104 protein-coding genes, 1 tRNA gene, 2 pseudogenes and 1 riboswitch (1 of these 108 cut by a window edge) are annotated in these 111,685 nt (G+C 63.5%); of the genes and pseudogenes, 53 read left to right on the top strand and 54 right to left on the bottom strand.

What is annotated here, in order from left to right:
* The 4 genes from SINAR_RS0126720 to SINAR_RS0126705 form a co-directional block, all read right to left on the bottom strand.
* Positions 1-337: the 5' end (the start) of a sugar-binding transcriptional regulator gene (locus SINAR_RS0126720; protein WP_028001926.1), read on the bottom strand. The gene continues 614 nt to the left of window position 1, outside the view; only the first 337 of its 951 coding nucleotides appear in the window; the start codon lies at positions 335-337; its stop codon lies beyond the left edge, outside the window.
* A gap of 22 nt (positions 338-359) precedes the next feature.
* Complete coding sequence (locus SINAR_RS0126715) at positions 360-1,829, bottom strand: FGGY family carbohydrate kinase (protein ID WP_028001925.1); 1,470 nt, start codon at positions 1,827-1,829, stop codon at positions 360-362.
* A 74-nt stretch (positions 1,830-1,903) separates the two neighbouring features.
* Entirely contained in the window at positions 1,904-2,872 is a 969-nt protein-coding gene (locus tag SINAR_RS0126710) for a transketolase family protein (protein ID WP_028001924.1), read from the bottom strand.
* Positions 2,872-3,681 carry a transketolase gene (locus tag SINAR_RS0126705; protein ID WP_028001923.1) on the bottom strand — a complete coding sequence of 270 codons (810 nt, stop codon included), beginning with the start codon at positions 3,679-3,681 and terminating at the stop codon, positions 2,872-2,874. The genes SINAR_RS0126710 and SINAR_RS0126705 overlap by 1 nt, the downstream gene beginning before the upstream one ends.
* 208 nt (positions 3,682-3,889) lie before the next feature.
* Between SINAR_RS0126705 and SINAR_RS0126700 the strand changes: the two genes are divergently transcribed.
* From SINAR_RS0126700 to SINAR_RS0126685, 4 genes are all read left to right on the top strand, one after another.
* Positions 3,890-4,864 (top strand): ABC transporter permease, encoded by a 975-nt coding sequence (locus SINAR_RS0126700; RefSeq protein ID WP_028001922.1) that lies wholly within the window; start codon positions 3,890-3,892, stop codon positions 4,862-4,864.
* Between the two features lie 124 nt (positions 4,865-4,988).
* Positions 4,989-5,921 carry a substrate-binding domain-containing protein gene (locus SINAR_RS0126695; protein WP_028001921.1) on the top strand — a complete coding sequence of 311 codons (933 nt, stop codon included), beginning with the start codon at positions 4,989-4,991 and terminating at the stop codon, positions 5,919-5,921.
* A gap of 26 nt (positions 5,922-5,947) precedes the next feature.
* Positions 5,948-7,435 (top strand): sugar ABC transporter ATP-binding protein, encoded by a 1,488-nt coding sequence (locus tag SINAR_RS0126690; protein WP_028001920.1) that lies wholly within the window; start codon positions 5,948-5,950, stop codon positions 7,433-7,435.
* A gap of 14 nt (positions 7,436-7,449) precedes the next feature.
* Positions 7,450-8,238, top strand: a complete 789-nt coding sequence (locus SINAR_RS0126685) for an SDR family oxidoreductase (protein ID WP_028001919.1) — start codon at positions 7,450-7,452, stop codon at positions 8,236-8,238.
* 22 nt (positions 8,239-8,260) lie between these two features.
* Here SINAR_RS0126685 and SINAR_RS0126680 read toward each other — a convergent pair whose 3' ends face one another.
* The 3 genes from SINAR_RS0126680 to SINAR_RS0126670 form a co-directional block, all read right to left on the bottom strand.
* The gene (locus SINAR_RS0126680; RefSeq protein ID WP_028001918.1) at positions 8,261-8,902 is read right to left on the bottom strand and encodes a LysE family translocator; all 642 of its coding nucleotides are present in this window, start codon (positions 8,900-8,902) and stop codon (positions 8,261-8,263) included.
* Positions 8,903-9,017: 115 nt separating this feature from the next.
* Complete coding sequence (hisC, locus tag SINAR_RS0126675; RefSeq protein ID WP_028001917.1) at positions 9,018-10,073, bottom strand: histidinol-phosphate transaminase; 1,056 nt, start codon at positions 10,071-10,073, stop codon at positions 9,018-9,020.
* Positions 10,074-10,077: 4 nt separating this feature from the next.
* Entirely contained in the window at positions 10,078-10,992 is a 915-nt protein-coding gene (locus tag SINAR_RS0126670) for a polyprenyl synthetase family protein (RefSeq protein ID WP_028001916.1), read from the bottom strand.
* Between the two features lie 192 nt (positions 10,993-11,184).
* Here SINAR_RS0126670 and mtgA point away from each other — a divergent pair, with 192 nt between their 5' ends.
* The 3 genes from mtgA (at position 11,185) to rpmF (ending at position 13,057) form a co-directional block, all read left to right on the top strand.
* The gene (mtgA, locus tag SINAR_RS0126665; protein WP_033057598.1) at positions 11,185-11,931 is read left to right on the top strand and encodes a monofunctional biosynthetic peptidoglycan transglycosylase; all 747 of its coding nucleotides are present in this window, start codon (positions 11,185-11,187) and stop codon (positions 11,929-11,931) included.
* Positions 11,932-12,061: 130 nt separating this feature from the next.
* On the top strand, positions 12,062-12,709 hold the full coding sequence (locus SINAR_RS0126660; protein WP_028001914.1) for a glutathione S-transferase family protein: 648 nt from the start codon (positions 12,062-12,064) through the stop codon (positions 12,707-12,709).
* A 162-nt stretch (positions 12,710-12,871) separates the two neighbouring features.
* The gene (gene rpmF / locus SINAR_RS0126655) at positions 12,872-13,057 is read left to right on the top strand and encodes a 50S ribosomal protein L32 (protein ID WP_012067326.1); all 186 of its coding nucleotides are present in this window, start codon (positions 12,872-12,874) and stop codon (positions 13,055-13,057) included.
* A gap of 236 nt (positions 13,058-13,293) precedes the next feature.
* On the opposite strand, the gene phaR is transcribed toward rpmF, so the two are convergent.
* Complete coding sequence (phaR, locus tag SINAR_RS0126650) at positions 13,294-13,872, bottom strand: polyhydroxyalkanoate synthesis repressor PhaR (RefSeq protein ID WP_028001913.1); 579 nt, start codon at positions 13,870-13,872, stop codon at positions 13,294-13,296.
* A 222-nt stretch (positions 13,873-14,094) separates the two neighbouring features.
* Between phaR and SINAR_RS0126645 the strand changes: the two genes are divergently transcribed.
* The 7 genes from SINAR_RS0126645 (at position 14,095) to SINAR_RS0126615 (ending at position 23,369) form a co-directional block, all read left to right on the top strand.
* Positions 14,095-15,276 (top strand): acetyl-CoA C-acetyltransferase, encoded by a 1,182-nt coding sequence (locus SINAR_RS0126645; protein ID WP_028001912.1) that lies wholly within the window; start codon positions 14,095-14,097, stop codon positions 15,274-15,276.
* Between the two features lie 115 nt (positions 15,277-15,391).
* On the top strand, positions 15,392-16,117 hold the full coding sequence (locus tag SINAR_RS0126640) for a beta-ketoacyl-ACP reductase (protein WP_028001911.1): 726 nt from the start codon (positions 15,392-15,394) through the stop codon (positions 16,115-16,117).
* Positions 16,118-16,891: 774 nt separating this feature from the next.
* Positions 16,892-19,912, top strand: a complete 3,021-nt coding sequence (locus SINAR_RS0126635) for a DEAD/DEAH box helicase (protein WP_028001910.1) — start codon at positions 16,892-16,894, stop codon at positions 19,910-19,912.
* A gap of 10 nt (positions 19,913-19,922) precedes the next feature.
* Positions 19,923-20,336 (top strand): RNA-binding S4 domain-containing protein, encoded by a 414-nt coding sequence (locus SINAR_RS0126630; RefSeq protein WP_028001909.1) that lies wholly within the window; start codon positions 19,923-19,925, stop codon positions 20,334-20,336.
* Between the two features lie 404 nt (positions 20,337-20,740).
* Entirely contained in the window at positions 20,741-21,079 is a 339-nt protein-coding gene (fdxA, locus tag SINAR_RS0126625; RefSeq protein WP_028001908.1) for a ferredoxin FdxA, read from the top strand.
* 409 nt (positions 21,080-21,488) lie between these two features.
* Positions 21,489-22,058: a CarD family transcriptional regulator gene (locus SINAR_RS0126620; protein ID WP_028001907.1), complete on the top strand. Its 570-nt coding sequence runs from the start codon at positions 21,489-21,491 to the stop codon at positions 22,056-22,058.
* Positions 22,059-22,502: 444 nt separating this feature from the next.
* On the top strand, positions 22,503-23,369 hold the full coding sequence (locus tag SINAR_RS0126615; RefSeq protein ID WP_028001906.1) for an RNA polymerase factor sigma-32: 867 nt from the start codon (positions 22,503-22,505) through the stop codon (positions 23,367-23,369).
* Positions 23,370-23,504: 135 nt separating this feature from the next.
* Here SINAR_RS0126615 and SINAR_RS0126610 read toward each other — a convergent pair whose 3' ends face one another.
* The 4 genes from SINAR_RS0126610 to thiB all read right to left on the bottom strand — a co-directional run bounded on the left by SINAR_RS0126610 (position 23,505) and on the right by thiB (position 28,716).
* Complete coding sequence (locus SINAR_RS0126610; protein ID WP_033057596.1) at positions 23,505-25,016, bottom strand: M48 family metalloprotease; 1,512 nt, start codon at positions 25,014-25,016, stop codon at positions 23,505-23,507.
* Between the two features lie 319 nt (positions 25,017-25,335).
* A complete protein-coding gene (thiQ, locus tag SINAR_RS0126600; RefSeq protein WP_028001904.1) occupies positions 25,336-26,052 on the bottom strand; it encodes a thiamine ABC transporter ATP-binding protein in 717 nt (238 codons plus the stop codon).
* Positions 26,049-27,656, bottom strand: a complete 1,608-nt coding sequence (gene thiP / locus SINAR_RS0126595; protein ID WP_028001903.1) for a thiamine/thiamine pyrophosphate ABC transporter permease ThiP — start codon at positions 27,654-27,656, stop codon at positions 26,049-26,051. The genes thiQ and thiP overlap by 4 nt, the downstream gene beginning before the upstream one ends.
* A 31-nt stretch (positions 27,657-27,687) precedes the next feature.
* Positions 27,688-28,716: a thiamine ABC transporter substrate binding subunit gene (gene thiB, locus SINAR_RS0126590; RefSeq protein WP_028001902.1), complete on the bottom strand. Its 1,029-nt coding sequence runs from the start codon at positions 28,714-28,716 to the stop codon at positions 27,688-27,690.
* Between the two features lie 48 nt (positions 28,717-28,764).
* Positions 28,765-28,879, bottom strand: a riboswitch (TPP riboswitch).
* Positions 28,880-29,012: 133 nt separating this feature from the next.
* Between thiB and SINAR_RS0126585 the strand changes: the two genes are divergently transcribed.
* The 3 genes from SINAR_RS0126585 to SINAR_RS0126575 all read left to right on the top strand — a co-directional run bounded on the left by SINAR_RS0126585 (position 29,013) and on the right by SINAR_RS0126575 (position 32,052).
* The gene (locus tag SINAR_RS0126585; RefSeq protein WP_028001901.1) at positions 29,013-29,495 is read left to right on the top strand and encodes a GNAT family N-acetyltransferase; all 483 of its coding nucleotides are present in this window, start codon (positions 29,013-29,015) and stop codon (positions 29,493-29,495) included.
* A 75-nt stretch (positions 29,496-29,570) separates the two neighbouring features.
* Positions 29,571-30,221 (top strand): thiamine diphosphokinase, encoded by a 651-nt coding sequence (locus SINAR_RS0126580; protein ID WP_028001900.1) that lies wholly within the window; start codon positions 29,571-29,573, stop codon positions 30,219-30,221.
* Positions 30,222-30,225: 4 nt separating this feature from the next.
* Entirely contained in the window at positions 30,226-32,052 is a 1,827-nt protein-coding gene (locus SINAR_RS0126575) for an ABC-F family ATP-binding cassette domain-containing protein (RefSeq protein ID WP_028001899.1), read from the top strand.
* A 46-nt stretch (positions 32,053-32,098) separates the two neighbouring features.
* Here SINAR_RS0126575 and SINAR_RS0126570 read toward each other — a convergent pair whose 3' ends face one another.
* The 3 genes from SINAR_RS0126570 to rplS form a co-directional block, all read right to left on the bottom strand.
* A complete protein-coding gene (locus SINAR_RS0126570; protein ID WP_028001898.1) occupies positions 32,099-32,920 on the bottom strand; it encodes an amino acid ABC transporter permease in 822 nt (273 codons plus the stop codon).
* Positions 32,921-32,989: 69 nt separating this feature from the next.
* Positions 32,990-33,799, bottom strand: coding sequence for a basic amino acid ABC transporter substrate-binding protein (locus tag SINAR_RS0126565; protein WP_028001897.1), 810 nt, complete (start codon positions 33,797-33,799; stop codon positions 32,990-32,992).
* A gap of 127 nt (positions 33,800-33,926) precedes the next feature.
* A complete protein-coding gene (gene rplS / locus SINAR_RS0126560; RefSeq protein WP_028001896.1) occupies positions 33,927-34,460 on the bottom strand; it encodes a 50S ribosomal protein L19 in 534 nt (177 codons plus the stop codon).
* 312 nt (positions 34,461-34,772) lie between these two features.
* Here rplS and SINAR_RS0126555 point away from each other — a divergent pair, with 312 nt between their 5' ends.
* Positions 34,773-35,519, top strand: coding sequence for a sulfite exporter TauE/SafE family protein (locus SINAR_RS0126555; protein WP_028001895.1), 747 nt, complete (start codon positions 34,773-34,775; stop codon positions 35,517-35,519).
* Here SINAR_RS0126555 and trmD read toward each other — a convergent pair.
* The 5 genes from trmD to ffh all read right to left on the bottom strand — a co-directional run bounded on the left by trmD (position 35,501) and on the right by ffh (position 39,216).
* Positions 35,501-36,205 carry a tRNA (guanosine(37)-N1)-methyltransferase TrmD gene (gene trmD, locus SINAR_RS0126550; protein WP_028001894.1) on the bottom strand — a complete coding sequence of 235 codons (705 nt, stop codon included), beginning with the start codon at positions 36,203-36,205 and terminating at the stop codon, positions 35,501-35,503. The genes SINAR_RS0126555 and trmD overlap by 19 nt on opposite strands.
* 10 nt (positions 36,206-36,215) lie before the next feature.
* Entirely contained in the window at positions 36,216-36,779 is a 564-nt protein-coding gene (gene rimM, locus SINAR_RS0126545; protein WP_028001893.1) for a ribosome maturation factor RimM, read from the bottom strand.
* Positions 36,780-36,912: 133 nt separating this feature from the next.
* Positions 36,913-37,287: a 30S ribosomal protein S16 gene (gene rpsP / locus SINAR_RS0126540; RefSeq protein ID WP_028001892.1), complete on the bottom strand. Its 375-nt coding sequence runs from the start codon at positions 37,285-37,287 to the stop codon at positions 36,913-36,915.
* Positions 37,288-37,326: 39 nt separating this feature from the next.
* The gene (locus SINAR_RS0126535; protein ID WP_028001891.1) at positions 37,327-37,662 is read right to left on the bottom strand and encodes a chorismate mutase; all 336 of its coding nucleotides are present in this window, start codon (positions 37,660-37,662) and stop codon (positions 37,327-37,329) included.
* A gap of 12 nt (positions 37,663-37,674) precedes the next feature.
* The gene (gene ffh, locus SINAR_RS0126530) at positions 37,675-39,216 is read right to left on the bottom strand and encodes a signal recognition particle protein (protein WP_028001890.1); all 1,542 of its coding nucleotides are present in this window, start codon (positions 39,214-39,216) and stop codon (positions 37,675-37,677) included.
* A gap of 421 nt (positions 39,217-39,637) precedes the next feature.
* Here ffh and SINAR_RS0126525 point away from each other — a divergent pair, with 421 nt between their 5' ends.
* The 6 genes from SINAR_RS0126525 (at position 39,638) to SINAR_RS0126500 (ending at position 45,769) form a co-directional block, all read left to right on the top strand.
* Positions 39,638-40,651: an MBL fold metallo-hydrolase gene (locus SINAR_RS0126525; RefSeq protein WP_028001889.1), complete on the top strand. Its 1,014-nt coding sequence runs from the start codon at positions 39,638-39,640 to the stop codon at positions 40,649-40,651.
* Positions 40,652-40,744: 93 nt separating this feature from the next.
* Positions 40,745-41,650, top strand: a complete 906-nt coding sequence (gene dapF, locus SINAR_RS0126520; protein WP_033057960.1) for a diaminopimelate epimerase — start codon at positions 40,745-40,747, stop codon at positions 41,648-41,650.
* A complete protein-coding gene (mtaB, locus tag SINAR_RS0126515; RefSeq protein ID WP_028001887.1) occupies positions 41,647-42,921 on the top strand; it encodes a tRNA (N(6)-L-threonylcarbamoyladenosine(37)-C(2))-methylthiotransferase MtaB in 1,275 nt (424 codons plus the stop codon). Before dapF ends, mtaB begins: the two co-directional genes overlap by 4 nt.
* A 14-nt stretch (positions 42,922-42,935) precedes the next feature.
* Complete coding sequence (gene ftsY / locus SINAR_RS0126510; RefSeq protein WP_028001886.1) at positions 42,936-44,447, top strand: signal recognition particle-docking protein FtsY; 1,512 nt, start codon at positions 42,936-42,938, stop codon at positions 44,445-44,447.
* 99 nt (positions 44,448-44,546) lie between these two features.
* On the top strand, positions 44,547-45,179 hold the full coding sequence (locus tag SINAR_RS0126505) for a septation protein A (RefSeq protein WP_028001885.1): 633 nt from the start codon (positions 44,547-44,549) through the stop codon (positions 45,177-45,179).
* Positions 45,176-45,769, top strand: coding sequence for a DUF2585 domain-containing protein (locus tag SINAR_RS0126500; protein WP_028001884.1), 594 nt, complete (start codon positions 45,176-45,178; stop codon positions 45,767-45,769). Before SINAR_RS0126505 ends, SINAR_RS0126500 begins: the two co-directional genes overlap by 4 nt.
* 24 nt (positions 45,770-45,793) lie before the next feature.
* On the opposite strand, the gene SINAR_RS0126495 is transcribed toward SINAR_RS0126500, so the two are convergent.
* From SINAR_RS0126495 to ccmA, 5 genes are all read right to left on the bottom strand, one after another.
* Positions 45,794-46,402, bottom strand: coding sequence for a DsbE family thiol:disulfide interchange protein (locus tag SINAR_RS0126495; RefSeq protein ID WP_028001883.1), 609 nt, complete (start codon positions 46,400-46,402; stop codon positions 45,794-45,796).
* Positions 46,399-46,572 carry a heme exporter protein CcmD gene (ccmD, locus tag SINAR_RS0126490; protein WP_028001882.1) on the bottom strand — a complete coding sequence of 58 codons (174 nt, stop codon included), beginning with the start codon at positions 46,570-46,572 and terminating at the stop codon, positions 46,399-46,401. Before ccmD ends, SINAR_RS0126495 begins: the two co-directional genes overlap by 4 nt.
* On the bottom strand, positions 46,569-47,339 hold the full coding sequence (locus SINAR_RS0126485; RefSeq protein ID WP_028001881.1) for a heme ABC transporter permease: 771 nt from the start codon (positions 47,337-47,339) through the stop codon (positions 46,569-46,571). Before SINAR_RS0126485 ends, ccmD begins: the two co-directional genes overlap by 4 nt.
* Before the next feature lie 153 nt (positions 47,340-47,492).
* On the bottom strand, positions 47,493-48,152 hold the full coding sequence (gene ccmB / locus SINAR_RS0126480; RefSeq protein WP_028001880.1) for a heme exporter protein CcmB: 660 nt from the start codon (positions 48,150-48,152) through the stop codon (positions 47,493-47,495).
* A complete protein-coding gene (gene ccmA, locus SINAR_RS0126475) occupies positions 48,149-48,772 on the bottom strand; it encodes a heme ABC exporter ATP-binding protein CcmA (protein WP_028001879.1) in 624 nt (207 codons plus the stop codon). The genes ccmB and ccmA overlap by 4 nt, the downstream gene beginning before the upstream one ends.
* 270 nt (positions 48,773-49,042) lie before the next feature.
* Here ccmA and acnA point away from each other — a divergent pair, with 270 nt between their 5' ends.
* The 3 genes from acnA (at position 49,043) to SINAR_RS0126460 (ending at position 53,518) form a co-directional block, all read left to right on the top strand.
* Positions 49,043-51,733 carry an aconitate hydratase AcnA gene (gene acnA / locus SINAR_RS0126470; protein WP_028001878.1) on the top strand — a complete coding sequence of 897 codons (2,691 nt, stop codon included), beginning with the start codon at positions 49,043-49,045 and terminating at the stop codon, positions 51,731-51,733.
* Between the two features lie 257 nt (positions 51,734-51,990).
* Positions 51,991-52,767 (top strand): DUF1223 domain-containing protein, encoded by a 777-nt coding sequence (locus SINAR_RS0126465; protein ID WP_028001877.1) that lies wholly within the window; start codon positions 51,991-51,993, stop codon positions 52,765-52,767.
* A 340-nt stretch (positions 52,768-53,107) separates the two neighbouring features.
* Positions 53,108-53,518 (top strand): DUF2794 domain-containing protein, encoded by a 411-nt coding sequence (locus SINAR_RS0126460; RefSeq protein WP_028001876.1) that lies wholly within the window; start codon positions 53,108-53,110, stop codon positions 53,516-53,518.
* Between the two features lie 164 nt (positions 53,519-53,682).
* Here the strand turns inward: SINAR_RS0126460 and SINAR_RS0126455 are convergent, their stop codons facing one another.
* The 4 genes from SINAR_RS0126455 to SINAR_RS0126440 form a co-directional block, all read right to left on the bottom strand.
* A complete protein-coding gene (locus SINAR_RS0126455; RefSeq protein ID WP_028001875.1) occupies positions 53,683-54,240 on the bottom strand; it encodes a GNAT family N-acetyltransferase in 558 nt (185 codons plus the stop codon).
* Between the two features lie 123 nt (positions 54,241-54,363).
* Positions 54,364-55,101, bottom strand: a complete 738-nt coding sequence (locus tag SINAR_RS0126450; protein ID WP_028001874.1) for a Bax inhibitor-1/YccA family protein — start codon at positions 55,099-55,101, stop codon at positions 54,364-54,366.
* Positions 55,102-55,346: 245 nt separating this feature from the next.
* On the bottom strand, positions 55,347-57,902 hold the full coding sequence (locus SINAR_RS0126445) for an ABC transporter permease (RefSeq protein ID WP_028001873.1): 2,556 nt from the start codon (positions 57,900-57,902) through the stop codon (positions 55,347-55,349).
* The gene (locus SINAR_RS0126440) at positions 57,899-58,618 is read right to left on the bottom strand and encodes an ABC transporter ATP-binding protein (RefSeq protein ID WP_028001872.1); all 720 of its coding nucleotides are present in this window, start codon (positions 58,616-58,618) and stop codon (positions 57,899-57,901) included. The genes SINAR_RS0126445 and SINAR_RS0126440 overlap by 4 nt, the downstream gene beginning before the upstream one ends.
* A 69-nt stretch (positions 58,619-58,687) precedes the next feature.
* Between SINAR_RS0126440 and SINAR_RS0126435 the strand changes: the two genes are divergently transcribed.
* Together SINAR_RS0126435 and thpR are read left to right on the top strand one after the other, a co-directional pair.
* Positions 58,688-59,329: an arylesterase gene (locus SINAR_RS0126435; RefSeq protein WP_028001871.1), complete on the top strand. Its 642-nt coding sequence runs from the start codon at positions 58,688-58,690 to the stop codon at positions 59,327-59,329.
* 125 nt (positions 59,330-59,454) lie between these two features.
* Positions 59,455-60,042 carry an RNA 2',3'-cyclic phosphodiesterase gene (gene thpR, locus SINAR_RS0126430; RefSeq protein ID WP_028001870.1) on the top strand — a complete coding sequence of 196 codons (588 nt, stop codon included), beginning with the start codon at positions 59,455-59,457 and terminating at the stop codon, positions 60,040-60,042.
* Here thpR and SINAR_RS0126425 read toward each other — a convergent pair.
* Complete coding sequence (locus SINAR_RS0126425; RefSeq protein ID WP_028001869.1) at positions 59,982-60,455, bottom strand: low molecular weight protein-tyrosine-phosphatase; 474 nt, start codon at positions 60,453-60,455, stop codon at positions 59,982-59,984. The genes thpR and SINAR_RS0126425 overlap by 61 nt on opposite strands.
* A gap of 100 nt (positions 60,456-60,555) precedes the next feature.
* Here SINAR_RS0126425 and SINAR_RS0126420 point away from each other — a divergent pair, with 100 nt between their 5' ends.
* The 4 genes from SINAR_RS0126420 to SINAR_RS1000000137550 all read left to right on the top strand — a co-directional run bounded on the left by SINAR_RS0126420 (position 60,556) and on the right by SINAR_RS1000000137550 (position 62,703).
* Entirely contained in the window at positions 60,556-60,873 is a 318-nt protein-coding gene (locus SINAR_RS0126420) for a 4a-hydroxytetrahydrobiopterin dehydratase (protein WP_028001868.1), read from the top strand.
* Positions 60,874-60,986: 113 nt separating this feature from the next.
* Positions 60,987-61,364, top strand: coding sequence for a YkvA family protein (locus SINAR_RS0126415; RefSeq protein WP_028001867.1), 378 nt, complete (start codon positions 60,987-60,989; stop codon positions 61,362-61,364).
* Between the two features lie 367 nt (positions 61,365-61,731).
* A complete protein-coding gene (locus SINAR_RS0126410) occupies positions 61,732-62,235 on the top strand; it encodes an invasion associated locus B family protein (protein ID WP_028001866.1) in 504 nt (167 codons plus the stop codon).
* 132 nt (positions 62,236-62,367) lie between these two features.
* Positions 62,368-62,703: a hypothetical protein gene (locus tag SINAR_RS1000000137550; RefSeq protein ID WP_028001865.1), complete on the top strand. Its 336-nt coding sequence runs from the start codon at positions 62,368-62,370 to the stop codon at positions 62,701-62,703.
* A 49-nt stretch (positions 62,704-62,752) separates the two neighbouring features.
* On the opposite strand, the gene SINAR_RS1000000136885 is transcribed toward SINAR_RS1000000137550, so the two are convergent.
* The 7 genes and pseudogenes from SINAR_RS1000000136885 to SINAR_RS0126365 all read right to left on the bottom strand — a co-directional run bounded on the left by SINAR_RS1000000136885 (position 62,753) and on the right by SINAR_RS0126365 (position 77,746).
* Positions 62,753-63,127: a hypothetical protein gene (locus SINAR_RS1000000136885; protein WP_150824113.1), complete on the bottom strand. Its 375-nt coding sequence runs from the start codon at positions 63,125-63,127 to the stop codon at positions 62,753-62,755.
* Entirely contained in the window at positions 63,109-63,306 is a 198-nt protein-coding gene (locus tag SINAR_RS1000000137220) for a hypothetical protein (protein ID WP_028001863.1), read from the bottom strand. Before SINAR_RS1000000137220 ends, SINAR_RS1000000136885 begins: the two co-directional genes overlap by 19 nt.
* Before the next feature lie 299 nt (positions 63,307-63,605).
* Positions 63,606-73,856 carry a hemagglutinin repeat-containing protein gene (locus SINAR_RS1000000138525; RefSeq protein WP_150852033.1) on the bottom strand — a complete coding sequence of 3,417 codons (10,251 nt, stop codon included), beginning with the start codon at positions 73,854-73,856 and terminating at the stop codon, positions 63,606-63,608.
* 250 nt (positions 73,857-74,106) lie between these two features.
* Positions 74,107-74,670: pseudogene (locus SINAR_RS1000000138520) on the bottom strand (filamentous hemagglutinin N-terminal domain-containing protein); the annotation flags it as partial.
* Positions 74,671-74,761: 91 nt separating this feature from the next.
* The gene (locus SINAR_RS0126375) at positions 74,762-75,274 is read right to left on the bottom strand and encodes a hypothetical protein (protein WP_033057952.1); all 513 of its coding nucleotides are present in this window, start codon (positions 75,272-75,274) and stop codon (positions 74,762-74,764) included.
* A gap of 150 nt (positions 75,275-75,424) precedes the next feature.
* Entirely contained in the window at positions 75,425-77,101 is a 1,677-nt protein-coding gene (locus SINAR_RS0126370; protein ID WP_050577556.1) for a ShlB/FhaC/HecB family hemolysin secretion/activation protein, read from the bottom strand.
* A 36-nt stretch (positions 77,102-77,137) separates the two neighbouring features.
* Positions 77,138-77,746: an invasion associated locus B family protein gene (locus SINAR_RS0126365; protein WP_028001859.1), complete on the bottom strand. Its 609-nt coding sequence runs from the start codon at positions 77,744-77,746 to the stop codon at positions 77,138-77,140.
* Positions 77,747-78,160: 414 nt separating this feature from the next.
* On the opposite strand from SINAR_RS0126365, the gene rlmN reads away from it, so the two are divergent.
* From rlmN to SINAR_RS0126345, 4 genes are all read left to right on the top strand, one after another.
* Positions 78,161-79,345: a dual-specificity RNA methyltransferase RlmN gene (rlmN, locus tag SINAR_RS0126360; protein ID WP_167333615.1), complete on the top strand. Its 1,185-nt coding sequence runs from the start codon at positions 78,161-78,163 to the stop codon at positions 79,343-79,345.
* 266 nt (positions 79,346-79,611) lie between these two features.
* Complete coding sequence (locus tag SINAR_RS0126355) at positions 79,612-80,565, top strand: ABC transporter substrate-binding protein (RefSeq protein ID WP_028001857.1); 954 nt, start codon at positions 79,612-79,614, stop codon at positions 80,563-80,565.
* Positions 80,566-80,735: 170 nt separating this feature from the next.
* On the top strand, positions 80,736-81,611 hold the full coding sequence (locus tag SINAR_RS0126350; protein WP_028001856.1) for an ABC transporter permease: 876 nt from the start codon (positions 80,736-80,738) through the stop codon (positions 81,609-81,611).
* Positions 81,608-82,402, top strand: coding sequence for an ABC transporter ATP-binding protein (locus SINAR_RS0126345; protein ID WP_028001855.1), 795 nt, complete (start codon positions 81,608-81,610; stop codon positions 82,400-82,402). The genes SINAR_RS0126350 and SINAR_RS0126345 overlap by 4 nt, the downstream gene beginning before the upstream one ends.
* A gap of 235 nt (positions 82,403-82,637) precedes the next feature.
* On the opposite strand, the gene SINAR_RS0126340 is transcribed toward SINAR_RS0126345, so the two are convergent.
* Complete coding sequence (locus SINAR_RS0126340) at positions 82,638-83,279, bottom strand: LysE family translocator (protein ID WP_028001854.1); 642 nt, start codon at positions 83,277-83,279, stop codon at positions 82,638-82,640.
* A gap of 316 nt (positions 83,280-83,595) precedes the next feature.
* Here SINAR_RS0126340 and SINAR_RS0126335 point away from each other — a divergent pair, with 316 nt between their 5' ends.
* Positions 83,596-84,813 (top strand): argininosuccinate synthase, encoded by a 1,218-nt coding sequence (locus SINAR_RS0126335; RefSeq protein WP_028001853.1) that lies wholly within the window; start codon positions 83,596-83,598, stop codon positions 84,811-84,813.
* Positions 84,814-84,866: 53 nt separating this feature from the next.
* Here the strand turns inward: SINAR_RS0126335 and SINAR_RS0126330 are convergent, their stop codons facing one another.
* Positions 84,867-86,099 carry a multidrug effflux MFS transporter gene (locus SINAR_RS0126330; protein WP_028001852.1) on the bottom strand — a complete coding sequence of 411 codons (1,233 nt, stop codon included), beginning with the start codon at positions 86,097-86,099 and terminating at the stop codon, positions 84,867-84,869.
* Complete coding sequence (locus SINAR_RS0126325; RefSeq protein ID WP_028001851.1) at positions 86,096-86,575, bottom strand: MarR family winged helix-turn-helix transcriptional regulator; 480 nt, start codon at positions 86,573-86,575, stop codon at positions 86,096-86,098. The genes SINAR_RS0126330 and SINAR_RS0126325 overlap by 4 nt, the downstream gene beginning before the upstream one ends.
* 329 nt (positions 86,576-86,904) lie before the next feature.
* Here SINAR_RS0126325 and leuC point away from each other — a divergent pair, with 329 nt between their 5' ends.
* On the top strand, positions 86,905-88,314 hold the full coding sequence (leuC, locus tag SINAR_RS0126315) for a 3-isopropylmalate dehydratase large subunit (protein WP_028001850.1): 1,410 nt from the start codon (positions 86,905-86,907) through the stop codon (positions 88,312-88,314).
* A 110-nt stretch (positions 88,315-88,424) separates the two neighbouring features.
* Positions 88,425-88,976 (top strand): SixA phosphatase family protein, encoded by a 552-nt coding sequence (locus SINAR_RS0126310; RefSeq protein WP_028001849.1) that lies wholly within the window; start codon positions 88,425-88,427, stop codon positions 88,974-88,976.
* 38 nt (positions 88,977-89,014) lie between these two features.
* Here SINAR_RS0126310 and SINAR_RS0126305 read toward each other — a convergent pair whose 3' ends face one another.
* A complete protein-coding gene (locus SINAR_RS0126305; RefSeq protein WP_028001848.1) occupies positions 89,015-89,563 on the bottom strand; it encodes a L,D-transpeptidase family protein in 549 nt (182 codons plus the stop codon).
* Between the two features lie 244 nt (positions 89,564-89,807).
* Between SINAR_RS0126305 and SINAR_RS0126300 the strand changes: the two genes are divergently transcribed.
* Both SINAR_RS0126300 and SINAR_RS0126295 read left to right on the top strand, forming a co-directional pair.
* Positions 89,808-90,491: a response regulator transcription factor gene (locus tag SINAR_RS0126300; RefSeq protein WP_028001847.1), complete on the top strand. Its 684-nt coding sequence runs from the start codon at positions 89,808-89,810 to the stop codon at positions 90,489-90,491.
* Positions 90,492-90,523: 32 nt separating this feature from the next.
* The gene (locus SINAR_RS0126295; RefSeq protein ID WP_028001846.1) at positions 90,524-90,979 is read left to right on the top strand and encodes a cyclic nucleotide-binding domain-containing protein; all 456 of its coding nucleotides are present in this window, start codon (positions 90,524-90,526) and stop codon (positions 90,977-90,979) included.
* Positions 90,980-91,069: 90 nt separating this feature from the next.
* On the opposite strand, the gene SINAR_RS0126290 is transcribed toward SINAR_RS0126295, so the two are convergent.
* The 6 genes from SINAR_RS0126290 to tesB form a co-directional block, all read right to left on the bottom strand.
* A complete protein-coding gene (locus SINAR_RS0126290) occupies positions 91,070-91,876 on the bottom strand; it encodes an exodeoxyribonuclease III (RefSeq protein ID WP_028001845.1) in 807 nt (268 codons plus the stop codon).
* A 134-nt stretch (positions 91,877-92,010) separates the two neighbouring features.
* Positions 92,011-92,670 carry an outer membrane lipoprotein carrier protein LolA gene (locus tag SINAR_RS0126285; protein WP_028001844.1) on the bottom strand — a complete coding sequence of 220 codons (660 nt, stop codon included), beginning with the start codon at positions 92,668-92,670 and terminating at the stop codon, positions 92,011-92,013.
* A 138-nt stretch (positions 92,671-92,808) separates the two neighbouring features.
* Positions 92,809-95,460 (bottom strand): FtsK/SpoIIIE family DNA translocase, encoded by a 2,652-nt coding sequence (locus SINAR_RS0126280; RefSeq protein WP_028001843.1) that lies wholly within the window; start codon positions 95,458-95,460, stop codon positions 92,809-92,811.
* A 329-nt stretch (positions 95,461-95,789) separates the two neighbouring features.
* Positions 95,790-97,145 carry an ammonium transporter gene (locus SINAR_RS0126275; RefSeq protein WP_028001842.1) on the bottom strand — a complete coding sequence of 452 codons (1,356 nt, stop codon included), beginning with the start codon at positions 97,143-97,145 and terminating at the stop codon, positions 95,790-95,792.
* A 27-nt stretch (positions 97,146-97,172) separates the two neighbouring features.
* Positions 97,173-97,511, bottom strand: coding sequence for a P-II family nitrogen regulator (locus SINAR_RS0126270; protein ID WP_028001841.1), 339 nt, complete (start codon positions 97,509-97,511; stop codon positions 97,173-97,175).
* A 238-nt stretch (positions 97,512-97,749) separates the two neighbouring features.
* Positions 97,750-98,634, bottom strand: a complete 885-nt coding sequence (tesB, locus tag SINAR_RS0126265; RefSeq protein WP_028001840.1) for an acyl-CoA thioesterase II — start codon at positions 98,632-98,634, stop codon at positions 97,750-97,752.
* Positions 98,635-98,692: 58 nt separating this feature from the next.
* Here tesB and SINAR_RS0126260 point away from each other — a divergent pair, with 58 nt between their 5' ends.
* The gene (locus SINAR_RS0126260) at positions 98,693-99,937 is read left to right on the top strand and encodes a ubiquinone biosynthesis hydroxylase (protein ID WP_084617795.1); all 1,245 of its coding nucleotides are present in this window, start codon (positions 98,693-98,695) and stop codon (positions 99,935-99,937) included.
* Positions 99,938-100,128: 191 nt separating this feature from the next.
* Here the strand turns inward: SINAR_RS0126260 and SINAR_RS0126255 are convergent, their stop codons facing one another.
* The 4 genes from SINAR_RS0126255 to SINAR_RS0126240 all read right to left on the bottom strand — a co-directional run bounded on the left by SINAR_RS0126255 (position 100,129) and on the right by SINAR_RS0126240 (position 102,697).
* Complete coding sequence (locus tag SINAR_RS0126255) at positions 100,129-100,317, bottom strand: Trm112 family protein (protein WP_028001838.1); 189 nt, start codon at positions 100,315-100,317, stop codon at positions 100,129-100,131.
* Positions 100,318-100,325: 8 nt separating this feature from the next.
* Positions 100,326-101,006 carry an LON peptidase substrate-binding domain-containing protein gene (locus SINAR_RS0126250; RefSeq protein ID WP_028001837.1) on the bottom strand — a complete coding sequence of 227 codons (681 nt, stop codon included), beginning with the start codon at positions 101,004-101,006 and terminating at the stop codon, positions 100,326-100,328.
* Between the two features lie 144 nt (positions 101,007-101,150).
* The gene (trxA, locus tag SINAR_RS0126245) at positions 101,151-102,128 is read right to left on the bottom strand and encodes a thioredoxin (RefSeq protein WP_028001836.1); all 978 of its coding nucleotides are present in this window, start codon (positions 102,126-102,128) and stop codon (positions 101,151-101,153) included.
* 59 nt (positions 102,129-102,187) lie between these two features.
* Positions 102,188-102,697 (bottom strand): prolyl-tRNA synthetase associated domain-containing protein, encoded by a 510-nt coding sequence (locus SINAR_RS0126240; RefSeq protein ID WP_033057949.1) that lies wholly within the window; start codon positions 102,695-102,697, stop codon positions 102,188-102,190.
* Between the two features lie 254 nt (positions 102,698-102,951).
* Here SINAR_RS0126240 and SINAR_RS0126235 point away from each other — a divergent pair.
* Positions 102,952-103,026: transfer RNA gene (locus tag SINAR_RS0126235), tRNA-Gly, on the top strand.
* Between the two features lie 427 nt (positions 103,027-103,453).
* Here SINAR_RS0126235 and SINAR_RS01000000133925 read toward each other — a convergent pair.
* Positions 103,454-104,001: pseudogene (locus SINAR_RS01000000133925) on the bottom strand (2-thiouracil desulfurase family protein).
* Positions 103,994-104,383 (bottom strand): winged helix-turn-helix transcriptional regulator, encoded by a 390-nt coding sequence (locus tag SINAR_RS01000000133920; RefSeq protein ID WP_050577555.1) that lies wholly within the window; start codon positions 104,381-104,383, stop codon positions 103,994-103,996. The pseudogene SINAR_RS01000000133925 and the gene SINAR_RS01000000133920 overlap by 8 nt, the downstream one beginning before the upstream one ends.
* Before the next feature lie 73 nt (positions 104,384-104,456).
* Between SINAR_RS01000000133920 and SINAR_RS1000000137900 the strand changes: the two genes are divergently transcribed.
* The 9 genes from SINAR_RS1000000137900 to SINAR_RS0126180 all read left to right on the top strand — a co-directional run bounded on the left by SINAR_RS1000000137900 (position 104,457) and on the right by SINAR_RS0126180 (position 110,640).
* Complete coding sequence (locus SINAR_RS1000000137900) at positions 104,457-104,633, top strand: Cif family virulence factor (protein WP_234710640.1); 177 nt, start codon at positions 104,457-104,459, stop codon at positions 104,631-104,633.
* A gap of 349 nt (positions 104,634-104,982) precedes the next feature.
* Positions 104,983-105,513 carry a MarR family winged helix-turn-helix transcriptional regulator gene (locus SINAR_RS0126215; protein ID WP_028001834.1) on the top strand — a complete coding sequence of 177 codons (531 nt, stop codon included), beginning with the start codon at positions 104,983-104,985 and terminating at the stop codon, positions 105,511-105,513.
* Positions 105,510-106,286: a DNA alkylation repair protein gene (locus SINAR_RS0126210; protein ID WP_028001833.1), complete on the top strand. Its 777-nt coding sequence runs from the start codon at positions 105,510-105,512 to the stop codon at positions 106,284-106,286. Before SINAR_RS0126215 ends, SINAR_RS0126210 begins: the two co-directional genes overlap by 4 nt.
* A gap of 20 nt (positions 106,287-106,306) precedes the next feature.
* On the top strand, positions 106,307-106,645 hold the full coding sequence (locus tag SINAR_RS0126205) for a DUF6616 family protein (RefSeq protein WP_028001832.1): 339 nt from the start codon (positions 106,307-106,309) through the stop codon (positions 106,643-106,645).
* A gap of 311 nt (positions 106,646-106,956) precedes the next feature.
* The gene (locus SINAR_RS01000000133910; RefSeq protein ID WP_050577554.1) at positions 106,957-107,964 is read left to right on the top strand and encodes an MFS transporter; all 1,008 of its coding nucleotides are present in this window, start codon (positions 106,957-106,959) and stop codon (positions 107,962-107,964) included.
* A gap of 6 nt (positions 107,965-107,970) precedes the next feature.
* Positions 107,971-108,186, top strand: a complete 216-nt coding sequence (locus tag SINAR_RS0126195; protein ID WP_028001831.1) for a hypothetical protein — start codon at positions 107,971-107,973, stop codon at positions 108,184-108,186.
* Between the two features lie 2 nt (positions 108,187-108,188).
* Positions 108,189-109,103: a LysR family transcriptional regulator gene (locus SINAR_RS1000000134745; RefSeq protein ID WP_050577553.1), complete on the top strand. Its 915-nt coding sequence runs from the start codon at positions 108,189-108,191 to the stop codon at positions 109,101-109,103.
* Positions 109,100-109,870 (top strand): SDR family NAD(P)-dependent oxidoreductase, encoded by a 771-nt coding sequence (locus SINAR_RS0126185; RefSeq protein ID WP_028001830.1) that lies wholly within the window; start codon positions 109,100-109,102, stop codon positions 109,868-109,870. The genes SINAR_RS1000000134745 and SINAR_RS0126185 overlap by 4 nt, the downstream gene beginning before the upstream one ends.
* Before the next feature lie 14 nt (positions 109,871-109,884).
* Positions 109,885-110,640: an SDR family NAD(P)-dependent oxidoreductase gene (locus SINAR_RS0126180; RefSeq protein WP_028001829.1), complete on the top strand. Its 756-nt coding sequence runs from the start codon at positions 109,885-109,887 to the stop codon at positions 110,638-110,640.
* Positions 110,641-110,643: 3 nt separating this feature from the next.
* Here the strand turns inward: SINAR_RS0126180 and SINAR_RS0126175 are convergent, their stop codons facing one another.
* A complete protein-coding gene (locus tag SINAR_RS0126175; protein ID WP_028001828.1) occupies positions 110,644-111,633 on the bottom strand; it encodes a CobW family GTP-binding protein in 990 nt (329 codons plus the stop codon).
* Between the last annotated feature and the right edge of the window lie 52 nt (positions 111,634-111,685).

Raw genomic sequence — 111,685 nt, 5'->3', positions numbered from 1 at the left:
CGATCTCGTCCTGCTGCAGGGTAACTTCGAAGAAGTGCGCTGCCGCTTCGCCGATCCGCGCCATGATCGCGCCGTCGCGATCCTCGGAACAGTCGATGACGATGGCCTCGGTCAGACCGTAGCGCTCGCGAAGCGCGGTTTCGAGTTCAGCGAAAGTGCCCGGCGGAGGGATGACCGTCGTACGGACGATGTCCTCCTGTTCGGCCCGCTTCAGCATGCGCGAAACGGTAGCCTGCGACATGCGCATGATCTCGGCGATCTCGGCCTGCCGCTTGCTTTCGATATGGTACATCTGGGCAACGCGGGCAATCAGTCGCAACTCGTTGAGCCGTCCCATGGGGGCCTCCAGCAGTGAATTTTTATTCACTCATAGATGAAGGACCCGGAACGGTCGAGCGGTAGATTGCGTCCTGCCATACCAGAAGCCTTTCTGCAGCGTCGGAGGTCCGCGGGAAGAGAGGATTGCCGGCGCGCGGCAGGGAAGCGACAGCGGTGAGATCGGGCCACACGCCCAATGACAGTCCCGCCAGATAGGCCGCTCCGAGGGCGGAGGCCTCCGGCGCATCGCATTGCGTGATGACATGGTTCAGCGTATCGGCCACGCATTGCATCAGGAAGGTGTTCCTGCTCGGCCCGCCATCCGCATAGAGGCGACCAAGCGGCGCCGGCGACTGCGCAGACATCGTCTTGAAAACGTCGAGGACCTGGAAGGCCATCGAATCCGTCACCGCTCGTGCCATCTGAGCGCGCGTCGTGTTGAATGTGATGCCGGAAAACAGCGCCCGCGCATCGGCCTGCCAATAGGGTGCGCCGAGGCCCACGAAGGCCGGCACGAAACCCGGCCCGCCCGGCTCGGCGGTGGCGGCGAGATCGATCAGGGCCTGCACATCGGTTAGGCCGAGCATTTCGGTCATCCACGGGAGGGCCGCGGCCGAAACGAGAATATTGCCCTCGAAGGCATAGGTCGGCCGGCCGTCGATCGACCAGGCGATCGTCGTCGTGATACCCTGCTCGGGCGCGATGAAGTGCGGCAAGGTCGTCATGACCGACGAGCCGGTGCCGAAGGTTACCTTGCCGTCGCCGGGAGTGAAGGCACCGTGGCCGAAGAGCGCGGCATGGCTGTCGCCTATGGCGGAGGCGATCGGAATGCCATCCCTGAGACCCGGGACATTCTTCGTCTTGCCGAAGAACGAGGCGCTGTCGCGCACTTCGGGCAGGGCGGTTTTCGGCACGCCAAACAGCTCGCAGAGCTCGTCGCTCCAGACCTGGCCGTTGAGGTCGTAGAGTTGGCTGCGCGCTGCATTGGCGGCATCGCAGGCATGGACGGCGCCATCCGTGAAGCAGTGGATGAGCCAGGCGTCGATCGTGCCCAGCCGGAACGCGTGTCCCGCCGGCACGCGATCGAGCAGCCATTTCATCTTGGGGCCCGGAAACATCGGGTCGAGGGGGAGACCGGTGAGCGCCTGGACGCGCGAGGTATGGCCTGCCGCGGTGAGGTCTGCGCAGGCCGGCGCGCTGCGGCGGCATTGCCAACTCACCACCGGGCCGAGCGGCTTGCCGGTGGCGGCATCCCAGACGGTGACGGACTCGCGCTGGTTGGAGATCGCGAGTCCGAGGATATCGGCCGGCGGTCCCGCCTGCAGGCAGGCCGCAATCGCCTCCTGAACCGATTCCCATATACGCAGCGGGTTCTGTTCCACCCAGCCGGGCTGCGGGTGTTCGATTCCGACCGGAGACGCGCCGCGCGAGAGGATCTCACCGGTCGTCGAAACGAGCACGGCTTTGGAATTCGTGGTGCCCTGGTCGATGGCGAGAATGGCGGTCGTCATGGCGGCTCCGGATGCGGGAATTGGGGGCGCGGCAGGAGGATTGCCGCGCCCGGCACGAACCTAAACGCGCATGATCATGCGCGGGAAGGCTTCCGTGCAATCAGTACAACGGCCGCCTCGGCAATGGCGGCAGGGGACATGCCGAATTCGTCGAGCAGGAATTCGGCTGACCCAGTTGGGGCAAAAATGCCCGGAACGCCGAGGATCTTCATCGGCACGGGGGCTTCGGCCACGACGAATTCGGCGACGGCCGAACCGAGGCCGCCGAAGGTGGAGTGCTCTTCCGCAGTCAGTATCGCGCCGGTCTCGCGGGCGGCGGCCACGACGGCATCCGCATCGAGCGGACGGACCGTCGCCATGTTCAGCACGCGTGCCTCGATACCCTCTGCCGCCAGCAGATCGGCGGCTTTCATCATGCGGTGTGTCACCGTGCCGTTGGCGACGAGAGTGACCGCGTCGCCGTCGCGCAGCAGGTTGGCCTTGCCCAGTTCGAATGTGTGGTCGGCGGGCAGCAGATCCGGAACGCCGACGCGTGACAGGCGCAGGAAGACCGGACCGTCGAAGCGGGCGGCCCATTCGACGGCTGCGGCGGTCTCGATCGAGTCGCATGGCGCGATGACCGGAAGGTTCGGCAGCACGCGCGTCCAGGCGAAATCTTCGATGGAGTGGTGTGTGGGCCCAAGCTCGCCATAGGCCATGCCGGAGGAAATGCCGACGAGTTTCACGTTTGCGTTGGAATAGGCGATATCGGCCTTGATCTGCTCCAGCGACCGGCCGGTCAGAAAGCAGGCGGCACCGCAGACGAAGGGCAGCAGGCCTCCATTGGCGAGGCCGGCGCCGACACCGACCATGTTCTGTTCGGCGATGCCGACATTGACGAGTCGATTGGGCCATTTGGACTTGAAACCGCCGAGCTTCGAGGAGCCGACGGAGTCGTTGCAGACGGCCACGATCCTGGGGTTGTCCGCGCCCAGGCGCTCCAGCACGGCAACGAAGGCGTCGCGGCAGTCGTGCAGCTCGGCAGAAGGTGTCACGGCGTTCATCACAGGGCCTCCGAAAGCTCAGCCATGGCAATCTTGTATTGTTCGGCATTCGGCACCTTGTGGTGCCAGTCGACCTTGTTCTGCATGAAGGATATGCCGTGGCCCTTGTTCGTATGAGCGACGATGCAGTGCGGGCGGCTGCCGCGCTTTTCCAGCGCCGGAACGATCTCTTCCATGGCATTGCCGTTGATCTCGGTCACATCCCAGCCGAAGGCTTCGAGTTTGGCGGGGAATGGGGCGAGATTGTTGGTGTCCTCCAGAGTCGCGCCCTGCTGGAAGCGGTTGTGGTCGATGATCAGGGTCAGGTTGTCGAGACCGAATTGCGCGGCCGACGCGATGGCCTCCCAGTTGGATCCTTCCTGCATCTCGCCGTCGCCGGTCAACACATAGGTGTGGTATTTCGCGCTCGTCAGCTTTGCGGCCTTCGCCATGCCGACCGCCACCGGCAGGCCATGGCCGAGCGGGCCGGTATTGGTCTCAACGCCGGGCACCTTGGTGCAGTTCGGATGCCCGTTGAGACGCGAATGCGGCTTCAGGAACGTGCTGATCTCTTCCTCCGGAATGAAGCCTCGCTTGGCCAGCGTAACATAGAGCGCCAGCGCCACATGGCCTTTCGACAGCACGAAACGGTCGCGCTCCGGATGCTTCGGCTGTTCGGGCCAGATGCGCAGCACGCGAAAGTAAAGCGCCGCCAGAATGTCTATGGCGGACATCTCCCCGCCGATGTGGCCGGCGCCGGCTTCGAAAACCGCTTGCAGATCGCGAAGGCGGATCTGTCGAGCGATGCGGTCGAGATCGTTCGGCTGCATGAAATCCTCTTAGTGAATAAATATACATCCATCCATATACTTGCATGCCGGTCTGGCAAGTCAAGTGAAAATACGCCTCCCGCAACCTGAAATTCGCCAGGCCGGCATATTGACAGGCTACCGAACCATCATGTACGCATTAACACACAGTGATGAATATTTATGCCGACCGCCACATGAGGAGGCGGACTGTGCGGGAGGACGACGCATGCAGGCTGCAGTGCAAGAGAAGCAGGGGACTGCCGCAAGGCAGCTCCCGTCACTGAAGGGCGCGACCGGTCCGTTGATCGGACTCATCGTGCTGTGCCTTTTCCTCGCCTTCGCGACGGACAAGTTCCTGTCTGTGCGGAACTTCCTCAACGTGCTCGACCAGATCACGGTGCTTGGCGTCATGGCCGTCGGCATGACTTTCGTCATTCTGATCGGAGGCATCGACCTTGCGGTCGGCTCGGTCATGGCGCTGGCGATGATGGTGCTCGGATATCTCAACGTCGTGGTCGGCGTGCCGATGTGGCTCGCCATTCCCCTGGCGCTCGCCGCGGCCTCGCTCAACGGCCTCATCGCGGGCCTCCTCATAACCCGCTTCAACATACCGGCTTTCATCGCCACGCTGGCGATGATGTCGATCGCGCGCGGCCTGGCGAACATGATCACCGACGGCCAGCAGATCATAGGCTTTCCGGCCTGGTTCAACATGATGGCCATCGTTCGCTTCGGCGGCTTCCTGACGCTGACCGTTGCCGTAATGATCGCGGTCTTCATCGTCGGCCTCCTCTACCAGCGCTACCGTCATGGCGGGCGCGCGCTTTACGCCATCGGCGGCAATGCCGAAGTGGCGCGCCTTGCCGGCATCAACGTCCAGCGCGCGACCGTGCTCGTCTATGTCGTCTGCAGCTTCCTCGCGGGTCTTTCCGGCATGGTGCTCGCGGCTCGTCTCGACTCGGTCCAGCCGTCGTCGGGCGTGTCCTATGAGCTCGACGCCATCGCCGCGGTAGTCATCGGCGGCACCTCGCTATCCGGCGGAACCGGCGGGATCGGAGGCACCATCATCGGCGTGCTCATCATCGGTGTCCTGCGCAACGGTCTCAACCTGCTGAGCGTGTCTCCGTTCATGCAGCAGGTGATTATCGGAGCCGTCATCGTGCTCGCCGTCACGGCAGAAACGTACCGCAAGCGGAAGTGACGACTTCGCCCCGCTGCCGAGGTGCGGCGGAGCGCTGAAAACGGCCGGCAATGGTGCCGGCCGCCAAAGGAGAGGGCGACCTCTGCGAGGGCAGGGCGCCACCGGGCAACTCGGAGGAGAAACCATGAAACTGTCCACACTGCTGATGGCGGCAACCGCCGCTTCCGTTCTTGCGCTTCCGGCAACCGCCGCCGAGGTCAAGAAGATCGGCCTCGCCGTTCCGAACCTCCAGGCCGACTTCTTCAACCAGATCAAGCTCGGCGTGGAAAAGTACGCCAAGGAAAAGGGCATCGAAGTGGTCGTCGTCGATGCGAAGAACGACACCAACACGCAGGTCAGCCAGGTGCAGGACCTGATGGTCCAGGACATCGATGCCTTCATCTATATACCGGCCGGTGCCGCAGCCGCCGCCGTGCCGACCCGCCTCGCCCGCGCCGCAGGAATTCCGGTGATCAATGTCGACCGCGTTCCGGACGGCGCACCGGGCGACACCTTCATCGCCGGTGAGAGCGTCGAATCCGCCTACTCCGTCTGCAAGCACATCATCGAGAAGGCCGGTGGCTCGGGCAAGATGGCGATCATCCACGGACAGAAGGGCACGACGCCGGAAGTCGACCGTTTCACCGGGTGCAAGCGCGCCATAGACGAGAACCAGGGTGTCGAGCTGGTCGACCAGCAGTGGAGCAACATGTGGTCGGCGGACGAGGGCTTCTCGATCGCGCAGAACATGCTGCAGGCAAACCCGGACATTACGATCATCTTCGGTCAGGCCGATGGTCTTGCCATGGGCGCGGCCAAGGCGGTCGACGTCGCCAATCTTTCGGACAAGGTGATCATCGGCGGTTATGACGGCGACGTCTCGGCCCTCGAATATCTCGCCAAGTGCAAGGGCCCGTTCATCGCCACCGCCACGCAGAGCACGCAAAAGATGGGCGTTCTTGCCGTGGAATCCGCGCTTGCTGTTGCGGCGGGCGAGAAGGTCGAGGAGCGTCAGACGCCGAATGCCGTGCTGACGACATGCGACAACGCTCCGGAATTCGTAAAGAACCATCCGTAACCCGATAGCCGAAAGGCAGCAGCGCCATGACGACCCGCTCTCCAATCCTGTCGCTCCGTCGCGTCCAGAAGTCCTACGGTCCGATCAAGGTTCTCCACGGTGTCGATCTCGATATCTATCCGGGAGAGGTCGTGGCGCTGCTCGGTGAAAACGGCGCCGGAAAATCGACGCTGTCGAACATTATTTCCGGCACCGTGCGGCCTTCGGCGGGCGAGATGACCTGGCTGGGCAGGGCCTACGCGCCCGCCGATCCGCGTGCCGCGATGGACGAGGGGGTAGGCATGATCCATCAGGAATTGAAATTGCTTCCGAAGCTCTCGATCGCGGAGAACGTGTTTGTCGGTCGCTACCCGATGAAGGCGGGTCGGATCGACCGCAAGGCCATGGAAGATCGGGCACGCAGCGGCCTTCACCGGCTGGGTCTCGACATCTCGCCGGATCGCCTCGTCGAGGGGCTTTCGACCGGCAGGCAGCAGCTCATCGAGATCGCCAAGGCACTGACTCTCAATGCGCGCCTCCTCATCCTCGACGAACCGACAGCCGCGCTCGGCGGCGAGGAGACCCAGCTCCTCTTCCAGCAGATAGAACGGCTGAAGTCGGAAGGCGTCGGCATCATCTACATTTCGCACCGCCTGGAGGAAATCCGGCAGATCGCCGACCGCATCGTCGTGATGCGCGACGGCGCCAAGGTGCAGGAGTTCGAGAGTGGCGACGTGCCGATCCGCACGATCGTCGAGGCCATGGTCGGGCGCTCCCTCGAGCGCATGTTCCCGACTCTCCCGGCGCCGACGGATCAGGTGACGCTGGAAGTGCGAAACCTCTCGTCGCCGTCCAATGCGTTCCGAGACATCAGCTTCTCGGTTCGCAGGGGCGAGGTCTTCGGGATTGCGGGCCTCATGGGAGCCGGCCGAACCGAACTCGTACGCGCCATCAGCGGCGCCGACCCCATCTCCGGCGGAGAGGTCCTGCTGCACGGCAAGCCCGTCACGCCCCGCTCCCCGACCGATGCGATTCGCAACGGTATCGTTCTCGTGCCGGAGGACCGAAAGCTCCAGGGCATCGTGCTCGATCATTCGATCGCGGAAAACATCGGCTATGCCAATCTCGGCGAGATTTCCCGCAACGGCTGGATCTCGTCGCGCCGCATCCAGCAGTTTGCCGAGGACTGCATCAAGACGTTCGGGGTAAAGGGCCGCGGCGGGCAGAATGCAGGCGAGCTTTCCGGCGGCAACCAGCAGAAAGTGGTGCTCGCCAAATGGCTGGCGCGCAAGCCGCAGGTGGTCGTGCTGGACGAGCCGACGCGCGGCATCGACGTAGGCGCCCGCTCTTCGATCTACGATCTCATCATCGATCTCGCGCGCGAAGGCGTCGCGGTCATCGTGGTCAGCTCGGATCTCGAGGAGGTGCTCGGCGTCTCCAGCCGCATCCTGGTCATGGCACAGGGCAAGCAGGCCGGCATCCTGAACCGCGAGGATGCGAACGACGTCTCGATCATGGAACTCGCAACGATCTAAGCAGGAAAAAACCTATGTCTGAAGTCGGTCTCGACGCGCCGAAATTGTTCGACCTTTCCGGAAATGTCGCTTTCGTGACCGGCGCGGGCAGCGGCATCGGCCAACGCATCGCTATGGGGCTCGCCCAGTGCGGCGCGGATGTCGCGCTGCTCGACCGCCGCACGGATGATGGCCTCGCCAGGACGGCCGACTTCATCGAAAAGGCGGGCCGCCGCAGCATCCAGATCGCCGCGGACGTCACCAGCGGCGCGGCGCTCAACGACGCGGTTGCGCGCACTGAAGCGGAACTGGGGCCGCTGACCCTCGCGCTCAACGCTGCGGGCATCGCCAATGCCAGTCCGGCCGAGGAGATGGAGGAAAGTCAATTCCAGACGATGATGGACATCAATCTCAAGGGTGTTTTCCTCTCCTGCCAGGCGGAAGCGCGTGCCATGTTGAAGAACGGCCGCGGGTCGATCGTCAACATCGCATCCATGTCCGGCGTCATCGTGAATCGCGGTCTGAGCCAGTGCCACTACAACGCCTCCAAGGCGGGCGTGATACACATGACGAAGTCCATGGCGATGGAGTGGGTAGACCGCGGCGTCCGCGTGAACACGATCAGTCCGGGCTATACGGCAACACCCATGAACACCCGACCGGAAATGGTGCACCAGACCAGGCTGTTCGAGGAGCAGACGCCGATGCAGCGCATGGCGAGCGTGGACGAAATGGTCGGGCCGGCCGTTTTCCTCCTGTCGGATGCGGGGAGCTTCGTGACCGGCGTCGATCTTCTCGTCGACGGCGGCTTCTGCTGCTGGTGATGTCGCCGGGCAGGAGCTCCAATCAAAGCCGCGCCGTCAAAAGTTTGAATCCGGCGAAGGCGAAGAAGCCGGCCATCAGGCTCTCGATGATCCGCCGCGATTTCAGATAGGCGCGGTGCACCGGCGAAAGCGAGAAGACGATCGCGAAGCCGCAGAAGAGGACGAGGCCGATCAGCATGCAGCCGCCGATGAAGGCGGCGGTGACGCCGACCGGCGCGCCTTCCGGCATGCCGAGGGAGACCAGCATGATCCAGGCGAAGATCGCCTTCGGATTGGTCAGGTGGATCCCGAGACCTTTGAAATAAAGCTTCTTCAGCGAGGCTGCCGGCGGAACGCCAAAGGCGGCGGGTCTGCCGTCGCCCCGCACCGCCGCTCTGAGCGCATGATAGGCCAGCCAGAAAAGATAGCAGGCGCCGGCGATCTTCAGGACGAAGATGGCCTGGCCATAGGTCCGGATGAGGGCCGACAAGCCGGAAGCCGTCAGCATTGCCCAGGTATAGCTGCCGCTCAGCACGCCGAGGGCGAGAGCGAGGCCCGCGCTTCTCCCCTGGCTGACCGAGGTCGCGATGATCGCCAGAACCGCGGGGCCCGGCGAGGCAACGGCGATGACATAGGTCGTCCAGGCGATGAGGAGCTGCGGCAGATAGGGCGTGAGGTCGAGCATGACGGCGTCCGATTGTCCCTCAGGGTCGCGCGTCTTGTCAGACGCGCAAAGACGGTAGCCGAGGCTTGCACCGATGCCAATGGGAGCTTGGCTGTAACCCGGTGCTGTGCTGCCCTTACAGAATCGCGTCGAGCGCCGCGATCAGCCTGGCGCATTCCGCATCGGTCCCGATGGTGATGCGCAGGAAATCCGCAATTCGGGGCTTGGCGAAGTGGCGGACGACCACTGCCCGTTCGCGCAGCTTCGCCGCCAGCGCCTGGCCGGCATGTCCGGGATGGCGGGCAAAGACGAAGTTTGCCTGCGACGGCAGAACCTCGAAGCCGCGGGCTTCGAGGTCGCGTGTCAGTTTTGCCCGCGAGGCGATGATCCTGCCGCAGGTCGCTTCGAACCACGCCTCGTCCTCGATTGCAGCCGTCGCACCCGCCTGGGCGGCTCGACCGAGCGGGTAGGAGTTGAAGCTGTCCTTGACGCGTTCCAGCGCCTCGATCAGCGGCCGCTGGCCGACTGCGAAACCGACCCGCAGGCCCGCCAGCGCGCGTGACTTGGAGAAGGTCTGAACGACGAGCAGGTTCTCGTATTTCGGAACGAGCGCGATCGCGGATTCGCCGCCGAAATCGACATAGGCCTCGTCGATCACCACGGGCTGATCGGGATGCTCGGCCACCAGCCGCTCAATGTCGGCAAGCGGCAGGCCGATACCGGTCGGCGCATTCGGGTTCGGCAGGACGATGGCGCCCGAGGGACGGCGATAATCGGCTATGTCGATGCGGAAAGCGGCGTCGAGCGGCACCTCGACCGCCTCGATGCCGAAGAGGCCCGCATAGGTCGGGTAGAAACTGTAGGAGATGTCCGGAAAAAGCAGCGGCTTGTCGTGTTTCAGAAGCGCCGCGAAGGTGTGCGCCAGGACCTCATCGGAACCATTGCCGACGAAAACCTCTCCGACCGATAAGCCGTGACGCGCAGCGATCGCCTCCCGCAGCCCGAGAGCGATCGGATCCGGATAAAGCCGGAGGTCGGTGCTCGCCGCCGCCCGGATTGCCTCCAGCGCCTTTTCCGAGGGGCCGTAGGGGCTCTCGTTGGTGTTGAGCTTGACGAGATTGGCTATGCGCGGCTGTTCGCCGGGGACGTAAGGCTTCAGCGTGGCAACGATCGGCGACCAGAGTTTGCTCATGAGCTCAGTTCCTGCGGTTGGCGATGAAGCGGGCCGTTTCGGCAAGGGTCGCCGAACGGGCGCCGTAGGGTTCAAGCAGCCCTTCCGCTTCGGCCACCAGACTTTCGAGTCGGCGCTCGGCCCAGGGCTGGCCGTGCAGGGAGACAATCGTGCCCTTCCCTCGCGCCGCATCCTTGCCGGTCGCCTTGCCCATTATCGCGGCGTCGGCGGTGAGGTCGAGCAGGTCGTCGGCCAGTTGGAAGGCGAGCCCGATCTTCTCTCCGAAGGCGCGCAGCCGTTGTCGGTCCTCTGCCGGTGCATCGGCGATGATCGCACCCGCCTCGCAGGCAAAGCGGAGGAGGGCGCCGGTCTTCATCGACTGCAGGAGGACGACGCCCGCTTCGTCGGGAGCACACTTTTCGGCGGCGAGGTCGAGCGCCTGACCGCCGGCCATTCCGCCGTGTCCCGCCGCGCGCGCGAGCGCGACCACCAGCATCGTCTTCTGACGATCGGAGATTGGTGTTTCCGGCGCCGCGACGATGTCGAAGGCGAAGGTCAGCAGGCTGTCGCCCGCGAGAATTGCCGTCGCCTCGTCGAATGCGACGTGCACGGTCGGCTTTCCGCGCCGCATGTCGTCGTCGTCCATGGCCGGCAGGTCGTCGTGGACGAGCGAGTAGCAGTGAATGCATTCGAGCGCGGCGCCTATTCTAAGCGCCGCATGCGCATCGCCACCGAGGAGGGCCGCACTTTCGCTGACAAGAAAGGGCCGCAGCCGCTTGCCGCCATTGAGCACGCCATGGCGCATGGCGGCGAGCAGGTTTTCCGGGCGGGCGATCTCGTCCGCCCGCACTGCGGGCCCGAGCAATGTTGCAAGCAGCGCTTCCACCGCGACCGCGTTGGCCTTCAGGCGTGCCGAAAAGGATGATCTCTCGTCTGTCATAGAGGCTCTTTTACATGCGGCGGAGCGGCTTTCAACGGGCTTTGGCGTCGCAGCATTCAGAGCACCTCCGGGATGACGGCGCTGCAGAGCCTTGCCTTTTGCGAGAAAGGCCGTTCAACTTTCGCTCGCCATCGCATAAGAGAGGGGTGGATGGGAAAAGAGGCGGGCGGAAAAGAGGTGGATGGACGGGGCGTGGACATCGTTTCGGAAGAACGCGAGGAGGCGGAGTTGCCCGCAGGTCGCAGGTCGGCCACGCGCAGGTCATGGCGCTCGCGTCGTCGTCGGCTCGCTCTCCTCGTCCTCTCCGTCCTGCTCCTGCCCTATGCCCTGATCGTCCTCTATCTCGCCGAGTCCGTTCACCCCGTCTCGACATTGATGCTGCGCGACCTCGTGCTGCTGCGCGGCTATGACCGGCAATGGGTCGAGTTCGACGACATTGCGCCGGTGCTCGTCCAGTCGGTCATGATGTCCGAGGATGGGCAGTTCTGTTCCCATGCGGGCATCGATTGGGCCCAGATGCGTGGCGTCCTCGAGGATGCGCTCGACGGCGAACAGACGCGCGGCGCCAGCACGATCCCTATGCAGACGGTCAAGAACCTGTTTCTCTGGAACGGTCGTTCCTTCGTGCGCAAGGCAATGGAATTGCCGCTCGCGGTCGCGGCGGATTTCGTCTGGAGCAAGCGGCGTCTGATGGAAATCTATCTGAACGTCGCCGAATGGGGCGAGGGCATCTATGGGATCGAGGCCGCCGCCCGTCATCATTTCGGCGTTTCGGCGGCGAAGCTTTCGCGCCGTCAGGCGGCCCTCCTTGCCGTGTCGCTGCCCAATCCGATCGATCGAAATGCCGGCAAACCGGGTCCTGGTCTCCGGCGTCTAGCCGGGGTGATCGAACGCCGCGCCAGCCGCTCCGGCGGCTACATCACATGTCTTTATGATTGAAATGAACCCAATTCATTGGTTTGCCGGCCGCTGATGTGGCAAAGCTGCTTTTGTTTTTTATGCCTGTCGCTATCACAAAACCGCAGCACGGTTTTGGGCGACATGCGCAAAGCCAGTCGGAGGCAGGATCATGGCCAAGCTCGTCCTTTATGTCGGCAACAAGAACTATTCATCCTGGTCACTGCGGCCCTGGCTCGCACTCACGGCCGGCGGCATTCCGTTCGAGGACGTCGTCATTCCGTTCGATTCTGCGGCAGGCAATCCGCGGTTTCACGAAATTTCGCCGACGGGACGCGTTCCGGTGCTCCATCACGGCGAGATTCGCATATGGGAATCGCTTGCGATCATCGAATACGCGGCGGAGCTTTTCCCGGAAGCCGGCCTCTGGCCGGAAGATCGCGCGGATCGTGCGCGTGCGCGCAGCTACTCGATGGAGATGCTCTCCGGCTTCCGGGCATTGCGCGGCGCCTGCCCGATGAACATCCGCCGGCCGGCAAAGTCGATCGCTCTGCCGGACGGTGTCGGCGATGACGTGGCGCGGATCGAGGCTATCTGGCGCGAGTCGATCGAGCGATCAGGGGGACCGTTCCTTTTCGGCCGGTTCACCGCGGCAGACGCGATGTTCGCCCCGGTCGTCAACCGTTTCGAGACCTATGAGCTCGTGACGGACCCGGTGACGCTCGCCTATATGGACGCCGTCAAGGCGCATCCGGCCTTCCGCAAATGGGAGGAGGCCGCAAGAGCCGAAAGCTGGATCGTGCCGGAGGATGAAGCCTGAAGCGGATTGAGGCTCCCCGCGCCGAGTCGAAAATTTGCGTGCGGGGACTGGTCAAAGTACGGTTCGGCATGTATAAGCGCGCGAAATTCCGAGATCGACATCTGTTCGACCCGGCCATTTTCGGCTGCTGAACAGTGTTTTGCCCGATAAGTGGAGAATGAAATGGCTGTACCGAAAAGAAAAACGAGCCCGTCCAAGCGTGGCATGCGCCGTTCCGCTGACGCCCTCAAGGCTCCGACCTACATCGAAGACAAGAACTCCGGCGAACTGCGCCGCCCGCATCACATCGACCTGAAGACCGGCATGTATCGCGGCCGCCAGGTCCTGACGCCGAAGGAAAGTGCATAAGCGCTTACCGCCTGCGGTTGAAGTTCGGAGGGTCGGCACTGCCGGCCCTTTTTCTTTGGTGCGGTGACCTCGTCCCTTGCGAAGACCCTCCGCAAAGCGGATGGGCAGCGGGTATCACCGCTCCACGGAACACAGCGTCTCGCGTGGTGGCGGATTGATCGTCGCTGAAGTGCGCGACAGGTTAGCCCCTCCCTTACGGCCCCTTGCGGGAAGGGGTGTTCCCGGAGAAATTGCCGTCAGCCCAGATTGTCCAGCTTCGTCTGAAGGGCCCGAAGCTGTTCCTTCAACTCGTCGATATCCTTCGCCTCGGCCTTCTTGGTTTCCTTGGCCGCCGGAGCCGCCATGAAGGGCGAGAACATCTGCATGGCCTGGTGGAACATTTCCGTGTTGCGCCGGACCTGTTCCTCGACGAGCTGCAGAGGAACCTTCAGGTTCTTGCCGAGCGGCGTTTCACCGAAGGCCTTGGTGATCTGCTCCCGCATCTGCGCCTGCTGCTCGGTGAAGGCCTGCATCGAGTGCTCGAGATAGCTTGGTACGACCATCTGCATCTGGTCGCCATAAAAGGAGATCAGCTGGCGGAGAAAGGAAATCGGCAGGAGCGTGTTGCCGGTCTTCGATTCCTGCTCGAAGATGATTTGAGTCAGCACGGAGTGGGTTATGTCTTCGCCGGATTTGGCATCCTGCACGACGAAGTCCTCGCCCCTCTTCACCATGACGGCCAGGTCGTCGAGGGTCACGTAAGTGCTCGTACCGGTATTGTAGAGACGGCGGTTCGCGTATTTCTTGATAACGATCTGGCCTTCGTTTTTCCCCATCAGGGTCTCCTCTTACCCATGGTCCCGTCTTTATTGTGTTTTTCAGAGTATCCGCAAAAGAGCGCTACTGACAATCTATTTGTGCAATGCGGCGACGCAGGTGCGAACAGGCGCCGGCGCGCCGCCGTGAAGCTTTTGCGGCACCGCAACTAGGCGTTTGACTCGCGCTCCTCCCTTTGCCAGTCTGCCTCCATCAGGCAAAGCAAATATGAGGAACGTCCCATGAGCAATCCCTCGATCGTCATCGCCAGCGCTGCCCGCACGGCCGTCGGCTCCTTCAACGGCGCCTTCGGCACCACGCCCGCGCACGAGCTGGGTGCGGCGGCCATCAAAGCGGTGCTCGAGCGGGCGGGCGTCGAAGCGGGCGAGGTGGACGAGGTGATCCTCGGCCAGGTGCTGCCGGCGGGCGAGGGGCAGAATCCTGCGCGGCAGGCGGCGATGAAGGCCGGCGTCCCGCAGGAAAAGACCGCCTGGGGCATGAACCAGCTGTGCGGCTCCGGCCTGCGCGCCGTGGCGCTCGGCATGCAGCAGATCGCGACCGGCGATGCGAAGGTCATCGTTGCCGGCGGCATGGAATCGATGTCCATGGCGCCGCATTGCGCGCACCTGCGCGGCGGCGTGAAAATGGGCGACTACAAGATGATCGACACGATGATCAAGGACGGCCTGACGGATGCCTTCTATGGATACCACATGGGCATCACCGCCGAGAACGTCGCGCGGAAATGGCAGCTCACGCGCGAGGAACAGGACGAATTCGCGCTTGCCTCCCAGAATAAAGCGGAAGCTGCGCAGAAGGCCGGCCGTTTCTCCGACGAGATCGTGCCTTTCGTCGTGAAGACCCGTAAAGGCGACGTGACCGTCGATCAGGACGAGTATATACGCCACGGCGCCACGCTCGATTCCATCGCAAAGCTCCGCCCGGCCTTCGACAAGGAAGGTACGGTGACCGCCGGCAACGCTTCGGGTCTCAATGACGGCGCCGCCGCGGCGCTTTTGATGACCGAGGCCGAGGCCGTCCGGCGCGGCATCCAGCCGCTTGCCCGCATCGTCTCCTGGGCCACGGCAGGCGTCGACCCGCAGATCATGGGCACGGGCCCCATCCCCGCATCGCGCAAGGCCCTCGAAAAAGCCGGCTGGTCGGTCGGCGATATCGAGCTCGTGGAGGCGAACGAGGCTTTCGCGGCTCAGGCCTGCGCCGTCAACAAGGATCTCGGCTGGGATCCTTCGATCGTCAACGTCAATGGCGGAGCGATCGCCATCGGACATCCGATCGGCGCCTCCGGTGCCCGGGTGCTTAACACGCTTCTTTTCGAAATGAAGCGGCGCGGCGTCTCCAAGGGCCTTGCGACTCTTTGCATCGGCGGCGGCATGGGCGTCGCCATGTGCGTGGAACGTTTGTAGCCGGCCGCCCGGCATGCGGGCAATTTCCGGATCAGGTGATGCATGAGCAGCCCGGGCTCCCCGGGCTGCATGTGAGTGCTTTTGCAGATTTGGCTTAACCGAGTGGGAGGCGAATATGAGCAGGGTAGCATTGGTTACGGGCGGGTCGCGCGGCATCGGCGCCGCGGTTTGCGTGGCGCTGAAGGCGGCGGGCTACAAGGTGGCTGCAAACTATGCCGGCAATGACGAGAGGGCCCAGGCCTTCGAGCGGGAGACAGGCATTCCCGTCTACAAATGGGACGTCTCGAGCTATCAGGCCTGCGTCGATGGGATCGCAAGGGTCGAGGCCGACCTCGGACCGGTCGACATCCTCGTCAACAATGCCGGCATCACCCGTGACGCGATGTTCCACAAGATGACTCCGGAGCAGTGGGGCGAGGTGATCGGCACCAATCTCACCGGCGTGTTCAACATGACGCATCCGCTCTGGTCGGGCATGCGTGACCGCGGCTTCGGCCGCATCGTCAACATCTCGTCCATCAACGGCCAGAAGGGCCAGATGGGCCAGGTGAACTATTCCGCCGCCAAGGCCGGTGATCTCGGCTTCACCAAGGCGCTGGCGCAGGAAGGGGCCGCGAAGGGGATCACCGTCAACGCGATTTGCCCCGGCTATATCGGCACGGAGATGGTGCGCGCCGTTCCGGAAAAGGTGCTCAATGAGCGGATCATTCCGCAGATACCGGTCGGACGCCTCGGCGAGCCGGAGGAAGTGGCACGCTGCGTCGTGTTTCTCGCGTCCGATGATGCCGGTTTCATCACCGGCTCCACGATATCGGCCAATGGCGGCCAGTACTTCGCCTGAGGCGTCATGCCCGGCTCGCGGCTCTTCGGCGCCCCCCCAGGGGGCGCCGAAGTCGCTTTCGGACTCGGAATGTTCCGGGGCAATGAGAGAACGGCCGCATCGATATCCTTCCGGAGCCTGCCTCCTGATCTCTCTGGGTGCTACTAGATATTGTAGTGAACGAAAGGGGAAAACGAACTCACCGCCGACTCGCCGCCGAACGGCGTCCGCTCGGGGCGGGTGCCTGTGAAGCGATTCCTATTTCCGGACTCGGCCGATCGGACGTGAATCCCGTTAAAATTTTTCAGTCTTTCCAGACTCTTGGATTCCGAATCCTTTGCACTCTTGATGGCGATGACGTCCCATTTCGACTCGGCTCCGGAGCTAACCGCGGGCGTTCCCTGCCAGGATTCAGCATATGGTGCGTAACCGGATGTTGAAAACTATATATAGCCGTGAACATAGGGTGAATCGGTGGGAGTCGGCGATTCGTCTCTGATTCGTTCCGCCGCTGTTCCAAAACGCCAAACGAGAGGCTTGAGGCGAGACGCAAGATATGGTTGGTCGTTTGACGCATTTATTGCCCGCGAACCCTTGCGTTTGGTACGTCGCATGGGCATCTGTTTCCCGGCGGAGCGTGAAAGCGCGCCGGCTCTCAGCGCATGTTTCCTTAAATCGGAGCCGGTTTACGGATAAACATGCGGCAATTCAAAGCACTGCAGCGGGCTTTGCGCGTTTGATCGACGTGTGGCGCTGTAGAGACTGCCCGGGATCGAGACCTTGTCCTTTCAATCCATGATCCTGAGCGGCCGCGGCGTTACCGCGGTGCTCGGGCCTACCAATACCGGCAAGACCCATTATGCGATCGAGCGCATGGTCGCGCATGACAGCGGCGTCATAGGGCTGCCGCTGAGATTGCTCGCGCGCGAGGTCTATACACGTCTCGTGGAGAAGGTCGGCCATCACAATGTCGCGCTGATCACTGGCGAGGAAAAGATCGCGCCGCATCGCGCCCGCTATTCGGTCTGCACCGTGGAAGCGATGCCGCGCGAGACGACGGCCTCTTTCGTGGCGATCGACGAAGTTCAGCTCGCGGGCGATCTCGAACGCGGCCATATCTTCACCGACCGGATCCTGCACCTTCGCGGCCGCGGCGAGACGCTGCTGCTCGGGGCTGCGACGATGCGGCCGATCCTCGAATATCTGCTGCCCGGCATCACCGTCGTCGAGCGGCCGCGCATGTCGCAGCTTCTCTATGCCGGCTCCAAGAAAATCACCCGCCTGCCGAACCGTTCGGCGATCGTCGCCTTTTCGGCCGACGAGGTCTATGCGATCGCGGAACTGATCCGGCGCCAGCGCGGCGGTGCAGCCGTCGTGCTCGGCGCTCTTTCTCCGCGAACCCGCAACGCCCAGGTGGCGCTCTACCAGGAGGGGGACGTCGACTATCTCGTGGCGACCGACGCGATCGGCATGGGGCTCAACCTCGACGTCGATCATGTCGCCTTCGCCCAGGACCGCAAGTTCGACGGCTACCAATACCGCAACCTCAATCCGGCGGAGCTCGCCCAGGTCGCCGGCCGCGCCGGCAGGCATGTCCGCGACGGGACCTTCGGCGTGACGGGACGCGTCGATCCGTTCGACGAGGAGCTGGTGCACCGCATCGAATCGCATGAGTTCGACCGGGTGCGGGTGCTGCAATGGCGTTCCAAGGCGCTCGACTTTTCGTCGCTGAAGGCGCTGAAAAAGAGCCTCGAGGCCGCACCGGCGGTCACCGGGCTGGCGCGCGCGCTCCCGGCCGTCGATCAGCAGGCGCTCGAGCATCTTGGGCGCTACCCCGAGATCATCGATGTGGCGACGACGCCCGAGCGCGTGGAAAAACTGTGGGAAGCCTGCGCGCTTCCCGATTATCGCCGCATCACGCCCGCCCAGCACGCGGACCTGATCTCGACCATCTATGCCGACCTCGTTCGCCAGGGCACGGTCAATGAGGATTTCATGGCCGAACAGGTCCGGCGCGCCGATCACACGGACGGCGAAATCGACACACTTTCGGCGCGAATTGCGCAGATCAGGACCTGGACCTATGTATCCAATCGGCCCGGGTGGCTTGCCGATCCGACACACTGGCAAGAAAAGACGCGGGAAATCGAAGATCGATTGTCCGACGCGCTACATGAAAGGTTGACGAAACGCTTTGTTGATCGCAGGACATCTGTGCTCATGAAGCGCCTGAGAGAGAATGCGATGCTGGAAGCAGAAATCAGTGTGAATGGTGATGTCTTCGTCGAGGGACACCATGTGGGGCAGCTAGCCGGTTTCCGGTTCACGCTGGCCGCGGGCAGCGAGGGAACGGACGCGAAGGCCGTTCAGGGGGCCGCCCATAAGGCGCTCGCGCTGGAATTCGAAGCGCGCGCCGCTCGTCTCCATGCGGCCGGCAATGGCGATCTGGCCCTGTCGTCGGACGGTCTTGTCCGGTGGCTCGGCGATCCGGTCGCGCGGCTCACGGCGAGCGATCATGTCATGCGTCCCCGCGTCATCCTGCTTGCCGACGAGCAGCTCCAGGCCAATGCCCGCGAACATGTACTGGCGCGGATCGAGCGTTTCGTGAACCATCACATCAGCACGGTGCTGAAGCCGCTGGACGACATTTCGCGCGCCGAGGACCTGGAGGGCCTCGCCAAGGGGCTCGCCTTCCAGATCGTCGAGAGTCTCGGCGTGCTCTTCCGTCGCGACGTTGCCGAAGAGGTGAAGTCGCTGGATCAGGAGAGCCGTGCGTCGATCCGCAGATACGGCGTCCGGTTCGGTGCCTATCACATCTTCATCCCCGCGCTGCTGAAGCCGGCTCCGGCGGAACTGATCACGCTTCTCTGGGCGCTGAAGAATGACGGGCTCGACAAGCCCGGCTACGGCGAACTCATCCCGATGCTCGCTGCCGGTCGCACCTCCGTCGTCACCGACCCGTCCTTCGAGCGGACCTTCTACAGGCTCGCGGGTTTCCGATTCCTCGGCAAGCGCGCGGTGCGGATCGATATTCTCGAGCGGCTGGCCGATCTCATCCGTCCGCTTCTGCAGTGGAAGCCCGGGACGCAGCCGCGTCCGGAGGGCGCCTATGACGGCCGTCGTTTCGTCGCGACCACCTCGATGCTGTCCATTCTCGGGGCGACGCCGGACGACATGGAGGAAATCCTCAAAGGCCTCGGCTATCGTGCCGACGCCGTAACGGCCGAGGAGGCGGCAGCTTTCCTGGCAACTCAGAATGGCGAGGCCGCCGAGAGCGGAGCGGATGCAGGCCCTGAGGCCGAATCCACCGGTGCACCGGCTGCAGTGACGGAAGCCGCCGATGCGCCGGCCGCAGAGACGGGCGCCGCGGAGACGGGAGCCGCCGATCGCGCGGCTGCCGAGGCGCCGGTCAGTAGCGATGCAGCGGCATCGGGCGACCCGGAGGTGCCGGCCGAAACCAGGCCGGTGCTCCTGTGGCGTCCGGGCACCCGCCAGGACAATCAGCGACAGGGCGGTCGTCATGGCGAACAGCGCCGCGGCGGACAGCGGCATGGCCAGGCGGAAGGCCGTGAAGGCGGCCGCAGGCAGCCCGCCCATGGTAAGTCGCAGGGTAAAGCGTGGGAAGGCAAGGCGCAGGAGGGCAAGGGCTCGGAAGGAAGACCGGGCGGTCAGCGCAAGGACCGGGGTGACCGGCACGACCGCGGCAAGCCGTCTCCTGCCAAGTTCGAGGGGCGCCCGCCGCGCAAGGAGAAGCCGATCGATCCCGATTCACCTTTCGCCAAGCTCGCTGCTCTGAAGGAGCAGATGAAGAAGTAGGTCAGGTCCAATGGAACAGCAGCCACCGTCCGCTCCTGCAATGCGCCAGCGGCTCGACAAGTGGCTGTTCTTCGCCCGGCTGGTCAAGTCGCGCTCGCTCGCCCAGAAGGTGATCGAGGCCGGTCACGTGGCGATCAATGGCAAACGTGAGACGCAATCGTCCGCCCAGGTCAAGGCCGGCGATATGCTTGAAGTGTCGCTGGAGCGGCGCGACCTCGTCGTGCGCGTGCTGCTGACCGGATCCCGCCGCGGCCCCTACGAGGAGGCGCGCCTGCTCTACGAGGATCTGAGCCCCGCCGTGCCTGCCGGCAGACCCACGCTTTTCGAACAGGCGACGCGCGATCGCGGAGCGGGACGGCCGACGAAGCGCGAGCGCCGCGAAACGGACCGCTTGCGGCCGGGACCGGAACCCGGCGACGAGTGAATCGGGACTTCCGACCGGTGCCGGCCGCTGCCGCGGCGCCCGATCACCTTTCCCCCGAAAAGGCCTTGCAACGGATTTTGGCGCGCCAATAGCGCGGCTGGAAAACTGTGCCCGCATAGGGGCAAATCGCGCATGGATAATTCTTGCAAAGGCCGGTCAAAGCCTTTACGTGACAAGCAACGCTACAGTGCCGAAAACCCGTACAGGGGGGAGGTGGATGTAGCAGCTTGAACCGATGTGTGGTTTCGCCGGATCGCTTCCGATTCACGAAGTCACGCGGAGGATGGCATACGGGGTCTGCCTCGGCAGCTATGCGCGCCGGACATGCCTAGCATGCGCGGGCGATCGAGTATCACCGTTGATTGCCGTCTGCCATCAAATGTGAGCATTGGCTGGAGTACCTCATGACGTATGTCGTGACCGACAACTGCATTCGCTGCAAGTACACGGACTGCGTTGAAGTCTGCCCGGTGGACTGTTTCTACGAGGGAGAGAATTTCCTCGTCATCCATCCGGATGAATGCATCGACTGCGGCGTGTGCGAGCCGGAATGTCCCGCTGGGGCAATCAAGCCGGACACCGAGCCGGGCTTGGATATGTGGTTGAAACTGAACGCAGATTTCTCCACGAAGTGGCCGAACATCACCGTCAAGCGCGACCCGCTGCCGGAGGCCAAGGAAATGGACGGCGTGGAAGAAAAATACGAGAAGTACTTTTCTCCCGAGCCGGGGCAGGGAGACTGAGGCGATTGCCTGCCGCTTGGTTCGCCGGTGCTGACGGACTACGGACGGCCAGGCGGAAAGCTGGGGAAAATTCCGCCGGCACTTCGCGCTTGCGAGCGCGGCGACTTGATCGTTGCCGTGCAGCAAATTATTGATTTGCGCTCTTTTTTGTGATAGTTTTCACACACTGATCCACAGAGGGTGCTTTTGCGCGCCCGAAAACCAGCACGAAAGCAAACGATCTCCACCGCGCGGCACTTTTGAGATATGCAACGGTCCGTTGCTTGTGACTGCGCAATAAGAGCTTGTTTGCGTTTCGTTGGACGGACCAGGTGGACCCACCCGGCGGTATCCCCGTCTATCCCGGGCCTGACTGACCCGGCCCCGGCCCCGTGAGGGCCGGGTGCGCACTAGGGAGTGTTTGAAACGAATGACCACCCAGCAGAAGAAATCTTCAACGCGCCAAGGCTTCAAGACCGGTGAATCGATCGTTTATCCGGCCCATGGCGTTGGCCAGATCGTCGCGATTGAGGAGCAGGAAGTCGCGGGCATGAAGCTCGAACTCTTTGTCATCGACTTCGAGAAGGACAAGATGCGTCTCAAGGTGCCGGTGGCGAAGGCCGTGGGCATCGGCATGCGCAAGCTGTCCGAAACCGATTTCGTAGACCGTGCGTTGAAGGTCGTGCAGGGCAAGGCGCGCGTGAAGCGGACCATGTGGTCGCGCCGCGCTCAGGAATACGATGCCAAGATCAATTCCGGCGATCTCATTTCCATCGCGGAAGTGGTGCGTGACCTCTATCGCGCCGAGAACCAGCCGGAACAGTCCTATTCCGAGCGGCAGCTCTATGAAGCCGCGCTTGACCGGATGGCGCGCGAAATCGCTGCCGTGAACAAGATGTCGGAAACTGAGGCCGTTCGCCTCGTCGAGGCCAACCTCAACAAGGGTCCGAAGCGCGGTAAGGCTATCGAGGAAGACGACGCACAGGACGAAGCCGCCTAAGCGCCTTTGCGTAGAAGCAACCGAAAAAGCCCGGCCACACAGAGGCCGGGCTTTTTTGTTGGATCTGTTCCTTAGTGCGTCCATTCGTACGCACGGCGCTCCGGAGACGCGCTCTCGAACCCCCGATCGCGGCGCAATGCGACGCGCCGATACAATCATTGCGTCGTGAAGGCGTTCTCTCCACAATCAATAATCGCTACCGCCCGCGGAACTTTTCGCGCCCACGCACGTTTAACACTCCCGGCAGGGAGGTCTTTGCCTGTGCTGCCGAGCGATCTTGGTCCCGTGATTTCCTCACGTCTCAGGTTCGTATTCTTCCATTTAGGGCGCCCTGTCGTTTCGTCAACCAGCGCCACCCGTCCCGTTGCCGAACGCTGAAAAGAGGGCGCTCGGCGTTTGGAGTCAATCGTGAAATGGCGTTCGGCGCCAGCTACGGAGCAATCGATGAAGACCCTCACAGCAGACAGGCGTATGATCAAGATTGCCATGGAAGCGCCCTATCTTGAGCGGGACGAAGAGCATGCGCTAGCGCAGGCCTGGCGGAACGAAAACGACCAGGAAGCGCGCAACAAGATCGCCATGTCGCACATGCGCCTGGTGATCGCGATGGCGGCGAAGTTCCGCAGCTTCGGGCTGCCCATGGGCGATCTCGTGCAGGAGGGGCACATCGGGCTCCTGGAGGCCGCGGCTCGCTTCGAGCCGAGCCGGGAAGTGCGCTTCTCGACCTATGCGACCTGGTGGATCCGCGCTTCGATGCAGGACTATGTCCTGCGCAACTGGTCTATCGTGCGCGGCGGCACGAGCTCGGCGCAAAAGGCGCTGTTCTTCAACCTCCGCCGGCTGCGCGCGCGGCTTGCACAGGGCGACCGGCAACTGACCTCGCAGGCGATGCATGAGGAGATCGCCGCCGCGCTCGGCGTCAGCCTCGCTGACGTCCAAACGATGGATGCACGCCTCTCCGGCAACGACGCGTCGCTGCAGGCGCCGGTCGGCAGCAGTGACTCGGATGGCGGAGCGCGGCTCGATTTCCTGGCAAGCGATGCCCCTTTGCCGGACGAACAGGTGAGCGACATGATCGACGGCGAGCGCGCCCGCCGCTGGCTGCAGGTTGCCCTCGGCGAACTCAGCGAACGCGAAATGAAGATCATTCGCGCGCGGCGCCTGTCGGAAGACGGCGCCACGCTTGAGGAACTTGGCGTCGCGCTGGGAATATCGAAGGAGCGTGTGCGGCAGATCGAAACGCGTGCACTGGAAAAGCTGCGTGCGGCGCTGACCGCCAAGGCGCCCGCGCTGACGGCGGCGATGCATTGAAGCGCAATGCTTCGCGAGCTTGTTCGTTCCTCATCCGCCTGCCGGCAGCTTCTCCCCGCAAGCGGGGCGAAGGGACAGGCCTTGGGCTCGCCAGTTCTCCATTGAACGACCGAGAGGCGTAGCGGCTGCCCCGCCTCACTCCGATATGATCTTCACCTTGTCGCCCGGTCGGACGGTGGAAGTGATCTGCATCGCATTGATCATGCGAAAAAGATCGAGCTTGCGGTCGGTGCCCATCATGCGGGCTGCGAGCGTCGCGATCGTATCGCCGGACCTGACCGTGACGACGCGGACGCGCAGCGGTTTGAGCGACTGGATCTCGCCGGACGTCATGCGGCGGAAGGAGGTGCGCAACTGGTTCGCCGTCGGCTCCAGTGCGCTCGAGCCCTTCGGGACGGCCGTCAGAAAGCGGTAGATCCGCTCGCCGAACCTGATCACCGTGACGTCGAAATCCCACCGGTCCGCCGAGGCGCGCGCCGTTGCCGCCTCCAGGCCGTTGACGGTGATCGGGCGGATCGTATCGGGCTTGAGGCCCGTCACCCAGCCGCTGGCGATGTAGTCAGTCAGGCTGCGCCGGCTCGTGTCGGCAATGCCGTCGAAACGGACGGCGACTTCGCCCGGTCCGGTGGCGAGCACGGCCTCGGCCTTGTTGTCGATCTGGAAACCCGCGGGCACGTCGAATCGAATGCCGAGCTGGCCATGCAGGAAGGTCTGTCCCCGGACATAGCCTTCCTGCGGGCTGTCGCCGTAGAGGATGCCGTCGATGCCGGCGAGATAATAATCGCGCCCGCGGTCGCCGCTCGTCCCCTCGGGGCCGAAGGCGCGCGCATGCCGGCGCGCAAGATCGACGCGCTGCGGCGCGTTGGGATGGCTCGACAGGAAGTCGAGGCTCTGGTCCGCCTCCGGATCCACAGCGCTGAAGCGGCTATAGGCGGCCATGGAATCGAGGAAGCGCGCCGCCGCATAGGGGTCGTATCCCGCCTCGCCCAGCATGCGGACGCCGATCACGTCGGCCTGCAGTTCCTGATTGCGCGAGAAGGCGGCGAGGCGCAGCTTTCCGCGGGCAAGCGCCTGTTTGCCGGCGAGGTCGGAGGAGAGCACCTCGGACACCACGCGGCTGGCGATCACCTCCGCCTCCTCGCGCTGTTGCCGCTGAATGCCGTGATTGGCCGTCACATGCGCCATCTCGTGCGAGAGCACGGCGGCCACTTCCGATGCGTCATTGGCAAGTGCAAGCAGGCCGCGCGTGACATAGAGATAACCGCCCGGAAGCGCGAAAGCGTTGATTGCCGGCGAGTTGAGAATGGTGATGCGGTAGGATTGCTGCGGGTTCTCAGAAACCGCCGTCAGCGCGCCCGTGATGCGGGCGACCAGCCGCTCGGTCTTGGCGTCGCGGTATTCGCCGCCGTAGCTCGCCACGATGCGCGGATGCTCGCGGGCGCCAAGTTGGGCGCGCGGGTCGTTCTTCTGCACTTCCTCGACGATTTGCGGATTCGAGGAGGGGGAAACGGTCGGCTCGTAGGTCTGCTCGATAACCGATTGGCATGCGGTCAGGAGCGTCGTGGCGGCCAATGCAACCAGCGCGCGTGCGCGCACGGCTCCATGCCGCCGCGGAAACCAGCCATTCATGACTGCCTGCCTTATCATGCCTCAGCCCGTCCCCATCCGCCGGCGCGACCGGCGGCTTAGAGCCATCATCGCAATCGGCGAAAAGTCCTACTTTTTCAGCCGGATGCGGTGCACCGGCGCGGGTATTTCAGCCAGGATTCTGCTGTATCCGATTTCAGCGTTGCCTGCCTAGCCGACCCCAGTAGAAATAGTTGCCCCGTGGTATCACGGCAACGGGTGCGCGAATTTTGCCAGGCACCCGCTGGTGTCTCCCGCGCCTCGCACAGCGCGGCGGTCAAATTGTGGCGGCCGGCGAATTTAGTTCTCTCCGGAATCGGATCGAAGCCGCGAACAGTGCTCATCCTTGATTGCCGAGGAACCGATTGATGGCAGCGAGATCGCGGCGTTCGAGAAAACGATCGGCCTCATCGTGAGCGACAATGCGGCCGCGGTCGAGAAAAAGAACGCTGTCGGCGAGCGACCTCACGTCATCGGGATGGTGCGTGATCAACAGTATGGTGTTGCCTTCCTCATCGTGCAGGTCGCTGATGAGCGCGCGCATTTCCGCCCGCAGGCCGGGATCGAGCGCGGCGAAGGGCTCGTCGAGCAAGAGCAGAGGGCGGTGTCTCACGAAAGCGCGCGCGAGGGCCACCCTCTGGCGTTCGCCGCCCGAAAGCGTCGGTGGCAGGCGCTTTCCAAAACCGCCGAGGCCTACTCGGACCAGTGCATCCTCGACCCTCTTCCGGTCGGAAGCATCGAGCCGCAGCGCCGGGCTGATGCCGAAGCCGACATTGGTGGCGACGTCAAGATGCGCGAAGAGGTTATGATCCTGGAAGATGATCGAGACCGGCCGGTCCGCCGGTGCGCGGCCGGTCATGTCCTCGCCGATGATTCGGACCTCCCCGCGCTCCGGTGGCTCGAAGCCGGCAATGATGTTGAAGAGGGTCGACTTGCCCGAACCGGAGGCGCCCGCGACGGCGACGATCTGTCCTGCGGGCACCGCGCAGTCGAAGGCGAGCGTCGTCGTTTCGAAGCTTGTTTCGACGCCCTTGAGGGAGAGAGCGATGGAACTCATGTGCTTTGGCCTTCGGGCGATCTTTCCTCTCCCGCCGTGCCGAGCACCGTCAGGACAAGGCAGATAAGGCCGAGGACCAGCGCGAGTCCGGCCGCATCCGCGGTGCGATAGCTGCCCATCCTGCTATAGAGCAGATAGGGGAGGGTAACCATGTCCTCGGAGCCGAAAAGAGCGACGGCTCCCAGATCGCCGAGGGACAGGGCCATGGCAAAGGAGAAGCCGACGAAAAGCGGTTTGCGCAGGCCGGGCCAATCGATCCACAGCAGGCGATGGAAACCGCCGATGCCGAGGCTTGCGGCAAGTTGCGCGGTTCGTGACGCATGCGTCGCCATGGCCGGAGCGAGCACCCGGTGGACAAAGGGGAGTGCCATCAGCGCGTTGATGGCGATGACGACCGCCGGCGCGAAACGGGCGACGTCGCCGAAAGGCCTCAGGAGAAGGAACCATCCGGCACCGAGCACGACGGGGGGCATGAGCAGGATGAAGGACGTGCTCGCGCCGATCCCTCCGGCAAAGAGGCGAGCCGCAGCCCCGGGGCGCCGCCGCGACAGCACGAGGCGCTCGGCGCGGATCATCAGCGCCGTCATGACGACCGACATCGTGGCGGAGACGAGTGCGATCGTCGCGCTCATGGCAAGCGCCCGGCGGAACGCCGGCTCGCCCAGGAGACGGATGAGGTCGGCCTTCGAGCCGGCATAGGCGATCGCCGCGAATGGCAGGCCGACGAGACTGACGGCGAGCAGCAGCCAAGCCCCGTCGGCGAGCCGCGACACGCCTGTTGCGCCGTCGAAACGCCGGATGGCTTTGCCGCTCGTCTCTCCCTCGCGAGGTGCCGGCGCGATCAGTTTCAGCACGAGAAGCAGCATCCCGGTGAGGGCGACCTGAAGCGCCGAAAGGGCGATTGCCCGCGGCGGGTCGAAGTCAAAGCGCAGCGCCTGGTAGATCGCCACTTCGATCGTGCTGGCGGCCGGCCCGCCGCCAAGCGTCAGCACGAGCGTGAAGCTGGTGGCGCAGAGCATGAAGATGAGCCCGGCGATGCCGGGAAGCAATCCGCGGATCACCGGCCACTCGATGAAGCGAAAGATGGCAAAGGAACCCATGCCGAGATTGGCGCAGCTGCGCCAGTATTCGGCTGGAATGCGCTCGATGCCCGCAAGCATCAAGCGTGCAGCAAGCGGCATGTTGAAGAAGACATGGGCGATCAGAATGCCGGAGAGGCCATAGATGCTGACCGGCTGCTCCAGCCCGGCCGCCGCAAGGACCCGGTTCACGAGTCCCTGCCGTCCCCAGATTTCGATGAGGCCGAGGGCGGCGACGAGCGCCGGAAGGCCGAGCGGCAGCGCCAGAAACCGCACCACCCATATCCGGCCAGGGAACGAAGTTCGGCGGGCAAGGGCCCGGGCCAAGGGGATGGCCAACAGGACGGATAGAAACGTCGACAGGCTCGCCTGCAGCAGCGTGAAGCGTGTGATGCGCCAGATGTAAGCGTCGAAAAGCGGACCAGCGCCGGTGCTGCCGGCCGACTGGGCGAGCAGGGCCGCGGCGGCAAGGCCGACGAAAAGCAGGATGCCGCCGAGAGCGAAGGCTCCGGCGACCACTGTCATCCTGCTTTCATTCGAGCCAGACAATCCGGCCTCAGTTCCTGCTCATCGCCGCCAGCCATTCGTCGATCCAGGCCTTGCGGTTGGCGGCGACTTCCTCGGAGGGAATGAGGAACGTCGTTTGCGGTTCGACGAGCTTGCCGAAGGCTTCCGGCAGAGGTTCCTTGGTCGCCGTCACCGGCATCATCCAGTTGGTCGTGGGAATGATCGACTGGAATTCCGGGCCGATCATGAAGGCCAGGAACTTCCGGGCGAGCTCCGGGTCTCTGGCATTCTTCGTCAGCGCCGCGACTTCGATCTGGATATAGTGGCCTTCCGCGAAGGGGGCCGCCTGGTACCGCTCGGTGTCTTCCGCGACCATGTGGTAGGCGGGTGAGGTGGTGTAGGAGAGAACCATTGGCGCCTCGCCCTTCGTGAAGAGGCCATAGGCCTCCGACCAGCCCGGCGTGACCGTGAGTACGCGCTCCTTGAGCTCTGCCCAGGCCTCGCCCGCCTTGTCGCCATAGACGGATTTCACCCAGAGCAGGAGGCCGAGGCCGGGGGTGGAGGTCCGCGGGTCCTCGATGACGATCTTCTTCGACGGATCGCCCTCAACGAGTTCCTTAAGGCTCTTCGGAGGGTCCTTCAGCGTCTCGGTGTCGTAGACCACGGCGAAATGGCCGTAGTCATAGGGAACGAAGGTGTCGTCCGAGAAGTCGCCCGGAACCTTGACGGAAGCGGTATCGATGCCGTGCGGCGCAAAAAAACCGGTCGACTTGGCCTCCGCCACTAGATTGGTATCGAGGCCGAGCACGATGTCGGCTTTGGACCCCTGACCTTCGAGCTTCAGCCGCGTCAGGAGTTCGACCCCGTCGGCAACGCCGACATAGTCGATCTTGCAGTCGCAGGTTTTCTCGAAGGCTTCCGCGACCTTGGCGCCCGGTCCCCATTCGGTGATGAAGCTCTCATAGGTGTAGACCGTCAGCGTCTTTTCCGCGGCAGCGGCGCTTGCGGAAAATGCCGCGATCGAGGCTGCGGCGATCGCAAGCCGGCTAAGAATTTTTCGATGAAGTGAACTGGACATTCCGCACCTCTCCCTGTCGTCGTTGTTGCCATGGGAAAAGCGCGTATCGATCCGATCGCTTCTAATCCCTCCGCCGGTATGAACCGGATCAGGTTCCGCGGGTTGGCTTGCAGCCTCTCAGCCGTGATCGCGAAAGCCGACCAGGGCACCCCGTTAGAGCAGCAGAAGATTTAGCTTTCGGCGGCGGCTTAGGCAAGCTGAGTTTCAGCACGGACGTTTGCCGTGCGCGTCGGGCGCGCTATTAAGAGCCAAACAATTGCCGGCCCCGTTTGTTCGCCGAAAGCGGAGATAATTCCATGCCAGACATGCTCGTCCGCCTTTATGCCCTTCCCGAGGGCCGTCCGTCCCGCCTTGATTCCGACATCCGTATCCGCCGGGCGCTTGCGGCAGAACGGCGGGTCGTCATTTCCTGGATCGAGGAGCGCTTCGGAGCAGGGTGGGCCGGCGAAGCCGAAGCCGCCTTCTCCTCGACTCCGACGCGGATCCATATCGCCCACCGTCGCGATCGAATCGTCGGTTTCGCCTGCCACGACGTCACCGCGCTCGGTTTCTTCGGCCCGACCGGAGTGGACGCGGCGATGCGCGGCAAAGGCGTCGGCGAGGCGCTGCTCGTCGAAAGCCTCTCTGCCATGCGTGCCGCCGGCTATGCCTATGCGATCATCGGCGGGGTGGGACCAGCCGAATTCTACGCCCGCGCCGTCGGTGCGGTGGAGATCGCCGGCTCGACGCCCGGCATCTATGACGGCATGCTCCCGGGTGATCCGGCGTCCGGAACCTGATCCGCGCCGCCCGCGTTGGCAAAACAGCCGCCGCCCCTTTTCCTTCGCCGCTGCTTTGCGCTATGGGCTTCTGCCATGACCCGTTCACCCTTTACCATTCTCCTCGGCGGTGCGCTGACGCCGACAGACCGGCTTGCTCGACAGCTCGAAGGCAGCCGGTTCGTCGCGGCCGATGGCGGCATGCGCCATGCAAGAACGCTCGGGATCGTTCCCGAGCTCTGGGTCGGCGATTTCGATTCCACGGACGAGGCGCTTCTGGCTGAGTTCGCCGGCGTCCCGCGGGAACGTCATCCGGCCGCCAAGAATGCGACGGACGGGGAGATCGCCGTCGAAGCGGCCCTTGAGCGTGGCGCGACCTCGCTCGTCTTCGCGGGCGGGCTTGGCGGCGCGCGCAGCGATCATGCCTTCCTCCACCTTCTCGGCACCGTCGCGCTCGCGGAGAGCGGTGTTGCGGTGATGATGACCTCCGGCGAGGAGGAGGCTTATCCGCTACTGCCCGGTTCGCGGGAGATCGAGCTGCCGAAAGGCAGCCTCTTCTCGATCCTCGGCCTTGCGGAGCTGAACGACCTGTCGATCGAGAACGTGCGGTATCCGCTGAAGGACTTCCATTTGCCCTTCGGCTCGTCGCGCACCATTTCGAACATTGCGGATGGTACGGTCCGCTTCACCCTGAAATCCGGCCGGGCCGTCATCCTCGCCCGACCCTATGATCTATCCGGAGCCTGATGCCTTGGCGCCTCCCATTCTGAAGCTTGACGACATTTTCCTGACCTTCGGCGGCACGCCGCTGCTTGCGGGTGCGGGCTTGCAGGTCGAGCCCGGCGACCGCATCTGTCTCGTCGGCCGCAACGGCTCGGGAAAGTCGACGCTGATGAAGATCGCCGCCGGGCTTGCCGAGCCGCAGTCGGGCGAGATTTTCAGGCATCCGTCGGTGACGATCCGCTACCTGCACCAGGCTCCCGATTTCGACGGTTTCGATACGGTCCAGGCCTATGCGGAAGCTGGCCTCGGTCCCGGGGACGATCCCTATCGGGTCGTCTACCTGCTGCAGCATCTGGGGCTGACCGGCGAGGAGGAGCCGAAGCGCCTTTCCGGCGGCGAGGCGCGGCGTGCCGCCCTTGCTCGCGTGCTGGCGCCGGCGCCCGACATCCTGCTTCTCGACGAGCCGACGAACCATCTCGATCTGCCGACGATCGAGTGGCTGGAAGACGAGCTCGTCCGCAGCCGTTCGGCGCTGGTGCTCATCTCGCACGACCGGCGTTTCCTCGAGAAGGTGTCGACGGCGACCGTCTGGCTCGACCGGGGCCAGTCGCGCCGCCTCGATCGCGGCTTCGCGCATTTCGAGGCCTGGCGCGACGAGGTGCTGGAAGCGGAAGAACTAGAACAGCACAAGCTCGGCAAGGCAATCGAGCGCGAGGAGCACTGGCTGCGCTACGGCGTGACCGCCAGACGCAAGCGCAATATGCGACGGCTCGGCGAACTGCAGGACATGCGTGCCCGGCACCGCGGGCACAAGGGGCCGACGGGCACGGTCCAGGCGACCGTTGCCGACGCGAAGGAATCGGGGAAGCTCGTCATCGAGGCGGAAAAGATCGCGAAGGCCTATGGCGACCGCACGATCGTCGCGCCGTTCTCGATCCGCGTCCACCGCGGCGACTGCATCGGCCTCGTCGGCCCGAACGGCGCCGGCAAGACGACGCTTCTGAAGCTCCTGACCGGCCAGCTTGCGCCCGATGCCGGCAGCGTCAGGCTAGGCACCAATCTGGAGATCGCCACGCTCGACCAGAAACGCGAGGAGCTGAACCTGGACGAGACGCTCGCGCATTATCTGACCGACGGACGCGGCGAGACCCTCCTCGTGAACGGCGAGCAGCGGCATGTGACCGGCTATATGAAGGAGTTCCTCTTCCAGCCGGAGCAGGCGCGCACGCCCATCCGCGACCTGTCCGGCGGCGAACGCGCGCGCCTCATGCTCGCCCGTATCCTGGCGCGGCCCACCAATCTCCTCATCCTCGACGAGCCGACCAACGACCTCGATATCGAGACGCTCGACCTGCTGCAGGAGATCGTCGCCGGATTTTCCGGAACGGTGATCCTGGTCAGCCACGACCGCGACTTCCTCGACCGTACGGTGACGTCCACCATCGCGCCGGCCGATCCGGAGGCGCCCGATGGCCGCTGGATCGAGTATGCCGGCGGCTACTCCGACATGATGGCGCAGCGCCGGGGCGCGCTTGAGGAAAGGCGCAGGATCGAAAAGGCCGGAAAGGCGCGGCCGAGCGGTGCTCCGTTGGAGACGAGCGAACCTCAGAAGGCGAAGGGCAAGCTCTCCTACAAGCAGAAATTCGCGCTCGAGACCCTGCCGAAGGAGATTGCCAGGTCGGAGGCGGAGATCGCCAGGCGCGAAGAGAAGATGGCCGATCCCGATCTGTTTTCCCGCGACCCGAGCGGCTTCGCCAAGCTGGCAGCCGAGCTCGAAAAGCTCAGGACGGACCTGGCGCGAATGGAGGAGGAATGGCTCGAACTCGAAATGCTGCGCGAAGAGCTCGAGGGCTGAGCGGCCGGCGTTAGAACGCGCGTGAGGTGGCGATATCCCCCTCTGCCTACCGGACTTGCGACCGCCTCAGCCGCCGCTCGACTGCCCGAAGCGCGAGTGACAGCCCGATCGTCAGCACGAGGTAGACATAGGCGACGATCGAGTAGGTTTCGAAGAAGCGGAAAGAGCCCGAAGCATAGACCTTGCCCATCTGCGTGATGTCGGCGACGCCGAGCACCGAAACGAGCGAGGAATCCTTGACCATGGCCACGAAGTCGTTGCCGAGCGGCGGCAGGATGACGCGGATTGCCTGCGGGAAGACAACCAGGCGAAAGCGCTGGTAGCGGGAAAGCCCGAGCGCGTTTGCCGCCTCCACCTGACCCTTGTCGACCGACTGGATGCCGGCGCGGAAGACCTCCGCGATGAAGGCCGAGTAGCCGATCATCAGCGCCATGATCGCCCGCCACATCAGCGACACGTCTCTGACGACGAACGGCTCCATCCAGCCGGCCGAGATCAGGGGCATCGTCATGAAATTCGCAACCGTGACCAGCGCGGGCGCGCCGACGAAGGCGATATAGAACAGCAGCACGAGGATCGGCACCCCACGGATGACTTCCGTGTAGAAGCGCGCGATCTGGCGCAGCGCCACATGCTCGGAAAGCGCCATCAGGGCCACGCCGAGGCCGAGCACCGTTGCGAGCAAGAAACCGACGAGCGTGACGAAAACGGTGACGCCCAGTCCCCTCAGGACGACCGTGAACACCTGCGTGAAGATGTCATTGGCTGCGATGACCGCGGCCAGCGCCGCAGCGATCACGACAAGGGCGACCAGCCACCAGGGATAGTCGCCCTTCCCGGACGTTTCGGATGCTTGGACGGACGCCATTGCGATTCCAGTAGGTTGGAGCGGGATGCGGGCGGAAAAACGGAAATGCGCTTCATCCCGCTCGGATCATCAGCCGCCCATCTTGTATTCGAGGAACCACTTTTTGTTGAGGGCGTCGAAGGTGCCGTCTTCCTTCAGCGCCTTGATGGCGGCATTGACCGGCGCCACCAGATCCGATCCCTTCGGGAAGATGAAGCCGAAATCCTCGGTGCCGAGCGCCTCGCCGACCACCTTGAGCTGGCCATCGGAGGAATCGACATAACCCTTGGCCGCGACGCTGTCGGTCAAGACCAGATCGACGTCGCCCGCCTTCAGCGCCTGCACCGTCGCACCGAAGGTTTCGAACAGCTTGATGCGCGGATTCTGCTCGTTGCCGTCAAGAATCTCGTAGACGGCCGTGTAGAAGGGCGAAGTGCCGGGTTGAGCGCCGATCAGTCCGCTCTCGAGCGCTGCGAAGCTCTTGGCGTCGTCGAAGCGGGTCTCGTCGCCGCGCACCAGCATGAACTGTTCCGAGCGCATGTAGGGATCCGAAAAATCGACCTTCTCCTTGCGGTCGTCCTTGATGGTGATTCCGGTCATGCCGATCTGGTACTGACCGTCGGAAACCGCCTGGATCATCGCATCCCAGCTCGTGTTCTGGTATTCGACTTTGAAATTCAGCCGCTTGGCGATCTCGTTCATGGCGTCATATTCCCAGCCGACGGCCTGGCCGGACTTGGGATCGACGAACTGCAGCGGCGGATAGGCGTTCTCGGTCACCACGACGACCGTCTTGCCGCCGAGGTCGGGCAGGTCGCCGGCGAAAACGGGCGCAGAGACTGCGAATGGAACGGCAAGAACTGCGGCAATGCCCGCAAGCACGTGGCGACGAATTGTCATTGGAGGAACTCCCGAAGATTGTGGCGACAGAAAATGTCATAAAATCTATGGGGAAGACAAGCGGATGATGCCAAAAAGAAAGGCGGCCCGAAGCCGCCTTTCCGCACAACCCTGAAGAGTTGGGAACTTATTCCGCTGCAGCTTCCGCTGCCTTTGCTTCTTCGGCTGCCTTTGCCTCGGCGGCTTCGGCTGCTGCCTTCTCGGCGGCCAGTGCCTGGGCGGCTGCGACCTTTTCAGCCTCGATGCGGGCCTTCTCCTCGGAAATGGCCTGACGCTCTGCTTCGTTCAGCTTGCGCGCGCGGGTGCCGGTGTTCTCGACGATACGAGCCGACTTGCCGCGGCGGTCGCGCAGGTAGTAGAGCTTGGCGCGGCGGACCTTGCCGCGTCGAACCACGTCGACGCTCTCGACGAGCGGAGAGTAGACCGGGAACACGCGTTCGACGCCTTCGCCGTAGGAGATCTTGCGGACGGTGAAGCTCTCGTTGAGGCCGCCGCCGGAACGGGCGATGCAGACGCCCTCGTATGCCTGTACGCGGGTCCGGTTGCCTTCGACGACGCGCACGTTGACGCGGACGGTGTCGCCCGGGGAGAATTCGGGAAGAGTACGCTTTGCGGCGATTTTGGCGGCCTGTTCGGCTTCCAGCTGCTGGATGATGTTCATCGGTCTAACCTTTGCGTTTTTCTGAAACAGCCAGAGCGCTCTCGATCGGCCTGTCGGACTTGCCTTCAGGCCTTGCCGCCTTGCGGCAGGAGCGGATTCGCCATTCTTTGTTGACGGTCGGCGGGCAAGGAACCCGAACCGGGCCGGCACATACACCAAATCACCGGCCTTGTCATCCCCGAAAGCGGATTTTGTCGGCATCGGCCTCGACATCCCGGTCCCCTGGCGGCTTACGGCCCGCCACGGTCAAGTGGCGGGTTGCGGTCGATCGCGCCACCGGCTATCCCCGATTCACGCGTTTCGGGGAAAACCATGTCGTTGCTCCAGATCTTCTTGCTCTTCGTCTCCGGCTTCCTGTCGGGCGTCGTCAATGCCATTGCCGGTGGCGGCACCTTTCTGACTTTCGGCGCGATGACGCTTGCCGGATTGCCGCCGATCGTCGCCAACGCCACCTCCTCCATCATACAGTTCCCCGGCTATATCACTTCGACGATGGCCTATGCCAAGGAGATCCGCGCCGACCGGAAGAACGCGATCGTCCTCGGCGTCATTTCGGCGATCGGTGGGCTCGCTGGTGCGCTTCTGCTTCTGTCTCTCTCCAACCCGGCCTTCCGGGTGATGGTACCCTGGCTGCTGATCGCCGCAACCGCGATTTTCGCCGCCGGCCCCCTCCTGAAGCCGAAGGCGCGCAGCGACGAGCATCGCATCGGTCCCCTCGGCGTGGCGAGCCAGCTGGCGACCTCCGTCTATGGCGGCTTTTTCGGCGCCGGCATGGGCATCATGATGCTTGCCGTTCTCGGGCTTGCCACCGGGGGTGGCTATCACCGGCTGAACGCGCTCAAGAACTTCATCTCCATCGTCATCGCCGCAATCGCCATCCTGGTCTTCGCCGCGGGCGGCGTCGTTTCCTGGCTGCACGCGGCGATCATGGTGCCGGGCGCTGCCCTTGGCGGCTACATGGGCGTGTGGGCGGCACGACGCGTTCCGCAGGCGGTCATCCGCGCCGTGGTGGTGGCCGTGGGTCTGTTGCTCGCGGCCTATTATTTCTTCACGGGCTGAGCCGGATCACGCTCCAGAAGATCCGGCCGGCGTTCCGCCGTCAGCCGGCGTGCCGCCGCTTCCCGCCATTGCGCAATGGCCGCGTGGTTGCCGGAGGTGAGGACGGCCGGTATTTCGTGACCTTCGAAGACCTGCGGACGCGTGTAGTGGGGATGCTCGAGGAGCCCTCCCTCGAAACTTTCATGGACGCCCGAAAGCTGATTGCCCATGACGCCGGGCAGAATACGCACCACCGCGTCGAGCAGAACGAGCGCTGCCGGCTCTCCGCCGGAGAGGATGTAGTCGCCGATGGAGACTTCCTCGAGCTCACGCGTGTCGATCACCCGCTGGTCGACGCCCTCGAAACGGCCGCAGACGATGACTGCGCCGGGACCGTCCGCCAGCGCCCGCACCCGTTCCTGCGTCAGCGGCCGACCGCGCGGGCTCATCAGAAGCCGCGGCCGCTCGTCGTTTGAGGCGACGTGATCGATGGCGCGGGCAAGAATGTCCGGCTTCAATACCATTCCGGCGCCGCCGCCCGCCGGCGTATCGTCGACCGTGCGGTGCTTGTCCCCGGCAAAGTCGCGAATCTGCACGGCCTCGATCGACCAGTCTCCGCGCTCCAACGCCTTTCCGGCGAGCGAAAGGCCGAGATGCCCCGGGAACATCTCCGGATAGAGCGTCAGGACAGTGGCACGAAAGGGCATGACCGCGGGCTCACTTGCGCTTGGTCGGAAAGGGCTTGCCGGGGCCGCTTTTCTCGTCGTCGACGAGTCCGGCGGCTGTCGGATCGATGACGAGCTTGCCCGCTTCGAGGTCGATCTCGAGCACCGACCATTCGGTGAAGGGAATCAGCACCGGCCTGAGGCCGGGTCCCTTCAGTTCCAGGAGGTCGCCGGCGCCGAAGTCGAAGACGCCGGTCACCGAACCATAGCTCTTGCCGGCGCGGTCGACCGCTTCGAGCCCCTCGAGATCGGCGTAGAAGAACTCGTCCTCGTCGAGATCGTCGTCGGGGAGATTGTCGCGCTCGATGAAAAGCTCGAGACCGTTGAGCGCCTCGGCCGCCGTCCGGTCGTTGATCCCCCGGAACCGCACGACGACCACGTTCTTGGCCTCGCGGATTTCGAGCACCTCGAAGACTCGGCCGTCCTCGCTGTAGAGATTGCCGTAGTCGCCGAGCGCGGCCGGATCGTCGGTAAAGGACTTTACCCGCACCTCGCCGCGCAGACCTTGCGCCGCGCCGATCGTCGCCATCAGGACAGGGTTCTTCAGCTGTGTCATCATCGGCACCCAGGGTGAAGTTGCTGCATGTTGCTGATCTCGTCGGGATGAGAACATGCGATTTGCCGGTGCACATAAAGCAAAACGGGCAGCATGGAAATGCCGCCCGTCTTCAGTACCACTCCGTCGGAGATTATTCCGCGGCAGCTTCCGAAGCTGCAGCGGCGGCTTCCTCGGCCTTCTGCTTGGCTTCAGCGGCACGCTCCTGCGCCTTCTTGCCGGGCTGCGCCTTGGTCGGGTTGTTGCGGGCCGGACGCTTGGCAAGGCCGGCCTGGTCGAGGAAGCGCAGAACGCGATCGGTCGGCTGAGCGCCCTGACCGATCCAGTGCTGAACGCGCTCGGCGTTCAGCTCGACGCGCTTTTCGTCATCCTTGGCGAGCATCGGATTCCAGGAGCCGAGCTTTTCGAGGAAGCGGCCGTCACGCGGGCTGCGCGCGTCGGCAACGACGATCTGGTAATAGGGGCGCTTCTTGGAACCGCCACGGGCGAGACGAATTTTCAGTGCCATTTCAATTACTCCTTGCAGGCTTTCTTGACCGCTTGTGGTTCAAGCGGAATGGGTGGTGCCGGCGCTGCCCGCGGGATGCGAGCGATCGGCGGCGATGGCTTCATGATGCCGGATGACTTCCTTGATGATGAAGTTCAGGAACTTCTCGGCGAAATCCGGGTCCAGATTGGCGTCCTTGGCGAGATTCCGAAGGCGTTCGATCTGGTATTCTTCGCGCGCCGGGTCGGCCGGCGGCAGCTGGTGCTTGGCCTTGAGCACGCCAACCGCCTTGGTGCAGCGGAAGCGTTCGGCCAGCATGTGGACGAGTGCGGCATCGATATTGTCGATCGACTGCCGGTAGCTCGCCAATTCCTCTTTGATCTCGGGATCAAGCATTCGTAGCGATCCTCACTTCTTCTTCGGCAGACCGGGCAGGCCGGGGAAACCGCCGAGACCCGGCAGCTTGGCGCCGCCCAGGCCCGGCAAGCCCTGACCGGGCATGCCGCCCGGGCCGAGACCGGCCTGCTTCTGCAGGGCTTCCAGCTGTTTCGGGTCCATCTTCGAAAGGTCCGGCATGCCGCCGCTTAGCCCCCCAAGCCCCATCTTGCCGGCGAGTCCGCCCATCATCTGTTTCATCATGCCGCCTTTGCCTTTACCGCCCATCATCTTCATCATGTCCGCCATCTGGCGGTGCATCTTCAGAAGCTTGTTGATGTCGGAGGCGTCGGTGCCGGAACCCGCAGCAATGCGCTTCTTGCGCGAATGCTTCAGCATATCCGGATTGGCGCGTTCTGCCTTCGTCATGGACGAGATGATGGCGAGCTGACGCCTGAAGAGCGAGTCGTCCAATCCGGCGGCGGACATCTTGTCCTTCATGCCGGCCATGCCGGGCATCAGCCCCATGATACCGCCCATGCCGCCCATCTTCTGCATTTGCTGCAGCTGATCGGCAAGGTCGTTGAGGTCGAACTTGCCCTTGGCCATCTTGGCGGCCATGGCGGCCGCCTTTTCGGCGTCGATATTCTCCGCCGCCTTCTCGACGAGCGAGACGATGTCGCCCATGCCGAGGATGCGGTCGGCGACGCGGCGGGGATGGAACTCCTCCAGTTCGTCCATCTTCTCGCCGACGCCGATGAGCTTGACCGGCTTGCCGGTGACGGCGCGCATGGAGAGCGCTGCACCGCCGCGGCCGTCGCCGTCCATCCGGGTGAGCACCAGACCGGTAATGCCGACGCGTTCGTCGAAATTGCGGGCAAGATTGACCGCGTCCTGACCGGTCAGCGCATCGGCAACGAGCAGGATCTCATGCGGGTTGGACTTCCGCTTGATCTCCGCCATCTCGATCATCAGCGGCTCGTCGATATGGGTGCGCCCGGCGGTATCGAGGATGACGATGTCGTGGCCGCCGAGCTTGGCCGCCTGCACGGCGCGCGCCGCGATATCGGTCGGCGATTGGCCGGCGATGATCGGCAGCGTGTCGACGCCGGTCTGCACGCCGAGCTGGCGCAGCTGTTCCTGGGCGGCCGGGCGGCGGGTGTCGAGCGAGGCCATCAGGACCTTCTTCTTGTCCCGCGCGGTCAGCCGCTTCGCGATCTTGCCCGTCGTCGTCGTCTTGCCCGAGCCCTGCAGGCCGACCATCATGATGACGACGGGAGCCGCTGCATTGAGGTCGATCGTGACGCCCTCGGAACCGAGCATCGCCACGAGTTCGTCATGAACGATCTTGACGACCATCTGGCCGGGCTTGATCGACTTTACGATTTCGGCGCCGACCGCTTTCTCGCGAACCTTCTCCGTGAAGGACCGCACCACGTCGAGCGCGACATCCGCTTCGAGCAGCGCACGGCGAACCTCCCGAAGCGCTGCGGAAACATCGGCTTCCGACAGGGCGCCGCGGCCGGTCAGTCCATTCAATATGGAACCAAGACGGTCCTGGAGGCTCTCGAACATATTCTCTTCCTTCTTGTCTCCGGATTGCGACGGAACTCGTCCGGAAACGTGGGTTCCTTCGCGCGGAAAACAAGGCGCAAAGCCAAAAACCACCCGAGGGCGCAACGCGCTGTCGGATGTTGACCTCCGGGCGCTCTTTATACCTGTGCGGGGCCCGGTCGGTGGCTTCGGAAGTCATCACTTGCGAAGGAATTCGCCGCGATAAACAGGAAACCGAATGAAAAGTCAAGGATCGACCGCGGAACGCTGACGCCGCGGCTCGCCTGTGCCTCACCCGCACGAGCCGGTCATCCATTCTGCCGGTCGCATGTTCGGGAAAATATCGCATCATCAGGAAATATCGACCGTTCCCGTCCGAGGCCTGTGATCGGCCGCCAAAGGCGCCTATCTCTGCTTCAGGAATTCCTCGACAGAGGCAGCGATGAAGAACAGCGGCAATCCCTATTACAACGGGCCCGTTTCGGACCATTTCGACGGCGTCCGCTTCTATAATCCGGGCGGTACGGCGCCGCGCGGCTTCGCCGACCTCCTGCGGTGGCAGTTCGGCGGCGGACGGGTGCGGTGGCCGGCCCGCTACGACAGCCCGTTCCTGCAGGCGAAGCCCGTCCTCGGCGTCGACGGGGAGCAGCTGCGCGTGACCATGATCGGCCATGCGACCCTCTTGATCCAGGTCGCGGGCCTCAACATCCTGACCGATCCGGTCTGGTCGCAACGCGCAAGCCCCCTCGCCTTTGCCGGCCCTCGCCGTCGCAACGCGCCGGGCGTGCTCATGGACGATCTGCCGCCGATCGATCTCGTGCTCGTCACTCACAACCACTACGACCATCTCGACCTCGACACGCTGAGTGCGCTTCACGCCGAGCATGCGCCGCAGATCGTGACTCCGCTGGGCAACGACGCGATCATTCGCCGTGCGATGCCGAGAGCGGAGATTCTCGTCGTCGATTGGGGCGATCGGGTCGAACTGGAAGGCGCCGCCGTGCATGCGGAGCCTTGCCATCATTGGTCCGCCCGCCGTTCGCGCGACCGGCGCATGGCGCTCTGGGCCGCCTTCGTCATCGAGACGCCGGCCGGCAAAATCTATCATGTCGGCGACACAGGCTTCCACGATGGCATCAATTATCGTGCGGCGCGCGAAAAGCACGGGTGCTTCCGCCTCGCCAATCTGCCCTTCGGCAGTTACGAGCCCCGCTGGTTCATGGCATCTCAGCACCAGAATCCGGAAGAGGCGGTCATGGGTATGGTCGCCTGCGGCGCCGAACATGTGGCAGGGCACCACTGGGGTACATTCCGGCTAACGAACGAAGGGATCGAGGAACCCCTCCGGGCGCTCGAGACCGCGCTCGACAAGGCCGGCATCGAGCGGAACCGGTTCAGGGCGCTCCGGCCGGGAGAAGTCTTCGATGTTCCTCTCGCGTCCCCCGAAGGGGAATGACGCAGGCACTGGTAATTTCCGGCCTTTTCCGCCATATACAGCCCGAATGAAGAGCGCCTCCGGATCCGGGGGCAAGGTTTGGACGATCGCGATATGGCCGATCAGGTGCAATTTGCCCGGATGAACGGGCTTGGAAACAAGATCCTGGTGGTCGACATGCGCGGCCGCAAGGACCGTGTGACGCCTCAGGCCGCGATCGCGCTCAATGCCGACCCGGCGACCGAGTTCGACCAGATCATGGCGATCCATGATCCGAAGGCCGCCGGCACCGATGCCTGGATCGACATCGTCAATTCCGACGGGTCCATGGCCCAGGCCTGCGGTAACGGCACCCGATGCGTCGTCCAGGCACTTGCGGCCGAGACCGGCAAGAAGGCCTTCCTCTTCCATACGGTCGCGGGCCTCCTGGCGGCGCAGGAACACGAGGACGGCACGATCTCGGTCGACATGGGAAAGCCCCGTTTCGGCTGGGACGAGATCCCGCTTGCCGAGGAATTCCACGACACGCGACGCATCGAGCTGCAGATCGGGCCGGTCGATGCGCCCGTGCTGCATTCCCCCTCCGTCGCCTCCATGGGCAATCCGCATGCGATCTTCTGGGTCGAGAATGACGTGTGGAGTTATGAGCTCGATCGGTTCGGGCCACTCCTCGAAAATCATCCGCTCTTCCCAGAGCGCGCCAATATCTCGATTGCTCGCGTCCGCTCCCGCCAGGAGATGGACCTCCGGACCTGGGAGCGCGGCGCCGGCCTGACGCTTGCCTGCGGTTCGGCCGCCTGCGCCGCCGCCGTCAGCGGCGCGAGAACCGGCCGGACGGAGCGGATAGTCACCGTGAACGTGCCGGGCGGTCCGCTCAGGATCGAATGGCGCGAGCGCGACGACCACGTCATTATGACCGGACCGGCCGAATGGGAATGGGCCGGCACCCTCGATCCTGCCACCGGCGTCTTTGCACGCACCGAGCCGGAGAGAGGCGATAACGGAGCACGAGCCCTTTGAGCGGCATCGAAGTCATAACCTTCGGCTGCCGCCTCAACACCTATGAATCGGAAGTGATGCGGGCGGAAGCCGAGAAGGCGGGGCTGAACAACGCCGTTCTCGTCAACACCTGCGCCGTCACCGCCGAGGCCGTGCGCCAGGCGCGGCAGGCGATCCGCCGCGCGCGGCGCGACAATCCGCACGCCCGTATCATCGTCACCGGCTGCGCCGCCCAGACCGAGAAGGAAACCTTCGCCGAAATGGCGGAGGTGGACGCGGTGCTCGGCAATGAGGAGAAGCTCGCGAGCGCTTCCTATCGCTCGCTGCCGGACTTCGGCGTCTCGGCCGAGGAGAAGCTCCGCGTCAACGACATCATGAGCGTGCGCGCCACCGCGCCGCAGATGGTGAAGCACATCGACGGGCACGTGCGTGCCTTCATCCAGGTGCAGAACGGATGCGACCACCGCTGCACCTTCTGCGTCATTCCCTATGGCCGCGGCAATTCACGCTCCGTGCCGATGGGCGCCGTCGTCGACCAGGCGAGACGTCTTGTCGAGAGCGGATATCGCGAGATCGTTCTGACCGGCGTCGACGCCACGAGCTACGGCGCCGACCTTCCCGGAACGCCTACCCTCGGGCTTCTTGCGAAAAGCCTGCTGAAACAGGTACCTGAAATCCTCCGCCTGCGGCTCTCCTCCATCGACAGCATTGAGGCGGACAGACACCTCCTCGATCTCGTCGCCGGCGAGCCGCGTTTCATGCCGCATCTGCATCTCTCCTTGCAGCATGGCGACGATCTGATCCTGAAGCGCATGAAGCGGCGGCATTCGAGCGCCGATGCGCGCGCCTTCTGCGCCGAGCTTCGCGCCTTAAGGCCCGAGATCAGTTTCGGCGCCGACATGATCGCCGGCTTTCCGACGGAGACCGAGCCGATGTTCGAGAATTCCCTCGCGCTTGCCGAGGATTGCGGAATCGCCCATCTCCACGTTTTCCCCTATAGCCCGCGCCCCGGCACGCCGGCGGCCCGCATGCCGCAGCTCGACCGAGCCCTCGTCAAGCAGCGGGCCGCACGGTTGCGTGCAAAGGGGGCGGAACTCCATGCCGCCCATCTCGACCGCATGATCGGCAGCAGTCAGACGGTCCTGGTGGAGATGAACGGCCTGGCGCACACGGAAAACTTCACGCTCGTCGATGCGGCCGGCCTCGAACCGCGATCGCTCGTCGCGGTCGAAATCGCCGGCCATAATGGCAAGCATCTGACGATCGAGCGCAAACAGATGGCTGCGGCCTGATAGCGGACATTCCCATGGCGATTGGTTTCATCAAGAAGATCTTCTCCTTCGGCAAGGACGCCGTCGAAGAGAAACCCGCGCCGCCGCCGGAGACGCCGGCTTCCGACGAGGCCCTATCCACTCCTGTCCCTTTGGATCTCCTCCCCCACGAGAGGGGAGATGATGCGGAGATCGAGCCAGCCGTACCTGCGGCTGAAGATGAAGGAGCCTCGAAAGGTCCGACGCCGGCCGCAGACGCTCCACCGCTGGAGGAGGGGAGCGTGCCTCCTCCGATTCCCCCCCTTGCGGGCGAGATGCCCGGCAAGGGGGCGGAGGGTGAGTCTCCTCCCTCGGAACCCGCAAACGACGGGTCAGAAGCCGGGACACCCCCCTCTGTCGCTCCGGAACATCTCCCCCCCAAGGAGGGAGATCATCGGGAGACCGAGGCAACCGCTGAAGACGACCGGACCGGTGCCGGGGAAGCGGAAGTTCGCACAGGTGACATCGAAGTCTCGTCAGATGCTGACGCCGGTATCGGGAGCGGGCCCCCCACACCGAGCCTTCCCAAAGGTTTCGCCGCCACCGACAGGCGCTCCAGGGAAGAAGAGCCCGCCCCGCAGGCCAAGCCCAACTGGTACCAGCGCCTTCGCCTGGGCCTTGCGCGCACCTCTTCGCAGCTCACAGGCCAGATCGCCAGCCTCTTCACCAAACGCAAGCTCGACGAAGCGACGTTGCAGGACCTCGAGGACCTGCTGATCCAAGCGGACCTCGGCGTCGAGACGGCGATGCGCATCACCGACACGCTCGCCTCGGAGCGTTATGGCAAGGATGTGTCCGGCGAGGACGTCTCGCGCATCATGGCGGGCGAGATTACCAAGGTGCTGGCGCCGGTCGCCAAGCCGCTCGAACTCGATCTCAGCCATAAGCCGCACGTGATCCTGGTCGTCGGCGTCAACGGAACCGGCAAGACCACCACGATCGGCAAGCTTGCGGCAAAACTTTCCGGCGCGGGACTCAAGGTCATGCTGGCAGCCGGCGACACCTTCCGCGCCGCGGCCATCGAACAGTTGAAGATCTGGGCCGAACGGACGAAATCCGAAATCGTCTCCTCGAAGCTCGGTGCCGATGCGGCCGGGCTCGCCTATGAGGCGTTCCAGCGAGCCCGCGAGCGGAAAGCGGACGTGCTGATCATCGACACCGCCGGACGGTTGCAGAACAAGGCCGAGCTGATGGCGGAACTCGAAAAGATCGTACGCGTTCTGGGCAAGCTCGATCCGGACGCGCCGCATACGGTGCTGCAGACGCTCGACGCCACGACCGGACAGAATGCCCTGCAGCAGGTCGAAATCTTCCGCAACGTCGCAGGCGTCAGCGGGCTGATCATGACCAAGCTCGACGGCACGGCGCGCGGCGGCATCCTGGTTGCGATCTCCGCCAAGCACAAGCTGCCCGTCTATTTCATCGGCATCGGCGAGGGCGTCGACGATCTCGAACCATTCGAGGCAAAGGATTTCGCCGAGGCGATCGCCGGCGTGGCAGGCCCTTGACGAGACACAAGAGGTTTGCGGCTGTACGGGGCGGTTGATATGGTTTTGCCGCAATCCTGATGTTATGAGCGGCAGAAGATGACAGAACAGGATCCGCACATGTCGACGATCGAGGCAGCCAAGCCGAAGACAGAGGTCAGCCCGCTCCTGAAGCTGGTGCTGGAACTCGGACCCCTGATGGTCTTCTTCTTCGCCAATTCGCGCGGTGATTGGCTGGCGGGCCGATTTCCGGTTCTCGCCGAGCTCGGTGGGCCGATTTTCATCGCCACGGGCCTCTTCATGGCGGCAACGGCGGCCGCCCTCGTCGTTTCCTGGGTGATGACGCGCACACTGCCGATGATGCCGCTCGTCTCCGGCATCGTCGTCTTCGTCTTCGGTGCGCTGACGCTCTGGCTGCAGAACGACACCTTCATCAAGATGAAGCCGACCATCGTCAATACGCTCTTCGGCGCGATCCTGCTCGGCGGGCTTCTCTTCGGCAAATCGCTGCTCGGCTACGTTTTCCACGCCGCCTTCAAGCTGGATGAGGAGGGGTGGCGTAAGCTGACGATCCGCTGGGGCGTGTTCTTCCTGTTCCTCGCCGTGCTCAACGAGATCATCTGGCGCTCCTTCTCGACCGATTTCTGGGTTGCCTTCAAGGTTTGGGGCACCATGCCGATCACCATCCTGTTCACGCTCGCCCAGATGCCGCTGATCATGAAGCATTCGCTGGAGCAGGAAAGCGCGGAGTGACGATCGCGGCCGGTTCCGACGACAACCGACGGCGGCGCGCGGCGCTCTGGCTGCTTGCCTGCCTCGGCGTCATGGCACTGCAGGTCCTCGTGCAGCATCTGATGGGGCGGCTATGGATCTGCGAATGCGGCTACATCAAGCTCTGGGAAGGCGTCGTCAAATCCAGCGGCAACTCCCAGCACCTTTCCGACTGGTACACGCCGTCCCACATCATTCACGGTTTCCTCTTCTACGGCCTCGGACATCTTCTCCTGCGCGGCAAGCCCTGGAGCGCGCGTCTGCTGCTCGCGACCGCGATCGAGTCCGCCTGGGAGATCGCCGAGAACACGCCTGTCGTCATCAACCGGTACCGCGCCGCGACGATCTCGCTCGACTACTTCGGCGACAGCATCTTGAATTCGACCATGGATACGCTCGCCATGGCCGTCGGCTTTCTCATCGCCTCGCGGCTGCCGGTGGCCCTCACGGTCGCGACTGCGGTCGTCCTCGAACTCTTCACCGGCCTCATGGTGCGCGATAACCTGACGCTCAACGTGCTGATGCTCGTCTGGCCGCTCGATGCGGTGAAGGATTGGCAGGCCGGGGTTTAGGGGTTCCGTCTCTCCGGCTGCGACTTACGAACCCGCAAGCGCCTTCTCGATAGCCGGCATCAGCCCTTCCCTGAGGCTCTTTTCGTCGAAAGGGCCGGCGCGCTTGTAGAGAATCGTTCCGTCGGCGGCGACGAGGAAGGATTCCGGGATGCCGTAGACGCCCCAGTCTATCGCCGCCTTGCCGTTCGGATCGACACCGATCGCCGAGAACGGGTTGCCGAGCTCGCCGAGGAATCGCAGCGCGTTCTCGTTCCGGTCCTTGTAGTTGATGCCGACCACGGTCAGGCGCGGGTCTTTCGACAATTCCAGGATGATCGGATGTTCCTGCCGGCACGGAACGCACCAGGAAGCCCAGACATTGACGAGCGTGAGCTTGCCCTTGACGGCCGCGTCGGCGAGGGCGGGCATCGTCTCGCCCGACGGCGTTACGGCACCTTCCAGCGGCGGCATGTCGAGCTTGGGCGCCTTGGTGCCGATCAGCGCCGACGGGATTTCGCTGACATCCCTGCCGGAGTTCAACTGGCTCCAGAAGATGATCGCCAAAATTGCGAAGATGAGGAGCGGAAGCGTTGCGATGAGATAACGCATGGCTCCGGGCCTGGGCTCGTCCCGCGGCGTCTGCGTGTCCGTCATCTGCGCTCTCCGCCTGGCGCCGCCGAGCGGCGGCGGATGCCGGCGGCTTCGAGCTGCCGCAATTCGCGCTTGCGGGCACGGCCGTCGGTGACAACCCAGAGGAGCAGCCCCGCGACCGTCGCGGCGGCGACCGCATAGCTGGCAATGACATAGGCAGCATGGCTCATCATGGCGACAGCGGCTCCCTTCCGGCATTGCGCGCCGCCTGACGCCTGAGCGACGCCACGCGGCGACGCCAGATCTCGTTGCGCATGGCGGCGATGTGCAGGGCGAAGAACAGGAGCGTGAAGCCGACAGCCATGACGATGAGCGGCCGCAGGAACTCCGGATCGATCGTCGGCCCGTCGAGGCGAATAACGCTCGCGGGCTGATGCAGGGTGTTCCACCATTCGACCGAAAACTTGATGATCGGGATGTTGACGAAGCCGACGAGGATCAGCACGGCCGACACGCGCGCCGAGCGGCTCGGATCCTCCATGGCGCGGTTGAGTGCCATCAGCCCGAGATACATGAGGAAGAGCACGAAGACCGAGGTCAGCCGCGCATCCCAAACCCACCAGGTGCCCCACATCGGCTTGCCCCAGAGCGAGCCGGTGACGAGCGCCAGAAAGGTGAAGCAGGCGCCGATCGGCGCTGCGGCCCTTGCCGAGACGTCGGCGAGCGGATGACGCCAGACGAGCGTGCCGAGCGCGGAAATCGCCATGACCGTGTAGCACATCATGGAGAGCCAGGCCGAAGGCACATGCACATACATGATGCGCACGGTCTCCCCCTGCTGGTAGTCACCCTCGGTGGTGAAGGAGAGCCAGAGCCCGGCTGCGAGGAAGAGTAGCGTGAGAGCGGCAAGCCAGGGCAGCACGCGATCCGTCAGCGCCAGGAACCGGGTCGGATTGGCGAGATCGCTGAATTTGCGTATGGCCACGCTGTTTTCGCTCATGACGGTTCTTTAACGCGGAAGCCCTGCTTCCGCAATCGATCCTGAAGTGCCGCGTCTCATCGCGCACGCAGCCGCTGTACCACCCTTGCTCTGGTGCATAATCGTTCAGAACCGGATTCGATCCGTGGATTTACATGGCCGGTGATAATGGCGTCAGTCGGCCGAGTGCCTGAGAGCTGCCGCCGCTGCCACAGGTCCGATCACTGCGAAGAACAGGGTTATCGCTATCAGTATCATGAAAGGCGGCAGAAAGGGGGCCGGATCCTCGATCGCCGCATAGACGGCGCTGACCCCGAAGATGAGCACCGGAATGGCGAGCGGCAGCACCAGGATCGAGACGAGCAGGCCGCCGCGCGGCAGCGCCACCGCGACCGCGGCGCCGACCGCCCCGATGAAGGCGATCGCCGGCGTTCCCGCAAGCAGGGTGACCATAGTGGCCCCGATGGCGCGTTCGTCCATGTTCATGAAGAGACCGAGAAAGGGCGAGGCGATCACCAGCGGCAGGCCTGTGGCGGTCCAATGAGCGGCGCATTTGACGAGAACGGGGAGGACCAAAGGCGTTTCCTGCATCATGATGATGTCGAGCGAGCCGTCCTCGCGTTCCGCCTGGAACAGCCGATCGAGCCCGAGCAGCGATGCAAGCAGCGCGCCGATCCAGAGGATCGCCGGGCCGATACGGGCGAGCAGGTTCAGATCGGGGCCGATGCCGAAGGGGATGACCGCGACCACCGTCATGAAGAAGAGCACGCCGATCATCGCGCCGCCGCCGGCGCGCACCGAAAGCTTCAGGTCCCGGAAGAAGAGGGCGATCAATGGACGAACCCCGTCATTTCGAGGCTTTTCGACCTCGCGAAGCCCAGCGGCTGATGGGTGGCCGCGACGACGATGCCGCCACGGTCCAGATGGGCGGCGACCAGCCCGGCAAAAAGCCTATCGGCACTGACGTCGAGCGCAGCCGTCGGCTCGTCGAGGAGCCAGATCGGCCGATAGGCGACGAGCAGCTTCGCCATTGCCAGGCGCCGCTGCTGGCCGGCGGAAAGGTAGCCGAAGGGCAGATGGATGATGTCGGCGAGACCGACGGCCCCGGCCGCTTCGACGAGGCCGATGCCGGAGCCGCCCGGCGAATCATCGAGAAAGCGCTGCCAGAAGGCGAGGTTTTCCTCCACCGTCAGTTCACGCTTCATCGCATTGCGGTGGCCGAGATAGTGGCTGAGCTCATGGGGATGCTCAAAGCCGGGCGGGGCGTCCTCGCAACGGACGCTGCCCGATTCCGCCCTCAGAAGACCCGCCAGCACGCGCAGCAGCGTCGATTTGCCGGAGCCGTTCGGCCCCGTTACCACGAGCGCTTCGCCGGCGTTCAGCGCAAACGAAATATCGTTGAAAATCAAGTCCTCGCCACGCCTGGCACTCAAACTTTCGGCCATGAGGCGCATGAATTTCCAGCTTTCCTTGACATGTTTTTTCGCAGAGCAAAAAAAGTTCCGATTGCACCTTGGTTGGTCTGGCACGATTTGGAGAAATTATCTATAAGGCGGCCAACACGCCAGCGGTCGGCGTGAATTTCATCCAAGCGCCGAACATGGAACGAGCTTCCACGTACGGACAGCGGAAATGGCCGCACCCGCATCCCATTTCGCGCCTCACAGGTGCTCGGGCGTTCGTACGTCAGTTTTTGGCGATCAGACGGAACGGGGTATCATCCAGTGTCCAAATCCCTAGACAGCTTCAATTGCCGCTCCACGCTCGCGGTCAACGGCGTGGACTATGTCTATTACAGCCTGCCGAAAGCGGAGGCGAACGGCCTCGCGGGCGTCTCGAAGCTTCCCTATTCGATGAAGGTTCTGCTGGAAAACCTGTTGCGCAACGAAGATGGCCGTTCGGTCACGAAAAAGGACATCGAGAACGTTGCCGCCTGGCTGAACGACAAGGGCACGGCCGAAAACGAGATCGCCTATCGCCCGGCGCGCGTGCTGATGCAGGACTTCACCGGCGTTCCGGCCGTCGTCGACCTCGCGGCGATGCGCGACGCAATGGCTTCGCTCGGCGGCGACCCGGAAAAGATCAATCCGCTCGTCCCGGTCGATCTCGTCATCGACCACTCGGTTATCGTCGACGAGTTCGGCACGCCGACGGCCTTTGCCCGCAACGTCGAGCTTGAATACCAGCGCAACGGCGAGCGCTATCGCTTCCTGAAGTGGGGCCAGCAGGCTTTCAAGAACTTCCGCGTCGTGCCGCCCGGCACCGGCATCTGTCACCAGGTCAATCTCGAATATCTGGGCCAGGCCGTCTGGACCAGGGAAGAGGACGGCGAAATCACCGCCTATCCGGATACCTGCGTCGGCACCGACAGCCACACGACGATGATCAACGGCCTCGGCGTGCTCGGCTGGGGCGTGGGCGGCATCGAAGCCGAAGCGGCGATGCTCGGCCAGCCGGTCTCGATGCTCCTGCCGGAAGTCGTCGGCTTCAAGCTTACCGGCAGGCTCAAGGAAGGCGTGACGGCGACCGACCTCGTTCTCACCGTCGTGCAGATGCTGCGCAAGAAGGGCGTCGTCTCGAAGTTTGTCGAATTCTTCGGTCCCGGCCTCGACAGCATGACGCTCGCCGACCGCGCGACGATCGGCAACATGGGTCCGGAATACGGTGCAACCTGCGGCTTCTTCCCGGTCGATGCGGAGACGATCAACTATCTCACCATCTCCGGCCGTGAAGAACAGCGGATCGCGCTGGTCGAAGCCTATTCCAAGGCTCAAGGCATGTGGCGCGAAGGCGACGGTTCCGAGCTCGTCTTCACCGACACGCTGGAACTCGACCTCGGCGACGTCGTTCCGTCGATGGCTGGCCCGAAGCGTCCCGAGGGCCGCATCGCGCTCGAGAATATCGCCTCCGGTTTCGCCACCGCGCTCGACAACGACTACAAGAAGCCCGGCCAGCTTGCGAACCGCTACGCGGTTGAGGGTACGGGTTACGATCTCGGCCATGGCGACGTCGCGATCGCCGCGATAACCTCCTGCACCAACACCTCGAACCCCTCCGTACTGATCGCCGCCGGCCTCCTTGCCCGCAACGCAGTCGCCAGGGGCCTGAAGACCAAGCCCTGGGTCAAGACGTCGCTCGCGCCCGGATCGCAGGTCGTCGCCGAATATCTGTCGAAGTCCGGCCTGCAGACCGATCTCGACAAGCTCGGCTTCAACCTGGTCGGCTTCGGCTGCACCACCTGCATCGGCAATTCCGGCCCTCTGCCGGCGGAAATCTCCAAGACGATCAACGACAAGGGCCTGATCGTCGCCGGTGTGCTTTCCGGCAACCGCAACTTCGAAGGCCGCATCTCGCCGGACGTCCAGGCGAACTATCTCGCTTCGCCGCCGCTCGTCGTCGCCTATGCGCTGGCGGGTTCCGTCCAGAAGGATCTGACGAAGGAGCCGATCGGCGAAGACCAGAACGGGCAGCCGGTCTATTTGAAGGACATCTGGCCGACTTCGCAGGAAATCCAGGACTTCATCTTCAAATACGTCACCCGCGAGCTTTATGCGACCAAGTATGCGGACGTGTTCAAGGGCGACGCCAATTGGCAGGCCGTCCAGGTTCCGGCCGGCCAGACCTATACCTGGGACGAGGCGTCCACCTACGTCCAGAACCCGCCCTACTTCGTCGGCATGGGCAAGAAGGGCGCTGGCATTTCCGACATCAGGAACGCCCGCGTCCTCGGCCTCTTCGGCGACAAGATCACCACCGACCACATTTCTCCGGCCGGATCGATCAAGGCGGCGTCGCCGGCGGGCAGCTACCTGCTCGAACATGGCGTCGGGATTGCCGACTTCAACCAGTACGGCACGCGCCGCGGCAATCATGAGGTGATGATGCGCGGCACCTTCGCCAATATCCGCATCCGCAACCACATGCTCGGTCCGAACGGCAAGGAAGGCGGCTATACGATCCACTATCCCTCCAAGGAGGAGATGTCGATCTACGACGCCGCCATGCAGTACAAGGAAGAGGGCGTTCCGCTCGTCATCTTTGCCGGCGTCGAATACGGCAACGGCTCTTCGCGTGACTGGGCGGCCAAGGGCACCAACCTTCTCGGCGTGAAGGCCGTGATCGCTCAGTCCTTCGAACGCATCCACCGCTCGAACCTGGTCGGCATGGGCGTCATCCCCTTCGTCTTCGAGGAAGGCATGACCTGGGAATCGCTGGGCCTGAAGGGCGATGAGGTCGTGACGATCGAGAATCTCGCCAACGTCCAGCCGCGCGAAAAACGCGTGGCCAAGATCACCTATGGCGACGGCTCGGTGAAGGAGGTCCCGCTCATCTGCCGTATCGATACGCTCGACGAGGTCACCTACGTCAACAATGGCGGCATTCTGCAGACGGTGCTTCGCGATCTCGCCGCATGATCGGCGACGTATGAACGCAAGCGCAAGAGCCGGGGCGTCTACAGCGGCGCCCCGGTTTTTCATGCCTGCTTGTCCGGATTCTCCCGGCTTTGAGGCAGTCACTCCAACGTGACTTTTCGTTGAAGAATACCCGTCGTATGTAGGGGTCTCGCCGCGCGACAAACCGCCGGCCGGGATCGTTGAAACGACGCACGTCCGGACGGAAATCCGTCACAGGCTTTCCGGGAAGTGCACTAACCAGCACGAACAAAGACGCCATGACATTCGCATGCACACCAAAGACCCGACGTTTCGCCCTGGCGATCATCGGGCTGTTTGGCGTGTTCTGCGGACCGGCCGCAGCCGATGACGGCAGGACGATCAAAGGCGTCGTCGAACTCTTCACCAGCCAGGGCTGCTCTTCCTGTCCGCCGGCGGACGCGGCCCTCAAGAAGCTTGTGGACCAGGGCGACGTCGTGGCGCTCGCCTACCACGTCGACTACTGGAACTATCTCGGCTGGGCGGATACGCTCGCTTCCAAGGAAAACACCGAGCGGCAATATGCCTATGCGCGGATGCTCGGCCGCTACGGCGTCTATACGCCGCAGGCGATCCTGAATGGACGCGATCACGCCAACGGCGCGGACCTGCCGGCAATCAGGAACCGGCTTGCTTTGATGAGCACGAAGGGGAAGGGGCTGTCGGTGCCGGTCGATGTCTCGATCGGCGGCGATGAGATATCGATCAAGGTAGGTGCCGGCCAAGGAAGGGCGAATGTCGTCGTCGTCTATTTCGACCGTGCAAGGGTGGTCAAAGTCGAGAAGGGCGAGAACAGCGACAAGGAAATCGCCTATTGGCATGCCGTGCGCGACATTCAGACGATCGGGATGTGGGACGGCAAGTCCGCGGAATTCACGCTGCCCGCCTCGGTTCTGATCGAAGGCCAGGGCAACAGCGGTTGCGCGGTGCTGCTGCAGTCGATGAAGGACAAGGAGACGCCGGGAGCCATCATCGGCGCCGCGACGGTTCTTGCTGGGCCGCAGGGCAAGCTCTGAACAAGACGGAGGCGGTTTCCGATTGATTGCGGCGGAGCAGGAGCCGCAGAAGGGATGGTTCGGCCCGGCAGCATCGAGGGGCTGGGGCTGAGGGTTCGAAGTTACCGGACCGAACCAGCCATGTCTGCGTTCGAGAACCTCCCGCAGCATGACGGCTGGCCGGACATACGGTGGCAACGACTCTGTCCGGCAGCGGTCGGAGTGTTGCGGCGAATTGGGGCGGCGATTTGACTGAATTGCGGCAGCGGCAAGAATTGCTGACATTGATCAACAGCTTCCGGCTTGCTTTTCGAATTGTGTGAGGCACACTGTCGTGGTCCTGTCACATTAGAAGGCCGAGATGCCGATGACCGATGAAACGGATTTGCCGCGAGGCGAAGCACGTCACTACGGCCAGACCACCTCCGATGTGGTCGTCGATCTTCACGAATACAAGCAAGCCAAGAACCCCCCGCCCGTCACCTTCCATCGCCGCGAACTCGACCTGATCCTCAAGGTCTACGGCCGTATGGTGGGCGAAGGGGAGTGGCGCGACTATGCGATCGACCACCTGCGAGACCGGGCCGTTTTTTCGGTGTTCAAGCGCGCCGGAGAAGTGCCGCTCTACCGCATCGAGAAAAACCCGAAGCTCGCCGCGAAACAGGGCGCCTACAGCGTGCTCAACGCCCACGGGACGATATTGAAACGCGGCCACGAACTCGCTCAGGTTCTGAAGGTCTTCGACAAGGTTCTGAAGCTCGTCCAAACCTGACGGACATATATCACTTGCAGCTGCCCCTCATCCGCCTGCCGGCACCTTCTCTCCGCAGGCGGGGCGAAGGGACAGGGGCAGCGCTTCGCCTCAGTTTCCTCTCCCCGCGTGGGGGAGAGGGTTAGTCCTCGGGTAAACCCGAGGAGATGGGCAACCTGGTTGGTTCAGCTCCTATAAAGCGTATCCGGATAGACGCCCTCGGTGGGCTTCGTCCCGGTTCCCTCTCCGAGCGGACGCTGCATGAAGGCCGTATCCAGCCAGCGGCCATGCTTGAAACCGGTGGCCGTCATCAGCCCCCGCGGCTCGAAGCCGAGCGCCCGGTGCAGAGCGATCGACGAGGGGTGCGCTCCGCCGATGACTGCGATCATCTGACGGAAGCCGAGGGCCGTGCAGCGCCCGATCAGTTCGGAAAGCAGCGCCTTGCCGATGCCCTTGCCCCGCGCTTCCGGCGAAAGATAGATCGAATCCTCCACCAGGAACCGATAGGCGGTGCGGTTGCGGAAGGCGGAGGCATAGGCATAGCCGACGACCGCACCGCGCTCGTCCACGGCGGCCACATAGGGGTAGCCGTTACCGGTGATCGTGGAAAAGCGGAGCGCCATTTCGGCCTCGGAAGGCGGCGTTTCCTCATAGGTCGCCACCCCGTTCAAGACGGACTCGCGATAGATTTCGGTGATCGAGGGGAGATCGGCAGCAACGGCGTCGCGGAGCGTGGCAGTCATGGAGATTTGACCTGTAGTGGCTGTTGGGCACTGTCTCGCATGGATGCGCCGGATCGATCAAGACCGCCGTCAGGCAACAAAAAAGGCGGCCGAAGCCGCCTTTTCCGTCGAACCGGTTCGCTACTACTCGTTCCTGTTGCCAAGGAACTGCAGCATGAACATGAACAAGTTGATGAAATCGAGGTAAAGCGTCAGCGCGCCCATGATGGCCTTGCGGCCGGCGACCAGCGCGTCGTCGCCTTCAAAGTACATTTCCTTGAGCTTCTGCGTGTCGTAGGCGGTGAGGCCGGCGAAGATGAGCACGCCGATCACCGAGATCGCGAAGCCGAGTGCCGAAGAGGCAAGGAAGATGTTGACGACGGATGCGATGATCACGCCGAAGAGGCCCATGATCAGGAACGAGCCGAGACCGGAGAGGTCCTTTTTCGTCGTATAGCCGTAAAGCGACAGGGCGCCGAACGAAGCTGCGGTCACGAAGAACGTCTGCACGATGCTCTGGCCGGTGAAGACCAGAAAGATCGACGAGAGCGACAGGCCCATCAGCGCCGCATAGACCCAGAAGGTCGTCTGCGCGGCGGAAACGCTCATGGAATTGATGCGGAAGCTCATGAAGAACACCAGCGCAAGCGGCGCCAGCATCACGACCCACTTCAGGGGCGAAGCGTAGATAAGCTGGGCGAATGCCGGATTAGAGGTGGCAAGCGCATAGGTTCCGTAAGCTGCCACGCCGGTAATCGCCAGGCCGAGGGCCATCAAATTGTAGACCTTCAGCATATATGCGCGAAGGCCTTCGTCGATCACGGCACCCGCCTGAGCGCCGGCGGGCGACATTCGGGTTTGGTAGTTTCTCAGATCAGCCATTGTTTCCTCTTTTAAGCCCCGGTTGAAGTTACGGTGTCGGGCGGCGAACCTTGTCGTTCCTTTGCGCGCCCAGGCGCCGCTGCGGGGCTCCAGCATGCCTGTGGACAAATATGATGGTGAACGCCGTCATGCACAAGGGCCGAAGCGCTTGGAATCGGACAAAGCAAGGCCACGGAACCATCAAACTAGAGTGATTTACGGTTAATTCGGCCGTTATCGCCGAAAGCGCGGCTGGGTGGACAGGCTCAGAGTTCCCGCAGCACCGGAGCGGCTTTTTGTCCGAGGACGCGCCAGGTGCCGGCGAGGCCGATCCCGACCGTTACGACCAGCGCGAGGACGATCGTCGCGACGGCGACGTCGGGCAGGAAGCTCGAAGGCAGGGTCATGATGCGGCTGACGACGAACCAGGCCGAAACGCCGCCGGCGAAGAGCGCGAAGGCGGCGGTTGCCAGACCGAGGATGACGTATTCGTAGCTGAAGGCACGGATCAGCGTGGCCCGCGTGGCGCCGAGTGTCTTCAGGACAACGGCATCATGGATGCGGGCGCGGTTGCCGGCGGCAAGAGCGCCGGCAAGCACGAGGATGGACGCGACCAGCGCCACCGCCGCGGCGGCGCGCACCGCCGTTGCGAGCTGCCCGAGCAGCGTGTTGACGATGTCGAGCGCGTCCTTCACCCGCACGCTGGTGATCGTCGGATAGGCATTCGTCACCGCTTTCAGGACCGATGCCTCTTCCGCAGCCGAGGCGCCGGGATCGATGATGGTCGCGAGCCATGCATGCGGTGCGCCGGCGAAGGTGTTCGGCGAGAAGACCATGACGAAATTGATCGACAGCGATTCCCACTCGACCTCGCGGAAATTCGCGATTCGGGCGGTGACGTTGCGGCCGAGCACGTTGACGGTCACCGTGTCGCCGAGTTTCAGACCCAGTTCGCGGGCCTCCTCCGCCGAAAAGGAGACGAGCGGCTCGCCGCCATAGTCTTCCGGCCACCAGCTGCCTTCGGTGAGTTTCGAGTTTTCGGGCCTGTTCCTGGCATAGGTGATGCCGCGGTCGCCGCGCAGCACCCATTGACCGCCGGGAGGAACGTTGCGCCTGTTCACATCCTCGCCGTTGAGCGCGACGATGCGCCCGCGCAGCATAGGCACTTCGATGATCTTGCCTTCCGGCATCGCTCCCGCGAGCAGGGCGCGGAAGCCTTCGATTTCGTTGCTCTGGATGTCGACGAAGAAGAAGTTGGGAGCGCGTTCTGCCATGTCGCCGGTGAGCTCGCGCCGCAGATTGCCGTCGATCAGCGCCAGCGTCACCAGGAGGGCGAGGCCAAGGCCGAGCGAGAGCACCACCGACGGCGTCAGCGCACCTGGCCGGTGTATGTTGCCGATCGCCAATCTCAGCGCCGGCGAGTGGACGCGCGGGCTGCGCCGCGCGAGCCAGGATATGACGAGCGAAACGCCGCGCAGCACGATGAAGGCAAAGGCGATCGCGCCAAGGAAGATCAGCGAAACGTAACGGTCATAGGCGGTCCAGACCGCGAGCCCGGCAAGTGCCGCCAGGCAGACGAAGGCTCCGGCAAGATAGGGCAGGGCAGGAAAGCCCGTCGGTTCGAAACCCTGCTGCCGGAAAAGCGCGGTCGCCGGCACCCGGCGCGCCCGCCCGAGCGGCAGTATGGCGAAGGTCAGCGCGGTCAGGAGGCCGAAAAGCGCGGCAAGGCCCAAGGCGGAGGGATAGAGCTCGAATGCGGTGGAGACCGGCAGCACGCCGGCGAGGAACTGTGCCGCCACGAAAGGGATGAGAGCGCCGAGTACGAGGCCGATCGCGATGCCGAAGAGGGCGATCATCAGGATCTGCGCAAGATAGATCACCGCGACCAGCGATGCCGGAGCGCCGAGGCATTTGAAAGTGGCGATGACGCTGCGTTTGCCGTCGAGATAGGAACGCACGGCATTGGCGACCCCGACGCCGCCGACGATCAGTGCCGTGAGCCCGACGAGCGTCAGGAACTGGGAGAAACGGGTGATGTTTGCGTTGAGCGACGGCGCGGCATTGCCGCTGGTGCGAATGGACCAGCCGGCGGAGGGAAAGCGCGTCTCCGCCTGCACGCGAATGAGCGGCACGTCTGCGGGATCGGCCAGGCGGACCTTGTAGGTGTGTTCGACGAGGCTGCCGGTCTGCACAAGCCCCGCAGCGGCAAGTGCGTCGGAGGAAATCATCAGCCGCGGCGCGAAACCGAAGCCGTCGGAAAGCGCATCGGGCTCGCTTACCAGCGTGGCGCTGATCCGGACCCGCGCATTGCCGATGAGAAGTTCCGCGCCCGGCGAGATACCGAGGCGATCGAGGAGCAACGGCGCAGCGACTGCGCCGAATACCTCCCCGTCTTTCGCCAGCAATTCAGCGAGCGGCCTTGCCGGCTCGCTTTCGAACTTGCCGTAGAGCGGATAGGCTCCGTCCACGGCCTTGAGCTCCACCAGCGCCTGGTTGGAGCCGTCCGGGAGCCGCGCCATGGAGCGCAGACCCGCAGACACCGAAACATCGCCGAGGCCTTGGAGGAAGGCGCGTTCGTCCGCACTTGCCACCCGATTGTTGAGCTCGAAGCGGATGTCGGCTGCGAGCAGTTCCTGGCCTTGGGAGGCGATCGTTCCGCTGATCGACTGCGACAGCGAGTTGACGCCGGCGATCGCGGCCGTGCCAAGGGCGATGCAGGCGAGAAAAATATAAAAACCCCGCAGGCCTCCGCGCATTTCCCTAAGCGCCAGACGCAGGGCAAGCATGGGGCGAAGCCGCCGGGCGGCAACTGCCGCGCTCATGCGGACACGGCTCCCTGCCGGGCCGACGCCGAAAGCCTTTCCGCCTCGGAGACGACTTCACCCGAGCGGACGCGCACCTGCCTGTCGCAGCGCCCGGCGAGCGCCGCATCATGCGTGACGAGAACCAGAGTCATGCCGCGCTCGCGCTGTTCGGCGAAGAGGAGGTCGGCGATCTGCCGCCCGGTTTCGGCGTCGAGATTGCCCGTCGGCTCGTCGGCGATCAGGAGCTTCGGAGAGGGTGCGAGCGCCCGGGCGATCGCCACGCGCTGCTGCTCGCCGCCGGAAAGCTGTCCGGGGTAATGCGTCAGGCGTTCCCCGAGCCCGACCGCGATCAGCTCCTTGCGTGCGATGTCGAACGCATTGCGGACATTCGCAAGCTCGAGCGGCACCGCGACGTTCTCGAGCGCGGTCATGTTGGGGATGAGATGAAAGGATTGGAAGACGATGCCGATATTGCGGCCCCGGAAATCTGCGACGGCATCCTCGCTGAGGCCGTGGAGGGCCGTACCGTCAATGATGATTTCGCCGCGATCGAGCTGCTCCAGCCCGGCCATGACCATGAGCAGCGTCGATTTTCCCGAACCCGAGGGGCCGACGATGCCGACCGATTCGCCGGCCTTGATCGCGAGGCTCACACCCTTCAGCACATGCACGGATGCCGCGGCCTCGCCCAGCGTCAGATCCGCATTTTTCAACTCGATGATGGTTTTTGCCACGCGAAAGAGCCCTATATGAAAACTGATACGGATCACGAAACAATTGCCCGCCGATTTAGGAACGAACCGATGGCATTGAAAGACTTTCTGCCCTTTTTATTCGGCCTGACAATGACAATTGTGTTATCGGCGGCGGCTCGCGCCGAGCCCGTGAACCTCGTCGGCTTCGGCGACAGCCTGATGGCTGGCTATCAGCTTCCCCCAGAAGATGCCTTCCCCGCCCGCCTCGAAAAGGCGCTGAAGGACAAAGGGATCGACGTCACGATCGCCAATGCCGGCGTTTCGGGCGACACGACCTCCGGCGGCCTCGCCCGTATCGACTGGTCGGTCCCGGACGGAACCGACGGCGTCATCCTCGAACTCGGCGCCAATGACGCGCTGCGCGGCATTCCGCCGGAGGAAACGCGCAAGAACCTCGAAGCGATGGTCGTGCGGCTCAAGCAACGCGGTATTGCCGTTTTGCTCGCGGGGATGATGGCGCCGCCGAACATGGGGCCGGAATATGCCGAGCGCTTCAATCCCATCTATCCCGAGCTCGCCAAGGCGCATGAGACCGTTTTCTATCCGTTCTTCCTCGACGGCATCGTCACCGAGGCGAGACTGAAGCTCGAGGACGGAATGCACCCGAACGGCGACGGTATCGGCGTCATGGTCGAGCGTTTCCTGCCAACCGCCGAAGCCTTCGTCCGCTCACTTCAGGAAGGAGAGTGACACCGCGCCTGGCGGACATCCACAGTTAAGAGAAAGTTAACGTTCCGACGGGACAAATAATGGTTGCGTGCAGGTGCGATGCGTGATTCGCTGAAGCATCGCACAAGAGATTCGGGGAGCTCGCCATGCCGAGACTATTCACCGCCCTCGAAATTCCGCGCAATGCAGCAATGAGTCTTTCTCTGCTGCGCGGAGGTCTTCCCGGAGCTCGCTGGATCGATGTGGAGAACTATCACATCACGCTCCGCTTCATAGGCGACGTCGACTGGCGTACCGCCGACGAGATCATAGACAGACTTGATCGTATCGAACGGCCCGAATTCCAGCTGCAGCTGTCGGGAACCGGCGCCTTCGGCTCCAAGAAGCCGCATTCCGTCTGGGCGGGCGTCAGCAACACTCCCGAAATGTTCGCCCTGCAGGCGGAAATCGAGCGCATCTGCCAGCGTATCGGCCTGTCCCCGGATCCGCGGAAATTCACCCCGCATGTGACGCTGGCACGCCTGCGCTCCTCGCGCGTCGAGGACGTCGTCGAATATCTCTCCGGACGCGGCAATTTCGTCACCGCTCCCTTTACCGTTTCCCGTTTCGTGCTCCTGTCGTCACGCGATTCGGTCGGCGGCGGCCCGTATCTCACCGAAGAGGTCTTCCCGCTTCACGAAGAGCGTTCGAACCTCGCGAGCAACGAGGAGCATCCCGCTTCGAGCGTCTGGTAAAGCGCTTCGAAGGCTTCCGCCGGCTCATAATAGGGATCCGGAACGTCCTCGTCCCGTCCCGCGGCAAAGGTCTGGAAGAGATGCACCTTGTGCGCCGTCGCGGCCGGCGCCAGCAGGCGCAAATCCCGCAGATTGCTTTTGTCCATACAGAGGATGAGGTCGAAAGCGGTAAAATCCGCGGCGGCGATCTTGCGGCCGCGCAAGCCGGTCAGGTCGATGCCGTGCGCCTTTGCGACCGCGATCGACCGCCGGTCCGGCGGGGCGCCGACATGCCAGCCGCCTATGCCGGCGGAATCGACCGAGATCGAGGCGGCATGGCTCCGGCGCTTGGCGATGTCGCGCATGATGCCCTCCGCCAAAGGCGAGCGGCAGATATTGCCGAGACAAACGAAAAGAATTCCGACCGGTTTCATGGTATCCAGTTAGCCTTGCCGGCGTTGCGGCGGGATTGCGCGTGAACATTGTCGCGGGCAAGTTCGTTGTTAAGCACAGGATGCAGCAAGGAGGAACAGCATGCGGCCGGAAAAGTTGGACGCGGCGGCCATCGCCGAGCAGTTGCACAAGATGGAAGGCTGGGTCCTTGCCGAGGACGGCGGCTCGATATGGAAGGCCTTCCGGTTCAAGACTTTCGCCGAGGCCTTCTCTTTCATGACTCAATGCGCTTTCGCCGCCGAAAAGCTCAATCATCATCCGGAATGGTTCAACGTCTACAACAGGGTGGACGTGACGCTCTCGACCCACGACGCGGAAGGGCTGACCGAGCTCGATTTCAAATTGGCGGCAAAGATGGACCAGGCGGCCGAGGGCCGCATGCCCGACCATATGAAATAAGTGCCGCATGCCCGACCATTTGAAATAGGGGCCGCCATTCCCATATCAGGCTGCGGTAGCCCGCGTGTGGCGCGCAAATCCCTGCGGCACCTTGAACGACCGGAATCGACGCGATGGACGATATCAAGATCGGTGAAATTCTCCTCCCCGGCGAGGAATCCGAACAGGAGCGCAGAGAACACAAGGTGCGCCGACGGTTCTGGCCGACTTTCCGCCGCGCGGCCCGGCAGATTCCCTTCAGCCGCGACCTCGTCGCCGCCTATTATTGCGCCGTGGACCCGGCGACGCCGACGCGCACGCGCGGCATACTGCTGGCGGCACTTGCCTATTTCGTCCTGCCGATCGATTTCGTGCCCGACATGCTCGCCATGATCGGCTTCTCCGACGATATCGCCGTTTTGACTGCCGCTTTTGCCGCAATCAGCGGCCAGATCAAGGAACGGCATTATCAGAAGGCCGACGAAGTGATGCGAGACAGCGCCGACAAGTGAGACTGCCCCCGCTGCCGGGAGCTTTGCGTGCTGACAGAACGCGGGCTGCTATGGCCGTCTTGCCGCAATCCCGCCCGGAAAGTCAAACTCTTGCCCGATTCTTTGTGACATAGAGTGAGGCAAGGGGCGGCTCTCCAATATCGACGTCGACCGGACCGGCAATCCGCGTGCGAATGGACCTCGAGGCGCATCGAAGAGGGGGTTCGGTGCCGCATGACCGGCCTTCAGGGCGCAAAATGGGGCGGCTTTCCCGAATCGTTGACGGTTTGGTAACCCGGATTAAGTCAAAATAAACTTAAATCGTGACTATGCGTTGCCCACCGACGCGGTACCGGGCGACCGTAAGCAAGACAAGCGGCAGGGACTCATGTTTGTAAGAAAGATCGCATCTGCACTCGCACTTATAATGGCTGCATCCGGCGTGGCTTTCGCTCAATCTCCGACGCGAATCCAGCAGTTCAACGCCTGGGGCGCCTATTCTTACCAAGCTGGCAACGGTAAGGTCTGCTATGTGCTCTCGGTGCCGAAGGAAAAGAGCCCGGCCAGTGTCGATCACGGCGATATCTTCTTCCTCGTTTCGCAGCGTCCGGGGCAGAACATCAGCTATGAGCCGCAGGCGATGATGGGGTATCCGCTGCAGGACAATTCCAAGGTGAACGTTGTGGTCGACGGCCGGACCTTCGTCATGTTCACCAAGGGCAATTCCGCCTGGGTGGAAAATGCCGCCGAAGAGCCGGCGCTGGTGGCGGCGATGAAATCCGGCAAGGCCATGTCGGTCAACGCGAAATCGCGTCGCGGTACGGAAACCTCTTACTCCTACTCACTGTCCGGCATTTCGGCTGCTCTGAAGCAGATCGAGGCCTGCAAGTAAGCGAAAGAGCGCTTCACCGATGCAAGGGGCCGGCCTGGCAACAGGCCGCTTTGCGACGGGCTGCTCTACGATGGCAGGCCGGTCTATGGCGGGCTCGACCTGTCGGCCCGCACCGACCTGTCAGCGCTGGTCATGGCGGTCGACGACGACGATGGCAACGTCCACCTGTTCCCGCGCATCTGGATTCCCGGCGACACCGCTCGACGTGCAGGGCCTGCGCGACCGCGGACGCCGATCGCAGAGTTCGGCACATCGATTGTGCTCGACCAAAGCGCCCCATTCTTCGCCACTCCGCCCGGAATCCCCATCGCGATGATGGTGTTTATGTCGAGGCCGGTCTTTTCCAACGCATCGGACTTCGCGTCCCACGTAAGCGAGGCATCGTTCCAGATCGCCCAGCGTTGCGGCTCAAGGGATTCGGCGAAGAGCGCGTTTTTTCGCTGCTTCCCCGACAGAGCAGGATCCTGACCCACTCGGCGGCGCTCAAGCCGTTGAGGAAGCCATAGATGGCGACACTTCAAATCTCGTGATAGGCATTTAGCTTGGAAATCGTCTCTGCAAAAGATGCCTCGGCGGCTCTATCCCCGTCGTGAAAGTCTTGCCAGAAGTCACCTCCGAACCCGCATGGCTCCAGGCGATAATATCCCCCCCCCAAGTCGAAGAAACACCAATCTGGCGGAACAGTCGGATTGATCACATCAAAATACTCAAGCTCGACTAAGACAGGATAGCGATCTGAATCCCTCTGAACGCCGATCATTGCAGGCCGTCCATCAGGGCTGAAACTAATACCGTGAACCAGGTATTCTGACCCTAGAGTAAAACTTGGGTCTATTTCGCCCTCATATCCTTGTTCACGGGTATATTGAACAATCATGGTTTCATCACCCATTTGACCTTGAAGTCCTGCGTCTCGTAGTCGATCTTTCCCGTTACTCGATTGCCCCTGTAGGCGCGCGCCCTCGAAACGGTTACGATCAGGCCAGTGATGCCGGATTGTTGAGAACTTGATCCAAACAACTTTTTCTTGAACTCTTCGAGTACCTGTCGCCTGCCACGCCCTTTCATCATCGCTCGTACCTCAATGCCGACGGACAGCTTATAGTATTTTTTATTTTTTCTCGGTCAAACCGGCGTCACTTAACTGTGTATTGGGATCCCAATCCTTTGGCGGATCAACATGTTTGCTCCACCAAGTCATTCCTCTATTGATCCACTGACTTCGCAGGACATTGTGCGACACACTCGCGTCGTCATAGCCGAACTCTGTTCCGCAGCACGGGCAAATGTTGTAGGTGGGGCATCCCGTGGAGTCATAGGGAGGTTCATCTAAATGAGGATAGCCACAAACAGGGCATGGGAAGGCTAATTTACTGACCATTGAAGTAATCCAGGTTTGTTCCCTTCCCGTGCACCGCAGGGTCCGGCTTATAATAGGTGCGAATGACCCCAGCGCTTGAAATCACGCCAAACTCATCTGTAGCAGGGTTGTAGCGGACAACATCACCGTTTGCCCTTATCTTCTCAAGAGTTCCGCTAGGTTTCGAACCAACCAGAAATCTACTGGCCTGCGCCTGGTATTCGAGCTCGCTCCGCGCTCCAAAATCACCTCCGTGGCGCACATAGTGATCCTGCAGCTTTGCGCTATCTCCAAACTTGGCGGAAGTTACGAGACCCGACGTTTTCGCCACGCCCGATAGGATCGCCATCGCGACGATAACATTCGAATCGAGGCCGATCTCCTCGGAGGCTGCCATCTTTTCGGCAAGCGACAGCGTCGGATCGCTCCAGATCGCGCGGTTCTTCGGGCCGATTCCAATCAGAAACTCCTGGCCTTCGCTGACACCGCTTAGGAAAGCCAGGAAATTCTCGCCTCGCGGTTGACCATCCAGCTTATCGATAGCCGTGAAGAGGTAGTTCGAGAGCAAGACGCTCTCGCCGATTGATGTTTCGCCTCCAAGCCCGGCGCCGCTGGCAAAACCGGCAGATTTCAGGACCGCCACGCGTTCGTCGTACGACAGCGAATTCAGGTAGGCATAGATCGCGTCCTGGCATTCCTCGTAGGTCTTGATGCCAAGCTTGATGAAGCTGCCATCCGCCTGGCGGATGGTGCACTCGGTTTCGTAGGCATAGGCCGGCGTGACGATCCAGTTGAACAGGTTGAAGCCTTGCTTCTGACCACAGCCGGCGAAGGAGCCGCCATTGGCGAGCGCCTCGACTCCGGCCTTGACCTGGGCCGTTTCCTCGACCGTCAGCTCGCGGCCGAGGAGATACCTGTCGATGAAGCCGCCCGGCGCCGCCATGTCCTTCAGCCCCTCGCCGAGGGCGTTGAGGCTGTTGGTCGACAGATAGAACTCGACCTCGACATGCTTGTCCCTGGTGATCTCGTAGGCCTTGTCGGGATCGCGGTTGAGCTCGTCGAGCGGTGCGGTGGCACCGTCCTTCTCCAGCGCCGCCTGCTTCTGCTCGTCGCGGATGGTGATCTCGCCCGGCCCAACCGTCGCCCGCACCGTCTGGCGGGTGTCGTCGAGCCTGTACGAGCCTTCGAGCGTCGAGTTGCCGACCGGGTCGGTGGCCGTGCCCTTGCCGCCGGTGAGATCGAGACCGAGATCGGCGTTGAAGCCCTCGTACTCTTTGTGCCCCTCGAAATCCTCGTAGGTCAGCGTTTCAGTTTCGAGCGTCAGCTCGCCACTCTCCGAGACGATCTTGCCTGCGCCGAGATGGGTGTTTCCGCCGACGGTGACGTCCATCTTGCCTTGAGACACCAGTCCCGACTGTTCCTCGATCCAGTTGGTCGAGCCGGAGCCGGAGCCGCCGCCGGCCTGAATGCCGGAGATACCGGACCCGCCGAGGCTGAGGCCGCCGGAGACGGACTTGTCGCTGACCTCGCCGCTATCGGGCACCGAGACGATGGTGAGATCGCCGTCGACCTCGGCTTTGACCGTCTCGCCGGAGACGAGGGCGCCTGCAAGTGTCGTGTCGTTGCCTGACTGGATGGTGATGTCGCCCGTGCCGGTGATATGGCTGTTGACCTGGGTGGTGCCGTCGCCTTTCGACTTGCCATAGCCGGCATGGGCGCCGCCGGTGAGGCCGAAGCCGCTGCTGGTGAGGCCGATGCCGCCGCCGATACCGAAATCGGCGCCGCCCGAAACGCTCTTCGACGAGGAACTTTTGCTCGCCTCGGCGCTCTTCAGCACGATGTCGTTGCCGGCCTTGAGACTGATGTCCCCGGCCTTGTCGTCGCCGCTTGCGACCGGTAGGCCGTATTCGTCGTAGCCGGCGGCGATCTGCACGCCGTGGCCGGTGATGTCGCCGGACGTCGCCTCGATCGTCACCGACCGGCCGGCGCGGATATCGGTCGTCACCGGCACGCTGCTCGTTCCGCTCACCGTGTCCTTCGAATAGTTGAAGCCGACGGTGAGCGAACCGGAAACGATGTTGCCCCTGACGATGTTGTCAAGCGCGTCATAGGCCTTGAGCGACGCGAAGGCGGCGTTGGCGGCCGAGTAGCCGTCGGAAATGTTGCCGACCTTTTCGGCCAGGTTGCCGACGCTGTCGGCGGCGCTGACCAGCGAGGTCGATACCGACAGCGTGACGCCGGCGAACAGCTGTTCGTGCACTTCCTTGTAGTTGCTGACGTCCTGGGCCGACAAGAGGTTGACGTCACGCGCGGCTGTGATCGCCACGTCGCGTTCGGCCTCGACCTTCGCGGCTTGCAGGTTGGCGTCGCGGCCGGCGCTGATCACGATGTCGTTGCCGGCCGACAATGTCGAGACGGCATTGGTCGAGGCGGATTGCGAAACCTCGTCCTTCGCCTTGCCGTAGCCGATGCCGATCGAGGCCGAGCCGTTGCCGGAGGAATAGGCGATGCCGAAGCCGGAGCGCTTCTCCGACTCCTCCGACGCGAAGCTCTCCTTGCCGGGCAGGATGTTGACGTCGCGCGCCGCGTCGAGCGCGATGTCGTTGCCGGCGGCGATGCCGGAGCCGACGATGTTGACGTCGCTGTCGCGGGCGGTGATCGTCACATTGTCGCCGGCCGAAAGGCTTGAGCCGACGTTCACAGTTGCCGACTGCTCGCTCGCCTTGCCTTCCTTGCCCCAGAGCGAGATGAAGCCGTCGCCGGAGCCGGCGAACAGGCCGGACTTTTTCTTTTCGGAATCGACTTCATGCTCCTCCGCCGCGCCGAGGATCGAAACGCTGTCGCCCTCGATCGCGATCGACTCGCCGGCCGCGACATCCGAGCCGGAGATCGCGACGGCGCCGTCGGCGTTGAGGCTGACATTGCCGGAGGCGGAAAGTTCGGAGGCCACCGTCGTTTCGTCGTAGCTGTCGTAGCTGGTGCTGCCCTTCTTCAGGAAGCCTTTGGTCTTCGAGCGGTCGTGGACCTCGGTGGTGTCCTTGCCGGAAGCGATCGCCAGGTTGCCGCCTGCGTCGATGGCGATGTCGGCGCTGCGCTCGGCCGTTCCGGCGGTCACCGACGAGGCAGAGATCACCGTGTCGCCGTCCGAGGCGATCGCGACGCCGCCGTCGCCCGAGATCAACGAGCCGACGCTGGTCGTGGTTTCCAGATAGCCGGTCCCCGAGGTCTTCTTCTTGAACAGGCCGCCGCTCTTGCTGGAATAGCGGGTGTCGAGCGTCGCGCTGTCCTGCGCTTCGGCGATGGTGACACCGCCGGAGGCGGTCAGCCCGACCGTCTCGCCGGCGCTGATGTTGCTGCCGATGACGGCGAGGTCGCCATCCTGGCCGCCCTCATTCTGACCAGCTTTGGTTCCGGCGACGACGCCGACGGAGCCACCCGCCTCGATCGCCGAGCCTTCATGCGTCGTGGCGCTGGCGCGGTGGTCGCCGAACTTCTGGTTTCTCTGCTCCTCGGCAGTGGTGATGGCGATGTCGTCGCCGGCCGAAAGCGCGACATCGGCGCCGGCGCGGATGTCGGAACCGGAGATCAGGATGTCGTCGCCCGCCTTGACCGCAGTCGAACCGCCGGAGACGAGCTGCGAACCCTGCTGCTCCGTCGCCACCGTCTTCCTGTAGCCGTCGTCGGTCTTGCGCGCGACGTCGGCAGTGACGAGGCTGACTGAGCCGCTTTCGGCGCTCACCTGCAGATCGCCGCCGCCGCGTGCCGCGCTACCGATCAGCGTGATGTCGGTCTCGGCATGGATCAGCACGTTGCCGCCAGCATTGACGGAGGCGCCGGTGGCATTCTGCTGGCCGTTGTTTTCCACCTTGACGACGTCGAGGGTGACGCCCTTGCCGAGAAGCGCGGCGTTGCCGCCGGCCTCGACACGGGCGCCCTGAAGCGTCAGCGCGTGCGTCGCGGAGAGCACGGCATTGCCGCCGGCGACCACGGCCGCGGTCGGGTTGACCATCGTCTGGCCGCCGATGTCGAGCGTCTGCGCCGTCAGCGTCAGATTGCCGGCGGCAAGCTCAAGGTTGCCGCCGGCGAGAAAGCCGCCGCCGGTGGTCTTGATCTCGTTCGCCTGGATCAGGAGATCACCGGCCGAGGCGAAGGCGCCGGAATTGTTCAAGCTTCCAGCCTCGACGCGCACCGAGTTTCCGGCGATCAGCGCGCCGGCCGCCGTCAGCTTCGCCTTGTCGGCGCTCGCCAGATAGAGCACCGGCGCCAGCACCTTGACGCCGTCGACGACAACCGTCTCGTAGAGCACGATCGAGGCGTCGAGCGCGGCGATCTGTTGCGGTGTCAGCTTCTGGCCGATCGTCAGCCCGTGCGCCTTGGCATAGTCGGCGCCACGGTCGAGCAGCGCCTTCATCTCGGCAACCGCGTCGGCTCCGGGCAGGATGGCGTTCTGGCCGAGGCCGTAGCCGGTCGCCTGGCGCAACTGCTGCTCGATCAGCCTGTTCTCGAAATAGGCGTCGCCGAGGAACGGCACCTGCCAGTCGGGTTTGTAGCCGATCCTGTCGATGAAATAGCCCGAGCCGTAGAACTTGCCCACGTCGAGGAATTGGGCGCGGGGTTCGAACAGGAACACCTGGCCGGGCACGGTGCCGCCGAAGCCGCCCGATTGCGGCTTGCTGCGCGCGGCGAGCGCCTCGCCGTCGAGCCGCTGCTGCGGCGTGACGGTGCCGTTCCCGCCAGCGACCGGGCCACTGCCGGAGACGGTGCCGTTGCCGCCCGAAACCGGACCGCTGCCGGAGACGGTGCCATTGCCGCCAGCGACCGGGGCGGTCCCGGAAACGGTCGCCCCGGGCGCGGCCTCGGGATTTCCGCCGGCGGTAAGCCCGCCGGCCGCCGCGATCGTCTGAAGCGCGGCGTTCGGGGTGAAGAGCGCGGCCCCTGCCGTCAGTCCGGCAAGTGCTGCCAGCGGATCGGCCGAGGAGCCTTCCGGCGCGACCGCCACGCCGCCGGCAACAGAGCCTTCCGCCGCGCGGTTGTCGATCGCGCCATAGCCAATGCCGAGCGCGCCGCCGGCGCGGATGGTGCCGCCTTCGGATCCGATCGCCTTGATCTTCGAGATGATGGCGGTGCCATTGGCGATGTCCTTCGACGGATCGCGGTTGCCGTCGGCGTCGTAATATTCGCAGGCGCCGCGCGCATGGCATTCGGTTGTCGTCGTGCGGGTCAGCACCAGCCCTTCGTTAACGAGCCGGTCGCCGCGAAGCTCCATGTCGCCGCGTGTCTCGATGGCGCTGTAGGAATTGGTAAGCGTCGTGGCGTCGATCGCCAGTTTGCCGCCGGCGCGGATCAGCGCCTGAGGTCCGCCGGCGTCATCGAGCCGGTCCTGGTGGACCGTCTGGGCGATATTCGCGGTGCCGTCCCAGCTGTAGGTGGTACTGGTGTCGGTACCGCCATGATGGATCTGCTGGACGATGAAGTAACGCGACGGGTTGTTCGGATCGAGCACCGGATTGCCGTCGGCGTCCTTCGGCACGCGCGCATAGATCCAGTTGTAGATCGGGCCGGCCTCGCTCGGTCCCTCCGCCGAGGTCCACGTCCAGGCGCGGTAGGAGCCGCCGTCGGCGAGTACCGCCCCGCTCCACAGATGCGGCTCGTAGTCGGCCCACAGCTGGCCGCCGTAACCGTCATAGAGTTCGCGGGGATCGTAGTCGTCGGTGAGGAGATGGGCGAAGGGCAGGCCGGCGACGTCAGGATTGAGCTCAAAGCCGGCGACCGGGCCGGAGGAGACGAGCACGTTTGCCGTAAAACTCGGGTTTGCCGTGCGGCGGTTGATCAGCTTGGCGGTCGCGATCGAAGCGTCGCCGCCGACCTCGATCAGGCCGGAGATGTTGGTGATGCCGCTGTTGCGGGCACCTGTGGCATTGCGGGCCATGACGAGATCGTTGCCGGCGAGGATGGCGCCCTGGTCGTTGGTGAGCGTCGTAGAAAACAGGCCGAGATCGTTGCCGGCGTAAAGAAGCCCGGTCGGACCGTTCGTGAGCCCGCCGGCGACGTTGAGCGCCAGGTCGCGGCCGGCCGCAAGCTGGCCGGCATTGGCGAGCGTGGCGAGATCGAGCATCAGGTCGTTGCCGGCGAGCAGCGCCGTAGCGGCATTGGTATCGATCGTCCGGGCCTTGATGGCGATGTCACCCGAGCCGCCGGCGCTGGAGTTCGTGATCGCCGCGAGCGTCGCGCCGGTGAGATCGGCCGAGCCGGAAAGGTCGAGATCGAGGCCGCCGAAGGCATAGCGGCTGCCAGAGAAATCGGCGCTGTTGGCGATGATCGCAAGCGTGCCTGACGTGGCGATGCGGCCGCGGTTGTTGCTGAGATCGACGCTCGTCGCCCGGACCGCGATGTCGCCGCGGGCGGCCGTGGTCTTGTCGAGGCTGATCGTGCCGGTGGTGGCCGTCAGCGCCGCATCGGCGAAGCTCTGCAGGCTGCCATAGCCGATGTCGCTGCTGGTGGAGGCGGAAAGATCGCCGCCCGAGACCAGGCTTGAGGCCTCGATCGCTCCGGCGGTGGCGCTGAGCGTCATCGTTCCGGCCCCGTCGTTGCGGACGAGGAGACTGCCGCTGCCTGAAGTTGCTGTGAAGTCGACGCCAGAGACGAGGGTGCCGGCGGTGATCGACCGGCCCTTGAGGGTCATCGCCGTGCCGGAAAGCGACTGGCCGGACAGCGTGATCGTGTTGCCAGCGTTGAGCGCCAGTGCGCCGTGGCCGACGGCGTTGGCGGTTATGTCGCCGCTCGCGGTGGCGCCGAGATTGCCGGCCGACAGCAATTGCCGGGCCGTGACATTGCCGGCGGTGGCCTTCAGCGTCATCGCCCCGCCGGAACCGAGGACCACACTGCCGGCCGCCTCGGTTTTGGCGAAATCGACGCCGGAAACGAGCGTGTCGGCATTGATCGATTGGCCGGTAATGTTGACGTTAACGGCGGCAAGCAATGCGCCGGAAATTGTGGTGTCGCCGGCGATCGAGGCCGCGCCGTGGCTGCTGACGTTGCCGGCGGTGAAGGTGCCGGTCGTGCCCGTCAATTTTCCGGCAGAAAGGATCGTTCCGGCTATGACCGAGCCGGAGGTCGCGGTGATGGTGAGGTCACCTGTCGAACCGAGCTTGATCGCACCCCGGGCGCTTTGCGTTGCAGCGAAATCGACACCGGAAGCAACGTTGGCGAGGGTGATGCTCTTGCCGGCAAAGGTGACGTGGCGGCCGCCGAGCAACTGCCCTGATATCTCGGCATTGCCGTTGAGCGCAATGTCGCCGTGGCCGGTGACATTGGCGGCGTTGAAGTTGGCGGAGCTGGCTGTCAGGTTACCGGCAGCAAGCAGCGTCGTCGCTTCGATCGGCCCCGCGGTGGCTGTGAGCGTCATCGTCCCGGAAGATCCGGCGACGATCGAACCGGCGGCCTCGGTCCTGACGAAGTCGACGCCGGAAACTAGCGTACCGGCACGGATCGACTGGCCGGTAATGCTGAGATCGCCACCGGCAAGCAGCGCTCCAGTAATCTTGGTCGTGCCGGCAATGGCGACGGCGCCATGCCCTGTGACGCTGGCCGCGGTGAACGTTCCGGTATCGGCGCCGATCTTTCCGGCCGAAAGCAGCGTGCCAGCGGTAACCGTGCCGGAGCTCGCGGTGATCGTCAGGTCGCCGTTAGAACCGAGCCTGATCGGGCCGCCGCCCGCCTGGGTCGCCGCAAAGTCGAGGCCGGAGACGATCGTTCCCGCGCGAATGCTGCTGCCCGAAAGCGTGACATGGCGAGCGCCGAGCAATTGCCCTGATATCTCGGCATTGCCGTTGAGCGCAATGTCGCCGTGGCCGGTGATATTGGTGGCCTTGAGGTTGGCGGAGCTCGCCGCCAGGTTGCCGGCGGCAAGCAGGGTCGCCGCCTCGATCGGCCCGGCAGTGGCCTTCAGGGTCATCGTCCCGGCGTCCCCGAGAACGATCGCACCGCCTGCGGTTTCGGTTCTGGCGAAATCGACGCCGGAAACGAGCGTGCCGGCATTGATCGACGCGCCTGTAATTGAGAGATCGCCACCGGCAAGCAGCGCGCCGGAAACGTTGGTCGTACCATTGAGCGTGACGGCGCCATGACCTGTGACGCTGGCCGCGGTGAAGGTTCCGGTCGTAGCACCGATCGCTCCGGCAGAGACGATCGTTCCTGCGGTAACCGAGCCGGAGGATGCCGTGACGGCCAGGTCTCCAGCCGACTTGAGTTTGATCGCGCCCTTTGCGGCTTGCGTCGCGGCGAAATCCACACCCGAGGCAAGCGTGCCAACGGTGTGGTTGTGGCCGGCAAGCGTGACCGCGCCGGCCCCGAGGATCTGCCCGACATCGGCGTCGGCGGTGATCGCCGCCGCGCCATGACTGGTGACGCTCGCCGCCTTGAGATTCGCGGACGTGACAGAAAGATTGCCGGCCGAAAGCAGCGAACCGGCGTCCACCGCAAACGAACTGCCGTTAATGACGAGATTGCCTGTCGTGCCGAGCACGGCATTGCCGCCATTAGCGGCGGTCTTGGCGAGATCGATGCCGGCGATGACCGTGCCGGCCGTGACCTTTCCGCCCGAAAGCGTGACGTGGCGGCCGCCAAGCAACGCCCCGGAAACCGCGACGTTGCCGGTGAGCGCGATGTCGCTCTGCCCCGTAACGCTGGTCGCGGTGAAGGTGCCGCTCGTGCCCGTCAATTTTCCGGCAGAAAGGATCGTTCCGGCTGTGACGGAGCCGGAGGTCGCCGTGATCACCAGATCGCGAGCCGCGCCAAGCTTGATCGCACCGTTGGCTGCCTCCGTTGCCGCGAAGTCGACGCCGGAGGCCAAGGTGCCGACGCTGTGGCTGCGGCCGGAAAGTGTGACGCTGCCCGCGCCGAGAAGCTGACCGGCCTTCGTCTCGGCGGCAATAGTGATCGCGCCATGCCCCATGACGCTGCCGGCGGTAAGGCTGAAGCCGCTCACGGAAAGATTGCCGGCCGAAAGCAGCGAACCGGCATCGACGCTCGCCGACTTCGCGTCGATCGTCAGATTCCCGGCCGTGCCGAGCACGATGTTGCCGCCCCTGGTGGCGGTTTTGGCAAGATCAACGCCGGCGATCACCGTGCCAGCCTCAACCTTGCCACCCGAAAGCGCGACATGACGGCCGCTGAGAAGCTGGTCGATATCGACGCTGCCCACGAGCGCGATATCGTCCTGGCCGGTAACCGAGTCCGCCGTGAAGTTTGCCGAGGCGCTGGTGAAACGACCGGCCGAGAGGATCGTGCCAGCTGTAACCGAGCCGGAGGTCGCGGCGATGGTGAGATCACCTGTCGAACCGAGCTTGATCGCGCCTTTGGCTGCTTCCGTCGCGGCAAAGTCGACGCCCGAAGCAAGTGTTGTGATCTTGTGATTGCGGCCGGAAAGCGTGACGCTGCTGGCGCCGAGAAGCTGACCGATGTCTGTGTCGGCCGCAATCACTGTCGTGCCGTGGTTGGTGACGCTCGCAGCCTTGAGGCTGGCAGCAGTGACCGAAAGATTGCCTGCCGCGAGCAGCGTCGTCGCTTCGACCGGGCCTGCGGTGGCCTTCAGCGTCAGCGCCGCCGTGCCGGAGAGCACCGGCGTGCCACCTTGGCTTTTGCCGAGATCGATGCCGGCGATCACCGAACCGGCGCGGATCGACGCGCCCGTCGCGGTGAGATTGCCGGCGGCAAGGAGATCGCCACTGATGCCGATCTCGCGGCCGGCCGTCAGCCTGATCTGGCCGGCGCTGACCAGCGAACCGGCGGCGATTGCCCCGGACGTTGCGGTCAGGATCAAGTCAGCGCTGCTCTTTGCCGCCGCAGCGATCGTGATTGCGCCCGAAGTGCTCGTCAGCGTTGCCTTCCGGCCGGCGTCGACACTGCCGGTCGAAATCGTGCCGGTGGCAGCAACGGCGACGGCGCCGAGGCTGGCGAGCCCTTCGGAAACGCTGATCAGCCCGCTACCGCCGGCAAGCACGATGTCCTCGGCGGCAGCGATCGACTGCAGGACGATGCCCTCGGCGGCCGAAATATCCACCTTCTTCTTCGAGGTGAGCTTCTTCGCCTCGACTCCCGCCTTCGCATTGATCGTGACGCCGGTCTTGCCGGAGGCGTTGTTGAGCGAGATCTTGCCGTCGGCCGAGAGGGTCAGCTCGCCGACATTGGCGGCCATGTCGGTGCGCATGCGCACGCCCGCGCCTTTTTCGTTGACGACGATCTTGATGCGGTCGGCCTGCATCGCTCCGAACGCCGTGCCGTCGATGACGTATTCCGGCGTGCCGCTCGCCGCCGTCGCCGTTGAATTGCCGGTGGCGTATTCGAACTTGCCGGCGCCGCCCGAGAGCCTCAATTCCTTGCCATGGACGGGGCCGTCGATCTTGACCGTGCGCGAGACGATGTCGACGAGATCGACGGCGCCGGGAGCGGCGGCGAAATTGCCGCCCTTCCGCCCGAATGAGATTTCCCCCGCCGGTAACGTTCAGGCTCTTCAGCCGCCCGTCGGCGCCGATCTCCGGCGTGCCGGTCGTCAAGGTGGCGCGCGGCGTATTGATGAAGCCGCAGCCGTTGCAGGTGATTCCCGCCGGATTGGCGATCACCACCTCGGCGCGGCCGCCGAACACCTCGATCGGCCCGTCGAGCGCGCTGCGGTTCGGCCGGGTCACCTCGTTGAGGATGACGGCCGCCGGGCCTGTGCCCTTGAGGTTGGGGTTGCCGGGGGTCACACCGCCGAGCTTCGAATTGCCGATCTCGAGATCGTGGTTGTTGAGGATCAGCCCCGGCTCGCCGACATTGAAGGCGTCGTATTTGTTGTGCGACAGCCCGGCCTTGTTCGGCGCGACGATGTCGATCAGCGGCACGCCATTCGGCGCCGCGCCGATGCCGGGGCGGTTGGCCGCGGGCGCCGAGCCGTCCGGCGTCACCGCCTGCGCGTGAACGAGCGCCGGCTGCAGGACGAGCACGGCGCTGAGGGTCAGCGCCGTGAAGCGCTTGGCCCGACGCCGCAGCCGCGACCAGCCAAGCGTGCTTTTCCCGATAGCCGTCTTCTTGCTCATCGTGATCTATCCCCTCAGCGCGTCTTGCGCCTTCATCCCACCCGATCCATCGCCGGAACCTGTCCCGTGCGGCGCGCCTTGCGCCGTCCGTCTATTTCTGTGTTAGCCAGTCCCTGACCTGCTTGGTGAAGGACTGCGCAAGCCGCCTGGCGAGCGCGTCCTCGTCGCCGGACGTGGCCGCGGCGTTGATCGCCACCGCGACGACAATGCCGAGGCCACCGCCCTTGACACCCCGGTCCTCGGCGCGGATGTTCGGCGCCTGCGCGATCAGCCGCCCGGTCGCCGCATCCTCGAGCCGCGCCGAGCCTTCGATGTAGCTGTTGCTGCCGGCGATCACCCGCCCAGCCTTGCTCGCGACGTCGACGCGATGCAGCGTCACGATCAGCCGGCCCTTGGCCGCACCACCGGGAAGACCGGTGAGTTCCTTGGCCATCGTGCTCTTCAGCGTGGTGACCACCGCCGGCAGTCCGGGGTCCGGTTTACCGGCTACGGACAGCCAGCTCTTGCGGACATCGGGGGCGGTCTCAACCTCGACGGTTGCCACCGACGTCGTCTGAAGTGCACTGACCAGCCGGGGATCGCGGGTGACGCAACCGGAAAGCATCAGGCAACCGCTCACCGCTAAAACGAGCCCGAACCGCCCGCCGGGCCGGCGTTTCGTCGCCGCCTTCATTGACGGTCGCATGCACCGATCGGTGTTGCGGTCGCGGCGGTCGTCTTGTCGTTTGAAATGCGTCATCGGCGGTCCATGGGATTAGAAGTTGATCGTGGCGTTGACGAACAGCAGCCCGGTATCGGCACCCGCCACGCTACTGGCGATGACGTCGGAATAGCCGAGATCGAGGTCGAGCTTGCCGCCGGTGAGCCGGGCGCCGGCCGTCCAGCTGGTGAGATGACCGCCGTCGATGGCATGGCGGGGCTGGCGGAAGATGCGGCCGTGGTCGAGGCCGAGATAGGGGCGGAATTCGCCAAGCAGCCCGGTCAATCCTGCTTCGCCCTCCCATGGCAGGGTCCGCCAGGTGAGTTCGGTGCGGACGAAGAAGCCGTTGTTCCCGAAGATCAGGCTTTCGCGCGAACCGCGGACGTTGGCATAGCTGCCGAGCGCCATCTGTTCGGCCCCGAACAGGTTGTCACCGGTCACCTGGCCGCTGGCGATGGCGCTGGCGATGAAGTTCTCGCCGGCGACATCGAACGGCGTCGAGGCGTTGACGGTGGCGTTGAGCTTGGTGAAATGAGGATCGGCCTCGCCGGCCGAAGGGGATCCCGGTTCCACGGCGCCGAACAGGTCGAGCCCCTGATCGACACCGAGCTCGAAGCTCCACGAGCCGCCGAAGAGGCGGGTGGAGTGAGAAAGCCCGAGCGAGCCGACCGTGTACTGCCGGCTGCCGACCTCGATGCGGTTGCCGAGCAGGAAGTTGTCGGTCTCCTTGTAGATGAGGCCGAGGCTGACGAGCGTCAGCGAACTCTGACCGCGATGAACGACTCGGTCAGCCGTCAGCCCGAGTTGGCCGGAGGTGCCGGATGTCTGCATCGTCGAGGACTCGCCCTCGACTGCGCTTGTGTATTCGTACCACGAGCCGTTGGCGGTCACCGTCCAGTAGCCGTAGGGGATGCTGAGCGAGCCCGCATAGCTGTCGCTGTCGCCAAATCCATCACCGTCGCCGGGATAGTCGGGGCCGCTGTGCTCGTAGGTGAACGACCAGAGGTCGTTGAGGTCGAGGAGATTGTCGTGGCGCCACGACACGCTGCTCTGCGAAATCCCGGTCTGCTCCTGGCCGAGATTGCTGTTGCCGATGGAGAAATGCCACGGCTGGCCCTGCTCAATGTCGACGTCGAGGATCGCCACGCCGGCCTCGCGACCGGGCAGCATCGCCGTCTTCGCCTTCCGCGACGACAGCCGGTTGATCTGGTCGAGCCCCTGCTCGATGTCGCGGATATTGACCGGTCGGCCCTTGATTCCGGGAAAGGCGGTCGCCAGCTGCCGGGAGGCGGACGGCTTGCCGTCGAGATAGATATCGGCGAGCTTACCCTCCTCCACGGCGAACCTCAGCACCCGGCTTTCGGCGATATCCTGATCCGGCACATAGACGCGGGCGGTGACAAGGCCACGGTCGAGATAGAGCTCAGTCAGCGCCCGCATCAGGCCGTTGATCTCGCCGATGCCGACGCAGCGGCCGGCATGGGGGCCGGTGATCGCCGCAACCGCCTTGGCCGGAACTGTCCGAGCGCCCTCGACCACGACGCGGTCGATGGTGAAACAGGTGCCGCCCGCTGCCGTCGTGTCCGGCTCGGCTTGCGCCGGTTCGGACTTCGGCGTCCGCCGGCTGAGATCGTCAAGCCGCTGAACCCGTGCTTCCTGCGCCTTGTTGCGAGCGAAATCGTCAGCCGGAGTTTGCGCCAGCGCCACGCCGCCCGAAAGCGCCGTGAGCATGCCCACGGCTATACCACCCCTCAAACGCTGCACGGGCTACTCGGCCGCTACTGGCTTGTCCAGCTCGACGAGCGCGGCCGTCAGCCCCTTGAGCGAGAAGGTGATCGCGACGTTCTGGCCGTTCATCAGCTTGAGACGCGCCGCGCCGTTCGCACCCTTGCTCAGTGCAGTGATCGCCGCCGGCGCCAGCCGCTTTTCGGCGAAGCAGCCCGCTTGGTTGCAGTTGCGATAAACGAGATCGGCGACCTGCTTGCCGTCGGCGTCGACGCCGAATCCGGCCGGAAGATAGACATTGAGCGGCACCAGCGCCGTCAGCATCAGCCCGCCGGCGTCCTTCTTGCCTGCCTTGTTCGGGTCCGCCTTCGCGAACGCGAGCGTCAGCACGTTCACTTCCTCCTCGCCCTGCTTGACACGGGCGACTTGAACCACTTCACATTGCGTGATCGTCTTGCCCTCGGCCACGGTCACCCCGGCACAGCGGTGGTGCCAGTCGTCGAAGCGGCGAGCGGCAGCTTCACTAAAGGCGGCCGCCGGAGCAGCCGAGGACTGCGCTGCGGGCGTCCGTGCTTCCTCGGCAAACGACGCTGGCGCCCCCAGCATCGCCGCACCGGTCAGGAATGTGATTGCGGCCGCGTTTCTTGGCATCTCGTCTTCCCGTTGCTCGTTCTGCCCGTCTTGCAGGCAATAGTTGTGCAGCAGGCGTTAACAAGCGCGGCGCCGACTCGTCAATGCAGTTTAGAAGATTTTTGCGCTGTCCACCGCCGGTTCTCGGATCGGGTTAGGGGGACAAAGTGCCCCCTACCCGATTGGGTGGACCGGCGGATCAGGGCAGAAAGACGTCCCTGGTGACTCGCCGCAAAAAGAATGCTAAAGCGCCCTCAAATTCGGAGCCCCTGCGCCCCCATCGAGCGCGCGACCGAGGCTCGGCAGATTTTCAATTCGAGCATCGGAACAGGATCCGGAAACGCCTCCGGACGAGCCGTCGCTTTACGACAGGACGATACGAGCATGGCAGCCACTGAAACCTTGAACAGGGCGGACATCGCCAGGGCGCCGCAAATGCGGCTTGCGCCACAGCCGGAAAAGCCGTCGCTGATCGGTCTGTTGCGCGAAGACATGGCGAAGCTGCTCGTCGAGAAGGGCGTGCCGGAACGCCAGGTTAAGATGCGCGTCAGTCAGCTCTGGCACTGGCTTTATGTCCGCGGCGTCTCGGATTTCAACGAGATGTCCAACGTCTCCAAGGACATGCGCGAGATGCTGAAAGAGCATTTCACCATTGCGCGGCCGGAGATCGTCGAAGAGCAGGTCTCCGGCGACGGCACACGCAAGTGGCTCCTGCGCTTTCCGCCGCGGGGCGCCGGCCGTCCGGTGGAGATCGAGACGGTCTACATTCCCGAGGAAGGCCGCGGCACGCTTTGCATTTCGAGCCAGGTCGGCTGCACGCTCACCTGTTCCTTCTGTCACACCGGTACGCAGAAGCTGGTACGCAATCTGACGGCGGAAGAGATACTCTCGCAACTTCTGCTCGCCCGCGACCGGCTCGGCGATTTCCCCGAGCGCGACACGCCTCAGGGCGCGATCGTACCGGCGGAAGGCCGCAAGATCACCAACATCGTGATGATGGGGATGGGCGAGCCGCTCTACAATTTCGAGAACGTCAAGACGGCGCTGCTGATCGCGTCCGACGGCGACGGGCTGTCGCTGTCGAAGCGGCGCATCACCCTTTCGACCTCCGGCATCGTGCCCGAGATCTACCGCACCGGTGAGGAAATCGGGGTAATGCTCGCGATTTCGCTTCATGCCGTGCGCGACGATCTGCGCGACATGCTGGTGCCGATCAACAGGAAATATCCGCTGAAGGAGCTGATGGAGGCCTGCCGCGCCTATCCGGGCCTGTCGAATGCCCGCCGCATCACCTTCGAATATGTGATGCTGAAGGACGTCAACGACAGCCTGGAAGACGCCAAGGAACTGGTGAAGCTCCTGAAGGGAATCCCGGCCAAGATCAACCTGATCCCCTTCAACCCCTGGCCCGGTACCAATTACCAGTGCTCGGACTGGGAGCAGATCGAAAAGTTCGCCGATTTCATCAACCAGGCCGGCTACGCCTCGCCGATCCGCACCCCACGCGGCCGCGACATTCTTGCCGCCTGCGGCCAGCTCAAGTCGGAATCGGAGCGCATGCGCAAGGTCGATCGCCTCGCCTTCGAGGCGATGATGATCGCCAATCACGGCGAGGATTGAGGCGAGCATTTTGCCGGTTTCGGCCCGTCCGCCTGCCGTCACCTTGCTCCCGGTGCGGGGGCGGGCTAGGGTGGGGAACGATGTCCGCCGCGTCCACCCGCGTTTACCGCGATCGATGAAGAAGATTGATGGATGAAGCTGTTCGCGCCGATTGATTTCGGACCCCGGCTTTCCTAAGAAAGCGGCAAAATTATTCTGAAGCGGGATGCGGGAGGGACGTTAGCCGGCCTTCCCGGAAATCGCCAACCAAAAACCGGAGGACACCCATGCGTTCGCTTCTCATCGCGCTTGCCGCCACGGTCGCGCTTTCTTTGCCGGCACGCGCCGACGAGGTCACGGTTGCCGTCACGGCAATCGTCGAACATCCGGCGCTTGATGCCGCCCGCGACGGCGTCAAGGACGCACTCGCCGCCGCCGGCTACAAGGAAGGCGAGAACCTCAAGTTCATCTACGAGTCGGCCCAAGGCAATCCGGCGACCGCAGCACAGATCGCCCGCCAGTTCGCCGGCGAGGCCCCGAGCGTGATCGTGCCGATCTCCACCCCGTCGGCCCAGGCCGTGGTTTCCTCCACCCGCGATATTCCTGTTGTCTTCACCGCCGTCTCCGATCCGCTGGGCGCGCAGCTCGTCAAGGACATGGAGAAGCCCGGCGGCAACGTCACCGGCCTTTCCGACCTCTCGCCGGTTGCCGAGCACGTGGCGCTGATCAAGGAGATCCTGCCGGACGTCAAGACGATCGGATATCTCTACAATTCCGGCGAAGCGAACTCCGTTTCGCTGCTGGCTGTCCTCAAGGAAGAAGCCGGGAAGGCGGGCCTCACCGTCGTCGAATCCGCCGCGACCAAATCGGCCGAGGTCCAGGGTGCGGCGCGTGCGCTCGTCGGTCGCGCCGACGCGATCTATATCCCGACGGACAACACCATCATCTCCGCGCTCGAAGGCGCGGTCGCCGTCGCAGAGGAAAGCAAGCTGCCGCTCTTCACCGCCGACACCGACTCCGTCTCCCGCGGCGCGGTCGCGGCGCTGGGATTCAACTACTACGACGTCGGCAAGCAGACGGGCGAGGTGGTCGTTCGCGTCCTCAAGGGTGAAAACCCCGGCGACATCGCCGTGAAGGTCGCCGCCGGAACCGATCTCGTGATCAACAAGGGCGCCGCCACCCGGATGGGGATCACCCTGCCGGAGAGCGTCGTCGGCCGGGCCACGCGCACGATCGAGTAACGATCCGCCCTCTCCGGGCAATTATTGTCTTTTGCCGCCTCCGTTCCATACGGGGGCGGTTCGCTTATCGAGTGGGATGAGGAAATGGTACGCATCCCACTTCAACTTCAGAATACGTGCTCCGCATGCGCCTTACGCCTGCGGAACATCCGAGAAGAGGACTGCCGGCGTTGAGTCAAATCGCTTTCTGGGGAGCCGTGGAACTGGGGCTTGTCTATGCCTTCGTCGCCGTCGGCGTCTTTCTCGCCTTCCGGGTGCTCGACTTTCCTGATCTCACCGTTGACGGCTCGTTTCCGCTTGGCGCCGCAGTCACCGCGGTTCTGATCATCGCCGGCGTCAATCCGTGGCTTGCCGCGACGGTGGCGATGGTCGCCGGTGCAGCCGCGGGCATGGTGACGGCGCTCCTGAACGTGCGATTCAAGATCCTGAATCTGCTCGCCTCCATCCTGACGATGATTGCGCTCTTCTCGGTCAATCTCCGTGTCATGGGCAGGCCGAACGTCGCGCTGATCAATGCCGACACGATGCTTTCGCCCTTCTACGGGCTGGGCCTGAGGGATTTCTACGTGCGGCCGCTCTTCGTCGGCATTCTGGTTGCCGTCGCCGTCGTCCTCGTCTGGCGCTTCCTCGAAAGCGATGCGGGCCTGGCGATGCGGGCGACGGGCGCCAATTCACGCATGGCGCGGGCGCAAGGCGTCGACACCAGCCGGCAGATCTATCTCGGCATGGCGATTTCCAACGCGCTGGTCGCCCTCGGCGGCGCGCTCTTTGCACAGACGAACGGCTTTGCCGACGTGACCTCGGGCGTCGGGACGATCGTCGTCGGGCTTGCCGCCGTGATCATCGGCGAGACGCTGCTCGGCGCTCGCGGCATTCTGATCGCGCTCATCGGCTGCGTGCTCGGGTCGATCCTCTATCGCATTGCCATTCAGCTGGCGCTTTCGACCGATACGCTCGGCCTGCAGGCTTCCGACCTCAATTTCGTGACCGCGCTGCTCGTGACGATAGCGCTCATTCTGCCCCGTCTGCGCCGAGGTGCCGCATGATCAACGTCGAAAACATCCAGGTCGTCTTCGGCAAGGGCACGCCGCTCCAGAAGCAGGCGCTGAACGGCGTCAGCCTGACGATCGAAGAAGGCTCCTTCGTTACGGTCATCGGTTCGAACGGCGCCGGCAAGTCGACGCTTCTCGGGGTTCTCGCGGGCGACGTTCTGCCGAGCGGCGGCCGCGTCACGATCGGCACTACGGAGGTGACCCGCAAGGGTACAGCGGCTCGCGCCGGACTCGTTGCGCGAGTCTTCCAGGATCCGCTTGCCGGCAGCTGCGGGGCGCTCTCGATCGAAGAAAACCTGGCGCTGGCCGCCAGGCGCGGCGAAAGCCGCGGCTTGACGCCGGCGCTCGGCTCGAAGCGCCGCGCGCATTTCAGCGAGCGCATCGCCGAGCTCAATCTCGGCCTGGAAAACCGCATGCGCGACCGCATGGACCTGCTTTCGGGCGGTCAGCGCCAGGCGGTCTCGCTGGTGATGGCGACGCTTGCCGGCTCGCAGGTGCTGCTGCTCGACGAGCACACGGCGGCGCTCGATCCGGGCATGGCCGAGTTCATCATGAACCTGACCCAGAAGATCGTCTCGGAGCGCAAACTGACGACGCTGATGGTGACGCATTCGATGCGCCAGGCGCTCGATTTCGGCCATCGCACCATCATGCTCCATGGCGGCGAGATCGTGCTCGACGTTGCCGGCGACAGCCGCAAGACGCTGCAAGTGGAAGACCTCATCGCCATGTTCCGCCGCATCCGCGGGCAGACGCTGGACGACGATGCGCTGCTGATCGGCTGACAAGGTTTGGGCGGGTGTGGCCCCTCATCTGCCTGCCGGCATCTTCTCCCCGTAGGACGGGGAGAAGAGCGCACGCCGCGATCTCGGCGCTCGATCCGCGACCTTGAATATCGGCTCGACATTTGGGTAGCGAGGTATGCGGATCTTGCCGCTTGTCTCTTCTCCCCGTCAGGACGGGGAGAAGATGCCGGCAGGCAGATGAGGGGCAAATAATCGCAAGCGCCCGGAGGTAATCTCAGCGCGCCTGCGTCAGGAAAATCTTCACGGCAAAAATCGAGAAGACGCCGGCGAAGCTGTAGTCGATCGCCCGCATCACGCGTTGGTTGCGCTGCAGCCAGGCGGCAAGCCAATCGGCGGCGAGGACGACCATCGCGTTGACCGGCATGCCTATGACGATGAAGAAGAAGCCGAGAAAGAGCAGCTTGCCGGTCACGGCGGGATCGTTCGCGGTGACGAACTGCGGCAGGAACGTCATGAAGAAGATCACGACCTTCGGGTTCAGAATGTTGACCGAGAACCCGGTCGCGATGTTCGAAAGGGCGGTACCCTTCGCCTCCGTCACCTTCGTCACCGAGAGGCTGGACCCGTAGCGGATCGCCTGAATCGCGAGCCAGAGGAGATAGGCGGCGCCACCGGTCTTCAGCACCAGGAAGGCGGTCGGGGATGCGGTGATCAGCGCCGAGATGCCGAATGCGACGAGCAGCGTATGGACGACGATGCCCAGTCCTGTGCCGACCACGACGAAAAAGGCAGCCTTCTTTCCCTGCGCCAGCGCCCGGCTGATCGAAAGCGTCATGTCGGGTCCCGGCGTCGCGGCGAGAAGGAGGCTTGCAGCGGCGAAAGCGAGCAGTGTTGGCAGACTGGGAACGAAGTCCATGGCATAGTCCTCACGCGGATGCTTCTTGCTGATACTGCCGCCGCCGCGATTTTGCCAGAGGATTCGCGCGTATCAACCGGCGCATTTCCTCAGTCCTGGCAGATTCAGCATCGTCACGTGCTGCACCGGCCTTCCGCGTCTGAAAGATGCCTCGGCCGGACAATCCGCATATGTCAATTTTCGACGCGCGGCGCTGTAATGCTTGTATCCCTTCAAGTTCTGGCTAAAGTGCCGCAGATTTTCGATGCGGCATTGCCGCCCCGAGAGCCTGACATAAACGGGCAGACGGACAGAAACGAACAGACGGACAGAAACCATGGCATCGCATAAAGACGTGAAGAAGGTCGTTCTCGCCTATTCCGGTGGTCTCGACACCTCGATCATCCTCAAATGGCTCCAAACGGAACTGGGCGCCGAAGTGGTGACCTTCACCGCCGACCTCGGCCAGGGCGAGGAGCTGGAGCCGGCGCGCAAGAAGGCGGAGATGCTCGGCATCAAGGAGATCTACATCGAGGACGTCCGCGAGGAATTCGTGCGTGATTTCGTCTTCCCGATGTTCCGAGCCAATGCCGTCTACGAGGGCGTCTACCTGCTCGGCACGTCGATCGCCCGTCCGCTGATCTCCAAGCACCTCATCGACATTGCCAGGAAGACCGGCGCCGACGCGATAGCCCATGGCGCGACCGGCAAGGGCAACGACCAGGTCCGCTTCGAACTTTCGGCCTACGCGCTCAATCCGGACATCAAGATCATCGCCCCCTGGCGGGACTGGTCGTTCAAGAGCCGCACGGAATTGCTGGAATTTGCCGAAAAGCACCAGATCCCGGTCGCCAAGGACAAGAAGGGCGAGGCGCCCTTCTCGGTTGACGCCAACCTCCTGCACTCCTCATCGGAAGGAAAAGTGCTGGAGGATCCGGCTCAGGAAGCTCCCGAATATGTGCATATGCGCACCATTTCGCCGGAAGCCGCGCCGGACAAGGCGACCGTCATCAAGATCGGTTTCGAGCGCGGCGATGCCGTGTCGATCGACGGCGTGCGCATGTCGCCGGCAACGCTGCTTGCCAAGCTCAACGAATACGGCCGCGACAACGGCATCGGCCGTCTCGATCTCGTCGAGAACCGCTTCGTCGGCATGAAGTCGCGCGGCGTCTACGAGACCCCCGGCGGCACGATCCTGCTTGCGGCCCATCGGGCGATCGAGAGCATCACGCTCGACCGCGGTGCGGCGCATCTGAAGGACGAGCTGATGCCGCGCTATGCGGAGCTCATCTATTACGGCTTCTGGTTCTCGCCGGAGCGTGAAATGCTGCAGGCGGCGATCGACAAGAGCCAGGAGCATGTGGAGGGCGAAGTGACGTTGAAGCTCTACAAGGGCAACGTCATGGTCATCGGCCGCGAAAGCGGCAAGTCGCTCTATTCCGACAAGCTCGTCACCTTCGAGGACGACCAGGGAGCCTACGACCAGAAGGACGCCGCCGGCTTCATCAAGCTCAACGCGCTGCGCCTGCGCACGCTGGCTGCGCGCAATCGCTGAACCGCTATCCCCTCTGGCCGTAGGCCAGAGGGGATGACACTTCCCGTCGCAGCCTATTCTGCAGCCTCTCGCATCGGCTCGGCAGCCGGCGCGACGAGCGGCTTCAGGCGAACGGTCCTGCGATACCAGAGATAGCTTACAAATGAGAGAAGTCCGAAGCTCGGGATGATCGTTCCGAGCGCCAGGGCCGGTACGCCGACGAGGGCGGCGAGAGCGCCGCCGAGCAGGCCGGCGCTCATCTGAATGAAGCCCATCATCGCCGAAGCCGTTCCGGCGATATGTGGAAAGGGCGCCATCGCCGCCGTCATCATGTAAGGCATGACGAAAGCGATTCCGAAGGCATAGATCCCGATCGGCGTCATCACCGAGAGGAAGGTCGGCTCCAGCCCATGCATGGCGAAGGCAAGGATGAGGCTCGCCGCGCCGATGAAGGCGAGGCCGGCCGGCACGAGCGCCTGCGGCATGAAGCGCCGCATCATGAGGCGCATCGTGACCGTGCCCGAAAAGAACAGGCCCGATTGCATGAGCATGCCGATGCCGAACTCGGTCGGGGTGAGCCCGACCTGGCTGATCAGCACGAAGGGCAGCATGGTCGCCCATGCATAGAGCGCACCGACCGCGCCGGCGATCACCAGTGTCGAGGATACGAAGCGACCGTCCCTCATGAGTTCGCCATAGGCTGCGAGAATAGGCCCGAGGTGCCCTTTGCTGCGATCCGGCGTTGCCGTTTCCGCCATGAAGAACTGCACGATGAAACAGGCCACCAGGGCGAAGCCGACCATCAGCAGGAAGATCGACTGCCAGCCGAACAGGCCGAGCGCTATGCCGCCGAGGGTTGGCGAGACCGCGGGCCCGAGCGCCAGCATCATGCCGATCATGTTCATGATCCGGGCCGCCGTCGTCCCGGTGAACTGATCGCGAACGATGGCCCGCGCCACGGTCATCCCGACGGATGCGCCGATTCCCTGCACGAGCCGTCCCGCAAGCAGCACAGGAACGGAGGGCGCGAAGGCCGACATCAGGCTGCCGGAAAGATAGATCGCCATGAAGATCAGCGTTGTCCGCCGCCGGCCGATGACGTCGGAAAGCGTGCCCGAGACGAGCTGGGCGAAAGCGAAGCCGCCGAAATAGAGCGACAGCGTCATCTTGATCGCCGCTTCGCTGGAGGCGAAGGCACGCACGAGTTCCGGCATCGCCGGCGTGTATAGCGCCATCGAGATGGGGCCGAGCGCCACCAGGAAGGCGCCGATGATGCTCGTGCGCCGCTCGCTCATCCTGAGCGTCATTCGGGCGCCCCCTTCTCCCTGCCGGCAAGGCAAGGGTCGAGGCGGCGGAGGCTGTCACGCAGGATCCTGAGATTTGCTCGCAAGACCTCCCGTCCTTCGTCGCCCAGATCCTCGGTGTAGGCGTTCATCATTTCACGCAGACCCGACATCAGCTCGGTGATGAGCGGGTCGGCCTTGTCGGTCACGACGACGTTCTTGGCGCGCCGGTCGGCCGGATCCGGCACGCGGGCCACGAGGCCCATTGCTTCCAGGCGGTCCAGATAGGCGGAGAGCGTCATGGGCTCGATTCCCATGCGGGTCGCGATCTCCGCCTGCTTGATGCCCTCGGTCACGGCCACCTGGACCAGTGTGCGGGCTTCGCCGGGCGTGATACCGAGGTCCATCGCATTGACCTTGCGATCGAAGGCACCGCGCAACAGACGGGAGACATCGGTGAGGAGCATCCCGATCGTATCGGATTCGAGTTTCCTGGGCATATGTCCGGTCGCGTTCGAATAATAAGGTTTTCTTAGCATATTCGCTTCGGCCGTTCAACGCGCGCGCCCTCATCGGATTGCGCTCCCCTTGTCGCCGATTGCCGAACTGTCAAAAAATTGATATGAGCGGGGCCATGGAATCCAAATTCGGATGTCGCGAGCAGAAAATCGTCGTGCTGCAGGATCACAAGCGCCTGCCGGCACGCTTCTTCGCGCGCGTCTCAGGGGCGCTCACCAGCCGCCTATCCTGATCTCAAGGTCAGCTGTTGCCGGCCGCATCGGCGCCGGCCCCATTCCACATTCTCGAAAATACGATGGATATACGAGCCATGAGCGCACCGCGTACTCTTTACGACAAGATCTGGGACGATCACCTGGTCGACAGCCAGGAAGACGGAACCTGTCTTCTCTACATCGATCGTCACCTCGTTCACGAGGTGACGAGCCCGCAGGCCTTCGAGGGACTGCGCTTGGCCGGACGCAAGGTTCGCGCCCCGGAGAAGACGCTCGCCGTCGTCGATCACAACGTCCCGACCTCGCCGGACCGCCATCTCGGCATCAAGAACGAGGAGAGCCGCATCCAGGTCGAGGCGCTCGCCAGGAACGCCGCGGATTTCGGTGTCGAGTATTATTCGGAGAACGACAAGCGCCAGGGGATCGTTCACATCGTCGGTCCGGAGCAGGGCTTCACGCTGCCGGGCATGACGATCGTCTGCGGCGACAGCCATACTTCGACGCATGGCGCTTTCGGTGCGCTGGCGCACGGCATAGGCACCTCCGAGGTCGAGCATGTTCTGGCGACGCAGACGCTGATCCAGAAAAAGGCGAAGAACATGCTGGTGCGCGTCGACGGTCAATTGCCGCCGGGCGTCACCGCCAAGGACATCATCCTTGCCATCATCGGCGAGATCGGCACGGCGGGCGGCACCGGCCACGTCATCGAATTCGCCGGCGAAGCGATCCGTTCGCTGTCCATGGAAGGCCGCATGACCGTCTGCAACATGACGATCGAAGGCGGCGCGCGCGCCGGGCTGATCGCGCCGGACGAAACCACCTTCGCCTATATCAAGGACCGGCCGCGGGCGCCCAAGGGCGAGGGCTGGGACAGCGCGGTCGAATATTGGAAGACGCTGCACACGGACGAGGGCGCTCATTACGATCGTGTCGTCGTGCTCGATGCGGCCAATCTGCCGCCGATCGTTTCCTGGGGCTCCTCGCCGGAAGACGTCGTTTCCGTTCAGGGCGTCGTTCCCAACCCGGATGATATCCAGGACGAGACGAAGCGCACCTCGAAATGGCGTGCGCTCGACTATATGGGCCTGAAGCCGGGCACGAAGATCACCGATATCGCTATCGACCGAGTGTTCATCGGCTCCTGCACCAACGGCCGCATCGAGGACCTGCGTGCCGTCGCCAAGGTGGTCGAAGGCCGCAAGGTCGCCCCGACCGTCTCGGCGATGATCGTTCCGGGCTCCGGTCTCGTCAAGGAGCAGGCGGAAGCGGAAGGCCTGGACAGGATCTTCAAGGAAGCTGGCTTCGACTGGCGCGAGCCCGGCTGCTCCATGTGTCTGGCGATGAACGACGACCGTCTGAAGCCGGGCGAACGCTGCGCTTCCACATCGAACCGCAACTTCGAGGGCCGCCAGGGTTTCAAGGGGCGCACGCACCTGCTTTCTCCTGCGATGGCGGCTGCCGCAGCGGTCGCCGGCCGCTTCGTCGACATCCGCGAGTGGAAATAGCCGGTTTGAGCTTCCGGCGTCTGAGCCGCCCTTCGGGGCGGCTTTTTTTATAGCCGCGATGGTGCGACAATGCGTTGCGGCCCCAGGTCCGCTGCCCCCAAGGAGCTCTCATGCCCGATGACGCCCGGCCCGTGACACGCCGACTCATGCTGCTTCGCCATGCGAAATCCGCCTGGCCGGAGGGCGTCGCCGATCATCGCCGGCCGCTTTCAGAGCGCGGGCGCAAGGCGGCGCCCGTCGTCGGTGCCTTCATGGCCCGGCGAGGGCTTGCGCCGGACCTGGCGCTGGTATCGACCGCGCGGCGTGCGCAGGAGACCTGGGAGCTCGTCGCCGGGGCTTTGCCGCACGAGGTTGCCGTGCGCGATGCGGTCGGCATCTACGAGGTCGCGGCGACGGCGATCCTCGACGTCATCCGCAAGATAGAACCGGCGGTGGAGAAGCTGCTTCTCGTCGGCCACAATCCGGGAATGGCCGATCTCGCGCTTCTGCTTGCCGGCCGCGGCGATGAAGCTGCGCTGGAGCGACTGAGGGAGAAGTTTCCGACAGCCGGCCTCGCAGTCCTGGATTTCGATATCGAGCGCTGGTCGGAAATGACGCCCGGTACCGGGCGCCTGGTTCGCTTCGTGACGCCGCGCATGCTGGAAGAAGAACGGTCCGGCTGATTAGCAACGCCCGTTCGGCTTCGTCCGCCAGGCCGAAGCTACACGACCTTCACGGTCATCCGGCGGTGCATTTTCCGGATCAGTCGCCGCATCGCCGAAAGGCTGACGGCCACGCAGCCCTCGGTCGGCTCGTAATCCGCTCGGATGAGGTGGAAGAAGATCGCCGAGCCGGCATTGCGCCTGCGGCAGGAGATGTTCCAATCCATGACGAGGCAGATGTCGTAGAGACCGTCGTCGCGCATCATCCGTTCATGCCTTGCAGGAAAAGGTGCCCTGACGGGGCGATTGTAGCACGGGTGTTGTGGGGCATCGCACCAGAGCATGTCGCGCCGGATGCTCCGCATCGGCAGGCGCGTCGGCGGCAATGCGAGGCGATCGCGCCTGACATAGCCGCCGATGAGCCGCATGGCCGCGCGGGGCGTCGCGCCGTCGCCTTCGCGCTTGATGGCGGTAATCCCGCCTCGCCCGATCGCCGCCTGGTCCGCTCGTCCGTCGAAAAGCACGAGGGCGCGCTTCCGGTCGCGCGGAGCGGTTCTGACAACGATGGTCGATTTTTTCGATCCTGTCGGTGACGATTTCTTGCGCATCATTCTCACAAATTCTTGCTTTGCCGTGATCTCACCGCGACCTTAATCGGTTTTCATATATGACGACGCCCTAGGCGCCATGCGTCTCACCGGATGCGCAGAGGCTGCTGTAGACACTTTCAGTTGCTGCCTCTTTCTATCCTGAATAGGCTAGGATTTAAGGAAACAGGCGGCAACAACCGCCGCGCTTGCCAAGAGCGGCATTTGAGTTAGTTTTGAATCAGGAAGCAACAGGAACTGTCCCATGGCGACTCGCACCATCCTCCTTGTCGACGACGACGATGATCTGCGTGAGACGTTGATAGAGCAGCTCTCTCTTTACGAAGAGTTCGACCTTCTGGAGGAGGCGACCGCCGGAAAGGGCATTCAGACGGCACGCGCCCGCCAGGTCGATCTCCTGATCATGGATGTCGGTCTGCCGGACATGGACGGACGCGAGGCGGTGAAGCTCCTGCGCAAGGGCGGCTTCAAGGCGCCGATCATCATGCTCACCGGCCACGACACCGACTCCGATACGATCCTCGGCCTCGAAGCCGGCGCCAACGACTACGTGACGAAGCCGTTCCGCTTCGCCGTGCTGCTTGCCCGTATGCGCGCCCAGCTTCGCCAGCACGAGCAGAGCGAAGACGCGACCTTCAATGTCGGCCCCTATACCTTCAAGCCGAGCCAGAAGCTGCTTACCATGGAGAACGGCCAGAAGATCCGCCTGACGGAAAAGGAAGCTGCGATCATCCGCTATCTCTACCGGGCCGACCAGAAAGTGGTCACCCGCGACGTGCTGCTCGAGGAAGTCTGGGGTTATAATTCCGGCGTCACGACCCATACGCTCGAGACCCATGTCTACCGTCTACGACAGAAAATCGAGCGCGACCCTTCCAATGCCGAGATTTTGGTGACAGAGAACGGCGGCTACAAGATCGTTCCGTGAGCCGGACGACGTGACCGGGGGAGATTTGCCGCTTGGCACTCAATGACGACATCGCGCTCCTGTCCAACGTGTCGCTCTTTGCCGATATCGGCGAGGACAAGCTGAGGCTGATCGCCTTCGGCGCCGAGCGACGCCGGGTGGCCAAGGGGCACGAACTCTTCCGCGAAGGCGCACCGGCCGACTGCGCCTATGCGGTTGCGGCCGGCAGCTTCGCGCTTTCGAATGCGGATGCGCAGGGCCGTCAGCGGCAGGTGATGACCGTCGGTCGTGGCGCGCTCCTGTCCGAGCTTGCGCTCATCTCGATGGTCGAGCGCAAGTTCACCGCCGCGGCGCAGGAGGACAGCGAGGTAATTCGCATCAACCGGCCGCTCTTCCGCCGGATGCTTGAGGAATATCCCGAGGTGACCGCCATGGTGGAAGCCCGCATTCGGGCAAATATTCAAGCGATGATCCGGCGGGTGGAGGCGCTCGCCGGGCGGTTTGGCTGATGTAATGGCGAGCATTGCTCCGACCCCAGCTGCCGGCACCTCGTCCCCGCAAGCGGGGCCAATGTGATAGGGTGAGGGCGTCCAGAGCAATCAAAGCTCGAAATGCGCGATCACCGGCACATGATCGGACGGCCGCTCCCATCCGCGCGCTTCCTTGAGGATCTCGACGCGGACGAGCTGGCTTGCGAGGTCGGCGGACGACCAGATGTGGTCGAGGCGGCGTCCGCGGTCGGCGGCGGCCCAGTCCTTCGCCCGGTAGCTCCACCAGGTGAAGAGCTTTTCCGGCGGCGGCGCATGGTGGCGCATCAGGTCGACCCAGGCGCCGCCGGTCATCACCGAGACCAGACCCTCGGTCTCGATCGGCGTATGGCTGACGATCTTCAGGAGCTGCTTGTGCGACCAGACGTCGTGCTCGAGCGGCGCTATGTTGAGATCGCCGACGAGGATCGACGATATCCCGGCCTCGGCTTCCGCATGCAGAAGCTTCATTTCGTCGACGAAGTCGAGCTTGTGCCCGAACTTCGGATTGATCACGCGGTCCGGCTCGTCGCCGCCGGCCGGTACATAGAAATTGTGGAGGCGGATCGTCTTTCCGCCGACCGAAAAGACGACGGAGAGATGGCGAGCATCGCCGACGCCGCAATAGTCGCGGCGGTCCGTCAGCTCATGGAGCGGCAGGCGCGAAATGGTGGCGACGCCGTGGTAGCCCTTCTGCCCGTGCATCTCGATATATTCGTAGCCGAGCTTCCTCAGCGGCGCGGAGGGGAACTGGTCGTTCGGACACTTGATTTCCTGCAGGCAGAGGATGTCCGGCTGCCATGTCTTGAGGAAATGTTCGACCAGCGGCATGCGCAGGCGAACGGAGTTGATGTTCCATGTGGCAATGGAAAGAGGCATTCCTCGTTCTCCCGGGAAATTGCCGGCAAGGATCACGCGTCCGGCAACGGGAGCGTTTAAACAGGTTCGGCTCCGATCGACAAGCATGAAAAAGCCGCCCGGAGGCGGCCGTTTCTCTGATGTCGGCTGCAAGGTCAGCCGCCGCGCCGTTTGTTGCGGACTTCGTCGTAGGGGATGCGGAAGACCCTGTCGTCCAGCGCGATGCCGGTGCGGACGTTGAAGATCATGACCGACGTGTCCTTCTTCTGGGCGTCGGTGATCGTCCATTGCCGCAGATCGTAGGTCTTCGGATCGAACATCATGGTGATGGTCGAATCGCCGAAGATGGAGCGGTCGCCGAGTACGATGGTGATGAGGTCGGCTTCCACCCGCACGTCGCGTACCATCCTGCTGCTCAAATCGATTCTTTCGCTGAGCAGCAGATTGAGCGGCGTCTTCGAGAGCGGATAGATGTCCCAGGTCTTGAGCTTCATATTGCCTATGACCACGGACCTGCCGTCGGCGATGACCCGCATGGGCGAGGGCGCTTCGTAGTTGAAGCGGATGCGTCCCGGCCGGCGGATATAGAACTTGCCGCCCGTCTGTTCGCCGCGCGGCCCGAACTGGACGAACTCGCCGGCCATCGTCTTCACGGACGAGAAATGATCGGCAATCCTCTGGGCAACGGCGGACGCCTGAGCCGACGCTTCCCTTGTGGCGAACGTCGTCGAGAAGCCGGCGAGAGCCGCCAGGCCGCCGACGAAGACGCGCCGCGAGATTGCCCCGTTACGGCCGCCGGTTTTGGTCTCCATCATCGCAGTCTCCTTCATTTCGGGATCATTTGAAGGGCAAGTGGGGCGCCTTCAAGGCGTCGCTAGACCCCGAAAACACGCCGCCTTCAAATGACCGTTACCGCCTGCTGCATGCCCGTGCGCCGAGAGCAGGACGCCGTCTTACCGGTCGGTGATCTCCGCCTCGGTCGGCACCAGTATCTCGCGTTTGCCGGCGTGGTTCGCGGGGCTGATGATGCCTTCCTGTTCCATCCGTTCGATCAGCGAGGCTGCTCTATTATAGCCGATACCGAGGCGACGCTGCACATAGGAGGTCGAAGCTTTGCCGTCGCGCAGCACGATCGCCACTGCCTGATCGTAGGGGTCCTCGGAATCGGCGAGGCTGGAAGTGCCGGCCGGTCCTGCGCCATCGTTCTCCTCCTCGTCGTCCTCTGTGATCGCGTCGAGATATTGCGGCACCCCTTGCGTCTTCAGATAGGCGACGACCTCCTCGACCTCGGTGTCCGAGACAAAGGGGCCGTGCACGCGCTGTATGCGGCCGCCGCCGGCCATGTAGAGCATGTCGCCCATGCCCAAGAGCTGTTCGGCTCCCTGCTCGCCGAGGATGGTGCGGCTGTCGATCTTGGAGGTCACCTGGAAGGAGATGCGGGTCGGAAAGTTCGCCTTGATCGTGCCGGTGATGACGTCGACGGAGGGGCGCTGCGTTGCCATGATGACGTGGATGCCGGCGGCGCGCGCCATCTGCGCAAGCCGCTGCACGGCGCCTTCGATATCCTTGCCGGCGACCATCATCAGGTCGGCCATCTCGTCGATGATGACGACGATATAGGGCATCGGAGAGAGGTCGAATTCCTCCGTCTCGTAGATGGCCTCGCCGGTCTGGCGGTCGAAGCCGGTCTGAACCGTGCGGGTGATCGCCTCGCCCTTGGCCAGCGCCTGCTCGACGCGGCTGTTGAAGCCGTCGATGTTGCGCACGCCGATCTTCGACATTTTCTTGTAGCGCTCTTCCATCTCGCGCACTGTCCATTTCAGCGCCACGACCGCCTTCTTCGGATCGGTCACGACCGGCGACAGAAGATGCGGAATGCCGTCATAGACGGAGAGCTCGAGCATCTTCGGGTCGATCATGATCAGGCGGCACTGATCGGGCCTCAGGCGATAGAGCAGCGACAGGATCATGGTGTTGATCGCCACCGACTTGCCCGAGCCGGTGGTGCCGGCGACGAGCAGATGCGGCATCTTGGCGAGATCGGCGACCACAGATTCGCCGCCGATCGTCTTGCCGAGCGCCATGGCGAGCTTCGTCTTGGTTGTCTCGAAGTCGCGGGAGCCGATCAGCTCGCGCAGATAGACCATCTCGCGCCGCTGGTTCGGCAGCTCGATGCCGATCGCGTTGCGGCCGGGCACGACCGCGACGCGTGCGGCGATCGCGCTCATCGAGCGGGCGATGTCGTCGGCCAGACCGATGACGCGCGAGGATTTGATCCCGGGCGCCGGTTCCAGCTCATAAAGGGTGACCACGGGGCCGGGGCGGACATGGATGATCTCGCCCTTTACGCCGAAGTCCTCGAGAACGCCTTCGAGCATGCGGGCGTTCTGCTCGAGCGCATCGGCCGAAAGCGAGGCGTCGCGCACGACATTCTTCGGCTCGGCGAGGAAATGGATCGGCGGAAGCGTGAAATCGCCGCCTTCATCAACGAATGAGCGCTGCGCCTCGCGCTCGATGCGCTGCCCGCTTTTCGGTCGCGCCGGCGGTGGAGCCACGCGCGAACCTGCCCCTGTCAAAACCGGCTTCGGCGGTGCAGGCCTCGGGGCCCAGTCGGCGGCTATGTCGTCGTCGTCCGGCAGGATGCCGGCGGGCCGCCGCTCGTCGATATCGAAGGGCGGATCGTCTTCGTCGCCCACGATCGGCGGCGGCGTGACGATGCGGCGCTCGGCGCGATCGAGCGAGGGCTCGATACGCCCGGCACCGGCCTGCGCCTTCGGTCGGACCGGCTCGTTCAGCGTGCCGAATTCGTCGTTGTTGAAGTCGTAGGGTTCGTCATACTGACGCTTTGCCGGTTTGGCTCCCATGCCCAAGGCGCGGCGAAGCCGGGCCTGCGCCGTGTAGCGCATGTGGGCGAGCGAACCCATCAGCAAGGTAAGGGGACCTTCTTCATCTTCCTCTTCGAGCTCATCGCGTATGGTGCGCGCCTTGCTGGGAGCAGGCTCCAGAGCCGGTTCAGCTTCCTCCTCCTCGCCGACGCCGATAAGCCCGGCGCTATAGACGAGACACCAGACGGCGGGTGCGGTGAAGAGGCAGGCGAGCACGGTCGCGAAGGTGCCGGTCGGGAAGGTTCCGGTGAAGAGTGCGGGAAAACGCAGGATCATATCGCCGAAGACGCCTCCAAGGCCGTTCGGCAGGGGCCAGGTGATCGGTGCCGGTACGCAACTCAAGGCCGCGCTCGCCAGCACCGAGCCGGCAAACCACAGGCCGAGCCGCTTCGGGACCTTGTCGAAACGCGTGCCGCGGATCAGAACGAGAGCCCAGGCGACAGCCGGCAGCAGCGCCACGACGCTCGCAAGGCCGAAGAATTGCATGAAGATGTCCGCGAAGACGGCGCCGCCGTAGCCGAGCAGGTTGGTCGGCTCGTTCGAGGTCGCATAGGAAAAGCTCGGATCCGAAACATTCCAGGTCGAAAGGGCTGCAATGGCGAGTGCAAGCGCGCCGACGAGAACGAACCCCGCCAGCGAGGCGATCTGCCGCCAGACGAAGTGGGTCAGCACGAACCGGTTGGAACGGCTGTCAAGCGTTGCGGGATTGCTTCTGCTCATGTTGCCTGCTTTGCCCGTTTCGATCCGCCGGAACGAGTGCGGCCGGGAAGTGACCGCCCATGGATATTCCAGCCCTTTCAGTGCGGGAGCAGCCTCTCCCCCTGGATCCGGGCGAAAATGAGGATGCTCCGGGCACATTGCGTGCCTTTGGAATCAACCTAAACGGAGTAGGGTTAATGCGACATTAACCATGCGCGTGTAGCGGCAAAATTGACGTGGGGAACACCCTGCCGAATAAAAAAGGCCCGGATCTGGCGATCCGGGCCAAGGGCGGCCCGCAAAGCGCGGGCCGCGACGGGACTGTTGGCGGCATCGTTTGCCGATGCTGCTCAGCTCGCGTGATAGGCGGCTTCGCCATGCGAGGAGAGGTCGAGGCCTTCCCGCTCCGCTTCCGTCGAGACGCGAAGGCCGACAAGTGCATCGACCACCTTGTAAAGGATGGCGGAGACGATGCCGCACCAGACGATCGTGATTGCGACGGCCGTGAGCTGGGTCATGACCTGACTGCCCATGGTCACGCCGTCTGCATAGCCGATGCCGCCGAGCGAGGCGGAGGCGAAGACGCCCGTCGCTATCGCGCCGAAGAAACCGCCGACGCCGTGCACCCCGAAGACGTCCGCCGTGTCGTCATAGTGGAATTTGTTCTTGATCACCGAGACGAAGAAGTAGCAGAGCGGCGAGACGATGAGGCCCATGATGATTGCGCCCATCGGACCGGCGATACCGGCGGCCGGTGTAACGGCGACGAGGCCGGCGATCATGCCCGAGGCGGCGCCGAGCATCGAAGCCTTGCCACGCGTGAGAGTCTCGACGAGCGACCACGAAAGGATTGCGGCAGCCGTTGCGAGGAAGGTGTTGACGGTGGCGAGAACCGCGCCGCCCGAAGCTTCGAGATTGGAGCCGGCGTTGAAGCCGAACCAGCCGAACCACAGCATGGCAGCGCCGACGAGCGTCAGGGTCATGGAGTGCGGGGCCATCATGTCCCGACCGTAACCGGTGCGCTTACCCACCATGAATGCACCGACGAGACCCGCGATACCGGCATTGATGTGGACCACGGTGCCGCCGGCGAAGTCGAGGGCGCCCATGCCGAAGAGCAGGCCGTTGGCGTCCCAGACCATGTGCGCGATCGGAAAATAGACGAATGTGGCCCAGAGGATGGCGAAGAGGATCGCGGCCGAGAATTTGATGCGCTCGGCAAAGGCGCCGACGATGAGTGCCGGCGTGATCGCCGCGAAGGTCATCTGGAACAGCATGAAGAGATATTCCGGAATGACGACGCCATCGGTGAAGGTCGCCGCAGTGCTATCGACCGTCACACCCGCGAGGAAGAGCTTGGCGAAGCCCCCGAAATAGGCGCTCGTCGAGCCGCCGAAGGCGAAGGAATAGCCGTAAACGACCCAGACGATCATCATGGCGGCGCCGATGACCGTGCATTGCATCAGCACCGACAGCATGTTCTTGGCGCGCACGAGGCCGCCGTAGAAAAGAGCCAGCCCCGGGATCAGCATGAACAGGACGAGAAGCGTCGAAAGGAACATGAAAGTGGTATCGGCCTTGTCCGGCACCGGCGTTGCGGCTGCGGCGGGCGCCGCTTCCTGAGCAAATGCAACGACGGGCGCGAGCATGGCGGCAGCGGTCGCGCTCACGCGTCGAAGAGAGGTGGAAAGGGTGAAAGACGACATCGAAAATAGCTCCCTGAACGGCGTGGTTTACAACGCTTCTGAGTCGGTCTCGCCGGTGCGGATGCGCACGGCATGGTCAATCGAGTAGACGAAGATCTTGCCGTCGCCGATCTGGCCGGTCTTGGCGGCCGAAGCGATGGCTTCGACGGCCCTGTCGACGATCTCCGTCGGGACCGCGATCTCGACCTTCAGCTTGGGCAGAAAGCTCACGGCATATTCGGTGCCGCGGTAAATCTCGGTGTGCCCCTTTTGGCGGCCGTAGCCCTTCACTTCGGTCACGGTCAAACCCTGGATGCCAACGGCAGTGAGGGCTTCGCGAACCTCATCGAGCTTGAACGGCTTGATAATGGCCATCACAATTTTCATCGAGTTCCCATCCTTGTCTGCCTCCGGCGGAGGCCGTCTCTCCTTGCTGCTTCAAGCGCCTGATGCGCCGGGCAACCGCAGAGTCACATTCAAGGGGCGTGCCAGATTCGACGAGGCGGACCAAACCACTGAAAAGTAATGGAAAAAACACGCTCCGCGAAAGAGTTGCCGCGGAGCGCTAAAAAAACGTCAATCAGAAGGATTAATTTTTGTGCAAAATCCGAAAAATGAGTAAAGTTTAATCAATTGCCTTTTTGCGGATCAATCCTTCCTGTGCGACGGAGGCGATCAGGACGCCGGAGCGGTCGAAAAGACTGCCGCGGGTCATTCCGCGGGCACCGTGCGCACTGGGGCTGTCCTGGGTATAGAGCAGCCAATCGTCCATTTTCGAGGGCCGGTGGAACCACATGGCGTGATCGAGACTGGCGACCTGGAGGCTGCGGTCGAAGACCGATGTGCCGTGCGCGTAAAGCGACGTGTCGAGGAGCGTCATGTCGGAGAGATAGGCGAGGACGGCCGCCTGCAGATGGCGCTCGTCCGGCACCGCGCCGACCGCTTTCACCCAGACGTCCTGTTTCGGGGAAGCCTTGGCGCGCGAGAAATAGTGCTCGAGCGAGACGGGCCGGATTTCGATCGGCCGCGGCCGCTCCCAATAGCGGCGGATCGCCTCCGGTGCGTGGACGAGAAACTTCTCCTTGAGTTCCTGTTCGCCCGGCAGCGTCTCCGGCATCGGCACGGCCGGCATGTCGAACTGGTGCTCGAATCCATCTTCGTCGTACTGGAAGGAAGCCGACATGGCGAAGATGGCCTTGCCATGCTGGATCGCCGCCACGCGCCGCGTCGCAAAGCTCGAGCCGTCGCGGATACGGTCGACCTGATAGACGATCGGAACGGAGGGATCGCCCGGCCGCATGAAATAGGCATGCAAGGAATGGACGTAGCGGCCTCCGTCGACCGTGCGCTGGGCGGCGACCAGCGCCTGTCCGATCACTTGGCCGCCGAAGACCCTCTGCCAGCCGACCTGCGGGCTCAAGCCCCGGAAGAGGTTTTCTTCGAGCTTCTCCAGGTCGAGTATCGCAAGGAGCGCATCCATGGGCGTGGCGGTCTCGGTGGGGCGCGACATTTCGGCGGTCTCCGATGGTAGGAACAGCGATGGCATTGATCTATATAGGCACGAGATGATGCTTCAAGTGCGACGGGAGACGAGGCGGATGATCGACGTATTGATTGCCGGGGGCGGTTATGTCGGCCTCTCGCTCGCGGTATCGCTCAAGAAGGCGGCATCCCATCTCGATGTCATGGTCGTCGATGCTGCGCCGGAAGGCGTCTGGAAGAAGGACGAACGGGCGTCGGCCGTCGCCGCCGCCGCCGAAAGGATGCTCGACGTCCTCGGCGTCTGGCCGGCGATCGCGCCGGAAGCCGAGCCGATCCTCAGGATGGTGATCACCGATTCGAAGGCGACCGATCCCGTCCGCCCGGTGTTCCTTACATTCGAAGGTGACGGCGGCGACGGCCGCCCCTTCGCCCATATGGTGCCGAACACGGCGCTCGTCGGTGCGCTGCGCCACGCCTGCGACGAACTCGAAGTTTCTATCCGGCAGTCGACCGTGGTGGAGAATTTCAAGAGTGGAGATCATTCCGTTGCCGTCACGCTGGCGGGCGGCGAGACGGTCGAGGCGCGGTTGCTGGTCGCCTGCGACGGCGTTCGTTCGAAGCTGCGCGAAGCGGCGGGCATCAAGGTCGTGGAGTTCGATTACGGCCAGGCGGGTATCGTCACCACCGTCGAGCACGAACGTCCGCATGGCGGGACGGCGGAGGAACATTTCCTGCCTGCCGGCCCCTTCGCGACGCTGCCGCTCAAGGATAACCGCTCCTCGCTCGTTTGGACGGAGAGCACCTATGACGCCGAGCGCCTGGTCAAGGAGGATGATTTCATCTTCGAGGAGGAGCTGGAGCGCCGCTTCGGCCATAAGCTCGGCCGCCTCAAGGTGGTCGGCGGCCGGCGTGCCTTCCCGCTCGGCCTCACGCTTGCCCGGGACTTCGTCGCGCCGCGTTTTGCGCTGGCCGGGGATGCTGCGCACGGAATCCACCCGATCTCAGGCCAGGGCCTCAATCTCGGCTTCAAGGATGTTGCGGCTCTTGCCGAAACGATCGTCGAGGCGGACCGCCTCGGCCTCGATATCGGCTCGCTTGCGGTGCTCGAGCGTTACCAGACGTGGCGGCGCTTCGACACCTTCCGGATGGGCGTTACGACGGATGTCCTCAACCGGCTCTTTTCCAACGACATTATGCCCGTGCGGGTCGCGCGTGACGTCGGTCTCGGCATCGTCGATCGCCTGCCGTCGCTCAAGAGGTTCTTCATCCGCCAGGCGGCGGGCACTGCCGGCCGAAGCGATCCGCGGCTGCTTGCCGGCGAGCCGATTTGAACGCAACGGTTTGCGCCGGTATCCGCCCCTCTTCTCCGCGTTTCGACGGGGAGAAGGGACAAGCGGCAAACGCATCGGTCCCCTCTCCCCGCCTGCGGGGAGGGGATCAATCCTCGGGTTGAACCCGGGCTAAATCCGAGGAGAGGGGCAAATCTGCCGCCGGTGATGAGCAATCCCGAAAACGCACCCGCTCAATCCTCGATCTTGCGCGCCTCGGAGACGAGCATGATCGGTACGCCGTCGCGGATCGGGTAGGCGAGCCGGGCCAGTTCCGACACCAGCTCGTTGGCCTCCGGATCGTAGCTGAGGCGGCCCTTGGTCAGCGGACAGACGAGCAGCTCCAGGAGTTTCGGATCGACCTTGCTGGCATTGATGTCCATGGCTCTCTTCATTGCAGAATATTGTCGAGGTCGCCGAAGTTGCGGGCAAGCACGATCTCGGTGATGGCGATCAGCGTTTCGGCGCGTGTCTTGAGATCGGGAGCCTCCAGAAGGGCCTGCTTTTCCGCCGGTCCATAGGGCGACATCATCGCCATGGAATTGACGAGGGTGCGGTTGCTTGCGCGTTCGACGCTTTCCCAGTCGGCCTCGAGCTTGTTGGCGTCGAGATAGGCCCGGAAAGCTGCGAGAAGCGCCCCCCGGTCGACGAGGCTCTCATCATCCGGATTTTCGAGATCGCTCCCGAAGGGGCCGATGCGGAACCGGCGATAGCCGCGGCATCCGGCAACCTCTGCGAAAAGACGGAAGCGGCACACGCCGGTGAGCGAAGTGATGTAGCGGCCGTCGCCGGTCTCGGCGAAAGAGGTGATCCGGCCGATGCAGCCCACCTGGCAAAGCGCCGGCACCGAGGAGGCGTCGATATCGTTGCGGCCTTCCGCAAAGGAGGGCTGGACGATACCAATCAGCCGGTTGCCGGCGAGCGCATCGTCGAACATGGCGAGATAGCGCGGCTCGAAGATATTGAGCGGGAGCTGTGCGCCGGGAAGCAGGAGCGCGCCCGTCAGCGGAAACACCGGAAGAATCTCCGGTAAGTCCTTCGGACCGAGATAGCGCGCATTTCCGACATGCATTCCGATAGACCCTGCAGATGGCGGACGCGCCTCATCGAAGCGCGGTGCTGTAGGACCAAAAAATGGTGCGGCCCTTCGAAATCTCAAGGGAGAAGTGCACCGGAATCGATCGGGCGCAGCTGAAAAAAATTGCCGCGCAACCGCTTACGAAAAGAGAATCGACGACAGCTTGCGCCTTGCGGCGATCGTTGCCGGATCCTTGGGGCCCCATACCTCGAAGAACGAAAGCAGTTCGCGCCGGGCGCCGTCGTCCTCGAAGCTGCGGTCGCGCTTCATGATCGCCAGGAGGTGTTCGGCGGCGGCGTCGCGGTCACCCTCGACATTGCGGATCTTGGCGAGCTTCAGCCGTGCTGCATGGTCGTCCGGATCGAGTGCGAGCTGCCGCTCGAGCGCGGTCGGGTCGCCCAGCTTGCGGGCCTCTTCGATCTGATCGAGCTTTTTCGAGACCGCGGCGACGGCCGCTTCATTGGCGAGCGCCTCCGGTAGTCCGGAAAGCGCCTGGCGAGCCTCGGCGATCTGCCCGAGGGCAATCATGCATTCGATCATCCCGGCGACGGCCGCGGCGTTTTCCGGATCGGCCTGCAGAACGGCGCCGTAGAGACCGGCGGCGTTCTGCGCATCGCCGGCATCGATCAGCGCCTTGGCGTCGGCAAGTACGGTCTCGATCTCGGCCTTGGCGTCGTCTGCGGCCGGACCGGCGATCCGATCGATGAACTGCTTGATCTGGCTCTCGGGCACGGCGCCCATGAAACCATCGACCGGGCGCCCGTCGACGAAGGCGATTACCGCAGGAATGGACTGGATGCCGAGCTGGCCGGCGATCGATGGATGGTCGTCGATGTTCATCTTGACGAGCTTCACCCGGCCGGCGGCTTCCTTCACCACCTTCTCGATGACAGGGGTGAGCTGCTTGCAAGGCCCGCACCAGGGGGCCCAGAAGTCGACAAGCACCGGCTGCTGGCGCGATGCCTCCAGCACGTCGCGGGTAAAGGCGGCGGTGGTCGTCTCCTTGATCAGGTCGCCCGGGACGCCTGCGGCGCTTGCCGGCTGCCCGCCGAAGGAAGCCGAGGCCGTCATCTGGCTGCCGAAGGAACCTTGATAGGGATTGTCGCTACCGCTCATTCTTCTCTCCTCGCGGACTTGGGTGTCCGGCTTCACACATTCGCGCCAAAGATCGTATGTCAGGCCGTCACTTTCAAGACAAGCGGCTCGTGCCCGGTCGCCTCCATGAAGCGCAACATGTCCTTCGACGCGATCGAGGTCGTCTGGTCGTTCGAGAGCGGATGGCAGTTGATCGTCTCGAAGGCCATCAGCGTCTCGTCGAGAATGATCTTCACCTTGCCCTCGGTGTCGTTGATCGCGCCGAGGGCGGTGACGGCGCCTGGTATCACGCCCAGATACTCCATCAGCTTTTCCGGCTTGCCGAAGGAGACCTTGCTGGCCGCGCCGATCGTCTGATGAACGGTCTTCAGATCCACCGTCGCGTGCTCCTCGACGGTCAGAAGGAAATAATTGTCCTTTTTGTCCTTGAGGAACAGGTTTTTTGTATGTCCGCCGGGGATTTCGTCGCGCAGCGCCACCGATTCGGCGACGGTGAAAACCGGCGCGTGCCGCTTCGTCTTGTGTTCGATCCCGAGTTCGTCGAGGAAACGGAAGAGGTCTTCCGCTGTCTTCGGCTCTGCCTTGCTCATGATCCATCCTCTCTGCCGCGCAATTTCCCGGCCTGATTTAAGCGGGAGCGGCGCCGTCCGCAATCTCATGCGCGGCGCAGCGCGGCCAAAAACGCGGCATTCCCGGCCCTCGAGTGCACGCGCAAAAAATTTCTTCGCATTCGCGTCATTTCCCTGTTGCATTTGAAAAGGGCTTGGGCCATATAGCGCCCGTCGCCGCAAGACGGGACGACACCCCACGGTCCATCGACTACCCCCGGACCTGGGTCTGATGAGCGGGTGTAGCTCAGGGGTAGAGCACAACCTTGCCAAGGTTGGGGTCGGGCGTTCGAATCGCCTCACCCGCTCCATATTTATTCAAGAAAATCAAATGCTTAAAAGATGCCCTTCGGGGCGCCTTTCGCTTACACGGCCTGCAATGCGGCTATATGTAAGCAGTATGTAAGCACGAGAATGGGCGTTTTGGGATATGGCAGCGTGGTTTTGGCGTCCACCACGCCCTCTCGGAAAGAACGAGCCGTGGCGTGCAGGACACGGCTACCGACATCTTCGATCGAGAAAGGCACGATCCGCTCATCGAATCGTAGATGCCTGCGAGATACCTTGGCTGGGGTTCCATAATGCGGAATCATTTCCGGTCGCTCGGAGGCCGTGCTGTCTGAGGAGGCCGACGTTGCCGAAGTCAGATGGTAGCGATGGTTGCGGGAGGGCGATGTCGCCGATGCCTTGGGCGATCGACACCAAGCAAAAGAGGGATGCGCAACGTTAAATGTGCCGTCACTTCCCATTGGTGATGGTCGCCGGCGCTTGCCGCAAGTCAAGCTGACCATCGGTTTCAGCAATGCGCATCTCAGGCCGCTCGATTTCGCCTTCTGAAAACACCTCGATCCCATACTGCCGGAGAAGTGCCGCCGTCACGCCCGTTCCGACATGTCGGCGACCGCTGAAACTGCCGTCATGAATGAATCCGCTCCCGCATGACGGGCTGCCATCGACCAGCAGTGCAAACTTGCACCCACGCTCCCGCGCCAGCCGAAGGGCTGACTGCGCGCCCGCGATGTAAAGATCGGTGACATCTCGGCCCGTCGCCTCCACAACGCGACCACGGCCCTCCAAAACGTCGGTGCCGGAGGCGCAATCAGCAATCTCCGCCGGCGGTCGTGGTGTTGAGAAACCCGCAGATAGCTCAGGACAGATCACGACCAGGCGCCCCTCGGCATGCCACCTATCGATCGCAGGATTTGTGCGAGAGTCTTGGCCAAACCGTTGTATCGAACGGGTCGACCAGCCATGCAGGCACTTATCAGGATCTTGCTGTCATCCATGAGCTTCTCGGTTGGAAGTCTCGTCCTCGTGCGACGATTCTCGTCGCGACCACATTTCGATCTGGTCCAGTATACTCACGATCTCGAACCCGCGCGGGGACAGCCCATAGCGTACCCCGCGAGGGAAGGTGGCGATCACTGATCGCAGCACCAGCCCTCGCGCCACGAGCGTGTCGAGGCGTTCGGAAAGCACCTTCGCTGATACACCGGGCAGGAGCACGGCGAGTTCGCTGTGCCGCTTGGCACCGCCCTTCAAGTGCCAAAGCACGAGCGCATTCCACCGGTGGCCCAGAAACGAGAGCCAATCTTCAACGGGGCATTCCGCAGGACGACGTCGCTGAGGAACTTCCGTCGCCTCTCCGACCTCTGCAACCGCATCCATTTCGTGTCCTTCCCGTTTGGTTACCGCTGGTCGGCCATGTTCATGTCGCCTCCCACTTCCGAGGAGATTCTACATGAGTGTATCCGAGCCCGCCCAAATGAATGAAGCGTTCGCCCGAGCCTTCAACAGCCGCAATATAGAAAACCTCGTCGAACTCTACGAACCTGAGGCCATCCTCCGCGTCAACGATGACGATCGGAACCTTGTTGGCATCGAGGCCATCAGGGACGCTCTGCATCAGCTCCTATAAGCTCCGGGCACCATGACGTCGCGCAACAGTTTCTGCATCCGGCTTGGCGACCTCGCCTTGCTCCGTGCAGATTGGGAACTAGTCACCGAGGTGGGTGCCGTCATTACGTCGGGCAGTTCCGCCGAGATCGTCCGGCGCCAATCGGATGGGAGTTGGCGCTACATCATCGACCATGCCGTCGGAGCGAGCCTTCCGCGACTTCGCTGACGCTAGCTGTACCGCGCGAGCCTGCATCCAAATCGACATCCTGATCAGTCGCTGCGATCACGCTCCACCGAAGGGAACGCATTTCAGGCTTTGAGGATTGTGGCGTTGACAGATTATTAGTTGCCATATTATATGTCGCCATATGACAATGCTGGAACGCAAACACCTTGCCCTACTCGATGAGGCGCGCCGCCGCGGTCAATCCGGAACGGGCAATATGCGGCTTTGTTTCGAGGTCCTGGCACTGGCCTCTGCGATTGACCGGGCTTGCGCCGCGCGCCTTGCGCCGCATCACTTGTCGGAAGGGAAGTTCGTGCTGCTGTTCCTGCTGCGCGATCTGCCGGACGGTCTTGCGCCGCACGAGCTGGCCGAACGAGCCGGCGTCACGCGCGCAACGATCACCGGACTTCTTGACGGATTGGAACGCGACGGTTTCCTTGAGCGGCATGGAGACAAGGAAGATCGGCGCAAGGTGTCAGTGCGCCTGACAACTAAAGGGCAAACCATAGCGCTCGATCTGTTCAATGAGCACAGCCAATGGATCGCCTCCCTGTTCGCGGATTTCGACCAGAACGAGCGCGAGGTCCTTAGCGGCCTGCTGAGACGGGCCTGGCGTAACGTGGAGATTCCGGAGAAGGACAGCGCGACCATTGCTGCTGGCGTTTGCCGATGAGTGCTGGCAGGTCGGGAAAACGGGTTGCAGACATAGAACCGTCTCGCCTCGCTCTGCTCAATACCGGCGCTGTCGAAGCCGCCACGTTGACCGAGTGTCTGGCTGTGGATTTCGCGACCCTGATGCAAGTGGTCCTTCCCGAAATCGGGGAGGACGCGGTTGGAGCGATGCGGGAGGCGGCGCGAGAGGGCATTTCAAGGCGCATGGCGCTAGCCGCCCGCCTGATCCACGAAAGGCGCGGCATGGCCGACTTGGCCAAGCTGCGCTGCCACGCATCCGATACGGTACGCGGGTGGGCGTGCTTCATGGTCGGCGTGGCTAAGGACCACACACTCGCAGAACGCCTCGCCCTGATCCGGCCGCAGGCCGACGACCTTCACTTCGGGGTTCGGGAATGGTCGTGGATGGCCGTGCGGCCGTACATTGCCGTCGATCCCGAAGACGCCATTGCGCGGCTTGCGGGTTGGACGGCCGAGCCGTCCGAGCGGCTGCGGCGCTTCGCCAGTGAGGCGACCCGGCCGCGCGGCGTATGGTGCGCGCACATTGGCCTACTGCGGCAATCTCCCGAGAAGGCGTTGCCGATCCTCGAGCCGCTCCAGGCCGATCCCGCGCCCTACGTACAAGACTCCGTTGGCAACTGGCTGAACGATGCTGGCAAGGACCGCCCCGAATGGGTGCGAAGCCTCTGCGCTCGTTGGTCAGCCGAAAGCCCCATGCCCGCTACCGCCCGCATCTACAAACGCGCCTTGCGCTCAATCGACCGCAAGGACTGACGTACGAAAGGAACCCTCACATGGCGCATTATCTGGCTGAACTCTATTCCCCGAAACCCTTATGGCTAGCGCTCGACCAAGCTGCCCGCCGGCAGTTTTTCGAGGCAATAGGCTCCGGCATGGGCGCGCTATCAGCCCTTGGCGTGGAAGCGATAGCCTTGGGTGAAACCAATGCCGCAACGCTTCATGCCGCCGGGCATAAGTTCTTCGCGATCTGGCGCGCGCCCGACGCGGCGGCAATCGACGCGCTTGTGTCAGGCATCGCCGCTTCAGGATGGCATGACTATTTCGAGACGATCAACGCGGCTGGCTCCGGTGTCAATCTGAGTGACCATCTTGGGCAGCTCGCCGCGCTCTAGCTGGATTCAGGCAATTTGCGACAAGGCTTCGTTTGCCTTGGCTTGTTGGCTACCCTTTCGCCGGGAACCATGGGAATATTGTGAGAGGGATGAGCTTATCTGGATGGGAAAACCTGGAGACGAGGAACCGGACTGCAATTCGCTCGAGACAAATTGGCCTTTGGTGGGGGTTCTTTGGTTTGCCGGGATCGGGGCGGCGATGCAATTCGCCAAGTTCTCCATCGGTTTTGAAGCCATTGCCACGCATTTCGCTGCAGGGCCGACCATAAATGGACTTGCCCTGTCGCTCGTGGGCACCGTCGGAATGGTATTTGGAAGCGCCGCTGGGGGTGCTTGCGGCCCGCGCTGGATATCAGCGCACACTCGTGGGCGCTCTGCTGATAGGTGCGATATGCTCTCTCGCGCAAGCCATGCTGCCACCCATCTCGATCGTGTTGCCACTTCGATTCATTGAAGGTTTGTCTCATCTTGGAATCGTTGTGTCCGCTCCAACACTGATGGCACTTGATTCAGCTCCGCAGCATCGGTCGATCGTCATGGGCTTATGGGGGACCTTCTTCGGAGTTGCCTTTGCATTAACCGCATGGATCGGTGCGCCGCTTCTTAACGACTATGGTCTAGCAGCGTTCCTTCTCGCACATGCGGCGCTGATGGGGGTTCTGCTGGTATGCACGCTGATCATGTTCGGGGCGAACGTTCAGTTCGATGGAGGCTTTGCAGAGACCACGTATCGTCTCCGGCAATTGCTTGGTGAAAGCATCGGGGTTTTCAGAAACTTGCGCACGTCCCTCGCGGGTTTTGTGTTTCTGTTCCATACGTGCATGTTCGTTGCGCTTCTGACGTTTGTCCCGCGTCTTGTCGAGGACACCGAGACCGCTGCATTTCTCCTCGTGGCGCTGCCGCTTGTAACCATTTTGGGTACATTTGCTGCTGGGGGCCTCGCCCAATACGTTGTTTCGCCGGTGGTTCTTGCGGCAGTCGCATATGTTGCCGTCGGCGTCGGCGCCGTATCGTTTCATGCTGCAATCAGCGCGGACGAGGGCGTCGCTATGGCTGCCCTTTTGCTTATGCTTGCGTCCGGCGCTGTGCAGGGCTCGGCCTTTGCGGTTATTCCGTTCGTTGCGAATACGTCAGCGGATCAGGCTCGTGCCAAACGGGGCGGTTGCTCAATTGGGAAACCTCGGCGCGACCATTGGACCGCCTGTTTTTGCTTCCGTCGTCAGCGCAAGCGGCACGCTCGGTCTCTCGATCGTCGTAGTGGCGCTTTGCGGCCTGGGGTGCATGCTGACAGTCTATGCGGTCATGCACATGCGAGGTGAATCCGCATGAAGAGCGCCTTATACCTTGAGGCAGAGCGGGAGAGAGTTTGCAGAAGTGCTGGAGACGGCGTTCGAGTTGAGGGCATGCCGGAGAAGATGTTCGCCTCAACTCTTGCAATCGGAAACGCAATAACCGGCAAAATCCTGACTGAGGAAAACAAGTTCCTCCGTTATCCAAGGCCTCAGCAAAACACGGCGATCGCCGTAGGGCGGATGGCCTGAGAATGGTTCAGCGGCCGATCGTCGGATTGCGTCCCGTCCGATATGTGGTCGCGGCAGCAGAAGAGGGAAGCATCAGGAGGGCAGCGGATCGTCTCGGTGTCCATCAGTCATCGGTGGGCCGGCGCATTGTGGAGCTCGAGCAGCGCCTCGGCGTTCGACTTTTCGAGCGCAGTCATAAGGGCGTTTTACTCACGGCTGCCGGCCGCGAATTTGTCGAGGGTGTGAAGCCGGCCCTCAGGCGGCTCGATGAGAGCGTTGAGCGCGCATTTGTGCTCGGCGATGGCGAGCGCAACACACTCCGGGTCGGACTGCACGCCCCGCTGAGCGGGACGTTCTTGAGTGATCTGTTCCGGCACTTTGAAGCGACATATCCTAACGTTCAGGTCCACCTTCTGGACGGAGAGGCACAGGATCATATCGCCTGGCTGAATTCCGGTGAGCTCGATATTGCCTTTGTCTCCGGGATCCCGGAAATCGAGGGCCTGAAGGTCACGCCGCTCTGGACCGAACGGCTGTTCCTCCTCGCTCCGAAATCGCATCCCTTGGCGTCAGAAGACGTTGTCGCCTGGCAGGATCTTCTCGGGGAGCGGATCATCGTCGCTGGCCATGACCCGATGGTCGGCGGCGGCGCCGGCGCATCCGATCTATGGCTTCAGATCCATGCCGACACTGCGGGTCTCCCGGTCTGCGTGCCGGCATCGCGCGATGCGCCCTCCGTAGGTGCCGCCGTGCTTGCGGCGCACGGAGCCGGTTATTTCTCCAGTATCGACGAGGGTATTTCGGCGATGGTGCGGCCCGGCAAGCGCATCGAGCCGCGCCCGCGTGAAGCAGCACTCTACGACGAGATCTATCAGCAGTACCGCGCGCTGTATCCTGCGCTGAAGTCGGTGCGGGAGCAGGGAGGCAATGCCCGATGAGTAACGCTGACTTCAGGCTGGACGGCAGGCGTGCCGTCGTGACGGGCGCTGCTCGGGGCATAGGACGGGCGATCGCCGAGCGGCTGGCTCTCGCCGGCGCGCATGTCGTCATTGCCGACCGCGACGAAGCAGAGGGCAAGACAGCTGTGGCGGCCATCGAGGCGGCCGGCGGTAAAGGCGCTTTCGTGTCCCTGGATGTGACCGACCCTGTAGCCGTCGCTCAGGCCGTCGACAGCATCTATGAGGTGCATGGCTCCGTCGACGTTCTGGTCAACAATGCCGGCATCGTCCGCAATGCGCCCGCCGTGGAGATGAGTCTCGACGACTGGAGATCGGTGATCGACATCGATCTCGGCGGCGTCTTCCATTGCGCCCAGGCTTTCGGCAAGCGCATGGTGGCGGCCGGCCGCGGTTCGATGGTCAACATCTCTTCCATCTGCGGCGAGGTGACCGTCTATCCGCAGCCCCAGGTTTCCTACAATGCCGCCAAGGCGGGCGTAAACCTGCTGACGAAATCGCTTGCGGTCGAATGGGCGAAGAGCGGAGTGCGCGTCAATGCGGTCGCTCCGGGCTACGTGGCTACCGAACTGACGCTGCGGGGCCGCAGCAATCCCGAATGGTTCGACACCTGGATGCGGATGACGCCCATGGGACGCCTGGGTGAGCCGCGTGAGATCGCCAATGCCGTGCTTTTTCTTGCAGCCGACGCGTCGAGCTACATCACCGGTACGGTGTTGACGATCGACGGCGGCTACACCGCTCTTTAAGACTGGAGGATACGATGACTGCTTCCAACCGTACCGCGCTCGTAACAGGCGCAAGCCGCGGTATCGGCCGCGCCATTGCCATCGGCCTCGCGCAGCGCGGCTACGATGTCGCCATCAACGACATCGAGCGGCAGAAGGATGCTCTCGCCGGTGTGGCGAAAGAGGTCGAGGCGCTGGGCCGGCGCGTTCTGAGGGTCTGCGCCGATGTCAGCAGCAAAGCCGATGTGACGGCGATGGCGAACGCCGTCGGTGACGCCTTCGGCCATCTCGATGCCGTGGTCAACAACGCCGGAATATTGATTGCGGGAGATGTCGAAGGCCTTAAGGAGGAATACTGGGACAGTGTCATGGACGTGAACGCCAAGGGAACCTTCCTGGTCGTCCAGGCGGTTCTGCCGATGATGAAGGCGCGCAGATATGGGCGTATTGTCAACATCGCCTCGATCGGAGGCAAGCATGGCGCACCGGAACAGGCCCATTATTCCGCATCCAAGGCTGCGGTGATGGGGTTCACGCGCGTGCTGGCCCAGGAAGTGGGTGCTGACGGGATCACCGCCAACTGCGTGTGCCCCGGGATCATTCTCACCGATATGGGGCGGGTCAATCTCGACGATCCCGCGGTCCGGAAGAATTGGCAGGACAAAACCGCCATGCGCCGCATCGGCGATCCCGAGGATGTTGTCGGTGCGGTGGCCTTCTTTGCTTCGGACGATGCGGCTTTCGTGACCGGACAGACGCTGAATGTCGATGGCGGCGTCGTGCTAAGCTGACGACTATCCGGCGGCGGCCGGAGTGGTGCAGCATGCCGCGAAGCCGTCGGTGATGATGTCCTTTGGAAGGTTGCGGCCGATGAAGACGAGGCGCGAGACGCGCTCTTCGTCGTCCTTCCAGGGGCGCTGGTGGTCGCCTTCCACCAGCATGTGGACGCCTTGAACGACATAGCGGTCGGTATCGCCGGCAAAGGCGATGATACCCTTCATCCGCAGCATGTCCGTGCCGAAGGCACGGGCGGTCGTCTGAAGCCAGCGAAAGAATTTCTCCGGGTCGACGGGCCGGCGTTCGACCAGTGAAAAACTGACAACATGATCGTCATGCTCGTGATCGTGCTCCTCGTCGAGAAAATCGGGCTCGACCTCGAGAATGCGGTCGAGATCAAACGCGTTGCGATCAAGCAGCCCGGCGATATCGAGATCGCAGCGCTCGGTCCTGAGGATGCCGGCCGTCGGGTTGATGCGGCGGATGCGATCCTCCACGGCCTTCACGCCCTCGGACGACACCAGGTCGGTCTTGTTGAGAATGATCGTGTCGGCGAAGGCCAATTGCTCCTGCGCCTCATGCGCCCGGTCGATCTCGTCGAGAAGATGCTTGGCATCGACCACAGTGATGATGGAGTCGAGCCGTGTCTTGGAGCGGACGTCCTCGTCGACGAAGAATGTCTGCGCGACGGGCGCCGGATCGGCAAGGCCCGTGGTCTCGATCAGGATGCCGTCGAATCGGTCGCGCCTGCGCATCAGCGCTTCGATGATGCGGATCAGGTCGCCACGCACCGTGCAGCAGATGCAGCCATTGTTCATTTCGAACACCTCCTCGTCGGCATCGACGATGAGGTCGTTATCGATCCCGACCTCACCGAACTCGTTGACGATGACCGCGAATTTCCTGCCATGCGGCTCGGAGAGGATGCGGTTGAGAAGCGTGGTCTTTCCCGCTCCGAGATAACCGGTGAGGACGGTGACGGGGGTGGGGGCAAGCTGATCGGGCATTGACGAGAACCTCTGTCGCATGGACGGCCGGAGGCAATGCTCCGGCTTATGG

The sequence above is a fragment of the Sinorhizobium arboris LMG 14919 genome (genome assembly GCF_000427465.1).
GTDB lineage: Bacteria > Pseudomonadota > Alphaproteobacteria > Rhizobiales > Rhizobiaceae > Sinorhizobium > Sinorhizobium arboris.
Note: the sequence above shows the minus strand (reverse complement) of the source record. Positions and strands in the feature narration are given on the sequence as shown.

What these genes read in the sequence shown, in the direction of transcription:
- SINAR_RS0126695 (WP_028001921.1), top strand. Translation starts at nt 4,989, where the DNA reads ATGAAACTGTCCACACTGCTGATGGCGGCAACCGCCGCTTCCGTTCTT.
- SINAR_RS0126285 (WP_028001844.1), bottom strand. Translation starts at nt 92,670, where the DNA reads ATGATGGAGACCAAAACCGGCGGCCGTAACGGGGCAATCTCGCGGCGC.
- thiB (WP_028001902.1), bottom strand. Translation starts at nt 28,716, where the DNA reads ATGTCCAGTTCACTTCATCGAAAAATTCTTAGCCGGCTTGCGATCGCC.
- SINAR_RS0126610 (WP_033057596.1), bottom strand. Translation starts at nt 25,016, where the DNA reads ATGATAAGGCAGGCAGTCATGAATGGCTGGTTTCCGCGGCGGCATGGA.
- SINAR_RS0126525 (WP_028001889.1), top strand. Translation starts at nt 39,638, where the DNA reads ATGAAGAACAGCGGCAATCCCTATTACAACGGGCCCGTTTCGGACCAT.
- SINAR_RS0126485 (WP_028001881.1), bottom strand. Translation starts at nt 47,339, where the DNA reads ATGAGCGAAAACAGCGTGGCCATACGCAAATTCAGCGATCTCGCCAAT.
- SINAR_RS0126460 (WP_028001876.1), top strand. Translation starts at nt 53,108, where the DNA reads ATGCCGATGACCGATGAAACGGATTTGCCGCGAGGCGAAGCACGTCAC.
- SINAR_RS0126180 (WP_028001829.1), top strand. Translation starts at nt 109,885, where the DNA reads ATGACTGCTTCCAACCGTACCGCGCTCGTAACAGGCGCAAGCCGCGGT.
- dapF (WP_033057960.1), top strand. Translation starts at nt 40,745, where the DNA reads ATGGCCGATCAGGTGCAATTTGCCCGGATGAACGGGCTTGGAAACAAG.
- fdxA (WP_028001908.1), top strand. Translation starts at nt 20,741, where the DNA reads ATGACGTATGTCGTGACCGACAACTGCATTCGCTGCAAGTACACGGAC.
- SINAR_RS0126195 (WP_028001831.1), top strand. Translation starts at nt 107,971, where the DNA reads ATGAAGAGCGCCTTATACCTTGAGGCAGAGCGGGAGAGAGTTTGCAGA.
- hisC (WP_028001917.1), bottom strand. Translation starts at nt 10,073, where the DNA reads ATGAGCAAACTCTGGTCGCCGATCGTTGCCACGCTGAAGCCTTACGTC.
- SINAR_RS0126270 (WP_028001841.1), bottom strand. Translation starts at nt 97,511, where the DNA reads ATGAAAATTGTGATGGCCATTATCAAGCCGTTCAAGCTCGATGAGGTT.
- SINAR_RS0126660 (WP_028001914.1), top strand. Translation starts at nt 12,062, where the DNA reads ATGGCCAAGCTCGTCCTTTATGTCGGCAACAAGAACTATTCATCCTGG.
- rpsP (WP_028001892.1), bottom strand. Translation starts at nt 37,287, where the DNA reads ATGGCACTGAAAATTCGTCTCGCCCGTGGCGGTTCCAAGAAGCGCCCC.
- thiQ (WP_028001904.1), bottom strand. Translation starts at nt 26,052, where the DNA reads ATGAGTTCCATCGCTCTCTCCCTCAAGGGCGTCGAAACAAGCTTCGAA.
- SINAR_RS1000000134745 (WP_050577553.1), top strand. Translation starts at nt 108,189, where the DNA reads ATGGTTCAGCGGCCGATCGTCGGATTGCGTCCCGTCCGATATGTGGTC.
- SINAR_RS0126215 (WP_028001834.1), top strand. Translation starts at nt 104,983, where the DNA reads ATGACAATGCTGGAACGCAAACACCTTGCCCTACTCGATGAGGCGCGC.
- SINAR_RS0126370 (WP_050577556.1), bottom strand. Translation starts at nt 77,101, where the DNA reads ATGCTCACGGCGCTTTCGGGCGGCGTGGCGCTGGCGCAAACTCCGGCT.
- SINAR_RS0126355 (WP_028001857.1), top strand. Translation starts at nt 79,612, where the DNA reads ATGCGTTCGCTTCTCATCGCGCTTGCCGCCACGGTCGCGCTTTCTTTG.
- SINAR_RS0126210 (WP_028001833.1), top strand. Translation starts at nt 105,510, where the DNA reads ATGAGTGCTGGCAGGTCGGGAAAACGGGTTGCAGACATAGAACCGTCT.
- SINAR_RS0126425 (WP_028001869.1), bottom strand. Translation starts at nt 60,455, where the DNA reads ATGAAACCGGTCGGAATTCTTTTCGTTTGTCTCGGCAATATCTGCCGC.
- SINAR_RS0126630 (WP_028001909.1), top strand. Translation starts at nt 19,923, where the DNA reads ATGGAACAGCAGCCACCGTCCGCTCCTGCAATGCGCCAGCGGCTCGAC.
- ftsY (WP_028001886.1), top strand. Translation starts at nt 42,936, where the DNA reads ATGGCGATTGGTTTCATCAAGAAGATCTTCTCCTTCGGCAAGGACGCC.
- rpmF (WP_012067326.1), top strand. Translation starts at nt 12,872, where the DNA reads ATGGCTGTACCGAAAAGAAAAACGAGCCCGTCCAAGCGTGGCATGCGC.
- ccmD (WP_028001882.1), bottom strand. Translation starts at nt 46,572, where the DNA reads ATGATGAGCCATGCTGCCTATGTCATTGCCAGCTATGCGGTCGCCGCC.
- SINAR_RS0126205 (WP_028001832.1), top strand. Translation starts at nt 106,307, where the DNA reads ATGGCGCATTATCTGGCTGAACTCTATTCCCCGAAACCCTTATGGCTA.
- SINAR_RS0126185 (WP_028001830.1), top strand. Translation starts at nt 109,100, where the DNA reads ATGAGTAACGCTGACTTCAGGCTGGACGGCAGGCGTGCCGTCGTGACG.
- SINAR_RS0126310 (WP_028001849.1), top strand. Translation starts at nt 88,425, where the DNA reads ATGCCCGATGACGCCCGGCCCGTGACACGCCGACTCATGCTGCTTCGC.
- rplS (WP_028001896.1), bottom strand. Translation starts at nt 34,460, where the DNA reads ATGAACATCATCCAGCAGCTGGAAGCCGAACAGGCCGCCAAAATCGCC.
- SINAR_RS0126680 (WP_028001918.1), bottom strand. Translation starts at nt 8,902, where the DNA reads ATGCTCGACCTCACGCCCTATCTGCCGCAGCTCCTCATCGCCTGGACG.
- SINAR_RS0126340 (WP_028001854.1), bottom strand. Translation starts at nt 83,279, where the DNA reads ATGGACTTCGTTCCCAGTCTGCCAACACTGCTCGCTTTCGCCGCTGCA.
- SINAR_RS0126495 (WP_028001883.1), bottom strand. Translation starts at nt 46,402, where the DNA reads ATGACGGACACGCAGACGCCGCGGGACGAGCCCAGGCCCGGAGCCATG.
- SINAR_RS0126260 (WP_084617795.1), top strand. Translation starts at nt 98,693, where the DNA reads ATGCTTCAAGTGCGACGGGAGACGAGGCGGATGATCGACGTATTGATT.
- SINAR_RS0126555 (WP_028001895.1), top strand. Translation starts at nt 34,773, where the DNA reads ATGTCGTTGCTCCAGATCTTCTTGCTCTTCGTCTCCGGCTTCCTGTCG.
- SINAR_RS1000000137220 (WP_028001863.1), bottom strand. Translation starts at nt 63,306, where the DNA reads ATGATGAAAGGGCGTGGCAGGCGACAGGTACTCGAAGAGTTCAAGAAA.
- trxA (WP_028001836.1), bottom strand. Translation starts at nt 102,128, where the DNA reads ATGAGCGGTAGCGACAATCCCTATCAAGGTTCCTTCGGCAGCCAGATG.
- SINAR_RS0126635 (WP_028001910.1), top strand. Translation starts at nt 16,892, where the DNA reads ATGATCCTGAGCGGCCGCGGCGTTACCGCGGTGCTCGGGCCTACCAAT.
- SINAR_RS01000000133920 (WP_050577555.1), bottom strand. Translation starts at nt 104,383, where the DNA reads ATGGATGCGGTTGCAGAGGTCGGAGAGGCGACGGAAGTTCCTCAGCGA.
- SINAR_RS0126580 (WP_028001900.1), top strand. Translation starts at nt 29,571, where the DNA reads ATGACCCGTTCACCCTTTACCATTCTCCTCGGCGGTGCGCTGACGCCG.
- leuC (WP_028001850.1), top strand. Translation starts at nt 86,905, where the DNA reads ATGAGCGCACCGCGTACTCTTTACGACAAGATCTGGGACGATCACCTG.
- rlmN (WP_167333615.1), top strand. Translation starts at nt 78,161, where the DNA reads ATGCGGCTTGCGCCACAGCCGGAAAAGCCGTCGCTGATCGGTCTGTTG.
- thpR (WP_028001870.1), top strand. Translation starts at nt 59,455, where the DNA reads ATGCCGAGACTATTCACCGCCCTCGAAATTCCGCGCAATGCAGCAATG.
- SINAR_RS0126330 (WP_028001852.1), bottom strand. Translation starts at nt 86,099, where the DNA reads ATGACGCTCAGGATGAGCGAGCGGCGCACGAGCATCATCGGCGCCTTC.
- SINAR_RS0126415 (WP_028001867.1), top strand. Translation starts at nt 60,987, where the DNA reads ATGGACGATATCAAGATCGGTGAAATTCTCCTCCCCGGCGAGGAATCC.
- trmD (WP_028001894.1), bottom strand. Translation starts at nt 36,205, where the DNA reads ATGCCCTTTCGTGCCACTGTCCTGACGCTCTATCCGGAGATGTTCCCG.
- SINAR_RS0126465 (WP_028001877.1), top strand. Translation starts at nt 51,991, where the DNA reads ATGACATTCGCATGCACACCAAAGACCCGACGTTTCGCCCTGGCGATC.
- SINAR_RS0126455 (WP_028001875.1), bottom strand. Translation starts at nt 54,240, where the DNA reads ATGACTGCCACGCTCCGCGACGCCGTTGCTGCCGATCTCCCCTCGATC.
- SINAR_RS0126255 (WP_028001838.1), bottom strand. Translation starts at nt 100,317, where the DNA reads ATGGACATCAATGCCAGCAAGGTCGATCCGAAACTCCTGGAGCTGCTC.
- SINAR_RS0126300 (WP_028001847.1), top strand. Translation starts at nt 89,808, where the DNA reads ATGGCGACTCGCACCATCCTCCTTGTCGACGACGACGATGATCTGCGT.
- SINAR_RS0126345 (WP_028001855.1), top strand. Translation starts at nt 81,608, where the DNA reads ATGATCAACGTCGAAAACATCCAGGTCGTCTTCGGCAAGGGCACGCCG.
- SINAR_RS0126670 (WP_028001916.1), bottom strand. Translation starts at nt 10,992, where the DNA reads ATGACAGACGAGAGATCATCCTTTTCGGCACGCCTGAAGGCCAACGCG.
- SINAR_RS0126175 (WP_028001828.1), bottom strand. Translation starts at nt 111,633, where the DNA reads ATGCCCGATCAGCTTGCCCCCACCCCCGTCACCGTCCTCACCGGTTAT.
- phaR (WP_028001913.1), bottom strand. Translation starts at nt 13,872, where the DNA reads ATGGGGAAAAACGAAGGCCAGATCGTTATCAAGAAATACGCGAACCGC.
- SINAR_RS0126250 (WP_028001837.1), bottom strand. Translation starts at nt 101,006, where the DNA reads ATGCATGTCGGAAATGCGCGCTATCTCGGTCCGAAGGACTTACCGGAG.
- rimM (WP_028001893.1), bottom strand. Translation starts at nt 36,779, where the DNA reads ATGACACAGCTGAAGAACCCTGTCCTGATGGCGACGATCGGCGCGGCG.
- tesB (WP_028001840.1), bottom strand. Translation starts at nt 98,634, where the DNA reads ATGTCGCGCCCCACCGAGACCGCCACGCCCATGGATGCGCTCCTTGCG.
- ccmA (WP_028001879.1), bottom strand. Translation starts at nt 48,772, where the DNA reads ATGCGCCTCATGGCCGAAAGTTTGAGTGCCAGGCGTGGCGAGGACTTG.
- SINAR_RS0126620 (WP_028001907.1), top strand. Translation starts at nt 21,489, where the DNA reads ATGACCACCCAGCAGAAGAAATCTTCAACGCGCCAAGGCTTCAAGACC.
- SINAR_RS0126280 (WP_028001843.1), bottom strand. Translation starts at nt 95,460, where the DNA reads ATGAGCAGAAGCAATCCCGCAACGCTTGACAGCCGTTCCAACCGGTTC.
- SINAR_RS0126335 (WP_028001853.1), top strand. Translation starts at nt 83,596, where the DNA reads ATGGCATCGCATAAAGACGTGAAGAAGGTCGTTCTCGCCTATTCCGGT.
- SINAR_RS0126450 (WP_028001874.1), bottom strand. Translation starts at nt 55,101, where the DNA reads ATGGCTGATCTGAGAAACTACCAAACCCGAATGTCGCCCGCCGGCGCT.
- SINAR_RS0126535 (WP_028001891.1), bottom strand. Translation starts at nt 37,662, where the DNA reads ATGCTTGATCCCGAGATCAAAGAGGAATTGGCGAGCTACCGGCAGTCG.
- SINAR_RS1000000136885 (WP_150824113.1), bottom strand. Translation starts at nt 63,127, where the DNA reads ATGGGTGATGAAACCATGATTGTTCAATATACCCGTGAACAAGGATAT.
- SINAR_RS0126615 (WP_028001906.1), top strand. Translation starts at nt 22,503, where the DNA reads ATGAAGACCCTCACAGCAGACAGGCGTATGATCAAGATTGCCATGGAA.
- ffh (WP_028001890.1), bottom strand. Translation starts at nt 39,216, where the DNA reads ATGTTCGAGAGCCTCCAGGACCGTCTTGGTTCCATATTGAATGGACTG.
- SINAR_RS0126275 (WP_028001842.1), bottom strand. Translation starts at nt 97,145, where the DNA reads ATGTCGTCTTTCACCCTTTCCACCTCTCTTCGACGCGTGAGCGCGACC.
- SINAR_RS0126715 (WP_028001925.1), bottom strand. Translation starts at nt 1,829, where the DNA reads ATGACGACCGCCATTCTCGCCATCGACCAGGGCACCACGAATTCCAAA.
- SINAR_RS0126240 (WP_033057949.1), bottom strand. Translation starts at nt 102,697, where the DNA reads ATGAGCAAGGCAGAGCCGAAGACAGCGGAAGACCTCTTCCGTTTCCTC.
- SINAR_RS1000000137550 (WP_028001865.1), top strand. Translation starts at nt 62,368, where the DNA reads ATGGCGGTCGACGACGACGATGGCAACGTCCACCTGTTCCCGCGCATC.
- SINAR_RS0126585 (WP_028001901.1), top strand. Translation starts at nt 29,013, where the DNA reads ATGCCAGACATGCTCGTCCGCCTTTATGCCCTTCCCGAGGGCCGTCCG.
- thiP (WP_028001903.1), bottom strand. Translation starts at nt 27,656, where the DNA reads ATGACAGTGGTCGCCGGAGCCTTCGCTCTCGGCGGCATCCTGCTTTTC.
- SINAR_RS0126640 (WP_028001911.1), top strand. Translation starts at nt 15,392, where the DNA reads ATGAGCAGGGTAGCATTGGTTACGGGCGGGTCGCGCGGCATCGGCGCC.
- SINAR_RS0126645 (WP_028001912.1), top strand. Translation starts at nt 14,095, where the DNA reads ATGAGCAATCCCTCGATCGTCATCGCCAGCGCTGCCCGCACGGCCGTC.
- SINAR_RS0126700 (WP_028001922.1), top strand. Translation starts at nt 3,890, where the DNA reads ATGCAGGCTGCAGTGCAAGAGAAGCAGGGGACTGCCGCAAGGCAGCTC.
- SINAR_RS0126705 (WP_028001923.1), bottom strand. Translation starts at nt 3,681, where the DNA reads ATGCAGCCGAACGATCTCGACCGCATCGCTCGACAGATCCGCCTTCGC.
- SINAR_RS0126565 (WP_028001897.1), bottom strand. Translation starts at nt 33,799, where the DNA reads ATGACAATTCGTCGCCACGTGCTTGCGGGCATTGCCGCAGTTCTTGCC.
- SINAR_RS0126710 (WP_028001924.1), bottom strand. Translation starts at nt 2,872, where the DNA reads ATGAACGCCGTGACACCTTCTGCCGAGCTGCACGACTGCCGCGACGCC.
- SINAR_RS0126570 (WP_028001898.1), bottom strand. Translation starts at nt 32,920, where the DNA reads ATGGCGTCCGTCCAAGCATCCGAAACGTCCGGGAAGGGCGACTATCCC.
- SINAR_RS0126690 (WP_028001920.1), top strand. Translation starts at nt 5,948, where the DNA reads ATGACGACCCGCTCTCCAATCCTGTCGCTCCGTCGCGTCCAGAAGTCC.
- SINAR_RS0126290 (WP_028001845.1), bottom strand. Translation starts at nt 91,876, where the DNA reads ATGCCTCTTTCCATTGCCACATGGAACATCAACTCCGTTCGCCTGCGC.
- SINAR_RS1000000137900 (WP_234710640.1), top strand. Translation starts at nt 104,457, where the DNA reads ATGAGTGTATCCGAGCCCGCCCAAATGAATGAAGCGTTCGCCCGAGCC.
- SINAR_RS0126375 (WP_033057952.1), bottom strand. Translation starts at nt 75,274, where the DNA reads ATGCTTTCCGGTTGCGTCACCCGCGATCCCCGGCTGGTCAGTGCACTT.
- SINAR_RS0126505 (WP_028001885.1), top strand. Translation starts at nt 44,547, where the DNA reads ATGTCGACGATCGAGGCAGCCAAGCCGAAGACAGAGGTCAGCCCGCTC.
- SINAR_RS0126305 (WP_028001848.1), bottom strand. Translation starts at nt 89,563, where the DNA reads ATGCGCAAGAAATCGTCACCGACAGGATCGAAAAAATCGACCATCGTT.
- SINAR_RS0126435 (WP_028001871.1), top strand. Translation starts at nt 58,688, where the DNA reads ATGGCATTGAAAGACTTTCTGCCCTTTTTATTCGGCCTGACAATGACA.
- SINAR_RS0126325 (WP_028001851.1), bottom strand. Translation starts at nt 86,575, where the DNA reads ATGCCCAGGAAACTCGAATCCGATACGATCGGGATGCTCCTCACCGAT.
- SINAR_RS0126420 (WP_028001868.1), top strand. Translation starts at nt 60,556, where the DNA reads ATGCGGCCGGAAAAGTTGGACGCGGCGGCCATCGCCGAGCAGTTGCAC.
- SINAR_RS1000000138525 (WP_150852033.1), bottom strand. Translation starts at nt 73,856, where the DNA reads ATGCAGGCCGACCGCATCAAGATCGTCGTCAACGAAAAAGGCGCGGGC.
- SINAR_RS0126365 (WP_028001859.1), bottom strand. Translation starts at nt 77,746, where the DNA reads ATGCCAAGAAACGCGGCCGCAATCACATTCCTGACCGGTGCGGCGATG.
- SINAR_RS0126445 (WP_028001873.1), bottom strand. Translation starts at nt 57,902, where the DNA reads ATGAGCGCGGCAGTTGCCGCCCGGCGGCTTCGCCCCATGCTTGCCCTG.
- SINAR_RS0126410 (WP_028001866.1), top strand. Translation starts at nt 61,732, where the DNA reads ATGTTTGTAAGAAAGATCGCATCTGCACTCGCACTTATAATGGCTGCA.
- SINAR_RS0126685 (WP_028001919.1), top strand. Translation starts at nt 7,450, where the DNA reads ATGTCTGAAGTCGGTCTCGACGCGCCGAAATTGTTCGACCTTTCCGGA.